Origin of the sequence: Paenibacillus sp. J14 (genome assembly GCF_000518465.1) — a bacterium.
Classification (GTDB): Bacteria; Bacillota; Bacilli; order Paenibacillales; family Paenibacillaceae; genus Fontibacillus; species Fontibacillus barengoltzii.
This window is the reverse complement of the sequence record NZ_JADQ01000007.1, coordinates 1-113,977: the sequence shown is the minus strand read 5'-3', so window position 1 is coordinate 113,977 and position 113,977 is coordinate 1. Positions and strand designations below refer to the sequence as shown.

General features: G+C 52.6%; 117 protein-coding genes, 1 tRNA gene and 2 pseudogenes (1 of these 120 cut by a window edge). 92 read left to right on the top strand and 28 right to left on the bottom strand.

What is annotated here, in order from left to right; translation table 11 throughout:
- Positions 1–583 carry the 3' portion of a hypothetical protein gene (locus M891_RS0103610; protein ID WP_127575528.1) on the top strand. 53 nt of this gene lie to the left of the window's left edge, so 583 of the gene's 636 nt are visible here — the last part of the coding sequence; the start codon falls outside the window, past its left edge; its stop codon occupies positions 581–583.
- A gap of 9 nt (positions 584–592) precedes the next feature.
- On the opposite strand, the gene M891_RS0103605 is transcribed toward M891_RS0103610, so the two are convergent.
- On the bottom strand, positions 593–1,303 hold the full coding sequence (locus M891_RS0103605; RefSeq protein WP_028537862.1) for a M50 family metallopeptidase: 711 nt from the start codon (positions 1,301–1,303) through the stop codon (positions 593–595).
- Between the two features lie 125 nt (positions 1,304–1,428).
- Between M891_RS0103605 and M891_RS0103600 the strand changes: the two genes are divergently transcribed.
- From M891_RS0103600 to M891_RS0103570, 7 genes are all read left to right on the top strand, one after another.
- The gene (locus tag M891_RS0103600; protein WP_028537861.1) at positions 1,429–3,198 is read left to right on the top strand and encodes a TerB N-terminal domain-containing protein; all 1,770 of its coding nucleotides are present in this window, start codon (positions 1,429–1,431) and stop codon (positions 3,196–3,198) included.
- A gap of 59 nt (positions 3,199–3,257) precedes the next feature.
- Entirely contained in the window at positions 3,258–4,604 is a 1,347-nt protein-coding gene (locus M891_RS0103595) for an ATP-binding protein (RefSeq protein ID WP_028537860.1), read from the top strand.
- Positions 4,601–6,829 carry a DEAD/DEAH box helicase gene (locus tag M891_RS0103590; protein WP_028537859.1) on the top strand — a complete coding sequence of 743 codons (2,229 nt, stop codon included), beginning with the start codon at positions 4,601–4,603 and terminating at the stop codon, positions 6,827–6,829. Before M891_RS0103595 ends, M891_RS0103590 begins: the two co-directional genes overlap by 4 nt.
- A 12-nt stretch (positions 6,830–6,841) precedes the next feature.
- Positions 6,842–7,141: a nucleotidyltransferase domain-containing protein gene (locus tag M891_RS0103585; protein WP_028537858.1), complete on the top strand. Its 300-nt coding sequence runs from the start codon at positions 6,842–6,844 to the stop codon at positions 7,139–7,141.
- Positions 7,142–7,143: 2 nt separating this feature from the next.
- Entirely contained in the window at positions 7,144–7,332 is a 189-nt protein-coding gene (locus M891_RS0103580; RefSeq protein ID WP_028537857.1) for a hypothetical protein, read from the top strand.
- A complete protein-coding gene (locus M891_RS0103575) occupies positions 7,319–7,969 on the top strand; it encodes a pentapeptide repeat-containing protein (protein WP_028537856.1) in 651 nt (216 codons plus the stop codon). The genes M891_RS0103580 and M891_RS0103575 overlap by 14 nt, the downstream gene beginning before the upstream one ends.
- An 81-nt stretch (positions 7,970–8,050) precedes the next feature.
- Positions 8,051–8,500, top strand: a complete 450-nt coding sequence (locus M891_RS0103570) for a PH domain-containing protein (RefSeq protein WP_028537855.1) — start codon at positions 8,051–8,053, stop codon at positions 8,498–8,500.
- A 77-nt stretch (positions 8,501–8,577) separates the two neighbouring features.
- On the opposite strand, the gene M891_RS0103565 is transcribed toward M891_RS0103570, so the two are convergent.
- Entirely contained in the window at positions 8,578–9,825 is a 1,248-nt protein-coding gene (locus tag M891_RS0103565; RefSeq protein WP_028537854.1) for an RICIN domain-containing protein, read from the bottom strand.
- Positions 9,826–10,038: 213 nt separating this feature from the next.
- Between M891_RS0103565 and M891_RS0103560 the strand changes: the two genes are divergently transcribed.
- From M891_RS0103560 to M891_RS0103455, 20 genes are all read left to right on the top strand, one after another.
- On the top strand, positions 10,039–10,551 hold the full coding sequence (locus M891_RS0103560) for a GNAT family N-acetyltransferase (RefSeq protein WP_028537853.1): 513 nt from the start codon (positions 10,039–10,041) through the stop codon (positions 10,549–10,551).
- Positions 10,552–10,588: 37 nt separating this feature from the next.
- The gene (locus M891_RS0103555; protein WP_028537852.1) at positions 10,589–11,107 is read left to right on the top strand and encodes an RDD family protein; all 519 of its coding nucleotides are present in this window, start codon (positions 10,589–10,591) and stop codon (positions 11,105–11,107) included.
- A 6-nt stretch (positions 11,108–11,113) separates the two neighbouring features.
- On the top strand, positions 11,114–11,683 hold the full coding sequence (locus M891_RS0103550; RefSeq protein ID WP_028537851.1) for a GNAT family N-acetyltransferase: 570 nt from the start codon (positions 11,114–11,116) through the stop codon (positions 11,681–11,683).
- Between the two features lie 143 nt (positions 11,684–11,826).
- Positions 11,827–12,471: an alpha/beta hydrolase gene (locus M891_RS0103545; RefSeq protein WP_028537850.1), complete on the top strand. Its 645-nt coding sequence runs from the start codon at positions 11,827–11,829 to the stop codon at positions 12,469–12,471.
- A 36-nt stretch (positions 12,472–12,507) separates the two neighbouring features.
- On the top strand, positions 12,508–13,140 hold the full coding sequence (locus tag M891_RS0103540; protein WP_028537849.1) for an NUDIX hydrolase: 633 nt from the start codon (positions 12,508–12,510) through the stop codon (positions 13,138–13,140).
- A 104-nt stretch (positions 13,141–13,244) separates the two neighbouring features.
- The gene (locus tag M891_RS0103535; RefSeq protein WP_028537848.1) at positions 13,245–13,499 is read left to right on the top strand and encodes a hypothetical protein; all 255 of its coding nucleotides are present in this window, start codon (positions 13,245–13,247) and stop codon (positions 13,497–13,499) included.
- A gap of 34 nt (positions 13,500–13,533) precedes the next feature.
- Positions 13,534–13,992, top strand: coding sequence for a putative immunity protein (locus M891_RS0103530; protein ID WP_051416821.1), 459 nt, complete (start codon positions 13,534–13,536; stop codon positions 13,990–13,992).
- Between the two features lie 166 nt (positions 13,993–14,158).
- Positions 14,159–14,623, top strand: coding sequence for a GNAT family N-acetyltransferase (locus tag M891_RS0103520; RefSeq protein WP_028537846.1), 465 nt, complete (start codon positions 14,159–14,161; stop codon positions 14,621–14,623).
- 13 nt (positions 14,624–14,636) lie between these two features.
- Positions 14,637–15,332 (top strand): response regulator transcription factor, encoded by a 696-nt coding sequence (locus tag M891_RS0103515; RefSeq protein ID WP_028537845.1) that lies wholly within the window; start codon positions 14,637–14,639, stop codon positions 15,330–15,332.
- Positions 15,329–16,843 (top strand): sensor histidine kinase, encoded by a 1,515-nt coding sequence (locus M891_RS0103510; protein ID WP_028537844.1) that lies wholly within the window; start codon positions 15,329–15,331, stop codon positions 16,841–16,843. The genes M891_RS0103515 and M891_RS0103510 overlap by 4 nt, the downstream gene beginning before the upstream one ends.
- Before the next feature lie 412 nt (positions 16,844–17,255).
- A complete protein-coding gene (locus M891_RS0103505; protein ID WP_028537843.1) occupies positions 17,256–18,476 on the top strand; it encodes a WD40 repeat domain-containing protein in 1,221 nt (406 codons plus the stop codon).
- A gap of 32 nt (positions 18,477–18,508) precedes the next feature.
- A complete protein-coding gene (locus M891_RS0103500) occupies positions 18,509–19,219 on the top strand; it encodes a hypothetical protein (protein WP_036699291.1) in 711 nt (236 codons plus the stop codon).
- 344 nt (positions 19,220–19,563) lie between these two features.
- On the top strand, positions 19,564–20,457 hold the full coding sequence (locus M891_RS0103495; protein WP_028537841.1) for a pentapeptide repeat-containing protein: 894 nt from the start codon (positions 19,564–19,566) through the stop codon (positions 20,455–20,457).
- Positions 20,454–21,377, top strand: a complete 924-nt coding sequence (locus tag M891_RS0103490; RefSeq protein WP_028537840.1) for an AraC family transcriptional regulator — start codon at positions 20,454–20,456, stop codon at positions 21,375–21,377. Before M891_RS0103495 ends, M891_RS0103490 begins: the two co-directional genes overlap by 4 nt.
- A 76-nt stretch (positions 21,378–21,453) precedes the next feature.
- Positions 21,454–22,179 (top strand): YjjG family noncanonical pyrimidine nucleotidase, encoded by a 726-nt coding sequence (locus M891_RS0103485; RefSeq protein ID WP_028537839.1) that lies wholly within the window; start codon positions 21,454–21,456, stop codon positions 22,177–22,179.
- 239 nt (positions 22,180–22,418) lie between these two features.
- Complete coding sequence (locus tag M891_RS0103475) at positions 22,419–22,922, top strand: GNAT family N-acetyltransferase (RefSeq protein WP_028537838.1); 504 nt, start codon at positions 22,419–22,421, stop codon at positions 22,920–22,922.
- Positions 22,923–23,038: 116 nt separating this feature from the next.
- On the top strand, positions 23,039–23,548 hold the full coding sequence (locus M891_RS23245; RefSeq protein ID WP_051416820.1) for a cupin domain-containing protein: 510 nt from the start codon (positions 23,039–23,041) through the stop codon (positions 23,546–23,548).
- A 17-nt stretch (positions 23,549–23,565) separates the two neighbouring features.
- Positions 23,566–24,072 carry a GNAT family N-acetyltransferase gene (locus M891_RS0103465; RefSeq protein WP_028537837.1) on the top strand — a complete coding sequence of 169 codons (507 nt, stop codon included), beginning with the start codon at positions 23,566–23,568 and terminating at the stop codon, positions 24,070–24,072.
- Between the two features lie 20 nt (positions 24,073–24,092).
- Positions 24,093–24,488, top strand: a complete 396-nt coding sequence (locus M891_RS26065; RefSeq protein WP_307719219.1) for a zinc ribbon domain-containing protein — start codon at positions 24,093–24,095, stop codon at positions 24,486–24,488.
- A gap of 2 nt (positions 24,489–24,490) precedes the next feature.
- Positions 24,491–24,913: an NUDIX hydrolase gene (locus M891_RS0103455; protein WP_028537835.1), complete on the top strand. Its 423-nt coding sequence runs from the start codon at positions 24,491–24,493 to the stop codon at positions 24,911–24,913.
- A gap of 62 nt (positions 24,914–24,975) precedes the next feature.
- Here M891_RS0103455 and M891_RS25235 read toward each other — a convergent pair.
- A pseudogene (locus tag M891_RS25235) lies at positions 24,976–25,286 on the bottom strand (amino acid permease); the annotation flags it as partial.
- Between the two features lie 14 nt (positions 25,287–25,300).
- Here M891_RS25235 and M891_RS0103445 point away from each other — a divergent pair.
- Both M891_RS0103445 and M891_RS0103440 read left to right on the top strand, forming a co-directional pair.
- Entirely contained in the window at positions 25,301–25,555 is a 255-nt protein-coding gene (locus M891_RS0103445; RefSeq protein WP_232228279.1) for a LysR substrate-binding domain-containing protein, read from the top strand.
- Positions 25,556–25,642: 87 nt separating this feature from the next.
- A complete protein-coding gene (locus tag M891_RS0103440; RefSeq protein ID WP_028537832.1) occupies positions 25,643–27,118 on the top strand; it encodes an amino acid permease in 1,476 nt (491 codons plus the stop codon).
- An 82-nt stretch (positions 27,119–27,200) separates the two neighbouring features.
- On the opposite strand, the gene M891_RS0103435 is transcribed toward M891_RS0103440, so the two are convergent.
- On the bottom strand, positions 27,201–27,905 hold the full coding sequence (locus M891_RS0103435) for a hypothetical protein (RefSeq protein ID WP_232228282.1): 705 nt from the start codon (positions 27,903–27,905) through the stop codon (positions 27,201–27,203).
- Positions 27,906–28,302: 397 nt separating this feature from the next.
- Between M891_RS0103435 and M891_RS0103430 the strand changes: the two genes are divergently transcribed.
- From M891_RS0103430 to M891_RS0103400, 7 genes and pseudogenes are all read left to right on the top strand, one after another.
- Positions 28,303–28,809, top strand: a complete 507-nt coding sequence (locus M891_RS0103430) for a GNAT family N-acetyltransferase (RefSeq protein WP_028537830.1) — start codon at positions 28,303–28,305, stop codon at positions 28,807–28,809.
- 20 nt (positions 28,810–28,829) lie between these two features.
- Positions 28,830–29,057 (top strand): hypothetical protein, encoded by a 228-nt coding sequence (locus M891_RS0103425; protein ID WP_028537829.1) that lies wholly within the window; start codon positions 28,830–28,832, stop codon positions 29,055–29,057.
- 27 nt (positions 29,058–29,084) lie between these two features.
- Positions 29,085–29,189 (top strand): annotated as a pseudogene (locus M891_RS26120) (DUF2837 domain-containing protein); the annotation flags it as partial.
- A 17-nt stretch (positions 29,190–29,206) separates the two neighbouring features.
- Complete coding sequence (locus M891_RS26115) at positions 29,207–29,302, top strand: DUF2837 family protein (RefSeq protein WP_127575530.1); 96 nt, start codon at positions 29,207–29,209, stop codon at positions 29,300–29,302.
- 27 nt (positions 29,303–29,329) lie between these two features.
- Positions 29,330–29,956 (top strand): NUDIX hydrolase, encoded by a 627-nt coding sequence (locus M891_RS0103410; protein ID WP_028537828.1) that lies wholly within the window; start codon positions 29,330–29,332, stop codon positions 29,954–29,956.
- Between the two features lie 170 nt (positions 29,957–30,126).
- Entirely contained in the window at positions 30,127–30,306 is a 180-nt protein-coding gene (locus tag M891_RS25705) for a hypothetical protein (protein WP_127575531.1), read from the top strand.
- 124 nt (positions 30,307–30,430) lie between these two features.
- Entirely contained in the window at positions 30,431–33,229 is a 2,799-nt protein-coding gene (locus M891_RS0103400) for a glycoside hydrolase family 3 protein (protein WP_028537826.1), read from the top strand.
- Positions 33,230–33,295: 66 nt separating this feature from the next.
- Here M891_RS0103400 and M891_RS0103395 read toward each other — a convergent pair whose 3' ends face one another.
- Complete coding sequence (locus M891_RS0103395; RefSeq protein ID WP_028537825.1) at positions 33,296–34,279, bottom strand: iron-hydroxamate ABC transporter substrate-binding protein; 984 nt, start codon at positions 34,277–34,279, stop codon at positions 33,296–33,298.
- A 93-nt stretch (positions 34,280–34,372) separates the two neighbouring features.
- Complete coding sequence (locus M891_RS0103390; RefSeq protein ID WP_028537824.1) at positions 34,373–35,218, bottom strand: helix-turn-helix transcriptional regulator; 846 nt, start codon at positions 35,216–35,218, stop codon at positions 34,373–34,375.
- 145 nt (positions 35,219–35,363) lie between these two features.
- Here M891_RS0103390 and fabF (M891_RS0103385) point away from each other — a divergent pair, with 145 nt between their 5' ends.
- The 3 genes from fabF (M891_RS0103385) (at position 35,364) to M891_RS23240 (ending at position 39,305) form a co-directional block, all read left to right on the top strand.
- Positions 35,364–36,602 (top strand): beta-ketoacyl-ACP synthase II, encoded by a 1,239-nt coding sequence (fabF, locus tag M891_RS0103385; protein ID WP_028537823.1) that lies wholly within the window; start codon positions 35,364–35,366, stop codon positions 36,600–36,602.
- A 185-nt stretch (positions 36,603–36,787) separates the two neighbouring features.
- A complete protein-coding gene (locus M891_RS0103380) occupies positions 36,788–37,903 on the top strand; it encodes a DUF4349 domain-containing protein (protein ID WP_036699288.1) in 1,116 nt (371 codons plus the stop codon).
- A gap of 181 nt (positions 37,904–38,084) precedes the next feature.
- On the top strand, positions 38,085–39,305 hold the full coding sequence (locus tag M891_RS23240) for a VanZ family protein (protein WP_051416819.1): 1,221 nt from the start codon (positions 38,085–38,087) through the stop codon (positions 39,303–39,305).
- Between the two features lie 15 nt (positions 39,306–39,320).
- Here M891_RS23240 and M891_RS0103370 read toward each other — a convergent pair whose 3' ends face one another.
- Positions 39,321–40,688 carry a sensor histidine kinase gene (locus tag M891_RS0103370; RefSeq protein ID WP_028537821.1) on the bottom strand — a complete coding sequence of 456 codons (1,368 nt, stop codon included), beginning with the start codon at positions 40,686–40,688 and terminating at the stop codon, positions 39,321–39,323.
- Positions 40,685–41,371 (bottom strand): response regulator transcription factor, encoded by a 687-nt coding sequence (locus M891_RS0103365; protein WP_028537820.1) that lies wholly within the window; start codon positions 41,369–41,371, stop codon positions 40,685–40,687. The genes M891_RS0103370 and M891_RS0103365 overlap by 4 nt, the downstream gene beginning before the upstream one ends.
- A gap of 162 nt (positions 41,372–41,533) precedes the next feature.
- On the opposite strand from M891_RS0103365, the gene M891_RS24540 reads away from it, so the two are divergent.
- The 3 genes from M891_RS24540 to M891_RS0103355 are packed head-to-tail and all read left to right on the top strand — an operon-like array spanning position 41,534 to position 43,261.
- The gene (locus M891_RS24540; RefSeq protein ID WP_051416818.1) at positions 41,534–41,935 is read left to right on the top strand and encodes a hypothetical protein; all 402 of its coding nucleotides are present in this window, start codon (positions 41,534–41,536) and stop codon (positions 41,933–41,935) included.
- A complete protein-coding gene (locus M891_RS23235) occupies positions 41,863–43,014 on the top strand; it encodes a multicopper oxidase family protein (protein WP_232228281.1) in 1,152 nt (383 codons plus the stop codon). Before M891_RS24540 ends, M891_RS23235 begins: the two co-directional genes overlap by 73 nt.
- Positions 43,015–43,054: 40 nt before the next feature.
- A complete protein-coding gene (locus M891_RS0103355) occupies positions 43,055–43,261 on the top strand; it encodes a DUF5957 family protein (protein WP_016312513.1) in 207 nt (68 codons plus the stop codon).
- Here the strand turns inward: M891_RS0103355 and M891_RS0103350 are convergent.
- Positions 43,258–44,154: a LysR family transcriptional regulator gene (locus M891_RS0103350; protein WP_016312512.1), complete on the bottom strand. Its 897-nt coding sequence runs from the start codon at positions 44,152–44,154 to the stop codon at positions 43,258–43,260. The two genes, M891_RS0103355 and M891_RS0103350, sit on opposite strands and share 4 nt — an antisense overlap.
- Before the next feature lie 135 nt (positions 44,155–44,289).
- Between M891_RS0103350 and M891_RS0103345 the strand changes: the two genes are divergently transcribed.
- A complete protein-coding gene (locus tag M891_RS0103345) occupies positions 44,290–45,702 on the top strand; it encodes an MFS transporter (RefSeq protein ID WP_036699285.1) in 1,413 nt (470 codons plus the stop codon).
- A gap of 121 nt (positions 45,703–45,823) precedes the next feature.
- Positions 45,824–48,016: an alpha-galactosidase gene (locus M891_RS0103340; RefSeq protein WP_028537818.1), complete on the top strand. Its 2,193-nt coding sequence runs from the start codon at positions 45,824–45,826 to the stop codon at positions 48,014–48,016.
- Positions 48,017–48,077: 61 nt separating this feature from the next.
- Here M891_RS0103340 and M891_RS0103335 read toward each other — a convergent pair whose 3' ends face one another.
- From M891_RS0103335 to M891_RS0103325, 3 genes are all read right to left on the bottom strand, one after another.
- Positions 48,078–48,524 (bottom strand): carboxymuconolactone decarboxylase family protein, encoded by a 447-nt coding sequence (locus tag M891_RS0103335; protein WP_028537817.1) that lies wholly within the window; start codon positions 48,522–48,524, stop codon positions 48,078–48,080.
- A 59-nt stretch (positions 48,525–48,583) separates the two neighbouring features.
- On the bottom strand, positions 48,584–49,483 hold the full coding sequence (gene sigJ / locus M891_RS0103330; RefSeq protein WP_028537816.1) for an RNA polymerase sigma factor SigJ: 900 nt from the start codon (positions 49,481–49,483) through the stop codon (positions 48,584–48,586).
- A gap of 106 nt (positions 49,484–49,589) precedes the next feature.
- Positions 49,590–50,840 (bottom strand): methyl-accepting chemotaxis protein, encoded by a 1,251-nt coding sequence (locus M891_RS0103325; protein ID WP_028537815.1) that lies wholly within the window; start codon positions 50,838–50,840, stop codon positions 49,590–49,592.
- Positions 50,841–51,089: 249 nt separating this feature from the next.
- Between M891_RS0103325 and M891_RS0103320 the strand changes: the two genes are divergently transcribed.
- Positions 51,090–51,542, top strand: coding sequence for a MarR family winged helix-turn-helix transcriptional regulator (locus tag M891_RS0103320; protein WP_016312506.1), 453 nt, complete (start codon positions 51,090–51,092; stop codon positions 51,540–51,542).
- Complete coding sequence (locus M891_RS0103315) at positions 51,532–53,052, top strand: DHA2 family efflux MFS transporter permease subunit (protein WP_028537814.1); 1,521 nt, start codon at positions 51,532–51,534, stop codon at positions 53,050–53,052. The genes M891_RS0103320 and M891_RS0103315 overlap by 11 nt, the downstream gene beginning before the upstream one ends.
- 88 nt (positions 53,053–53,140) lie before the next feature.
- Here M891_RS0103315 and M891_RS0103310 read toward each other — a convergent pair whose 3' ends face one another.
- The 4 genes from M891_RS0103310 to M891_RS0103295 form a co-directional block, all read right to left on the bottom strand.
- On the bottom strand, positions 53,141–55,582 hold the full coding sequence (locus tag M891_RS0103310) for a GH36-type glycosyl hydrolase domain-containing protein (protein WP_028537813.1): 2,442 nt from the start codon (positions 55,580–55,582) through the stop codon (positions 53,141–53,143).
- Between the two features lie 102 nt (positions 55,583–55,684).
- Entirely contained in the window at positions 55,685–56,737 is a 1,053-nt protein-coding gene (locus M891_RS0103305) for a LacI family DNA-binding transcriptional regulator (protein WP_016312503.1), read from the bottom strand.
- Between the two features lie 100 nt (positions 56,738–56,837).
- Entirely contained in the window at positions 56,838–57,755 is a 918-nt protein-coding gene (locus M891_RS0103300) for a molecular chaperone DnaJ (RefSeq protein ID WP_028537812.1), read from the bottom strand.
- A gap of 172 nt (positions 57,756–57,927) precedes the next feature.
- Entirely contained in the window at positions 57,928–58,791 is an 864-nt protein-coding gene (locus tag M891_RS0103295; protein ID WP_232228278.1) for a C40 family peptidase, read from the bottom strand.
- 129 nt (positions 58,792–58,920) lie between these two features.
- Between M891_RS0103295 and M891_RS0103290 the strand changes: the two genes are divergently transcribed.
- Positions 58,921–60,183, top strand: a complete 1,263-nt coding sequence (locus tag M891_RS0103290) for an MFS transporter (RefSeq protein ID WP_028537810.1) — start codon at positions 58,921–58,923, stop codon at positions 60,181–60,183.
- A gap of 122 nt (positions 60,184–60,305) precedes the next feature.
- Positions 60,306–61,298, top strand: coding sequence for an aldose 1-epimerase (locus M891_RS0103285; RefSeq protein WP_028537809.1), 993 nt, complete (start codon positions 60,306–60,308; stop codon positions 61,296–61,298).
- Positions 61,299–61,392: 94 nt separating this feature from the next.
- Here the strand turns inward: M891_RS0103285 and M891_RS0103280 are convergent, their stop codons facing one another.
- Positions 61,393–61,749, bottom strand: a complete 357-nt coding sequence (locus M891_RS0103280; RefSeq protein ID WP_028537808.1) for a LytTR family transcriptional regulator DNA-binding domain-containing protein — start codon at positions 61,747–61,749, stop codon at positions 61,393–61,395.
- Positions 61,750–61,928: 179 nt separating this feature from the next.
- On the opposite strand from M891_RS0103280, the gene M891_RS0103275 reads away from it, so the two are divergent.
- Together M891_RS0103275 and M891_RS0103270 are read left to right on the top strand one after the other, a co-directional pair.
- A complete protein-coding gene (locus M891_RS0103275) occupies positions 61,929–63,023 on the top strand; it encodes a lactonase family protein (RefSeq protein ID WP_084628805.1) in 1,095 nt (364 codons plus the stop codon).
- Between the two features lie 88 nt (positions 63,024–63,111).
- Positions 63,112–64,188 carry an AI-2E family transporter gene (locus tag M891_RS0103270; RefSeq protein WP_028537806.1) on the top strand — a complete coding sequence of 359 codons (1,077 nt, stop codon included), beginning with the start codon at positions 63,112–63,114 and terminating at the stop codon, positions 64,186–64,188.
- Between the two features lie 82 nt (positions 64,189–64,270).
- On the opposite strand, the gene M891_RS0103265 is transcribed toward M891_RS0103270, so the two are convergent.
- Entirely contained in the window at positions 64,271–64,813 is a 543-nt protein-coding gene (locus M891_RS0103265; protein ID WP_028537805.1) for a hypothetical protein, read from the bottom strand.
- Between the two features lie 141 nt (positions 64,814–64,954).
- Here M891_RS0103265 and M891_RS0103260 point away from each other — a divergent pair, with 141 nt between their 5' ends.
- The 7 genes from M891_RS0103260 (at position 64,955) to M891_RS0103225 (ending at position 74,936) form a co-directional block, all read left to right on the top strand.
- Positions 64,955–65,983 carry an FUSC family protein gene (locus M891_RS0103260; protein ID WP_036699284.1) on the top strand — a complete coding sequence of 343 codons (1,029 nt, stop codon included), beginning with the start codon at positions 64,955–64,957 and terminating at the stop codon, positions 65,981–65,983.
- Positions 65,984–66,177: 194 nt separating this feature from the next.
- On the top strand, positions 66,178–68,547 hold the full coding sequence (gene helD, locus M891_RS0103255; protein WP_036699283.1) for an RNA polymerase recycling motor HelD: 2,370 nt from the start codon (positions 66,178–66,180) through the stop codon (positions 68,545–68,547).
- 81 nt (positions 68,548–68,628) lie between these two features.
- On the top strand, positions 68,629–69,894 hold the full coding sequence (locus M891_RS0103250; protein ID WP_028537802.1) for an MFS transporter: 1,266 nt from the start codon (positions 68,629–68,631) through the stop codon (positions 69,892–69,894).
- Positions 69,895–70,048: 154 nt separating this feature from the next.
- Entirely contained in the window at positions 70,049–70,735 is a 687-nt protein-coding gene (gene rpiA, locus M891_RS0103245) for a ribose-5-phosphate isomerase RpiA (protein WP_016312491.1), read from the top strand.
- The gene (locus M891_RS0103240) at positions 70,720–71,160 is read left to right on the top strand and encodes a GNAT family N-acetyltransferase (RefSeq protein WP_028537801.1); all 441 of its coding nucleotides are present in this window, start codon (positions 70,720–70,722) and stop codon (positions 71,158–71,160) included. Before rpiA ends, M891_RS0103240 begins: the two co-directional genes overlap by 16 nt.
- 168 nt (positions 71,161–71,328) lie before the next feature.
- Positions 71,329–71,778: a MarR family winged helix-turn-helix transcriptional regulator gene (locus M891_RS0103230; protein WP_016312489.1), complete on the top strand. Its 450-nt coding sequence runs from the start codon at positions 71,329–71,331 to the stop codon at positions 71,776–71,778.
- Complete coding sequence (locus tag M891_RS0103225; protein WP_016312488.1) at positions 71,775–74,936, top strand: MMPL family transporter; 3,162 nt, start codon at positions 71,775–71,777, stop codon at positions 74,934–74,936. Before M891_RS0103230 ends, M891_RS0103225 begins: the two co-directional genes overlap by 4 nt.
- 79 nt (positions 74,937–75,015) lie before the next feature.
- Here the strand turns inward: M891_RS0103225 and M891_RS0103220 are convergent, their stop codons facing one another.
- The gene (locus M891_RS0103220) at positions 75,016–75,693 is read right to left on the bottom strand and encodes a tetratricopeptide repeat protein (RefSeq protein ID WP_028537800.1); all 678 of its coding nucleotides are present in this window, start codon (positions 75,691–75,693) and stop codon (positions 75,016–75,018) included.
- A 229-nt stretch (positions 75,694–75,922) separates the two neighbouring features.
- The gene (locus M891_RS25700; RefSeq protein ID WP_232228277.1) at positions 75,923–76,465 is read right to left on the bottom strand and encodes a hypothetical protein; all 543 of its coding nucleotides are present in this window, start codon (positions 76,463–76,465) and stop codon (positions 75,923–75,925) included.
- A gap of 160 nt (positions 76,466–76,625) precedes the next feature.
- Here M891_RS25700 and M891_RS0103210 point away from each other — a divergent pair, with 160 nt between their 5' ends.
- The 4 genes from M891_RS0103210 (at position 76,626) to coaD (ending at position 79,331) form a co-directional block, all read left to right on the top strand.
- Entirely contained in the window at positions 76,626–77,339 is a 714-nt protein-coding gene (locus tag M891_RS0103210) for a glycoside hydrolase family 73 protein (RefSeq protein ID WP_028537799.1), read from the top strand.
- A 131-nt stretch (positions 77,340–77,470) separates the two neighbouring features.
- Positions 77,471–77,914: a hypothetical protein gene (locus M891_RS0103205; RefSeq protein WP_157268755.1), complete on the top strand. Its 444-nt coding sequence runs from the start codon at positions 77,471–77,473 to the stop codon at positions 77,912–77,914.
- Positions 77,915–78,226: 312 nt separating this feature from the next.
- A complete protein-coding gene (gene rsmD / locus M891_RS0103195; RefSeq protein WP_028537797.1) occupies positions 78,227–78,826 on the top strand; it encodes a 16S rRNA (guanine(966)-N(2))-methyltransferase RsmD in 600 nt (199 codons plus the stop codon).
- Complete coding sequence (gene coaD / locus M891_RS0103190; RefSeq protein ID WP_028537796.1) at positions 78,819–79,331, top strand: pantetheine-phosphate adenylyltransferase; 513 nt, start codon at positions 78,819–78,821, stop codon at positions 79,329–79,331. Before rsmD ends, coaD begins: the two co-directional genes overlap by 8 nt.
- Before the next feature lie 21 nt (positions 79,332–79,352).
- Here the strand turns inward: coaD and M891_RS0103185 are convergent, their stop codons facing one another.
- Positions 79,353–80,576 carry a nucleoside recognition domain-containing protein gene (locus tag M891_RS0103185; protein WP_036699282.1) on the bottom strand — a complete coding sequence of 408 codons (1,224 nt, stop codon included), beginning with the start codon at positions 80,574–80,576 and terminating at the stop codon, positions 79,353–79,355.
- A 178-nt stretch (positions 80,577–80,754) separates the two neighbouring features.
- Here M891_RS0103185 and M891_RS0103180 point away from each other — a divergent pair, with 178 nt between their 5' ends.
- Entirely contained in the window at positions 80,755–81,783 is a 1,029-nt protein-coding gene (locus tag M891_RS0103180; RefSeq protein ID WP_028537794.1) for a SepM family pheromone-processing serine protease, read from the top strand.
- Between the two features lie 56 nt (positions 81,784–81,839).
- On the opposite strand, the gene M891_RS0103175 is transcribed toward M891_RS0103180, so the two are convergent.
- Positions 81,840–83,081, bottom strand: coding sequence for a nucleotidyltransferase (locus tag M891_RS0103175; RefSeq protein WP_028537793.1), 1,242 nt, complete (start codon positions 83,079–83,081; stop codon positions 81,840–81,842).
- Positions 83,082–83,274: 193 nt separating this feature from the next.
- Here M891_RS0103175 and M891_RS0103170 point away from each other — a divergent pair, with 193 nt between their 5' ends.
- The 10 genes from M891_RS0103170 (at position 83,275) to rnc (ending at position 91,141) form a co-directional block, all read left to right on the top strand.
- Entirely contained in the window at positions 83,275–83,796 is a 522-nt protein-coding gene (locus M891_RS0103170; RefSeq protein WP_016312480.1) for a YceD family protein, read from the top strand.
- Between the two features lie 59 nt (positions 83,797–83,855).
- On the top strand, positions 83,856–84,029 hold the full coding sequence (rpmF, locus tag M891_RS24815; protein ID WP_009222962.1) for a 50S ribosomal protein L32: 174 nt from the start codon (positions 83,856–83,858) through the stop codon (positions 84,027–84,029).
- 257 nt (positions 84,030–84,286) lie between these two features.
- Positions 84,287–84,883 (top strand): transcription factor FapR, encoded by a 597-nt coding sequence (fapR, locus tag M891_RS0103165; protein WP_028537792.1) that lies wholly within the window; start codon positions 84,287–84,289, stop codon positions 84,881–84,883.
- Positions 84,867–85,853 (top strand): phosphate acyltransferase PlsX, encoded by a 987-nt coding sequence (gene plsX / locus M891_RS0103160; protein ID WP_016312478.1) that lies wholly within the window; start codon positions 84,867–84,869, stop codon positions 85,851–85,853. The genes fapR and plsX overlap by 17 nt, the downstream gene beginning before the upstream one ends.
- A 9-nt stretch (positions 85,854–85,862) precedes the next feature.
- Complete coding sequence (locus tag M891_RS0103155) at positions 85,863–86,852, top strand: beta-ketoacyl-ACP synthase III (protein WP_016312477.1); 990 nt, start codon at positions 85,863–85,865, stop codon at positions 86,850–86,852.
- 74 nt (positions 86,853–86,926) lie between these two features.
- The gene (fabD, locus tag M891_RS0103150; RefSeq protein ID WP_016312476.1) at positions 86,927–87,865 is read left to right on the top strand and encodes an ACP S-malonyltransferase; all 939 of its coding nucleotides are present in this window, start codon (positions 86,927–86,929) and stop codon (positions 87,863–87,865) included.
- Between the two features lie 143 nt (positions 87,866–88,008).
- A complete protein-coding gene (gene fabG / locus M891_RS0103145; protein ID WP_028537791.1) occupies positions 88,009–88,758 on the top strand; it encodes a 3-oxoacyl-ACP reductase FabG in 750 nt (249 codons plus the stop codon).
- 71 nt (positions 88,759–88,829) lie between these two features.
- Positions 88,830–89,063, top strand: coding sequence for an acyl carrier protein (gene acpP, locus M891_RS0103140; RefSeq protein WP_009222968.1), 234 nt, complete (start codon positions 88,830–88,832; stop codon positions 89,061–89,063).
- Between the two features lie 127 nt (positions 89,064–89,190).
- Positions 89,191–90,429, top strand: a complete 1,239-nt coding sequence (gene fabF / locus M891_RS0103135; protein WP_028537790.1) for a beta-ketoacyl-ACP synthase II — start codon at positions 89,191–89,193, stop codon at positions 90,427–90,429.
- A gap of 13 nt (positions 90,430–90,442) precedes the next feature.
- Positions 90,443–91,141, top strand: a complete 699-nt coding sequence (gene rnc / locus M891_RS0103130; protein ID WP_028537789.1) for a ribonuclease III — start codon at positions 90,443–90,445, stop codon at positions 91,139–91,141.
- 118 nt (positions 91,142–91,259) lie between these two features.
- Here the strand turns inward: rnc and M891_RS0103125 are convergent, their stop codons facing one another.
- On the bottom strand, positions 91,260–91,538 hold the full coding sequence (locus tag M891_RS0103125) for a hypothetical protein (RefSeq protein WP_016312473.1): 279 nt from the start codon (positions 91,536–91,538) through the stop codon (positions 91,260–91,262).
- A 179-nt stretch (positions 91,539–91,717) separates the two neighbouring features.
- Between M891_RS0103125 and M891_RS25695 the strand changes: the two genes are divergently transcribed.
- Positions 91,718–91,876 carry a hypothetical protein gene (locus M891_RS25695; RefSeq protein WP_157273275.1) on the top strand — a complete coding sequence of 53 codons (159 nt, stop codon included), beginning with the start codon at positions 91,718–91,720 and terminating at the stop codon, positions 91,874–91,876.
- 2 nt (positions 91,877–91,878) lie between these two features.
- On the opposite strand, the gene M891_RS0103115 is transcribed toward M891_RS25695, so the two are convergent.
- Entirely contained in the window at positions 91,879–92,403 is a 525-nt protein-coding gene (locus tag M891_RS0103115; protein WP_016312472.1) for a hypothetical protein, read from the bottom strand.
- 324 nt (positions 92,404–92,727) lie between these two features.
- Entirely contained in the window at positions 92,728–94,140 is a 1,413-nt protein-coding gene (locus tag M891_RS0103110) for a serine hydrolase (protein WP_028537788.1), read from the bottom strand.
- Between the two features lie 179 nt (positions 94,141–94,319).
- On the opposite strand from M891_RS0103110, the gene smc reads away from it, so the two are divergent.
- The 9 genes from smc to trmD all read left to right on the top strand — a co-directional run bounded on the left by smc (position 94,320) and on the right by trmD (position 103,827).
- Positions 94,320–97,892 carry a chromosome segregation protein SMC gene (smc, locus tag M891_RS0103105; RefSeq protein ID WP_028537787.1) on the top strand — a complete coding sequence of 1,191 codons (3,573 nt, stop codon included), beginning with the start codon at positions 94,320–94,322 and terminating at the stop codon, positions 97,890–97,892.
- Between the two features lie 165 nt (positions 97,893–98,057).
- Positions 98,058–99,065 carry a signal recognition particle-docking protein FtsY gene (ftsY, locus tag M891_RS0103100; RefSeq protein ID WP_028537786.1) on the top strand — a complete coding sequence of 336 codons (1,008 nt, stop codon included), beginning with the start codon at positions 98,058–98,060 and terminating at the stop codon, positions 99,063–99,065.
- A gap of 103 nt (positions 99,066–99,168) precedes the next feature.
- Positions 99,169–99,816, top strand: coding sequence for a PAQR family membrane homeostasis protein TrhA (gene trhA, locus M891_RS0103095; protein WP_028537785.1), 648 nt, complete (start codon positions 99,169–99,171; stop codon positions 99,814–99,816).
- A gap of 182 nt (positions 99,817–99,998) precedes the next feature.
- Positions 99,999–100,352 (top strand): putative DNA-binding protein, encoded by a 354-nt coding sequence (locus M891_RS0103090; protein ID WP_028537784.1) that lies wholly within the window; start codon positions 99,999–100,001, stop codon positions 100,350–100,352.
- Positions 100,353–100,402: 50 nt separating this feature from the next.
- Positions 100,403–101,779 carry a signal recognition particle protein gene (gene ffh, locus M891_RS0103085; protein ID WP_028537783.1) on the top strand — a complete coding sequence of 459 codons (1,377 nt, stop codon included), beginning with the start codon at positions 100,403–100,405 and terminating at the stop codon, positions 101,777–101,779.
- A gap of 39 nt (positions 101,780–101,818) precedes the next feature.
- Complete coding sequence (gene rpsP, locus M891_RS0103080; protein WP_009222977.1) at positions 101,819–102,091, top strand: 30S ribosomal protein S16; 273 nt, start codon at positions 101,819–101,821, stop codon at positions 102,089–102,091.
- A 22-nt stretch (positions 102,092–102,113) separates the two neighbouring features.
- Positions 102,114–102,344, top strand: a complete 231-nt coding sequence (locus tag M891_RS0103075; protein ID WP_009222978.1) for a KH domain-containing protein — start codon at positions 102,114–102,116, stop codon at positions 102,342–102,344.
- 138 nt (positions 102,345–102,482) lie between these two features.
- On the top strand, positions 102,483–103,001 hold the full coding sequence (gene rimM / locus M891_RS0103070) for a ribosome maturation factor RimM (RefSeq protein ID WP_016312467.1): 519 nt from the start codon (positions 102,483–102,485) through the stop codon (positions 102,999–103,001).
- Between the two features lies 1 nt (position 103,002).
- The gene (trmD, locus tag M891_RS0103065) at positions 103,003–103,827 is read left to right on the top strand and encodes a tRNA (guanosine(37)-N1)-methyltransferase TrmD (RefSeq protein WP_016312466.1); all 825 of its coding nucleotides are present in this window, start codon (positions 103,003–103,005) and stop codon (positions 103,825–103,827) included.
- On the opposite strand, the gene M891_RS0103060 is transcribed toward trmD, so the two are convergent.
- Both M891_RS0103060 and M891_RS0103055 read right to left on the bottom strand, forming a co-directional pair.
- Positions 103,802–104,593 (bottom strand): polysaccharide deacetylase family protein, encoded by a 792-nt coding sequence (locus tag M891_RS0103060; RefSeq protein WP_232228276.1) that lies wholly within the window; start codon positions 104,591–104,593, stop codon positions 103,802–103,804. The two genes, trmD and M891_RS0103060, sit on opposite strands and share 26 nt — an antisense overlap.
- Positions 104,594–104,870: 277 nt before the next feature.
- Complete coding sequence (locus M891_RS0103055; protein ID WP_028537781.1) at positions 104,871–105,386, bottom strand: stalk domain-containing protein; 516 nt, start codon at positions 105,384–105,386, stop codon at positions 104,871–104,873.
- A gap of 251 nt (positions 105,387–105,637) precedes the next feature.
- Here M891_RS0103055 and M891_RS0103050 point away from each other — a divergent pair.
- The 9 genes from M891_RS0103050 to M891_RS0103010 all read left to right on the top strand — a co-directional run bounded on the left by M891_RS0103050 (position 105,638) and on the right by M891_RS0103010 (position 112,104).
- A tRNA-Pro gene (locus tag M891_RS0103050) sits at positions 105,638–105,711 on the top strand.
- Positions 105,712–105,878: 167 nt separating this feature from the next.
- Complete coding sequence (locus tag M891_RS0103045) at positions 105,879–106,139, top strand: hypothetical protein (protein WP_028537780.1); 261 nt, start codon at positions 105,879–105,881, stop codon at positions 106,137–106,139.
- A 242-nt stretch (positions 106,140–106,381) separates the two neighbouring features.
- Complete coding sequence (gene rplS / locus M891_RS0103040; RefSeq protein ID WP_009222984.1) at positions 106,382–106,726, top strand: 50S ribosomal protein L19; 345 nt, start codon at positions 106,382–106,384, stop codon at positions 106,724–106,726.
- Positions 106,727–106,845: 119 nt separating this feature from the next.
- Positions 106,846–107,514 carry a signal peptidase I gene (gene lepB, locus M891_RS0103035; RefSeq protein ID WP_009222985.1) on the top strand — a complete coding sequence of 223 codons (669 nt, stop codon included), beginning with the start codon at positions 106,846–106,848 and terminating at the stop codon, positions 107,512–107,514.
- Positions 107,515–107,582: 68 nt separating this feature from the next.
- Positions 107,583–108,446: a ribosome biogenesis GTPase YlqF gene (gene ylqF / locus M891_RS0103030; RefSeq protein ID WP_028537778.1), complete on the top strand. Its 864-nt coding sequence runs from the start codon at positions 107,583–107,585 to the stop codon at positions 108,444–108,446.
- A gap of 251 nt (positions 108,447–108,697) precedes the next feature.
- On the top strand, positions 108,698–109,318 hold the full coding sequence (locus M891_RS23220) for a ribonuclease HII (RefSeq protein ID WP_036699276.1): 621 nt from the start codon (positions 108,698–108,700) through the stop codon (positions 109,316–109,318).
- A 71-nt stretch (positions 109,319–109,389) separates the two neighbouring features.
- Positions 109,390–111,417 carry a flagellar hook-length control protein FliK gene (locus M891_RS0103020; protein WP_028537777.1) on the top strand — a complete coding sequence of 676 codons (2,028 nt, stop codon included), beginning with the start codon at positions 109,390–109,392 and terminating at the stop codon, positions 111,415–111,417.
- Entirely contained in the window at positions 111,414–111,719 is a 306-nt protein-coding gene (locus M891_RS0103015; protein ID WP_028537776.1) for an EscU/YscU/HrcU family type III secretion system export apparatus switch protein, read from the top strand. The genes M891_RS0103020 and M891_RS0103015 overlap by 4 nt, the downstream gene beginning before the upstream one ends.
- Positions 111,712–112,104: a YraN family protein gene (locus M891_RS0103010; RefSeq protein ID WP_028537775.1), complete on the top strand. Its 393-nt coding sequence runs from the start codon at positions 111,712–111,714 to the stop codon at positions 112,102–112,104. Before M891_RS0103015 ends, M891_RS0103010 begins: the two co-directional genes overlap by 8 nt.
- Before the next feature lie 12 nt (positions 112,105–112,116).
- Here the strand turns inward: M891_RS0103010 and M891_RS0103005 are convergent, their stop codons facing one another.
- Complete coding sequence (locus tag M891_RS0103005) at positions 112,117–113,736, bottom strand: YifB family Mg chelatase-like AAA ATPase (RefSeq protein ID WP_028537774.1); 1,620 nt, start codon at positions 113,734–113,736, stop codon at positions 112,117–112,119.
- Positions 113,737–113,977: the final 241 nt, after the last annotated feature.

Genomic DNA, 113,977 nt, shown 5'->3' with positions numbered 1-113,977 from the left:
CCTCACGGGTTGTGAAGGGAGTCGTTCAGAGGTGCTTGACCTAGAGAACCACCTGCCAGATCAGGAAATCAAGGGCATCACGATTGAAAACTTGCCGATGGACAACGAAGAATATGCCATTCTGAAAGCAGCAGGATCAGATCGTGCCTTGGTCTTTGATGTGAACTTAGGCAAGGTTCAAGCCGATCGGGTTCATATTTGGATCGATGATTATGAAAATGGGGAAAAAGTGGGCTCCTTGTTTGGGATGGAATCTTCTATAGATCAGGTTCATGACAATTCCTTCAGATTATATTTAACGACGCTTGCAATGGGGAATGGGGACGAGGTCTGGACGCTTGCTTTCCGGCAAAATGGCAACGTGGTTAGCTCGAAAACGGAACTCGCCAAGCAAGATTATGATAGTGCGATGACCCATCCCATGACGTCCATTACTGCGAACCCAAATGAAACGGCCGTTTTGGGCGTAATTGCAAGAAACAAAGGGAAAGACCATATGGAGTCCAGCGATGATGTCGATGCATTAATTCGTGACAATCAGGCGGTTTATGTCATGAGATGTACGGTGATTAAGGATCAATAAGGGTATGTTTTACGGGCTCACTGAGCTACCTCGACTCATTCTACGCTTCTCCCGGTTTCGTTTGCGGTCATTCCAATACAGCTGCAGCGCGGACAAGGCGCATAACAATGAAATCATTACAAAGATGAGCGACCACACGAGAGGAGCAACCCCTGTCAGCTGGGCCAGATTGGTCGCATCTCCCGCCTGGCTGGGCGATACAATGGAATTTAGCAGCAGCGTGACCGGCCCCAGCACCGACTCTTCCAAGCATAGGAACGACAGCAGCAGGTAATAGAAGTTGCGAATGCGTCCTCCCCACAGGAAAAATGCAGCGTTCACCAGCACAAACAAAATCAACCATCCCCGGCCGTAGCCTGAGCGTACAAACAGCAGCAGCGAGATCAAGGCCAGCATACTGATCAAGACAAGGCCGGCGGCTTGTTGTTGACGGGAATAGCCGAAGAACATGGCAACCGCAAACAGGGAAGCCGAGGTATATCCAGCCAAAGCTACGGCGAATTGGCTCCATCCCGAAGCGAGTACCGAATAGGTGACGCCGCTGTGATCCGGGTGCAGTTCGATGCGAAGCACTTGCCCGGACGCAAGTAAAGTAACAAGGGCATGGCCCAGCTCATGCACCATCGTGTCCAGCATGCGGAACCAATCCGAGAACGGAATCAGTCGGGTTAAAACGGCCGCTCCAATTAGAAAAACACAAGCTTTCAGCCATTTATTCATTAAACCTTCGCCCTCCCCGGCAACTTGCAGTTGCTTTTCATTATAAGGGAGGGCAAAATAGTATTCAAAAGGCGAACAAATTTTCGGTCGGATGGTATAATGGTCGTGACGGAGGTTTAGGAACGATGAATGAAGGTACGGATGAGAAACACAGCTTTTTCAACCGACATTTACATCATAATCGGGAACAACAGACGAGCTCGGAACACCGGTTAATTTTCGCCGAATTGGAAGTGGTGGACGGAAGCAAGCCGGAGGAAGGCCGGAAGGAGCCGGTGAGCCGGGTTGTCGAGCCGGATCTATGGGAGCGTAATACGGATTGGCAGCAGGATTTTCGTTATATCTCCCGGGAGCAACGGTTTGTCCAGAAGGCGAAGGAATTGGCGGAAGCCGTAGAGGGGGCAGCGGAGTTTGTTCCTTTTCAAACGTATTGGCCGACCTATGATGAGATGCAGCCAAGGCAGCTGAAATGGTATTTGTTCTGGCGAGGGGAGGTCCGTTCCGGACGTTATCCGGATACTGATCTGTCCTACATCTTCGTTTATTTGTACGAGCTGATCCATGGAATCGGCTGGTCGGAGCCGGCCGAAGGATATACCTTAATGGAACAAGTCTGGCAGGGTTACCGGCAGCGTTATCCTAAACTGGATCTTTACGTACGGGAGTGGTTATTTGATTTGACCTTGGTGTTCCAACTGGAGGAACGTCCCACGGAACCGATGACAAAGCTGCCCCGCAATTTGTCCATGGAGCTGAAGGAGCTGGAATGGCGCAGAAGATTCACCGCTGAACCGCTGGACTTGAGCTGGGAGCTGTTGCTTAAGCTGATTGATTATGATGTGGAGAAGAGCCGTTTTTACCAGGAGCAAGGGCGTAAGGATATGCAGAATTACGTGCCGAAAGTCATCTCGCTGGTCGACGGCTATCTCTCTAGAAGCAAAGGCATTCGTATTCTGGAGCTGTATAAGCCGACGGAAACTCAAATCGCCCGCTATCTATTCCGCAGCGCGGTATATGATCATGAAATGTATGGGCGCACGAAGACGGTTATTGTCTTGCCCTACAGCGGGCATCCGCCGTTACGCGCATTTCTGACCCAGCTCGTTCGCTTGACGGAGAACTTATTGCGGGAGTTTACCGGGGTTAAGGGGAAGCTGAGGGGGATCGATGTAGGGCCGGAGATCGAGCAGCTGGTCCGCCGTTATTTGCACAAGGAATTTGAACGACGGAAGGCAGAAGAAGCGAAAGCCCGGGCACCCAAGGTGAAAATTAACACCGCCAAATTGCGCAAGCTTCAGCAGGAATCCGATGAAGTGCGGGACATGTTGCTCAGCGAGGAGCAGACGCTGGCCTTTACGCCGGAAGCACCGGGAATGCCGCTGGAGCGAGCTGTAACTTCTTTGGGACGCAAGCTCGTTGAAGTTGAACCGTTGCAGCCTGCTCTTGATTTTGAACGGGGATATGAGCAGGTATCGGAAGATTCCACGGCGGCGCGATCCGATCGCGAAGACTTGATCGGGGGGCGTAAAGAGGAGACGGTTATTGCTTCGCAGTCCCCGCAACCGGATAAACAAGCTTCTCAGTCCGTGACTGAGGAACGAAGTGATGCTGAGCAGGTCCAAAGCGAGGCGAATGCGAACCTGCCGGAGGAATGGCAGGAACTGTTCGCCGGCTTGACCCCTCCGCAGGCGCTGATGCTGGCCGCCCTGCTCCAGGGCTATAATGCTGCGGAGCGCCAAGCGATTGCCGAGCAAGCTGGCTCCATGCCTGAGTTGCTGATCGATGAGATCAATGAGCTGGCGATGGAGAGAATTGGTGATCTTTTGATCGATGGGGACGAAGTCGTCGAAGACTACCGTGCGGAGCTTAACGAATGGCTTGCAAGTCAACGCTGAGCGATAAGCGATACATTGATTGGATATAGGATAAGTTTGGAACGATGAGGTGAACGAGAATGAAACAGGTACAAATCCCCAAGCGGCTGACCACCGCGCTCGTCAATTCCTTGACGGCCGGGGTCGTGCCGCGTGTCGGGCTGGAGCATATCGCGGTCGGACGTAAACCGGAGGTAGCGTCGATCCTGCAGGATATGGACAATATCGCAGAGGGCGGGGCGGCTTTCCGCTTGATCACAGGGCGTTACGGAAGCGGGAAGAGCTTCCTGCTCCAAATGATTCGCAACTATGCGATGGATCGCGATTTTGTGGTGGCTGACGCCGATTTGTCGCCGGAGCGCCGGCTGGTTGGCACGAAAGGTCAAGGGCTGGCAACCTACCGGGAGTTGATGATGCATCTCTCCACTCGGACACGGCCCGACGGCGGCGCGCTGGAGACGATGCTGCAGAAGTGGATCGCCGCTCTCCAACAGGAGCAAATGCAAGCCACCGGCCTGCGTCCCGGTGATCCGCAACTGCATGATGCGGTGGAGCTTCGCATTTATGCGGTGACCAATGAGATGCAAAGTCTTGTGCACGGGTTTGACTTCGCCAAGGTGCTGGCCGCCTACTGGTCAGGCTACAAGCTTGGTGACGATGATCGGAAAGCCGCAGCCTTACGCTGGCTGCGCGGTGAGGTTCCGACCAAAACGGAAGCGCGCCAAGAGCTGGGCGTTGGTGTAATTATCGACGATGATAACTGGTACGATTACATGAAGCTGTGGGCGGAATTTGCCGTGCGCATCGGGTATCGGGGGCTGCTTCTGTTTATCGATGAGGGCGTGAATCTGTATAAAATCACAAACAGCATTTCCCGCCAAAGCAATTACGAGAAGATCCTGACGATGTTCAACGACACGATGCAGGGCAAGGCCCAGTATCTCGGCATCTTCATGGGCGGTACGCCGCAGTTCGTGGAAGACGAGCGGCGGGGGCTGTTCAGCTACGATGCTCTGCGCTCGCGATTGATCGACGGGCGTTACAGCAGCGGGACGCGCCGTTCATATACGTCGCCAATCCTGAAGTTGGACATGCTGTCGCATGAGGAAATTTTGCTCCTGTTGCAGAAGCTGCGCGAGATTCACGCGATCCATTTCGGTTACACGATGCAACTGACCGATGAACAGCTGATCGTATTTATGCAGGCAGCGGTAAATCGACTGGGGGCTGAGGAGTTGCTCACAACCCGGGAGGTCGTGCGCGATTTTATGGATGTGCTGCACCTGATGCACCAGCAACCGGAGCTTTCGTTCGAGGAACTTATGGGTGAACGGGAACAGGAATATGCGGCGTCGATGAGCCAAGGGGCCAAGGATAAAGGCGGCTCTGACGAGCTGGACGACTTTTTGGCGGAGTTTGAGTTATGAGCGGGCCTAGTCCTTTCTCTCGGTTAGCGCCGTTTATTCAGGAATACATCTATCGCAAAAAATGGGACTCGCTGCGCGACGCCCAGGTGGAAGCCTGTCGTGTGCTGTTCGACACGCCGCACCATCTGTTGATCGCATCCGGCACGGCGTCGGGGAAGACGGAAGCCGCCTTTTTCCCTGCGCTGACAGAGCTTTATCATCGGCCATCGGAATCCGTTGGCATTCTATACATTGGGCCGTTAAAGGCATTGATTAACGACCAGTTTGAGCGGATCAAGGAGTTGCTACGGGATGGGGAAGTGCCGGTCTGGCATTGGCACGGGGATGTCGCCCAAGCGGAGAAAACCAAGCTGATGCAGCGCCCCAGCGGTGTCCTGCAAATTACCCCCGAGTCGCTGGAAGGGCTGCTGATGAACCGCCCGAATGCAATCCCCGCGTTGTTCCATGACCTGCGGTATATCATGATCGACGAGGTGCACGCCTTTATGGGGGCCGACCGGGGGATTCAGGTCATCAGCCAACTTACCCGATTGGAGCGGATGGCTTCTTGTAAGCCGAGACGAATCGGTTTGTCGGCTACACTTGGTGATTACGAGATTGCAGCCCGTTGGCTGGGGGCGGGGACGCCGCAGCCGGTGGAGGTGGTCTCGCCGCCGGGCGGACGTAAACTGAAGTTGTCGGTGGAGCATTTCTCCTTCCCAGATGCCCGCGATGAACGGGAAGCGGAGCATCTTGAGCTGGCCAAGCAGAAGTATTACAACTTCATTTACGACAACACCCATCGCAAAAAAGCGCTCGTCTTCACCAACAGCCGTACTGACGCCGAGTTGACTACGCTGGAGCTTCGCCGGATCGCAGCGAAGCGGGAGGAGCGCGATGTGTTCCATGTTCATCACGGCAGCATTTCGGCGATGCTGCGCGAGGAGACCGAGGCCGCGCTGCGCTCCGGCCCGGGACCGGCGGTAGCCGCAGCGACGGTGACGCTGGAACTCGGCATCGACCTGGGCGAGCTGGAGCGGGTCATCCAGCTTGGCGCACCCTACAGCTGCTCCAGCTTTGTGCAGCGGTTGGGACGCTCCGGCCGGCGTGGTGATCAGGCATCGGAGATGATGTTCCTCTGCGCGGAGGAAGAAGATGAGGACGCCCAATTGCCGGCACGAATGCCGTGGACGTTGCTGCGGGCGATCGCGGTCATCGAGCTGTATGTGCGTGAGCGCTGGGTGGAACCGGTCGAGCTGCGCAAGAAGCCGGTTGGCGTGCTGTACCATCAGACGATGAGCACGCTCAAGAGCATTGGCGAAGCGGAACCGGCGGATTTGGCCCGGGCTGTGCTGACATTGCCGGCGTTTCGCGGCGTTGAGCCGGAGGAGTACAAGGCAATGCTGCAGTACCTGCTGCAAACCGACCATATTCAGCAGACCGAGGAAGGCACCCTGATCATCGGACTCGGCGGAGAGAAGATCGTAAATAACTTTCGCTTCTACGCGGTCTTTAAGGATGACGAGGAGCATGTCGTCTATAACGGCTCGGAGGAAATCGGCAGTATCACTACTGTGCCGCCGCCTGGCTATTGCTTCTCGCTCGCCGGGAAGCTGTGGAAGGTCGAGGAAGTGGACAGCAAGCATAAAGCGGTGTACGTCAAATCCTCGCGCGGCAAAGTGGATACGCTTTGGCTTGGTGCTGGGGGAGATGTACATACACGGGTCATGCAGAAGATGCGCCAGGTGTTGGAGGAACACACCTTGTACCCGTATCTTGCTCCGGGCGCGGCTAATCGTTTGGAACGGGCGCGCCGGTTAGCCCGGGAGAGCGGGCTGCTGAGAAGTCCTGTCATTCCGGCTGGCGGCGATTCGCTGTTTATTTTACCGTGGGCGGGAAGCAAGCAGTTCCGAACCTTGGAACGTCTGCTGAAGCATAATTTGACGGACCCGATGGGCTTGCGCCAAGTCGTTCCGATGGAACCTTATTATATGGTGGTGTCAGGAAGAGCAGGTGCCGAGGAGCTGCTAGCCGCGATTCGGGCGGAACTGAATTCCATCCCTCATCCTGAGGCATTGCTGGCTGCATCCGAATCCCCTTATCTGGGGAAATACGATGAGTTCGTACCGCCTGAGCTGGTGCGTCGGGCTTACGCTGTGGATGGGCTGGATGTAAAGGGGTTGGCCGAAGCTTTAGAAGCGGCGAGGAAGCCAAGTGAATATCGCTCGGGCAGTTCTAAGGAGTAGTGGAGGGCTACCATGGAAATAGAGCTCATATTGGAACGTATCGTGAATCAACTGCAGGGAACAGAAGGTCTTCAAGCCATCGTTCTGGGAGGGTCGCGGGCGACGAATACTTATCGTCCCGATTCAGATATTGATATCGGTCTGTACTATGATGGCGAGAACGGCTTAGATATTGCTAGACTGAATCAAATCGCCAAGGAACTTGATGATCAGCACCGCAACAACCTGATGACAGGGATCGGCGAATGGGGGCCCGGGGTGAATGGCGGCGGTTGGCTGATCATCGGCGGATACCATGTGGATTTTCTGTAGCGGTGCGCAACATTCAATCGTTTGCAATCCGACCGGAACGTTACAAGGAACGATTGGATGGGGTTTACGCCAAGCTGGGCCCGGACCCGAAGGGAATCCGCGAAAGCATCCAAGAACTCCGAAGATTGATCGATGAAGTAAATGAGCTCGCGAAGACGTCAACCGGGAGGAAGCCTGATGAGTACGAGTAAAAAAACGAAATTTAGCCCTCCGCAGCTTACGGCTGAATTAACGGAAGCGGGTTGGGCGGATGTGCTGGACGATGAGGACCATGAGCTGGTTGGAGCATCGGTGGCGGGTGCATCCTATGAGTACGGGAATATCGAAAAATGCATTTTATCCAAAGTGAGGCTTCGGGGTTGTTCCTTTGTTAGTACCGCTTTTGAGCGAATGGACATGACCGACGTCGTGTTGGAAAATTGCGATTTATCCAACGCGGTGCTGGAGAAAGCCATCATCCACCGGGTGCATTTCAAGGATTGCAAGTTGACGGGGTTGAATTTGTCCAAAATAAATGCGGGCTCCGTGCTGTTTGAACGTTGCGTGATGAATTTATGCGATTTTGTGGAAGCTTCCTTAAAGCAAGTGAGATTTCAGGACTGTTCTCTGCAGAATGCGAATTTCTACGGCGCTAAATTCAAAGAGATTGAGCTGCTGAACTCGGATCTGAATGAGGCGGATTTTAACGATACCTCGCTAAAGGGGATAGATATTAGCACCTGTACGTTCGAACGCATTGACATCCCCGCCTATGCTTTGGCAGGTTGTACTGTTTCCCCGGAGCAAGCGATCGGCTTTGCCAAACTGCTTGGCCTGATCGTAAAATAATACAAAAACGCACATAACACCCGGATACATCCGGCAATATCTCGACGATACTCGTAAACGTGAATTGCAGGAGGGCTGACTATGCGATTCAAAACGAAACGGGATCCGTTATTTGTATGCCTTTGGCTATTCTTTCTCTTCGTTGCTAATCTCGTACTGCTCTGGCCGTTGCTGCTTGACCCAAAAGCGTTAACACGAACGGAGCTTGTAGGGATCATCGTGCCCGATGCGCTCGTCACCCTATTACTGGCTTGGTTAGCACTGGATATCTCCTATGTGATTAGAGAAGATCTGCTGCTAGTTAAAGGCGGGATGTTTCGTTCGAAAATCCGTTATAACGATATCACTCGAATCACGCGTCAACCGAATATCTGGCTGGGATATCGGCTTTTATTCTCGCGGGATGCAATCGAAATCCATTACCGGAACGGTGTCCTGGGCAGCGTCGTCATTTCGCCGGTGGATCAGGAGCGATTCATTCAAGAGCTGATTCGCCGGAACCCCTCGATCGAATTTAGCGACCAACCTTGAACAGGGGGCATAACAACCTGCTAGCACACTAAAAGGGGCGAAAGTGAAATTCCGCCCCTTTGCTCTGAAGTTTTAGCTTAGTTTACCTTCGTAAACATCCACTTCTGCGCATCTGTGCCGTTATCGGTCCACTGCTGTACCGCCGCTCCGTCCGCTGTTGAAGCGCCAGATACATCCATGACCAAACCGCTGGCTTTGGAGATCAGCTTGAAGTATCCGCCGCCGGCATCCACGATCCGCCACCGCTGCGCGTCCGTACCGTTATCCGTCCATTGCTGTAGCTGTACGCCAGCGGCTGTGCTTGCACTAGGCACGTCCAACACCTTGCCGCTATGAATGGCGGTCAGCTTATAATAGCCGTCGCCGGTAGATTCCAGACGGAAACGTTGGTTGCTGGCGGAATAGTTGGTCCATTGCTGAATTTTAGCGCCGTCCGCAGTGGAGACATCCGTGACATCCAGTACCTTGCCGCTGACTTTGGAGGCGATGGTGTATACCGCACCGTTCTCAAGCACGGGAGAGGATCCCCCTTGATCCTGATAGACGCGAACATAATCCACAAGCATTTGTGCCGGGAACGGTGTCGAGCCGTTCGGGCTGCCCGGCCAGTTACCGCCAACGGCGAGGTTCAGCAGAATGAAGAACGGCTTCTGGAATTCTTCTGTATTTCCGGTTCCGTTGGCGATATAGATCTCGTTGTACTGAACGCCGTCAACGAACCAGCGGATATAGCTCGGATCCCATTCGATCGAGTACGTGTGGAATTGCGAGAAATCCAAATTGCCCGAAGCCCGGCCGTAAGAGGCATATCCATTGGCGTCCCAATGGACGGTTCCGTGGACAACCGATTCATTGTTGACATGTTCCATAATATCGATTTCTCCACAGTAAGGCCAACCGACATCTCTGAAGCTTTCGCCCAGCATCCAGAATGCCGGCCATATGCCTTGTCCAGTAGGAATCTTTATGCGGGCTTCGATCTTGCCGTACTTGAAGCTCTTTAAGCCTTGGGTTTTGATTCGTGCGGAGGTATAGTTTCTTCCTTCATAATTTTCTCGCTGAGCGGTGATGACCAGATTGCCGCCTGTAACCTGTACGTTTTGCGGCCTGTCGGTATAATACTGAAGTTCGTTGTTCCCCCATCCGTTATAGCCGGTGCCAATTTCGGGGGTCCATACGCCTCGATTTAACGAGGAACCGTTAAATTCATCGCTCCAGACCAACTGCCAGTTGGGAGCCGCGCTTGTTGTGTTGGGGACGGGAATAAAGACGACCAGGAGGGTAAGCACCAGGAAGAGGAGAATCGGTTTACCGCGTTTTAGCATCATGAACAATCGCTCCTTTCAAAATTGAATGGATTGGGCTGACAGTCCAAATGCGAAATTCATACTAAACCGGTTTCGATCTTGTTATGATAGCGCTATCATTACATAGATTACCATTTAAAGGTTTGTTTTACAACAACTTTTTTACAGGTTTTTCAAATTGATGGGGTTCTGGTATTCTGGTATCAATTCAAGATGGAACGGGGGATAGCTATGAATCTGCGAATATTAAAAGAGGGCGATGCGCAAGTTTATCAAAGCCTGCGATTGCAAGGATTGCAGGAATATCCGGATGCCTTCGGTTCGACCTTTGAGCGGGAAGTGGCCTTTACGATCGAGATGGTGGCGGAGCGTATCAAAGCAAACGAAGACCGCTTTGTACTGGGCGCTTTCGACGAGCATGAGAACTTGGTTGGTATCGTTACGTTGATTCGAGAATGTTCTCCCAAAACCTGGCACAAAGCAAACGTATTTGGTTTGTATGTTACCCCGGAGATGCGCGGCAAGGGGATCGGCTTGGCGTTGATGGAAGAACTCATCGCACGTGCCAAGCGGATGGAGGGGCTGGAACAGCTGAATTTAACGGTGGTCTCAACCAATGATTCGGCTCGAAGGCTTTACGCCTCTCTTGGGTTTCAGCTGTATGGAACCGAGCGAAGAGCTTTAAAATGGGATGGAGCTTATTTTGATGAAGATTATATGGCGTTAAGGCTGGAGCGAATATGATCATCCTTGTATATCCCAAAGAATCGGCGGGTGAGATATGAGACTCGCTCTGAAGAGGTTGTTGGCCTATTGGATCGATTTCACGATGCTGGCAGTTGTTTTGGTCGCAGTACAATGGCTGGTGAATTTCGCCGCTTCCGGCTTCCCCTTTAGCGAATTTGACAAGGGGATTGAAATTGAACTATGGGTGCTGGCTACGATGTCGTTGCCGGTATGGAGTTATTTTATTGTGATGGAGTTGCGTCATGGACAGACGTTCGGGAAAAAGTGGCTTAACCTGTGCGTCACCAATCGCCAAGGTGATCCGATCCAAATCGGGCAAGCATTGGCTAGAACGGCGGTACGCTTGTTGCCGTGGGAGATGGCCCATACCATCATCTTGGTGCCCGAACCCTGGTGGAGCGTGGATACGCCGGCGCATCCAGGCTGGATTTACCTGCCGAACGGTTTAATGATCGTTTATCTTGTGATATTATTTTCCACTAAGGGAAGCCGGACTTGCCACGATCTGGTGGCTGGCACGAAGGTGAATCCAAGCGCACGAGAGAGAGGGTGATAACCGATGAAGTATTTTAAGAAGCTGGTGGGGTCCAGACTGTACTTGTCCCCGGTAAATCCAGAGGATGCGGAGACGTATGCTGATTGGATCAACGATCTTACCGTTTCCGTCCGGCTAGGGACATCCCGTGACGTGATCGGGTTGCAACGGGAGCAGAGATTTCTGGAAGACTTGGCCAAGGAAGGTCAAAATTATGCCATTGTTCGACTGGATGGAGATCAGTTGCTAGGCAATTGTTCGTTATTTGCTATCGATCATGTCCGCAGGGTGGCTGAGGCGGGGATCTTCTTGGGAGATGAGGGGCAGCGGGGGCAAGGATACGGCACCGAGGCGCTGCAACTCCTATGCGAATATGGATTTAAGATCTTGAATCTCAACAACATCATGCTGCGCGTTTTTGAGTTCAACCAACCGGCCATCCGATGCTACGAAAAAGCGGGGTTCCGCGAGTTTGGCCGCAGATCGCAAAGCTACTATGTGAACAATACTTACTTCGACGAAATCTACATGGAACTGCTGCGGGACAATTGCCAGACGAATTTTCTGGATGCGAAGCTGCCCCGCCGCGAATAGAACATATGCTGCATGACCCGGCTAAATGTATACGAGAGCCGGGTTGTATTTTATGCGAAAGGGAGACGACTCAAATCATTCAGGAGCGGTTTCAGCTATAGGTAATCTGGAGTTACTCTAATATCGAGAGGAGAGGATCAAAGATGAAAGCGTCCACTCTGAAGTTTCCTTCCTATTGGAAGACCGAGATTAGCGTGAAATATATCCAAGTCACGGACTCCAATCGAAAGCTGGTGGTTTTGTTTCCCGGCAAAAACTACTCTTGCGATCGCCCCACCCTGCATTATGCCGCGCTTGCAGCCCGGGAGTGCGGATATGATATTCTGGCGCTCGAGTACGGTTACCAAGCCGCTCGTAAGGAGCTTGAGTATCGGGAAATTCCGCAGGTGATTCAGGATTGTGAACAGGCGATACGGCAGGTCATTGGCAGTTATGAGGAAATCGTGTTCATCAGCAAAAGCCTGGGGACGGTGGTGGCCGGTGAAGTCCATCGCAGATTGGGAGTTAGAGCCGAGGAAATCCGGCATATTTATTTGACGCCAATTTCCGATACGCTTCCGTATATCCATGAAACTCAAGCGGTTGTCGTTTACGGGACGAAGGATGATGTGTTTCCTCCCGGATTGGCAAGTCGACTGAAGGCATCAGACCGACTGAAAATTGTGCCCATCCCCGGGGCTAACCATGGATTGGAAACGGGACGGGTGGAAGAGAGCTTGGACATTTTGCGAGAGCTCACCGTTATATATAAGGAAGTATTGCTTGGTGGAGTGAAGCATCAGGCGTAAAACAATGGGCTGATATGAACCCACTTGGAGGACAACATGAGCGAAACCGAATTGTTTGACATCTACACGAAGGATATGAAAAAGCTGGGTACAGCTCCAAGACAAGAGGTTCATGCCAAAGGGCTGTGGCACCAAACCTTTCATTGCTGGATTATGAAACGGGATGCCCAGGGTGAAATTTATTTGTTATTTCAACGTCGGCATCCCAACAAAGATGTGTTCCCGTTGTTATTGGATACGTCTTGTGCAGGGCATCTCCAAGCCGGAGAAGACGTTAAGGACGGAATCCGTGAACTGAAGGAGGAGCTTGGGTTAGCGATCCCGGTTGAGGACCTGACGTATCTCGGCAAGGTAGCTCAAGAGCATTTCCCTTCACCCGATGTGATTGACCGTGAGGTCAACCATGTCTTCATCTACGAAAATGAACAGTCCTTGCTCGATTATCATATCCAGACCGAAGAGTTGACAGGGCTGTATTGGGTGAGCTTGCAGGCTCTACAGGAGCTGCGCTGCGGGACTCGTGATGAACTGTCGTCAGAGGGAGTTTACGTAGATGAAGACAATGGAGGACTGCGAGAAGAACAGGCCACGTGGCGGCTCGCGGATTTTACGCCCAATTCGGACGAGTATTATCAAATGTTATTTGACCGGATCACCTCCTTATTCTGAACGCGGCGGGTTTTCTGCTGGGCGCCAGCATATATAAAAGGTATAGACGTGTGCGGTATGAACGAGAAGCTAGGAGGTGACTTCAGCTGAACAAGGAAAAGAGCTTGTTATATGCTTTTTTGGTCGGCGTCGGTTTTAGCTTGGTTCCATTCCCGACGTCGGGCTTCTTTCTCATCCAAGTCATTTTCATTATTATTCGCAGCCTGGGCATGATTGTCACGATCTTTGCCGGGATCTTACTCTTAACGGAAATCTATACTCACCTCAAAGGCTTCTACGGAAGTTTGATCCAAAACCTGGCCATAGCAGCCGCTGTGATTCTGGCGCTCGTTCTTATTTTCTACTGGGGATTGTTCTAACTAGCTTCTTATCGGGGAAAGGGGAAAATCCACATTGGAATCCAGGAAGTTTGTTGATGTGAACATCAAACGAGCCATCGCAGACCAAGCGGAGCGGACGGACCAGCGAACGCTGGCGTTATGGGCGTCGGAATGCGCGGAACGCGTACTGCCTTGCTTCGAGGCGGCACGGCCGGAGGACCTGCGGCCGCGGCAAGCGATCGAAGCGGCACGCGCTTGGGTGCGCGGCGAAGTCAGCATGGCCGCGGCCCGCGCAGCAGCAGTTGCCGCGCATAACGCGGCGCATGATGCCGGCCATGCCTCCGCCAGCGCTGCGGCGCGAGCGGCGGGCCACGCGGCGGCTACTGCGCATGTGGCGGGGCACGCGGCGCATAGCGCCACCTACGCCGCCAAGGCGCTCGCCTATGCTGTGGACAATGCGGAAGCGGTCAAAGCAAAGACCGAGCAGGAGCGGCAGTGGCAGCTCCGCCGGTTATTGGAATTGAGCACGTAAGCGGTGATGGAGGCGTTGAGTTGAAGTATTTTACTGATGGTACCGAACCCCGTAGGTTTGAGTTCCGGTTGCTGCTCGAGGCTCCGATGGAATTGCACGAGCTATCGTTGGTTGCCGGCGGTGTGAACATCGAGTAGTTGATTATTTGACATAAGGAGCTAAACCGATGAAATCTTCATCATTAATCGTCCGTGAAGCACAGTCGGGTGACCTGGAGCCCTTGGCACGGCTGTTTGACGAGTATCGCCAATTTTATGAACAAGCTTCAGATCTCGAAGGAGCCCGGCGTTTTCTGGCGGAAAGGGGAAGCCGGCATGAATCCGTCGTCTTTCTGGCCATCGATTCGGTCAGTGGGACCGCCGTTGGGTTTACGCAGCTGTATCCGTCCTTTTCCTCCATCTCGATGAAACGAGTATGGATTTTAAACGATTTATACGTGCGGGAGGAATATCGGAACCAGGGCGCGGCGAAGCTGCTCTTGGAAGCAGCCAAATCCCACGCTCAGCGGACGAACGCGAAAGGCTTGGAGCTGTCGACGGCGATGACGAACGTCCGGGCCCAAAGATTGTATGAAACGAGCGGGTATGAACGGGATACGGAGTTTTATCATTATTTTTTGAGCTTGATGTAAAGGGAGTTATAGCATGACCAAGGTGCTTGTAGTAGATGATGAAGCGAGTATTTCTGGAGCTGTGTCGTACGCGCTTCGGAGGGAAGGGTATACGGTGGAGACGGCAGCGGACGGGCAAGAAGCTTTGGACCAGGTTGAGATGTTCAAACCGGATGTGATGGTGCTTGACGTGATGATGCCAAAGCTAAGCGGATACGAGGTTTGCCGCAAGCTGGAGGGGCGGCCGTCGCGGCCAGCGATCCTGCTGCTAACCGTCAAAAACGACATCGTGGATAAAGTGCTGGGATTAGAGCTCGGAGCAGACGATTACATGACTAAGCCGTTTGATATGCGTGAGCTTGTCGCTCGGGTGAAGGCGCTGACCCGTCGCGGCCCGCGGGCGATCCAGGCCAATTCCGGCGAGGCGCAGGAACGTATACGGCTGGGGGGACTCACGATCCATCTACTCAATCGGACGGTTCATGCCGGAGACACCCTGATCGATTTAACGCCAAAGGAATTCGATATCCTGGCACTCCTCGCCGGGCATCCGGGACGGGTGTATTCGCGGGAAGCGCTCTTGGAGCAGGTGTGGGACATGGATTTCGCGGGCGGTACGCGAACGGTGGACATGCATGTGCAACGGCTGCGTAAGAAGCTGGGCCCGTGGAACGATTGCATTCAAACCGTCTACGGTATCGGTTATAAAAGCGTGGAGCCTTCATCATGAAACAGCGGAGTTTACGGTTTGGCCTGAAATGGAGAGCCGCGCTGCTGCTGGCTTTCCTGCTAACTGCGGTGATTGCTGTACTTAGCCTGCTGGTATTGGCCGGGATCCGCGAGGATCAGCGCCAGCGCTTGGAGCAAATGCTGGCTGCAGAGGCGGAAACCGCGAACCTTCGGGTCCGCCAAGAAGCGTTGACGAGCGGCTTGCCGGATCCAGACGCGTTTATGGAGCTCAGCGGGCAAGACCTTGCCGTCAATTTAGGTGCCGAAAGCGGACTTCCGGTCACACTATATAAGCTGGACGGCTCGCTTGCCGGCACCTCGTTGCCGTTCCAGCCCAAGGCGGACGTTCAGGACGCGCTGGCTTATACAGCCAAAGGACAGTCCGCGTATATCACGCAAGGCGATCAGCTGTTGTATCTGGCACCGCTTTATACGATGGATCAGCAGCCGGCGGGGACGGTCCAGTTTCATGTGTCCCTTGCAGAACAGCACGCTTTTTACGAAAGAATTCAGCGTCTGTTCTGGCTGGTTGGCGCGGCCGTACTGGTTGGGGGATTTCTGCTCGGCTACCTCTATGTCTGGCGACAGGCCAATGTGATTACGCGGCTCAACCGCGCCGCCATGCGCATCGGGGAAGGGGAGTACCTTCGTGAGCCCACGGTTCGACGGAAGGATGAGCTGGGTGAATTGGCGTTGGGAATCTATGAAATGAGCGGAAAAATCGCCACAACCCATGCCCAACTAACCGATGAGAAAAGCAAACTGATCGAGGCCGTAACCCGGTTGCAGGAGCTGGAGCAGCAACAGAAGCTGTTTATCGGGAACATCAGCCATGAGCTGAAGACACCGCTGACCTCGATCCTTGCCTATACGGACCTGTTGAATATGTATCGGGATGATCCGGTGTTGCTTGACGAGGCGTGCCGCCAGATCGGCATGGAGGCGGGGCGATTGTATGCGCTGGTTGAGAAAGCGTTGAAGCTCTCCTCCATGGACGTCTATGACTTCGAGACGAACACGGCTTTGGTGGACCTGAAGTCCTTGCTGGAGGACGCGGCCTCACGCCTGCAGGCGAAAGCAGAGCAGCAAGGCATCCAGATCGTCACTGACCTGCAGGACGGCAAGGTATGGGCCGATGCGGATAACGTGATGCACATGGTAATGAATCTGCTAGATAACGCCGTGAAATACAATAAGCCCGGAGGAAAAGTGTTTTTGTCCAATGATGCCGTCTCGGTAGTGGATGGCAGCGACCGGATGCAAATTAAGGTGAGAGATACCGGGATCGGCATTCCACCGGAGGCGCAGGCTCGCATCTTTGACCCGTTCTACACCGTCAGCAGCGACCGGTCCAGAGCCCATGGCGGGACAGGCTTAGGGCTATCGCTGGTGCGCAGCTTGGCGGAGAAGCAGCATGGCTCGGTGAAGCTGGCGGCTTCCGGTCCTGAAGGGTCCACGTTTGTGATCGAGCTGCCGCTTGAACGCCCGCAACCTGCCGGAAGCGGCGGCTAAGCCAGCCCATTTCAGCCCAGACTTGAAGAAGTCGGGGCTTTTTTTGCATTCAAATGCAAAAGTACATTTGATTCCCTGGATAACCGCTGGTTTCGGGCCAATGAAATGTAAAAGTACATCTGACATAGAGCAATTTTGCCGTAAAGAGGCGGTTGGGCCTTGATGAACTGCACTTTTACACCTAAATGGCCATTTTTCAGCACTCAGCGGGAAATGAACTGTACTTTTGCAGTTTCGGCCTCCGTTACACTTCCACTCGATGTTACAAGAACGTTACAAGTCGGATATTTTTATGTGAAAAGTCTTCCCTATACTGAAGTCAACAGGGAGAACCGAATGGGCCGCCCCGAAACAAGGGGGTTGAGCGGTAAGGTCGGCGACACCTGTGGCAAAAACGCAGGAGGTACCTGGAATGAAGCACCCTATGGGCACCTTTGCCCTTCAACTTTTGGCAGCAACGCTCTTGTTGGGCACCGTAACGGCTTGCCAACCAAATGAGAAACGTCTTACGGTCGTTGACCCTAAGACGCATCAAAACGGGCAGCAACAACCCGCCCAAACTGGGGGTAAGCCAGCGGAAGCCAAGCGGCAACTGACGGTTGTAGACGCACAGCCACAATCGCCTGGCCGGGAAGTCCGCGTCGTCAGGATGCATGCCATTGAAGATTCGAGCATCCAGTCCTGGATTTCGGAGGACGAGGTGAAGGTGGAAAAGACCCGACTGGTCAAATCCGGGACGGCGACGGAGGAACCGCAATACGCCTATGAGGTCTCGATCGTGAACCTGGTGACCGGCCAGACACGTGAGCCTGCGGGAGAGGAGGGACAGCAGATGGACGGCTACATGCTTGTGAAGGAGTTCCCGTCTCCAGATGGACGGTACCGTTTCATTCAGAAATGGAAGAATAAGTACACGGCCGACAACTTTGTAGAGAATCGTCAAACGGGGGAAATCCTGCACATCCCGGGAGAGAACTACCTGGAACTGGGCGGGTGGCTAAACGAGGAAACGTACATTTTAGCCGCCGGCTCGATGGAAGGCCGAGGAGAAATCCGGCAAATTTCCGCAGCAGACGGGAAGGTGACGCTGCTTATGTTAGACGATCCCGACATCGATGTGTTTATCCATTTTGGCGTCAGTCACGGCAGGATCTACTATACCGATAATTATAACGTTTTGAAGGTATTTGATCCGGGTCAATCGAAGCCGGTCAGCTTAATCCGCGATGTCTGGGAGTTTCAAATTTCCCCGGACAGCCGCTATATCGCGGTATCTACGGTGACCCAATCGGGTGTTTTTCAGGGAAGTGAGCTGTTGATCTACGACTCCGCGGGCAGCCTTCAAGGGACACTAATTGGCAAAGGCGACGTCATCTCTTACGTAACGTGGTCTCCAGATTCCACTAAGCTGGCCTTTGATGTGTATTCCGAGAATAAGCCGGGGATGAATGGCGTGTATATTTTTGACACCGGCTCCGGACAGGTGTCTCCGCTCGCTCCTTATTACGCATCGGTCGATCCGCCTCCTCACGCGATCTATCCGTTAAGCTGGAGCCCATCGGGCCAACGGCTGGGCATTACGGTGGACGATCCGAAATCGCTGCTCGTCACTCAAGTGATCGATTTTAAGTAAAACAAATTCATTTAGGGAGAGGAACTAACGACATGAACAACAACATGAAAAAATCCATTTTAGCTTTCGCTGTAGTAGGCATGACCTTATCCGGAGCTGCCGGAGTTTATGCCGGGTCAAAATTGCAGAAAATCAACGCCTACCTGAACAATCAAATCGGCATCCAGGTCGATGGCAAAACCTATGCTCCAGTTGACGGGCAAGGCCGTCCTTTAGCGCCGATTACCCATAATGGCACGACGTATTTGCCAGTACGGGCTTTGGGAGACGTGCTTAAGGTCTCGGTGAACTATGATGCGAGCCAGCACCTGGTGCAGATTGGCAGCCCATCTTCGGGAACTCCGGATTCGGACACCAGCTTAACTCCTGTGAACTATACGAATGCTCAAATGGAAAAAATCAAAAAAGCGTTTGCCCAATTCGAATCCTTTGAGACGCCTTACGCGCCTCAGCAAATGGTCCAAGGGGATACCTTCAAAATGGTTGGCGAATCCGGTGATGGCGTAAATCTGATCTTTGATCATATGACGGTTACGATTTCCCCGCGGGACTACGCCTATGACTATGAAGGGAAAACAGTCACCTTGTCCAACGGTACGAAAGCGAAATGGTACACGCCATCCGAAACGCCGATGCTGTCCTTCCAGCTGGACGACCGGTTCGTTACACTGAGTTCGCCGGACGGGAAGTTAAGTTCGACACAACTGGAGCAGGTCGCCGTTACTGTTGCGAAGTTGAAATAAAGAGAGAGCAGTGAGAGAGTAGCAAAATGAATGAATACGATATGAAAAAGGTTAACTCATAACAATCGCTAAAAGTCTGTCGGAGCAGGTATCTGTATTGCTTCGGCAGGCTTTTTTGGATTAGTCAAAAGTTAGGAAATAGGCATTTACTTCCACCCCTGTTCTAGACTAAGATGGGATTGTTGGGGATGACTCTTGAGGAATTGTATGAAGATTATATTCGGCATGCACGTCATCATTTAGCGCAAATCAGCGATCCGAATCGTTAAGAAACTCTATGCATTTCCCGGTTCCTTGTTTATATTAGAGACACGACGATAGGCAAAAAGTGAGGGAATTTGACGATGTCTGACAATAGAACAACCAAGGAGCCGGCAGATGGCCGACGTCGTTTCGAGTTGCAGGCCGACTGCGAGCATTGCTTTGGCTTGTGTTGTACAGCCCTGCCTTTTGCGGCTTCGGTGGACTTCGCTGTGAACAAAGCAGCTGGACAGCCCTGCGGTCATTTGCAGGATGACTTCCGCTGCGGCATTCACGGCAATCTTCGGGAACAGGGGTACCGAGGGTGCACCGTTTACGATTGCTTTGGCGCAGGACAAAGGGTGTCACAGGTCACTTTCGCGGGAGTGAGTTGGCGCCAGGCGCCTGGATCATCCAAGCTGATGTTTGATGTGTTTCCGATCATGTGGCAGCTGCATGAATTGCTCTGGTACTTGGATGAAGCGTTAAGTCTGCCTCAGGTCAGCCATTTACATGAACGTTTGCGGATGAGTTATGACGAGACGGAACGGTTGACATCCGCCAAACTGGACGACTTAATCCGCTTTGATGTGGCAGCACATCGCGCGAAGGTCAACGAGTTGTTGCTCGAGGTGAGTGAGCGCGTTCGCGCTGAAGCGCTGCGGAAGGCTGGTACATCTTCTGGACGGCACAGAAGCTTTGGGCGTGGGGCTGATCTGGTTGGTGCCAAGCTGCGGGGCGAGGATTTGCGAGGCGCATTTTTAAGAGGCGCTTACCTGATCGCTGCGGATCTGCGGGGAGCGGACCTGCGCGGTGCCGATATGATTGGGGCGGATCTGCGAGATGCCGATGTAAGGGGAGCCGATCTTTCGGAGAGCTTGTTCTTGACGCAAGCCCAGATCAATGCTGCCAAAGGAGACCGTGCCACCAAGCTGCCTCCTCTCCTCGAACGGCCCTTCTATTGGGAAGGGACTTCGGGGAGGCAAGAAGCGAGATGAACGATTACCGGGAAAGGGTGGGTCAGGTCTGTAAGTATATCGATGCGCATTTGCATCAGAAGCTAAACTTGGATCAATTGGCCGAATTGTCCCACTTCTCGAAGTATCATTTCTCGCGGATATTTACCTCGGTGACGGGGGAGACGCCGTTTGCGTACATCATGAAGCAGCGTCTAACCCGGGCCGCAGCTTACTTGCGGGAGACCAACCAACCTGTGCTGGAAATTGCGCTGAGTTGCGGGTTTGAGTCTGCTTCCAGCTTTAATGCAGCGTTCAAGAAGCACTTTGGTCGTACACCAACCGCGATGCGAGAGCAAGCTCGGCAAGCTCGGCAAGATCGCAATATTTCGCAATCGGACCGCAATCGGCAGGAAGCCGATGCCGCGCCAAACCTTTATGATCAAACTGTAAAAAACAGTTTGTTAAGGAGGGTTTGGCAAATGCAAGCCAACATTGTAGAGCTTCCCATGATGGAAGTAGCGTATGTAAGACATGTCGGAAGTTATCTGGAAACCTATCAGGCCTGGGCAAAGTTAGGTAAGTGGGCGGCGCAGCATCAGCTATTTCCGCCGGAGCAATCTTTTATCGGGATTTCCTTGGACGATCCAGCCGTGACCGAGGAGGAGGAATGCCGGTACGATGCCTGCGTCACCGTGCCGAATACGCTTAGCCGTGCGGATGCCCCGCCGGAGATCGGCTTCCAAACGCTGCCGGGCGGGCTTTATGCGAAGTTTTATTTTTATGATACATCGGAAAAGCTTGCGCTGCTGTACCAGAGCATATTCGGAAATTGGCTGCCGGACAGCGGATACGACCCGGATGATCGGTACTGTCTGGAGTTCAGTATGAACGATCCGGCGCAGGACACGCAGGGCAAGGCGAAGGTCGAATTATACATTCCGATTAAAGCAAGGGCATAAGTGGAAGTGAATAATGATCCTGAGCGGATGCCAGTAAATATTTTTTGAGGATAGAGAATGCAACAGGAGGAGCCCCATGACTTATACGCATCTTTTATTCGACGCGGACGACACATTATTTGATTACCCGAAGGCGGAAAACCACGCCTTAAGCCGAACGCTTACGGAGGCGGGCATTCCTTGTACCGACGACGTGATGCGGGCATATCAGACCATTAACCAGCAGCTGTGGCGCGATTTGGAGCAGGGACTGGTGACGCAGGTCACTTTGCGGACGGAACGGTTCGCCAGACTGGTGAAGGAGCTCGGCGTAACTCCCCGCTCTCAGGTAGAGGAGATTAGTGAGCGCTATTTGGAGCTGCTTGGGGAGGGGACCTTCCTGCTGGAAGGCGCAACTGAGCTCTGCCGCGAATTGCAGGAAGCTGGGTTTCACCTGGCGATCATCACCAACGGCATCAAAAAGGTGCAGGTGAGCCGAATTGCCGGATCGGCATTGGCGCAAATGTTCGAGGCTGTCATCGTTTCTGAAGACACGGGGTATTCGAAGCCGCATCCGGGGATTTTTGACTATGCGTTTGAAGCATTGGGGCTTCGGCCAGCGGACAAAAGCCGGGTGTTAATTGTTGGGGATTCGTTGACTTCTGACATAAAGGGTGGTCTAAACTACGGGATCGATACCTGTTGGTATAACCCGAATGACCGCCCGAATACACTGAACCAACAGCCGACTTATGAGATTCGCCACTTGGCGGAGGTCAAGACGCTGGTCGGAGTCGGGGGTAGTCCTTCGGTAGACCTCTGAGAACACGAGCTGTTCAAAATGGATTAAGGTGAGGAGTTGATAGGTATGACCGGTGTAGGAGTGATTGGGGTGCTACCCGCTCTCCTTTTCTTGTTTTATCTTGTTCTCGCTGGCTTAATTTTATATGCCTTGATCTTGTTTATTAGGCTGGCCCACCGGGGCATCGAAGCGTTAGATATCTATCTCCGGGACAAAAGAGGAAGGTAATTCGAAATCGCGAAACCAAGGAGGGCTAGTGCATGGAAGTTCGAATCGCACCTATTTTACCTTCTCAAAGCTCGCTGTTTTTTAATTTGTTTCAGCTGTACTTGCATGATTTATCGGCGTTTACTGGCGAGGAACCGGGGGAAGACGGGCGATTTGATCTGGCGAACACTTCCCTTTACTTGGAGCGGGAAGAACTGCATCCTTATTTCATCTATTGTTCGGGGAAAGTAGCCGGCTTCATCCTGGTTTGCGCCCCACCGTTTGTGCCCGAGGAGATTGACTTTACGGTGCAGGAGATGTTCGTGCTTCATAAATATCGCGGAGGTAAAACGGCGGAGACGGCCGTCTTCGAAATTATGCGGCGCTTGAAGGGCCAAATCCGGGTGGAGCAGCTGCAGAATAACGCTGTTGCCGTAGCTTTCTGGAAGAAAATTTACCGGAAGCAAGGCATCTCTTTCGTTGAGACGATCGAACGCGTGGAAATCGAAGGGTTGCCCGGCCTTCACGAGGTTCTAGCTCAAACTTTCTCGTTGTAGACGAAAGCGAATACTCGAATCGGTCTGAAATTATGTATAATGAGAAGACCAACGTATGACCCGGCCCCAGGAAGCAATGATCGGCGGCCGGGTATTTGTTTATTAGGGGGAGAGACATGGCACATTTATATCATGCAGACCGTGTGAAGTATCATCAGAAGCAATCGCCCGTGCCAGAGTTCGCTTGGCATACAAGCGAGCGCTTGGCAGAGCTGGCCGGCTCCAAGCATTTAACGTTTGATATCCGTTCGCTGGATCCAGGGAAGTACTCTTTTCCTTATCATTTTCATCGTAATGCAGAAGAACTCTTCGTCATTCTGGAAGGCAGTGCGATGCTTCGGACGCCGGAAGGGCATCAGGAAGTACATACCGGGGATATCGTGTTCTTCGAAATGGGGCCCTCGGGGGCGCATCAGCTATTTAACCATACGGAGAAGCCGTGCAAGTACCTGGATATTCGTACGAACATGGGGCTGGACGTTTGTGAATATCCTGATTCAGGGAAGATCAATATTTTACCCTACCAAGAAGTTTACGAGAGCGCCGGCCAAGTTGATTATTTCAAAGGTGAGGATCAGGTAGCCGCCAAGTGGGCAGCGAAGGAGAACGGGAACGAGCATGAGTAACCAATGGAGAGATCGAAATGATTGAAATTCGAGAAATTCGAGTGGATGACGCTGAGCGCTTTTTGAAACTATGCCTGCAACTGGACCAAGAAACGAAATTTATGCTCTATGAACCGGGAGAACGTAACACGACGGCTGAAGAACAGCGGGAGCGGATTCAATCGATTCTGTCCGAAGCCGGCTCCACAATTCTGGTAGCGGAGGATCAAGGGAAGTTGGTTGGTTATTTGGCCGTGTTTGGCGGTCAAGCCAACCGAACGAAGCATGTCGGTTACATCGTGGTCGGCATCACTCAAGCCTACTCGGGCAAAGGGATCGGAACCCGCTTATTCCAGGCTGCTGAGGCATGGCGTGCGGAGACGGAGATCACCAAGTTCGAGTTAACGGTGATGATCCCTAATGAACGGGCCGTTGCTCTGTACAAGAAAGTTGGCTTTGAAGTCGAGGGCGTCAAACGAAATTCGATTCGAGTGGATGGAAATTACGTCGATGAGTATTATATGGGCAAAATATTTGAGGCCTAATCCTAAAGGAGGCGTGAAGCGTGATTCAGTGTCCTTGGTGCGGAGAACAGGTCATATTGGTTGCTGACGTTTGTCCTGAATGCAAACATGAGGTGCTGCCTGAGCATCTGGAGGGATTCCCCGGGCCGGGATCGGGGGACCTTGTTGATCCTCCTCGGGTTGGGGATTACTTCGATCTCGAAGAGGTGCTGGAGCGTCGTTTCAAATGCAGCAAGTGCGGAAAACGGCAAGCTGCGGTGAAAGAAGTGGCCATGACCGGCACCGGGTTGAGCAAACTGATGGACATCCAGCACAACCATTATTTATTCGTCTCCTGCCTGAACTGTGGTCATGTGGAAATCTACGATCCAGATGTGCTTCGGGGACAGCCATCGGGTAAATTTTCGACGATATTGGACTTATTATTTGGAGGCTAACGATGAAACGAACAGATGTGGTATATTTGCTAATCCCCGATGAGACGAGAACCAAAGTGCTCATGGTGCAAAATGAAAACGAAGCCTGGACGCTGCCTGGAGGCGCGGTGGAGCCTGGCGAGACGCTGCAGATCGCGGCGATCCGCGAAGGGAAAGAGGAGACAGGACTGGATGTGAAGGTTCACGGGATCGTGGCTGTGAATGAATTTGTACATATAAAAAACGAGGAGCATGTCATCCTGCTGACGTTCCGCGCGGAAATTACGGGGGGCAAGCCGGAGATTACCCGTCCAGAGGAGATATTGGATATCGCATGGGTTGACGTGGAGCGCGCAGACGAACTGATGCCCTATTATCCGGAAGGGATTAGCTCCATTGTGGCCAGAGGGGTGGAAGTCACCTATTTTGATGAAGGACGGATTTAAGCAAGGCTGCGATGGACAGACCAGATGCTGTTTCGCCGCAGCCTCGTGACGACCGTATTAAATTAGATATCCAGAGAAGTGGCTTTCCGCCGGCTGAAGCGCAGCTGGATCCCGAGGCATAACAGCGCGATCAGCAGCGGGTAGAGCATGGCCCAGCCGGTGAACGGAATACGACGGCTGTAGCCGCAAACGAAATCCAGCTGAGGACAACGCCGATACGGCTGCCTTTGAGGAGCCGAATTCCGGCAGCGCAGCCGCCCATGTACGTGAGAATAAAGGTTGCGTTCGGAAATTGGATCAGCGTGCTGAGTGACATTGTCCCGGTTCCGTAAAGCAGCATGACGGCTATAAAGCAAAACATCAGAAACAAAAGCGAGCGACTCGAACTTGGAGTTTTGGAGCATCGAAGCGATCAAGCAGTGTGTGATCTCCGGGCTGGGAGTCTCCTTCTTGCCGCGGGTCACCGTGCGCAGCGAGCTTGAAGAAGGCAAGCTGGTGAAGCTGAACTGGAATGACGAATCGCAGCGGGTGGCGACACAGTTGGCATTACACCGGAAGAAGTGGCGATCCCCTGCATTGGAGCAATTCGTCTTGATGGTTCGGGAACAAGCGGAACGATGGCGAAAAGAAGCTGCTATGTAGTCCATATCTAAACTTATTCAACATAATTTCGTTAATTTACGCCAATACTCCCTATAGTTTACGAAGAGCTTGAGGGAGGCTTGGCTTATGGGCAATGGCAAGACTGGCGAAAAAGGAATCTCGACGTTTCATTTAACGATGCTGGGGCTGGGGACGATCGTCGGGGGTTCGTTTTTTCTCGGTTCCGGCGTGGCGATTCAAGCAGCGGGTCCCAGCATTTTGCTATCGTTTATCCTTGGCGGATTGCTGGTTTACATCATTCTCTATGCCCTCTCGGAAATGACGGTGGCTGACCCTGTGCCAGGCTCGTTTCGTACGTATGCGGAGCGGAGTTTGGGACGCAGCGTTGGCTTTATTACCGGTTGGGTGTATTGGGTGGGCTTGATTCTGGCGATGTCCAGTGAATCGATCGCGGCGTCCACCTTTCTTAGGGAATGGTTCCCGAGCTTTTCGGAGGTTGCGATGGGCATGCTCATTATCGTCGGAATCACGCTGCTTAATTTGCTTGGTGCCGATTATCTGAGCAAGCTGGAGAGCGGTCTGGCAGCGGTGAAGCTGCTGGCCATCGTCGGGTTCATCGTCATCGGGCTGGCCTTGATAGCGGGCTGGATTCCGGGGACTCCAGCAGCGGGGGGAGGCGAACTGCGAAATGAAGCGTGGTTTCCCGGGGGGATTGCAGGGATAGCGGGCAGTATGCTTATCGTGATGTTCAGCTATTCGGGATTTGAGGTCATTGGCCTAGCCGCTTCAGAGGTGGAGAACCCGAAAAAGACGATTCCTCGGGCCATTAATATGACTCTGATCAGTTTGCTCGCCTTGTATATCGCTGCGATCGCAGTGATTCTGATGTTGTATCCAACACAGGGGATGATCGCGGACCAAAGTCCGTTAGTTTTAGCTCTAACCCGCTGGGGCATGGGATGGGCTGGGACGCTGATTAATATTGTGATGATTACGGCGATTCTGTCTACGATGCTGGCTTCGACATTTGGCCTTGCCCGGATGCTGCGTTCGTTGGCAGCGGAAGGCCATGCCCCGGCATGGCTGAAAGACCGGCATGATATCCCGTATAGGGGTATCCTGTTCTCGGGAGCCGCTATGCTGCTCGGTTTGGCGATGGGGTACCTGCTGCCTCAGCAGGTGTACCTCTTTCTGGTCAGCTGCGGAGGATATTCGCTCTTGTTCTCCTACTTTATCATTTTGGCCTCCCATTATCGCTGGCGGCGGGTAACGCCCTGCTCTCCGGAAGCTACATGTCAGCTTCCAGGTTACCCCTATACGTCCTGGGTTGGTCTGATCGGGATGATCGCCATTATCGTGAGCATGCCCTTTATTTCCGGACAAGGGACCGGGTTGGTGGTGGGGTTAGGATTAACTGCACTGCTTGCCGGGATCTATTGGGTGAAAGAAAGAAGGGGAAGGGTATCGGCTCCGTCCAGCCAACGACCGATCCCTGCTCCGCTAACGGAAGCTGCTGAGGAGATAACGGGCATACGCGATGATCGGGAGACAGCGGATGAAGTACCGGACTCGACTACCGTGCCGAAGAACAAAAAAGAATAGGTTCGGCCGCCCTTGCAGCAATGGAATTGTTGTTACAGCCTTCCAGTCCAAGCGGTTACCACGGACAGGAAGGCTTTTTAGCTTAGTGGATCGCTTCTTGGACTGACGATCCCGATTGCTTCAACTCATGTAGCCGCTTCAGCAAATCCCTCATCCGGATGGGGATTTCCCGCTTCAGCTCTTCCCAGGTAACGAGCATGTCGAGGGACCACTCAAAAGGATGGTAGGTGCCGGCAATATTAAACTGGAAGCCGCGAAGATGCTCGGTTGCGAGTGCGTCCGCCTCGGGCAGCGTCTTATACATGCCGTGCAGCATGTCGGGCTCCAGAACGCCGTCTTTTCCTGCATGTGCTCCGGTTGCCAGGTGCAGGTCGGGAAGTAGCTCGAACAGATCGCGGATTGGAGAGAAGGCGTGTTTTCCCGGCTGGCAATATAAGCTGATACGTCCATCTGGCCCTACGTTCGTTTTGCCGGGAGCGATACCTTTGAGGTATCTACCATGAAAACTGGCTTCACAATCGACAACGGCACCTTGTGGAGACAGGAAGATCCACATATGCTCCAGATCGTAAAGATGTGTAATATCGTAGTCCCAGTAGACGGCATATTCAATAACCGATCCAACACGCTCCCCGTCCACTAACAACATTCGTTTGAATGAAGGAGACGGACCGGTTTCCGTCAGCACCGTAACGCCAACCCGAATGGGACGGAACGGCTCGTGTTCATCAATGAGCATACGCGGGATATGATGAAAGGCTAATTCCCGCCAATTCACATTGTTCACCAGCAAGTTAATCGCCTCCAGTTATTTTTCAATGGGATTCGTGACCAGATAAGCGTAGCACGTGTTCTTCAATTCTGTATTAAGTTGGGAATACCAGCTTTTTGATCATGTTCCTTTGTTCTTATGTATATGGTTTGTGAAACTGACAACATTCGTCGATATCCTGAAGATGAAATTTAGCTTGGAAACGCATCAGACAAGGCGTTGCCGACTACATTGGTATTAAAGAAAGCGATTTCATGAATAGGGGTAGCTTTCTCGGTTGAGGTCAGTGTATCATAGTTTTTGTAAGAAGTAATTTGTATAGTGAAACGTTATTGATATACGACCCGGCTGGAGATAGGTCCATATCCGAAGCTGGGTCCCGTTATTTACGAAACAGAAAGGATTGAAGCTGATGGATTCACTGCTGATCCGTCCGGCAACACTGAACGACATCGACGGCATTCGAGAGGTAGCTGTGGAAACCTGGAACAGCACTTATGAAATGATTTATCCGGAGCATTTTATCGCCACGTATTTGACCCACGCCTATGCCAAGAGCAGCTTGGAGCAAAGCATCACACTGGACGAAGCCCAAGCCGCGCGGAAGTTCCTGGTCGCGGAATGGGAAGGAGAGATCGTTGGGTTTGGCCAACTGTCGGAAGCGGATGATGAAGGGGTTAGTGAGCTGACTCGACTTTATATCTTAAAAGAGCATCAGCGCAAGGGCATTGGCAAGAAGTTGCTGAATGAATTAATTCGTCTGAACCCATTAATCACTGAAATTTACGCCTGGTGTGAACGTGAGAACGACATCGGCACGCTCTTTTATAAATCCAATGGATTTGTATATACCGAAGAAAAAGAAGAAGTTCTGTTCGATTATCGCACCATGATGGCCAAATATGTGAAAATAATCTAACTCATTCATGGAGGCTTATTTTGGGGAACGTTGATAAACGCAATCGTTTGGATGAAGAGATTTTCACTTATGAAATCACGAAAAATCGAAAGGTGTTCATTTCTTGGAAAGGGCGCATGGTCACTACCCTCTCTGGGAAAGAAGCGGAGAAATTTATCACGCGGATTCAAAGCGCGGCGACACCCAAAGAAGCCCAGCTGATCATGGCAAAAGCCACGGGACATTTTAAACATGGCAACGAAAAATAGCGGAAGTTTATTGGAGAGGGAAGTAAAGTGACCACCTATCTGGTAATCGTATGCATCTTAACGTTGATTATTCATGCGGCGGAGACGCTGTCGTATTCCATACGCTATGCCGGTGTGAAGCTGAATAAAATGCTGGGGAGGATCTATATATGTTGATGGGCGCGAGGTTTCTCGGAACATTAGCGGCGCAACTGATCATCTTCCCTGCTGCATATATGATTTCTATGGTGGTACAGTGGATTTAGACTTCTATCCGAAAGGTTGCGATTCAGATGTCGGACTCGATTCCGCAGCTGCAATGGCTGGAGTGGGCTAAGCAAATTCAGGCCATTAGTCAGGCTGGGCTGGCCTATTCCAAAGACATGTACGATCTTGAACGCTTTCAGATGTTGCGTGAGCTTAGCGTGGAAATTGTCAGCCGTTATACCGAAGTGGAGACGGAGAAGATTAAAGCGCTGTTCGCCAATGAAACCGGCTATGCTACCCCTAAGGTGGATGTGCGCGGCGTAGTGTTTCAGGATGACCGAATTTTGCTCGTACGAGAACGAGTTGATGGGGCGTGGTCATTGCCGGGAGGTTGGGCCGACATCGGTCTATCGCCTAAAGAGGTTGCGGTTAAAGAAGTGAAGGAGGAAGCCGGTCTTACCGTCTTTCCGGTGCGGTTAATGGCGGTGTTGGACAAGAAATTCCACGATCATCCCCCGGAGGCGTACCATATCTACAAAATCTTTATTTTGTGCGAGATCGGCGGAGGTCACGCAGAAGCTGGAATGGAAACTTTGGAGGTCGGATTTTTCGGTCGTGACGAGCTTCCGCCTTTATCGCTTGAACGAAATACGCCCAAACAGATTCAACGCCTGTTTGAGATGCGGCACAGCACCGAAGTATGGTTCGACTAACGTGAGGCGATTCCTGAACGGAAGGCGGGACTCCCATGTCTCCTAAACGAAAAACCTTCATTTTTCTAATTGTGTCGCAGCTCATTTATGCGTTTTTTTCCGTGGCATGGTTGATTGTGCTTGGCATTTCCGCCTACCTCTTCCATGATTCAGGAGGGGTCCACCCAGGCATGCGAGCGTTATTCGCGTATCTTCAGGCGTATCCTGGTGGTCTGCTGCTCGCTTTGATCCTGGGCTGGACTTATTTCGCCAAAGGCAAGTACAAACCGGCGGTTTGGTGGAATCTGCTGCCGCTATTATGGGTGATTCCTTATCTGGGCATCTTTATTTATGCTAATTTTTTCGCTTAAATTTCAAAATCCCAATGTACGTTATTCTATTCAACCTCACGTTGGTTTTGGTATAGTAAAAACTAGGACTATTATTGATGTATCCCAAGCTGGGATCTACTAACGGATAGGAGAGAAGAGAGAGATGAGCAAATCGATGTTAGGCGTTCCTTTGGAAGGTTTCGCCGAGTACAGCAGAATTGCGGCAGCGGAAGGCGGCGTCCTGCTGAAAAATGAAAACGCTATGCTTCCGATTCGAGCGCATGAAATTGTATCCGTTTTCGGCAGATGCCAAATTGATTACTATCGCAGCGGGACAGGCTCTGGCGGTGCGGTGAACGTCCCTTATGTCGTCAACATTTTGGACGGACTACGGGCGAATCCTCGCATCCAAGTGAATGAACAACTGGCGAAGCAATATGAGCAGTGGATTGCCGAGAATCCGTTTGATAACGGCGGAGGCGGTTGGGCTGCGGAGCCTTGGTGTCAGAAGGAAATGCCTTTAACCGACGAAATCGTAGCGCAAGCGAAGCAAGCATCATCCAAGGCAATCGTTATCATCGGCCGGACGGCCGGTGAGGATAAGGATAACGCCGATACCGAGGGAAGTTACCGGTTGACGGAACAAGAGCGCCTGAATCTGGAAACGGTTACCCGGCATTTCGATCAAGTGGCTGTGTTGATGAACGTAGCCAATGTCATCGATATGAGCTGGATCAACGATCCCGTCCATCAAGGTCGGATTCGGGCAGTGATGTTCGTATGGCAGGGCGGGATGATTGGCGGTCACGCCGTAGCTGACCTGCTCTCGGGGGATGTCACGCCGAGCGGTAAGCTGCCGGATACCATTGCCCATCACATTGAAGATTATCCATCCACAGCCAACTTTGGCAGCGAAGAGCGGAATCTCTATGAAGAAGATATTTATGTAGGTTATCGCTACTTCGAAACATTTTGTCCGGACAAGGTGCTGTTCCCGTTTGGATATGGGCTCTCCTATACCTCCTTTGCCTGGAAAGTACAAGGGGTGAAGCTCGAAGGAGCAGGTACAGATGCCCAACTGGAGGTCCAAGTGGAGGTAACGAATACCGGCTCGGAGTTTAGCGGGAAAGAAGTTATTCAGCTATACTATGAAGCCCCGCAGGGCGTATTGGGCAAACCGGCCCGGGCGCTTGGGGCGTTCGCGAAAACGAAGCTGCTTCAGCCCGGGGAGTCCGATGTGCTGACCTTGCAACTGCCGGTACGGCGGATGGCGTCCTATGATGATGGCGGCTATACCGGGCATAAATCCTGTTATGTGTTGGAAGCTGGCGACTATGAGTTTCATGTAGGTAACAGCATCCGAAATACGGAGCGGGTAACAGTGGACGGGAAAGCAGCCTACCAGTTGGCAGAACTGATGGTTGTGGAGCAACTGGAGGAAGCTGCAGCGCCTACGCAACGTTTCTCGCGGTTGAAACCAGGTAGCCGGAAGCCGGATGGGACGTATGAGATCGTCCGGGAGGAAGTGCCTCAACGTACTATTTCGCTGAAGGAACGCATCGAAAGAAGACTGCCGGAAGCCTATCCGCAAACGGGGAACCGCGGAATTAAATTAAAGGACGTGCAAGCCGGTAAAGCAAGCCTGGAGGAGTTCGTTGCCCAACTGAGCGATGAGGACCTGGCTACGATCGTACGCGGCGAGGGCATGAGCAGTCCGAAGGTGACACCTGGAACAGCTTCCGCTTTTGGCGGAGTGGGAGAGAACCTGTTGGAGTACGGAATCCCGGTGGCCTGTACCGCCGATGGCCCTTCCGGCATCCGTATGGACAGCGGCTTGAAAGCAACTCAGCTGCCAATCGGAACGTTATTGGCATCCAGCTGGGATGTTGACCTCGTAGAATCGTTGTATGTGCTGGAGGGCAAAGAGCTCCTGCAAAATGAAATCGACACCCTGCTTGGTCCGGGGATTAACATCCATCGCCATCCGTTAAATGGACGGAACTTCGAGTATTTTTCCGAGGACCCTTATTTGACAGGTTGCTTTGCGTCAGCGGTGACACGGGGCATTAAGAAGGGCGGTTCGTCCGCAACGGTGAAGCATTTTGCCGGCAATAACCAAGAGAAGGCGCGTTCGAAAGTGGATGCGGTCGTCTCTGAACGCGCGTTACGCGAGATTTATTTGAAGGGCTTCGAAATGGCGGTCAAAGAAGGGGAAGCCACATCGATCATGACTTCCTATAACCCGGTGAACGGGCATTGGGCGGCCTCCAACTATGATCTGAATACGACGATTCTCCGCAATGAATGGGGATATCAGGGCATTGTCATGACGGACTGGTGGGCGGTCATGAACGACTGCGTAGAAGGCGGACCGGCTGATTTGAAGAACACGTCCTTTATGGTACGCGCGCAGAACGATCTGTATATGGTCGTGAACAACGATGGGGCGGAAATCAACTCGCTGGGGGATAATACGCTGGAAGCGTTAGCCAACGGAACCTTGACGGTGGGAGAATTGCAACGGTGCGCCATGAATATTTGCCGATTCTTACTGAACGCTCCAGCATTAGCGCGGGAACCGAAACCGGTTCACGAAGTCCGCCTAATCCAGGCCGCTCAAGGCGATCTTCCGATTGCCAGCGCAGGAGTGAACGTATATACGCTGTCTCGTTCACAAAGCGCCAAGGTTTTGGCGAATGCTGAAACTGCGGTGGTGAAGGTTCAAGAGGCTGGGGTGTACACGGTCACTGCGCATATCCGATACGAAGCGATGAACTTGTCGCAGTCGGCTTGCAATCTGCTGCTGAACGGTGAGCTCTTGACTACCGTACAGACGAACGGTACGCTCGGCAGATGGGTGACGCAGAAGCAGCTTCGGATTGAGCTGACGGAGGGCGATTACGAGCTGAAGTTTGATTATATCAAGCCAGGGCTGGAGATTGAGTGGATCGAGTTTATTTAACCAAATAACAAAGGGATGTGCCCCATAGCGGGGTACATCCCTTTTTCATTTTGATCAACTTCAGCGTTAAGGCAATGAGAGGAATCCTTCTTTGAAGATTCCCAGCAAATACTCCAGCGTGATCGGATCGCTGTAGGTTGAAGCGGCGGTATCGATCTCAATCACATGGCCGTTTTTGACGGCCGGGATATTCTTCCACGTATTCGATTGCAAGAACTCGTTTTGAGCCTCTTTGTTCTGACTTAATACGATGTAATCTCCGGCGTACTCAGGAATGATTTCGTTGGATAAGGTGTAGTAGCCCGGGCCCAACGCATCTTGTTTGGCTTTCTCCGGCATGTTCAGCTCCATCATCTGATACAACAGTTCCGTTCCGCGAGCCCAGTTGTCCCCAAATACATAGAAGTTCTTCGTATCATATTCAAGTACAGACACGGTGGCGTCTTTGCCGATCTTGGCCTTAATCTCTTCACCTGCAGCTTTGGCCCGCTTCGTGAAATCCTCAACCCAAGCTTTGGCTTCAGCTTCCTTGTTAAGCACTTTTCCGATTTCGACTTGCTGGGCTAAATAGTCCAGTTTGCCCCAGGTATAAACGATCGTTGGCGCGATATCGCTAAGTTTATCGAGATTTTTCATATGCGATCCGGCGATGATCAAATCCGGTTCCAAAGCGAAGATTTGCTCTGGATTGTCTTCGGACACGATGGCGACGTCCTTTAATTTCTCGGTAAACAGAGGGTTATTCATCGTCCAGGTGTCAACGCCCACCAATGTTCCACCCAGAGCCACAACGTTGGGAGCGTAGGATAGAGCCACGATGCGCTTCGGCTGGGCAGGAATTTCGATCGGACCGTTCTCCGATTGATATGTAACCGTGCCGGAAGCCGTCTCCGTTCCTGCGGAGTCGTTTCCGCCCGTCTGATTTGCCGTCCCTTCCGATGAGGTATTGGCCGCTGCATTAGCCGCTGAATTTTGCTGTGTTGTTTCATTACCGCAAGCACCTGCCAAAACCGTGAAGGCTAAAATGAGGGGAATAAACAGCTTCTTCATATAGTGATTCTCCTTGTTCAGATATTTATGATAATGATTCTCACTATCATCACTATGAATCACAATACGAATTTCTTCCTGGTTTGTCAATACTCAATTGCCAAAGGTATCTTCCAGCAATTTTTTTAGCTTCGATTCGGTTGCGGTTCCTTCGATTGGGGTATACACACTGCAGCGTAAATCGGCATCTCCTTGAACCTGAAGTGAGGTTAAATTGTATAGCATTTTACCGGCTTTGGCATGGCGGAATTCGATCATGACCTCTGGAGCCGCGCTGACTTCACTTTGATTCCAAAGCTCTTGGAAGTCCGGGAATTGTTGTGACATCCGATCGATAAATTGCGAATACCAAGGGTCGGCGACATATTGTCCATAATAGGCGCGAAAGATAGCCAGGAACCCCCGGACGAAATCGGGCCAGTTCACGGCGAGGCTGCGCAGCTCTTTCTTGGCAAACAGAAGATAAATTAGGTTGCGATCCTGCTCTGGAATATGTTCGAAGTCGACAAACACTTGGGCAGCAGCAGGATTCCAACCTACGATATGGCAGTGGCGGTCGGAGATGATCGTCGGGCAATATTTCAGCTCTCGCAAAATTTTATGGAGCGATGGGGTAATCACCGGCTCCTTCTCAACCCAATCGGGATGAAAGCCGCTGTCGGACGCCAAGTCGAACAAGTACTTGCGTTCATCGGCGTTGAGTCTAAGCGCTCCGGCGATTGCGTCCAGAACGGAGGGAGATACCTTAATATCCCGGCCTTGTTCCAGCCAGGTATACCATGTCGTGCTCACCCCGGCGAGCTGGGCGACCTCCTCGCGGCGCAGGCCGGGCGTTCGCCGGCGGGAGCCTGCTGGAAGGCCTACGGTATGGGGATGCAGCTTGGCGCGCTGCGTTTTTAAAAATTTGGATAAAGCCTCTAATCTCGGTTCTGTGCTCATCGGCAGAGTTCCTCCTGGAAAAACGCGCTTATGATGTTATCAATTATACTAGGATAACTAAAAACTTGTAATAGGATACTTTGCAGCTACAATAGATAACAAGTTTGTACTTCCTATGTATGAAATGTCTGAAGGAGGGTGTTTTATGGAACGAGTGGTTATTACCGGAATGGGGATTGTGTCCCCGCTGGGCAATGATGTAGATACATTTTGGCAAGGGTTAAAGGAAGGACGCTCTGGGATCTCGCCGATCGAACGTTTTGACGTGACAGATTTCAGCACCAAGATCGCTGGGCAGGTTCGAGGGTTTGACGGCGAGGGGATCTTCGGGCGGAAAGAAGCTCGCAAAATGGACCTTTTCTGTCAATACGCGTTGTTTGCCGCTGAACAAGCAATTCAGGATGCGGATCTCAATCCGGAGCTGATCGACCGCGAGCGCTTTGGTGTATATGTCGGCTCGGGCATCGGCGGGATTGAAACGTTGGCGGATAACGTGAAAGTGCTCGAGAATCGCGGACCTCATCGGGTGAGCCCAAGTCTGGTGCCAATGATGATCTCCAATATGGCGGCAGCTCAGATCAGCATCCGGTTCGGCGCGTTAGGTGAGACGTTGTCTCCCGTTACAGCTTGCTCGATCGGCAATTCGTCGATCGGCGAAGCGTTCCGGCTGATCCGAAGCGGTGAAGCCGATGTGATGATCGCCGGTGGAACCGAAGCGGCAGTGCATCCGTTGGCGCTGGCCAGCTTCGGGAATGCGACTGCGCTCTCCAAGCGGAACGACGCACCGGAGCAAGCCAGTCGGCCGTTTGACGCGGAACGCGATGGCTTCGTGATGGGCGAAGGCGCCGGCATCGTAGTGCTTGAGTCGCTGTCGCACGCACTACGCCGGGGAGCGCGCATCCATGGCGAGCTGATCGGCTACGGCGCCAGCTCCGATGCCTACCACGTGGTTGCTTCGCATCCCGAAGGTGCAGGGGCCTACCTTGCGATGAAGCGGGCGCTTGCTTCGGCGGGGATCACGCCGGAACAGGTTGATGTGATCAGCGCCCATGCCACAAGCACCCCCGTCGGTGATCTTGGAGAGACGAAGGGGATTAAAAAGGCGTTTGGCGAATACGCTTATCGTATTCCGATTACGGCGAATAAATCGATGACAGGTCATATGTTTGGTGCCGCTGGCGGTGCAGAAGCGATTGCCCTGGTCCAAACGTTGAAGGAAGGCCTCATCCCGCCAACGATCAATCTGCAGAACCCTGATCCGCAATGCGATCTCGATTACGTGCCAAATGAAGCGCGCCGAGCTGAGCTGAAGATCGGGTTATCCAACTCCTTTGGATTCGGCGGACATAACGCTGTCATCGTCGTTCGCAAATATGAAGAATAGGTTTACCCCAATCAACCGTTCCGCCTTTGCGGGACGGTTTTTTATTTCACAGGACAGGCAACTTTTGGTAGCCCTTTCACGTTAGGATAGGTAAGAGACGCCGCAGGGTGACATACAGATGAATCCGACAAAGCCGGTATCGTGCGGAAGTCTTGAAACCTTAATCCACACAGGGGGTCATAACGATGGGGAAAAGGGGAATAAAGCTAACGGTTTGGGGCGTTATTACGATGCTTCTGCTTTTGCTGCTTAGCGGCTGCGGAAGTGCGAGCAATAACGCTGCTTCAGATTCGGCGTCTTCGAAAGAAGCGATGAATCAAAGCAACTGGGCGGAAAGCGAAATGGATGGAGCAGGCGCAGCTGAGACAGCAGCCAATACAGCCGTCGTGCCTGCCTCTGGTTCGGCTGCACCGGATTCAGCGGCTGCCGGGAGTACAGGGAGCGACAGTGCGGCGGTGAACTCCGCGCCGGGATTTCAGCAAGCCAATACTGATCATGGGCTCAACCGCAAGCTGATCTACCGGGCACATGTCGTGATGGAAGTGAAAGACTACGCCAAGGCGCAATCTGAGATCCGCAATCTGGTGACGCTGGCGGGCGGCTACATTGTTGAGTTTTCCGAGAATCAATCGCAGCATGAGCTGGGCGGCAACTTTGTGATTAAAGTTCCGGCGTCGGGCTTCTCTTCGTTCCTCGATCGGCTGGAGGCACTAAAGCCGGAGTCATTGCAGCGAAACATCCAGGGACAGGACGTCTCCGAGGAGTACGTTGATCTGGAATCTCGGTTAAAGGTTAAGCAGGCGATGGAAGCGCGGTACTTGAAATTCGTCGAGGAAGCGACCCAGACCAAGCAACTGGTTGAATACGTGAATGAGCTGGAGCGCATTCAAACGGAGATCGAGCAAATTAAAGGGAGAATGCGGTATCTCGACAGCAATGTGTCCTATTCAACGATTGATATTCGCCTCTACCAGCCGGATCCAACCAAGCTGATCGCGGCATCGGGTAATGATACACCTTTGCTGGAGCGGATGAAAAACGCCTTGACAGGCAGCATCGACATTTTGTCGATCTTCTTCCAGTGGCTTGTTGTATTCGTTGCAGGGGCTCTGCCGCCGCTTGCCATCGCTGCCCTTATCGTCATCCCAATCTGGATCAAGCGCCGGAAGAACCGGGAGGAGCGCGAACGCCGCCGAGCGGAACTGAAGGCTTCCCAAGCGCCCGCGCCACAAAGGGAAGAGAATCCAACCTCCAGTACAGAGGAGCAGCAAGAGAATGTGGATCATCCGGAAGAGCGGTAAAATGATCATATGAATAAAAAAGTAGGCCCAAGGAAATCCAATTTCCTTAGGGCTTACTTTTTTTGCGGATCACGTACGTGGAACAAATTTACTTCATCTTAAACTAAACTTAAACGAAATGAATTTTGTTCTATGTTAAGATAACGGAACAAAACCCCGGAATTGAAAGGTTTGAAGCGTGATGTTTAAAAGCTATTTATATCCTGTTACGTTTGCTTTTGGCGTATTTCCAATTGCGGCACTGCTGTTCACTTTGCCGTTCCTCGTAGTGCAATATCGGCGGCATGGTTATGTCAACAAGGTACGGGCATTGGTACTCTATTTGTTCCTGCTCTATTTGATGAATGCGATCTTCCTTGTAATGCTGCCGCTTCCGACCAGTCGGCACAATCTACCGCTCAGCGGCGGGGCGTTGCAATTAATTCCTTTTCATTTTATCCATGACATTATGAAGGAGACCTCGATAGTTCCCGGAGAGCCGTCGACCTATTGGCGGTTGCTTCAGGAGCGGGCAGTTTGGCAGGTTCTCCTGAACGTGGCTTTGACGGTGCCGTTTGGGATGATGCTTCGGTATTATTTTCGTTCCGGTCCAATTGCGAGCCTGATCCTGTCATTCCTGCTGTCTTTGTTCATTGAAGTGACGCAGTTGACTGGTATCTACGGGATCTACGATCACCCTTACCGCGTCTTCGATGTCGACGATCTGATGACCAACACGCTTGGGGGCATGCTTGGATTTCTGTTAGCCGAATGGCTGTCCCGGTATCTGCCGCGAATTGAGCATCTGGACCGCGGAGTGGACCTGACAACGAAGCGCGTATCCTATACCCGGCGCGGGTTGGCCTTAATGTTTGACTATATTGTATTGGGCATGTTGATGACAGTCATTCATGAGATCGGCATCAAGCAAGCGTACTTCGTGTCCACGGGGATTTATTTCATGCTCATCCCATACCTGACCGGCGGACGCACCCCCGGCAAATGGTTGGTCCGAATTCAACTCATTGGTCTTCCAGCAGATCAAGGAGAGCGGAAACCAAGCGGTCGAGTAGCCGCCGCCGTATACAACTTCTTGTCCGCCAGCCGCGAGCGGCAACCCGCAGGACTGCTGCCCTTAGTGGTCCGTTATGGGCTGCTTTATTGGGGCGTGTTTGGCCTGAACCGACTGCTGGTTTTTCCAGACAACTACGCTCCAAGCTTATTCCGGATTCTGTTAGCCATAATCATTCTAGTGGCGAATGTCGCCTTCGCCATTCATGTTGCCAAGCATTTCTTCCGGAGAGAGCCGCTGCTGTTCTACGAACAAATCAGCCGAACCGGGCACGCCATCATACTCAAAGAGAAAGCTCGCGAAGCAACTGTCTCTAATCGCCGCAAAAAATCAAGCATTAAGGAAAAATAACAGCGCCGAATTGTTCTACTGCGCAATTGGCAATGTGACGATAAAAGCCGTCCCTTCCCCGGGGCGGCTTTCCGCTTCCAGGGTGCCTTGGTGGTTGGTGACGAACTCCTTGGCAATGGCTAACCCCAGCCCCATCCCTCCGGCATGACGGGACCGCGCCTCATCCGTGCGGTAGAAGCGGTTAAACAAATAAGGCAGATGCTCAGGCGCAATGCCTGGGCCGTTGTCCTGAACCCGGATTTGGAGCATCCGGACTGGAGCGTGTGAATCTTTCGGAGTGTTTTCCACTTCCCGCAGCGATAGTTGGACTTGTCCGCCTTCCGGGGTATACCGGATCGCATTATGCACCAGGTTCAGGAATACCTGCATCATCCGCTCTCTGTCAGCGTAGGCCGCCGCACAAGGCACTAACTCCTCGATGGAAACAGAGATGTTCTTGGCTTCGGCTTCCCAGCTGACTCGCTCCACAACGTCCCGCAGCAGGTTGCCCATATCCGTTGGTCGAAGATCCAATGGCAGCTTGCCAGCTTCTGCTAGCGACAGCTGATGCAGATCGCCGACGAGCCGGGTGAGACGGATCAACTCGTCCTGAATCGGCAGCAAGTTCTCCGGGCGAATCTCACCGCCGCCTTGCTGCAGGAGATCGAGCTTGCCGCGCACGATTGTGAGCGGTGTACGCAGCTCATGGGCGACGTCGGCAACGAGATTGCGGCGCACCTCCTCTGCCCTTGCCAGCTGCACGGACATGTCGTTGATCGCTTGGGCCACCTTGCCATATTCGTCCTTGGAGCTGACCGGGGCTTGAATCCCAAATTCTCCGCGGCCCAGCCGGTCGATAATGGGCACCAGCCGCCGCAGGGGAGAAGTGAGCCAGCGGGAGACGAAATAAGCCATGCCCAGTGAAAGCAGGATAAATATCAACGCCCCGGCTCCAACCAAAAACAGGACCGAGATCGGTGTCCCGATTCGGAGCTTGGACAAATTGGCTACATCCAAGTCATAGTAATAAACCCAACCAATGACTTGGTCATGGCGGGTGAGTTTACGATGAATGCCTAAACGCGTTAAGAGTCGCTCGTCGATAGGGCTGCTGATCGCCAGCATTTGACCGTCGACATCCATCAGGCCGATGCTTGGCTCTAACCTGCCCTCAGGGGCGAGGCGTGCCAAATCCCCAGGAGTTAGTGCCGCCCAAGAGCTTCCATGGTGCTCATAATAGGCTTCGAGTTCCTCCTCCAGTTGATTCAGCTCCCCTGTCCTCGAGGTTTGCAGCATCACTTCTAACGAGTCCCGAATCGTGAAATAGGTGAAGAACATAAACATCAGGCTAACCCCAAAAATAAATGCGACAATGACGAGAAACAGCTTGCGGGAAACCGTCATGACTGCAGTGCTTCAAACCGGTAACCAAACCCGTAAACCGTCTTGATGTATACGGGATGGGCCGGATCATCCTCAATTTTATTGCGGATGCGGCTGATGTGAGCATCGGCGGTTCGCTCGTCGTTGGCGAAGTCATCTTCCAGGGCAGCCAGCAGCTGAAGTCGGCTGTAGACGATCCCCGGTTTGGCGGCGAGCGTCAGCAGCAGCTTGAATTCCGTGGGGGTCAAAGCAATTTCCTCATTCCGCTTCCATACGCGGCACTGCGCTTCCGAAATCGTTAGTTCTCCTCGCTGCAGCAACGTCTCGGCGCTCGAATTCCCCTCAATTCGACGCAGTACCGAACGGATGCGGGCCGCCAGTTCCCGCAATGAAAACGGCTTGGTCATGTAGTCGTCAGCACCTACCTCCAGCCCGATTAATTTATCAGTTTCCTCGACGCGTGCGGTCACCATTATGATTCCAACCGATCCTGACTTTCGCAGCTCCCGGCATACTTCGATTCCACTCATCTCCGGCAGCATCCAATCGAGAACGACCAGAGAGGGTTTATGGATTGCGGCTTTGTGCAAGGCTTCCTGTCCCGTTGCAGCCGTAACAGTAAGAAACCCTTCCTGTTGCAAAAAGGGCTCCATAAATTCAATCACTTGACGCTCATCATCAACGAGCAGTAAGGTGTGCGGCATAGATGATTGTCCTCCCAGACCTGTTTTGTTCTCATTATATCCGTAATCTTCATGCTTTCCATCCCCGACCCGAGATTTCACGGAACTCGTAAAGGATCGTCATAAGTTCACAACATTTGTTGGATATGATGGGATCGAGCCAAGAAGAAGGGGGAAGTGAAGTTGACTGGAATCGGCTTGATATGGAAAAAAACAACACTCTGGATCGCAGGCTTTGTTGTTTTGCTGCTCTTAGCTTCCTGCGGCTACAACGATTTACGCTTTCCAGAGGAAGTGGATATGAGTCAAATGCATCATGGGGCCGCAAATGGCAGCCATGAAAGTCAGGAACACGAAGGTCACGCAACATCTGGCCCCGGAGCATCGGCAGCAGCGGTATCCTGCACCGAGTTGAAGGAGGCCCAACCTGCCGCAGGAGAGCAGGTGAGAAGCTTTGCGTTAACAGCAGCGAAGACGAACATGACCTTGGACAATGGAAAACAGACAGAGGCCTGGACGTTAACGGAACGACGCCGGGGCAGGAGCTACGGGTTCAGGAAGGGGAACGTGTCAGAGTCACTTTGACCAACCAGGATATCGACAAAGGGGTGACAATTCATTGGCACGGGGTGATTCTGCCTTGCTCCCAAGACGGGGTTGCGGGAGTCACGCAGGACGCGGTATGGCCCGGCGAGCAATTTACTTATGAATTTATCGCGCGTTATCCTGGGACCTACTGGTATCATTCCCATCAGCAAAGCTCGGAGCAGGCAGGCAAAGGGCTGATCGGCCGACTGATCGTTGAGCCCAAACAGCAGGCGTTTAAATACGATCGTGATTATGCGGTCACCTTGCAGCTGCTGAACGAGAAGTGGAAGCTGACCAATGGACATAACGAGGGGGTGCAGCTTGATGCAGCACCAGGAGAAACGGTTCGATTGCGGCTGATTAACGCATATAGTGAAGTCCAATGGATCGGGGTAGCCGGGGCCGAGTTTCAGGTCATCTCGATGGATGGGCAAGACCTGAATGGCCCAGGGATGCTCCGGGAGCAATGGATTCCGATCGGTGGGGGCCAGCGGTATGATGTGCTGTTTACGATGCCGGCAAGCGGGCAGGTCAAGGTATACAGCAAAGAACACAAAGCTTGGAACATTCGGCTGGGGAGCGGGCCGACGCCGGAAGCACTGAGCAAAGATGCGCCGGATTTTGACTTTACGAATTATGGTACTCCGCTGGATGACGGGATTAGTTCGGAGATGAAGTTCGACCGGGTCTATGATCTGAAGCTCGGGATTCTTGATATTAACGGCAAAAAATTTCACGAGATCCCCCCGATCCTGGTGAAGGAAGGGGAGTGGATCAAAATCCGGTTTAAGCATACATTTGGCGGTCCGCACCCGATGCATTTGCACGGCCACGTCTTTAAGATTTTGACCAAGAACGGCAAACCGCTGACCGGAAGTCCCATTTATGCGGACAGCGTTCTCCTGTTCAGCGGGGAGGAATACGAAGTCGCTTTCCAAGCAGATAATCCAGGCTTGTGGATGGAACATTGTCACAATCTGGGCCATGCAGCTAACGGGATGACAATGATGGTGAATTATGAAGGCTTGACGACGCCGTATCGCGTGGGAACGAAATCCGGGAATCTTCCGGACTAATGAAATCAAATCTTCGACAGAATTTAGGAGGAACTTTACGATGAAAAAAACACTTTGGTTTGTTGTTGCCTTGATCGGTGGTTTAATAGGCGGGTTGGTACTCAGTGAAATCATTGCGATCAGTGCGGTTACCTTGCTTCGCGGGGATCTCTCCTGGCTCAGAGGCATCAAGTACTTACCGCTGGTGACTGCGGCGTTGGCCGGCTTCTATGTACTGAAGCGGCCGCCGCGCGGCAGTCATCGCTAAGTCGCAAGAGGCAAAGCCTCGCTGAAATATTCGTTGAGGAACTGACGGAAGCGCCGTGCTGCTTCAGATAAGTAACGCCGTTCCAGCCAAGCAACGGAGTAAATGCGCCGGCAATCCGGGCTTTCGATGCGCAGCATCGGGTAGCCAGGGCGTTCATCCTTCCAACAGGCTGGCATGAACGCAACGCCTAATCCCGCTTTAACGAGGCTGCCCAGCGCGCTGGGTTCATCGACCTCGCACACGATGCGCGGACGGAAGCCTGCAGCATGGCAGAACGATTCGTTGATTTTACGAAACGGATGCCCCGTCTTATATTCAATAAAAGATTCATCCGCCACATCTTCGAGGCGGATGCTTTCGTGTTCCGCCAGCCGGTGACCGGGGGGGAGCGCTAAGAACACTTCGGCATTTAGCACCGGTTGCTCGCACACCCCCGGATAATCCAGGGAGGAAGCGGTGAAGCAGAGATCGACCTCCCCGCTTTCAAGCAGTTGGATCATCTCTTCATCGGATGCGGGAGACGTCTGGAGAATCCGGAAATTAACCTCCGGATAAACCTCGCGAAAGGCTCCCAGCGCCCCTGTAATACGCCCTAGCGCATTGGTCGCCAAATGGATGCTGCCGCGCTCCATCCCCGCCAGATCTGCCACCTCTCGGCGCCCTTCCTCCAGAACATCCAGCGCGGTCTCCACTTTTTTCAGAAAAGCTTTACCAAAAGCGTTGAGCCGAATTTGACGGTTCTGTCGATCAAACAGCGGCACCCCCAGATCCTCCTCAAGCCTGGAGATCGTCTTACTGAGCGCCGGCTGGGCGATATGCAGCTCTTGGGCGGCTCGGGTCATATGCTCCAAACGAGCAACAGTACGAAAATATTCCAATTGCAACAGCTCCATCTCGACATCAACTCCTTCTGGTTTACTTTAATCGATAACCTCAAGTGTATGAATATATAATTTAATATATATTTTTCATTATTATTATTCAATCATACAATAAGTGGTGAGGAGATCGATAGGAGGGAGATTGCGATGAAAAATGCTGTTTCTACCGGCATATCTGCTGCGAGTGAAAAACTGATCCGCATCTTGGCGTTTACAATGACTTTATCATCCATGGGCGCCACGCTTTTTAATATCGTACTTCCGGATATAAAAGAGGAATTTGGCTTGTCCGTGGCTCAGGTCAGCTGGGTAACCACAATTTATGGACTGATTTATGCCATCGGCTCGGTGATCTATGGGAAATTGGCCGATGCTTTTCCATTGAAAAAACTGCTGACCTTTGGATTTATCCTGTTCTGCCTTGGCTCATTAATCGGACTATCGGCGCAGGCATATTGGATGGTCTTGCTAGGCCGCACGCTGCAATCCGCTGGAGCCTCTGTCGTACCAGCTGCAGCGATGATTATACCGGTGCGGTATTTCCCTGCGGAACGCCGCGGATACGCGCTCGGAATTACCGCTACAGGACTTGCCATCGGCGGCGTGCTTGGGCCTGTTGTATCTGCACTGCTAGTGAGTGTAGTTGATTGGCGATGGTTGTTCTGCGTGCCGATGCTGATGCTGGTGACGTTGCCGTTTTACCGGAAATACCTCAGCGATGAACCGCTTCAATCCGTCCAAGTCGACTGGCTTGGGGGAGGCTTGCTTGCCGGTACGGTTACATTGTTATTGCTTGCGGTGACCTATGTAGGATGGGAGCTGTATGTCGGCAGCTTCATCGGGTTTCTGCTGTTTGTATGGCGCATTGTGCGTGCCCGGCAACCGTTTGTGAACCCGCGGCTCTTTCGGAATGTAAGCTACTCGTTTGGTCTCATGTTGTCAGCGATGGTTATGGGGATTGGGTATGCGCTGCCGTTCCTTACGCCACAGCTGTTGGCTGAAGTCAACCGGCTTCCTGCCGTTTGGATCGGATTTGCGATGGTGCCGGGGGCTGCCGCTTCGGCCATCCTTGGACGGAAGGGAGGCAAACTGGCGGACGCCAAGGGCAATGCCTTTGTGTTTTATCTGGCGTCGTCGTTGCTCATTAGTTGCTTCTTGCTTTACTCCGGGGGGTCCGGGGCACCGGCGGGTTGGGTTGCCGCGATTCTCATTCTTGGGAATGTGGGGCAGATGTTCATGCAGTTAGCGTTGTCCAACACGATATCCCGCACCTTGCCCAAAGAGCTGACGGGGGTTGGCATGGGGATGTTGTCGATGCTGAGCTTCTTGTCCGGCACGGTGGCCATCAGTCTTTACGGCAAAGCTGTAGATTTCGGAGCGACGTCACATTGGAATCCGCTAAATCCATTTGAGGGTTCCGCCGTGTATTCCAATGTCGCCTTGGTATTGGCTTTGCTGCATATCGGCATCCTGCTGTCCTACCGTTATTATGCTCGGCAATTTGGAAGTGCGACGAAGCCTTTGCTGAGCGACAGAACGAGTTTGGCGAAGCCAGAATAAATCACAAATATCCATATAGAAGATCACTTTATTCTCGTTACTCCTCCTGGGGTTGATAGTAGAATGGAAGAAGATGAACGCCATTCCAATTCAGATAAGAAACCTACCAGGAGGATCGAGAATGCCTATCTTTTTCGATGAAGCGCAAGGTCTCTTCCATTTGCAATCCCGCAATACAAGTTACATCATTCAATTGGTTCACGGGTATCCTGCCCACGCTTATTTTGGGGCGAAGCTGCGCCATGGCAGCAACCTCGATCAGCTGCTGACCTTCCAGGAACGCGCCTCATTTAGTCCGAACCCGATCCCTGAGGATAAGTCCATTTCACTGGATTCTCTTCCGCAGGAATATCCGCAGTACGGCACAAGCGATTTCCGGAGTCCGGCTTATCAGGTGCGGCTGGCGAACGGTACGCGGGCCACGGAGTTGACGTATCGCTCCCACCGGATTGTTCCGGGAAAACCGGCGCTGGAGGGGCTGCCTGCCGTGTATGTCGAGCAAGACCATGAGGCGGAAACGCTCGAGTTGGAGTTGGAAGACCGTGTTTCTGGACTCGTCGTTGTGCTGAGCTACACCGTGTTTGCCGAGTTTGACGCCATCGCCCGTTCCGCTCGGCTGACGAACGGAAGCAGCGAGCCGCTTCAACTGGAGCGGGCGCTCAGCGCCTCGGTAGATTTCCCGGATGCAGCTTACGACGCATTATATTTATCCGGCGCTTGGGCGCGCGAACGCCATGTCCAACGCAGACGGCTCGCTCCTGGTGTGACCGGAATCAGCAGCCGCCGCGGTTCGAGCTCCCACCAGCAGAACCCGTTCCTGGCGCTGTTGCGGCCGGATGCGACAGAGCAGCAGGGTGAGGTCTATGGCTTCAGCTTGGTTTACAGCGGCAGCTTTACCGCTGAGGCCGAGGTGGAGCAGTTTGGGACAACCCGGGTTCAGATTGGGATCAATCCTTTCGACTTCACGTGGAAGCTGGAGCCGGGCGAAAGCTTCCAAACCCCGGAGGCCGTGCTGGTATATTCTGCCGAAGGGCTGGGAGGCATGTCCCGCACCTATCACCGGTTGTACCGGACTCGACTCTGCCGCGGGCAGTTCCGTGACCAAGAACGGCCAATTCTCGTTAACAACTGGGAAGCAACGTATTTCGATTTCAACGCGGACAAAATTGAGGCGATTGCCAAGGCGGGCAGCGAACTGGGCATCGAGCTGTTTGTGCTTGACGACGGCTGGTTTGGTCGGCGCGACCGGGATAATAGCTCGTTAGGCGACTGGTTCGAGGACCGCCGCAAGCTGCCTGATGGACTAGCGGATCTGGCTCGCCGCGTGAAGGACACCGGGCTGCAGTTTGGCCTCTGGTTCGAGCCGGAGATGGTCTCCTCGGACAGCGACCTGTACCGGGCGCATCCTGACTGGTGTCTGCATGTTCCGGATCGGCGGCGTACGGAAGCTCGCGACCAGCTGATTCTGGATATGTCGCGCAGCGATGTGCGCCAGTATCTGTATGAGCGCTTAAGCACCATTTTTTCGACGGTACCGATTACGTATGTGAAGTGGGATATGAACCGGAACATGACGGAGATTGGTTCAGCAGTCAGCCCGGCGGAGCGGCAAGGGGAGGTTGCCCACCGTTATATGCTGGGGCTGTACGAGCTCCTCGAGCGTCTGACTAGCGAGTTCCCGCATATATTGTTCGAAAGCTGCTCCGGCGGCGGCGGCCGATTTGATCCAGGCATGCTGTACTACATGCCGCAGACTTGGACGAGTGATGACACCGATGCGGCGGAGCGCTTGAAAATTCAATATGGCACCAGCATCGTATATCCGGTGTCGACGATGGGCGCACACGTCTCGGCGGTGCCAAACCATCAAGTTGAGCGGACAACGCCGCTGACGTTCCGAGGGGATGTAGCCATGTCCGGTAATTTTGGTTATGAGCTAGATCTTACTCGGTTTACGGAAGAAGAGAAGGAGACGGCGAAACGTCAGATCGCCATTTACAAAGAAATCCGCGGATTGGTGCAGCAAGGGGATCTGTATCGTCTGCAAAGCCCGTTCGAAGGCAATGAGACGGCGTGGATGTTCGTTCGCCCGGATCAGAACGAAGCGTTGCTGTTCTATTTCCGCGTCCTGGCGGAACCTAACGGCCCGCTGCGCAGTGTCAAGCTGCAAGGACTTGACCCGGCCAAGGATTACGAAGTGGTCGGAAGCGGCGAGGTGTATGGCGGCGACCGTTTGATGAACGCCGGCTTGTCCATGGCTTCGGTGCGAGGGGATTTCAGCAGCAAGATGATTCACCTGAAAGCAAAGCTATAAATATTGTAAAGACCTGAGGGAGGTTATCTCCTTCAGGTCTTTTTTTGCCGATTGTTCTCACCTAGTCACGGCAACCGGGGAACATCCCCGTGGAAATAGCGATGCGGTTCCAGCAGTTGATGACGTTAATCGCCAAGATCAAATCCATCGTTTCTTTCTCGCTAAAAAAGCTGCGAACCCGGTCGTATACCTCCTGCGGTACACCGGCATCGGCGATCCGGGTAACGGCTTCGGTTAACTCCAGCACCGCACGCTCTTGGTCGGTATAGCATGGGGATTCCCGCCATACGCTGACCAAGGCAGTGCGTTGCTCGCTTTCGCCAAGCTCGCGTATTTTCTTGGTGTGCATATCAAGGCAGTACGCGCAACCGTTGATTTGAGACGCGCGGATTTTGATCAGCTCATATAAGACCCGATCGAGGCCGCTCTCTGTGACTTGCCGTTCCATTTGGCTCATCGCCTGGTACACACTGGGGTTGGCTTGATAATGATCCATTCTGACTTTCATCCCTGATCCCTCCATTGGAAAATGATTTATGCTTACACAAGTAAGACAAGGGAAGGGAGTTATTTGTGACCAGGTGGAGGAGCGCCAATTAATTTATCAGGATTGCTGACCAAGTAGAACCGCCGGATTCGTCCTTGCGCATCCCCTTCAAACATGATGATGTGCACGACCTTTCCATCACGGTAATGAACCAAGCCTGTTTCCCCGTTGATCCGTGTCGGTACCCAGTCGCCTTGCAGAGTGCCTTTGGCTTGAATACCTTGCCAAAAGGCAATAACCCGTGCTCGGGAGAGAATCGGATTGATCGCTGCCCGAACTTTGCCGCCTCCATCAGAAATCAGCACCGCATCCTCACGGATCAATTCCAGCAGCGGGCCGAAGTCCCCGGTTTTTGCCGCTTTCAAAAACTCGCGGGACCAAGTCTCCGCCATCTGATCGTTAGCGGGGGCTGCGGCCATCGCGGGCTCCGATTTGACCTTTTGCCGAGACCGACTCAGTAGTTTGCGGCAGGCGACGACGCTTTTTCCCAAGAGGTCAGCGATTTCCTCGTATTCCATGGCGAACGATTCTCTTAGCACGAAGACGGTCCTCTCCTCGGGAGTCAGGCGCTCCAGCAACACCATAAACGCATAAGAGACCTGTTCTTCCCGCAGCACACGGTCAAGTTGCGTCTCCAGCCCCGGATCGAAGACCGGCTCGGGTAACCAGGGCCCGGTATACGTCTCCCGAGACAGCCGTGGCGATTTCAGCGCATTGAGACTGCGATTCACGACCGCGCGCATTAGATAAGATTTGGGTTGGCGAATGTCGTCCAGCTGCTCGTTCTGCTGCAGCTCGGCGAACACGTCTTGCACCAGATCCTCCGCTTCCGACCAGGAGCCGATCAGCCGGTAGGAGAGGGCGGTCATCGCATGTCGGTACTCCTGATAAAGCTGGGTCAAGTTGGTGGTTGTGGGCATGTGAAACCAGCCCTCCTTTCTCATTTCACTCTCCTTATCTTATCGAAAAAGTGAAAAATAACCCAGCCCCTTAGCAAACAAGGGACTGGGCGATAGGGTAGATCGATTAAAACTTGAAGATATGTATCGTCTTCTGCAACTGGAACACGGCATTCTTCATCGCTTCGGCCTCTTCGGCCATCGCGCGAATCGAAGTAATTTGCTCGTTCATCGATGCCGAGACCTGTTCCGTGCCCGCCGCCGATTCCTCGGTGATGGCGGAAATGTTCTGAATCGCCGATGAGATGTTCTGCGCACTCTCCAGCATCTCCTCGCTCTCTCTGGCGAAGGAGGCGATTTCTTCGCTAATATATTGCACGCTCTGTACAATTTCTTGGAAGATTTGCTCTGCTTCCTGGATCATTTCGCTTTGTTGCCGAACCACTTCTTCATTAATTTTAATGTTCTGTCCGGCTTGTTTTACGTCTTGTTCGATGCTGCGAACCAGGTTAAATACCTCTTTGGTTGAGGCGGTGGATTCTTCCGCCAGCTTGCGAACCTCGTGGGCTACGACGGCAAACCCGGCTCCGTGCTCGCCCGCCCGCGCTGCTTCAATTGAAGCGTTCAGCGACAGCAGGTTCGTTTGTTCGGCAATCTCAGAGATCGTTGCTGTAATTTTGGTAATGCCCTGCGCGTTCTTCGCCAAAGCCTCAATGGACTCAGCTACTTTCTCGGTCGCTTCGATGTTCTTCCGCATCCCGCTTGCTTGACGCGAGACGGACTCACGTCCACGCTCCACCAGATGAATCATTTCTTCGGAACGCTGATTCATCTCACGGGAGGCTTCGGTGTAATTGCTCACCTTCTGCTCAATCTCGCCAATCGCGTCCTTCATGCCGCTGACATCTTCGGAGATGGCGTTGGCACCAAGAGCCAGCTCGTTGGAGGAGTGGGTGACTTGGGTCATGACTTCAATCAGCTCCTGATTGCGGTCGGAAATCTTCCGGCTGGAATCCATTACCTTGCGGGTGATATCCGACGTTTCCTGGAGGATCTTGCGCAGCTTGTCCACCATGCTGTTGAAGGAGCGGCTGAGATCATCCATGCCTCCGGATTCCGAAATTCGACTGGTAAAATCCCCTTTGGCGATTTTGGCCGAAGCGCTGGTAATATCGTCGAATGAATCCGTAAGCGCTTTCTGGAGGTAACGCGAAAGCGGGAAGGTAAGCGCTGCCAACACGACGATCAGCAAGATACCGATGACGATATGTCCCAGCAGGATGAAGGCGAGCAGCGATGGTACGGCAAAGAGCGCGGCCACAAGATAACAGGCAGCGGAGATCTTTCCGGATAAGGGAAGTCGGTTGAACCATGTCATGGGATTCATGTCCTCCTTAAGTAATAGGTGAATTCTACCATGATTATATCATTCAACACGTCAGGGGTATAGAATGAAATCTTCCGCGAAATGCTATCCGAAGGTTGAAAATCATCCAATTTTGTCTATTGATAATATTTGTGATACCCATATTGACAATAAACTTGATGCTCTGTTAAATATAGTAATGGATTGTTTCGCATACGAAATATTAAGGAGTATAACTAATAGTTAAAGGATGAGCACCGTTTGGATCAGAAGCAACGCATGCATGAGATCGTGGAGTCCTTTCGCGAAGTGAAGAAAGCCTTTTACCAATTGCTATCCAAACAAGCTGAGCCTTTCGGCATCACCGGTATCCAGTTCATGGCTTTGAAACGAATTCATCAACATCCGCATATCGGGGTGACGGAGCTTGCTGAACAGATGCGATTGGGAAACAGCACGGTCAGCGGCGTGATTGATCGTCTGGTCAAAGCGGGGCTTGTAGAGCGCGGACGGGTGGACCATGACCGGAGAAACGTATTTTTGCAAATCACGGATAAGGGAATGGAGGTTTATCGGAAGACGGACCTCGAATATACCCGCGCGTTTTCGACGGTTCTGGAGGCAGCGGGGGAAGACATCGACCAGATGCTGCAGACCCACCGGAAAATTATCGCATCCTTAGAGAAAGTGAGAGAGGAAACCTATGAACAGTAATACTGCTGCTGTACCGGCTGTAAATTTCAAAAGATGGCCGATTGTCATGGCGTTATTAATCGGGGCATTTGTGTCCCTCTTGAACCAAACCTTGATGAACGTTGCTTTGCCGAAAATGATGGACGACTTAGGGGTCGGCCCGACGACCATCCAATGGTTAACGACAGGATTTATGCTGGTGAACGGCGTATTGATTCCGATCAGCGCCTTTTTGATGGAACGATTTACGACACGGATGCTGTTTATTTCCGCGATGGTCTTGTTCTCCGCAGGGACGTTCATTTGCGCAATCGGTTCTAGCTTTGAAATGGTTCTAATCGGGAGATTGGTGCAGGCAGCCGGCGCGGGTGTGCTGATGCCGCTGATGACTGTCGTATTCTTAACGATCTTCCCGATTGAGAAGCGCGGTCAAGCGATGGGGATGATGGGGATCGCCATGATCTTCGCTCCTGCGGTTGGGCCAACGCTCTCTGGTTGGATCATTGAGCATCATCCATGGAACGTATTATTCTGGATTATTTTCCCGTTTGCGATTTTATCGATTCTTCTTGGTGTGTTCTTTATGAAAAACGTAACCCAGGTGGGTCGTCCGAATCTGGACGTACTGTCGATTGTCTTATCAACGCTCGGCTTTGGCGGCATCCTGTATGGGTTTAGCGAAGCAGGCAGCACCAGCTGGGGCGAGACGGATGTCGTCGTCAGTCTAATTGTCGGCGTGATCGCCTTGGGCTTATTCCTGTGGCGTCAATTGAAATCCGATAAGCCGTTGCTGGAGTTCCGCGTCTTCCGCTACGATATGTTTACGCTGACGACGATCATCAATGTGGTGATCACCATGGCGCTGTATGCAGCGATGATCTTGGTGCCGATTTACCTGCAGAACATTCGCGGCTTCTCCCCTGTGGAATCCGGACTGCTGTTAATGCCGGGAGCGATCTTGATGGGGATTATGTCGCCGATTACCGGGATGATCTTTGACCGGATAGGCGCCCGCTGGCTGGCGGTCATCGGCTTGGCGATCACCACCGTAACAACCTGGGAATTCAGCAACTTGACCGTCGATACGACGTACACTCATCTCATCTTGATGTACACCGCCCGGATGTTTGGGATGTCCATGCTGATGATGCCGATTCAGACGGCGGGTCTCAACCAACTCCCAGCGCGGCTGAATGCCCATGGCACCGCGATGTCTAATACGCTGCGGACCATCTCCGGCGCGCTCGGAACCGCACTGCTCGTAACGATTATGTCCTCGCGTACCAAGGATAAGGTGGCTGAGATGATTCTCGCAGCTGGAATTAATCCGAAAGACCCGGCTAATGCGCAACAAGTCGCAATGATCACCCGGGATGCGACTATCAACGGGATTGATTTTGCCTTTGTCGTGGCGACAGGAATTACGCTGGTGGCTCTCATCTTATCGTTCTTTATCCGCAAAGTGCAGGTCAATAAAGAAGGTCAGGGAACTGGGAAAGAGGAAACCGGCATGAAGCCTGCGAAGGCTTAGTGAGTTCTCCCATAATTAGAAAAGGTACAACCACTCGATTGGAGCAGTTGTACCTTTTTCATTTTCGCACCTTATTGAGAACAGGGGCTTACCCAAGCTCAACCTCGACTTGGTGTACGCCGCCGTCGCCAGCCGGCGGAATGATGTTGCCTTGAATTGGCTGGCCATCCACCGTAATGCTGGCCACTCCTTTTTCCACATGATTCGGATTGCTTACGCGGATGACGTACGTGTCTCCACGGAAAACGCGGGTGATTTCGAATCCGTCCCATGCCGATGGAATGCAAGGATCCACTTTCAGTCCCTTGAAGTCCGCTTGCACGCCAAGAATGGCTTGCGTGATCGCTACGTAGTTCCAGGCTGCCGTCCCGGTGAGCCAGGAGTTCTTCGCTTCGCCGTGACGTACTGCGTCTTTACCGGCAATCATCTGTGAGTATACATACGGCTCCATCCGGTGGATTTCGCTGATGTCCTCAAGGTAGGCCGGGGCGATTTTTTTGTAGACTTCAAACGCCCGATCACCGTGGCCCAATACGGTTTCCGCAATCATAATCCACGGGTTATTATGGCAGAAGATCCCGGCGTTCTCTTTGTATCCTGGCGGGTAACTGGAGATTTCGCCCAGGTTCAGATAATACTTCGAGTACGGTGGCTGCTGCAGCACGATCCCGTATTTCGTATCAAGGCGCTCCTCAACAGAAGCAAGCGCTTTGGCGGCCAGGCCTTCTTCAACGCCAATACCTGCCATGACGCACATGCCTTGCGGCTCAATGAAGATTTGGCCTTCAGCGTTTTCTTTGCTGCCGACCTTCTCGCCGTAATGATCGTAAGCGCGCAGGAACCAGTCGCCGTCAAAGCCGTGTTCCAACGTCGTTTTACGCATTTTCTCCGTCCAATCCAGCGCTTCCTTCGCTTCGGATTCCAGCCCGCGGATCCGGCAGATTTCAGCGAAGTCTGGGCCTACGAAGACGAACAAGCCGGCGATAAATACGGACTCTGCTACGCGGCCTTCGATGTTCGCGGTCGTTTGGAACGACTCACCTGGCTCCTTGGAGAAGCAGTTCAGGTTGAGGCAATCGTTCCAGTCTGCGCGGCCGATGAGCGGCAAGCCATGCGGTCCCAGGTTGTGTACGACATGGTAGAAGGAACGTTTCAAATGCTCGAACAGCGTTGCGGTATTGTCTGGATTGTTATCGAACGGTACCTGTTCATCCAGGATACTGATGTCGCCAGTCTCCTTGATGTAAGCCGCCGTCCCCAGCACGAGCCACAATGGGTCATCGTTGAAGCCGCTGCCGATTTCGTTATTTCCTTTCTTGGTCAGCGGTTGATATTGGTGGTACGCGCTGCCGTCCTCAAATTGCGTAGCAGCGATGTCGAGAATCCGTTCGCGAGCCCGTTCCGGGATTTGATGCACAAAGCCAAGCAAGTCCTGGTTGGAATCGCGGAAGCCCATCCCGCGGCCGATCCCGGATTCGAAATAGGAAGCCGAACGGGACATATTAAACGTCACCATACATTGATACGGATTCCAAATGTTGACCATGCGGTTCAGTTTATCGTCGCTGCTTTGGATTTGATACTTGGACAACAAGCCGTCCCAGTACGCAGCAAGATCAGCCAAAGCGCGGTCAACGTCGGCGTCTGTTGCGAATTTCTCGATCATCTCGAGCGCTGGTTTTTTGTTGATGACGCCAGCGGATTCCCATTTCTCTTCTTCCGGCACTTCGACGTAACCGAGAATAAAGATCAGGCTTTGCGTTTCGCCTGGAGCAAGCTTCAGCGTCACTTCATGCGAGCCGATCGGGGACCAGCCGCTGGCGATGGAGTTGGAAGCTCTGCCGGCAACAACAACCTGCGGTTCGTGCAAGCCATTATACAGTCCTACAAACGATTCGCGGTCCGTATCAAAGCCGTCGATGTCGCGGTTCACAGAATAGAAGGCATAGTGATTCCGGCGCTCACGGTATTCCGTTTTATGGTAGATGACGGAATCCAGCACTTCGACTTCGCCGGTGCTCAGGTTGCGTTGGAAGTTAGTCATGTCGTCCTGAGCGTTCCACAGGCAGAACTCGGCAAAAGAGAAGAGAGAGACCTTCTTCGTCTCGGTACTCGTATTTTTCACCGTTAAACGATGTACTTCACCGTTGTAACCCAGCGGAATAAACGCCAATTGCGTGACCGAAATGCCGCCGCGTTCTCCGGTGATCGACGTATAGCCCAAACCGTGTCGGCATTCGTAGAAATCCAGCTCGCGTTTGACCGGCATCCAGCCCGGTGTCCAGAAATCGCCGTTGTCATGGTCGCGGAGATAGTAGTAACGTCCACCGGTATCCAGCGGAATGTTGTTGTAGCGATAGCGGGTCAAACGACGCAGGCGCGCATCGCGATAGAACGTGTAACCGCCGGCCGTATTGGAGATTAGACCGAAAAATTGCTCATTTCCAAGGTAGTTAATCCACGGGTAAGGGGTTTGCGGCGTATGAATCACATACTCTTTACGCTGATCGTCAAATGCTCCAAATTTCATGAACAGGAACTCTCCCTTCGTTTGTGAACGCGCGTTTATTATCATGAGAAAAGGTTCCTCCGGCGATCATTTGAAGATCGGGGAGGAGGGTAGGGTGTTTGGTTATTTCGCCGGGGGTTGACAGGAATCCCGGATCACCAGACGAGTTGGAAAGCTGACGGTGCTGAAGGTGGGCTGCTCTGCTTCGCATAGCTCGATCACTTTCAAAACGGCAGCCTTGGCCATCTCATCGATGGGCAGCCGAATGGTCGTCAGCTTCGGCGTTACCCGGGAAGCGATTTCGACATCGTCAAAGCCGATGATCGACACATGCTCCGGAACGCTGATCCCTTTTTCCGCAAACGCTTCCATTGCTGCGATGGCCATATCGTCGTTAGCGCAGAATATGGCGGTTGGCCAATTTCCTTGCTCGATCAGCCGATGAGTCTCGCGGTAGGCGCTATCCTTCAGAAATTCGCCTTCAAGGATATACGCTTCATTTAGCGGCAATCCGTGCTTCTTAAGCGTGTGCTCATAAGCTAAGTATCGCTCACGGCCCGAGTAAGTATTCATGCTGCCTTTCAAAATGCCGATGTCACGATGCCCGAGCTCGATCAAATATTCAATCGCTTGGACCGTACCTTCGTAATCATTGGAGTTGATGACTGCCAGATGATTTTTGTTCAGGCGTTCGGTCATAATTTCTGCAATGTCATAATCGACGAGCACTAACGGCGCTTCCTGATCCACCATTTCCCGAACCAGCTCGATGTCCTTCTGCGTACCGACTAGAATTCCGCCATCAATCCGCTTCTGCAGGAACGCTTGCTTCACCTTTTGGAAGTCGCCCGGCGAATAAACGGTATGAATCAGTACATAAAATCCGCGGGCATTGGCCGTGTCGACGACCATGTCGACGATTGGGGCAAAATAGCTGTTCTGATAGATGCGGCTAGTATCTTCTTTCTCTGTCATGCTGATGGCGAACAGGCCGATCGTATCCGTCCGTTTGCCGGCGAGCGCCCGGGCAAAGCTGTTCGGTTCGTAATGGTGCTGCTCAATGACGCGGAGCACCTTAGCCCTCGTTGCTTCCGGAACGTTCGGATAGTTGTTGATCACCCGTGAGACGGTGCTGCGGGACACCCCGGCCAGTTTGGCGATGTCTTCACTGCGCATAAAGGTTTGTCCCCACTTTCGTAAACGCGCGTTTATAGGGTTATTGTATAGCATCCCCTGCAATTAATCAATTATGAAAAATGCACGAAAAAAAAGGCGGCTATTCCGCCGCCTTCGGGACATTTTCCAAGTAAGTCTTGATCATTGTGATCGCTTTGTCTTTGTTCTTCGCGTCAACGCGGAGCGAAATAATTAAGTCTGTATAACCTAACGGCAGATCCTTGACGAGACGGCTGTTGGTAACTTTAATGCCGTACACATGCTCCGTATTGTCTTCATCGGACACATCCTTGACAAGGGAGTCCTCCGTCAGAAAATCCTTTAGTTCTCCATTAACCAAATCGTCAAGGCTGAGAAAGGCGCCGCCATTTGATAACCACTCAAAGGTAGGTGCATCGGTAATATAAATATCCGGACTTGTGGAAGCGATCACGGCCATCGCCTTTTGCTGATATGCGATATCTGCAGTCGTCAGGGCTTCTCCTTGCATGGGTAAGTACAGCATTTCAATTTCCACCCTTTGGAATCCGGGGATTTGTGCTGTCATCGCTTGCTCTAGAGCGTCGACGCCGCCGTTCTGGTCATCGGTCATATAATTGCCCGCCATGATGATCGACAGATCGATCGGAGGCAGGGCGGCCAGCCGTCTTTGTTCCTCGAGATGATTAAGATAAGCGTTTGTCCCCCAAATGATTGCTGCGATAGCGATGATTCCAATAATCACATAATTGCGATAAAGCCGGAAAAAATCGTCAACCTTCTCAGCGGTCCCTGCAAACTTGCCCCATTTCTCATAACGCCTGCGGGTTAACTCCGCGAGCTTGCGCTGTTCCTCCGTCTCCACGATCTGCTTGTAAGCCTGGATCTTACGCTCAATTTCCTCGGCTTCGCCGGGATCGAGGTTACGCGAACGGGATCTGCGCAACAAAATGTCGAATTCTCTCTCCAGTTCTTCGCGGGAAGCGTTTTCGGGCAGTCCAAGCACCTCATAAGCCTGTTTCAGATTGTCGTTGTCCATCGTCTTTCTCCTCTAAATCCATCAGGTTTTAATGTATAAATTATTATATGGAAAGTGATGCCTACTTTCATTATACTTTGTATTTGTATCGAAGGGAAATCGCTGATTGGCAGGAAAAAAGCCGGGTGAACCTTACGGTTTCCCGGCCTTTGCTTTAGGCTCTGGGGCGGAATTAACGAACCCGGCGCATGGAAAGAATCACCGTGCTCCAGTACCCGCTGTCCAGCGGGCTGATTTGAACTCCGGGTTCCCCCCAGGTATGAATAAACTTGCCGTCGCCGACATAGATGCCGACATGGCCTGGAATTTTGTCGGATTGAAATCGACCGGGGACTGTGAAGAAGATCAAATCTCCCACTTGCAGTTGATCCCGCGTCACCGGCACGCCTTCTTTGGCTTGATCCCGAGCCAGCCGCGGCAAATCTTGACCAAACTTCTTAAAGACATGACGAGTGAAGGACGAACAATCGAACGCTTTGGACTGTTCGTAAGGTGCGGCGCCAAATTCATAAGGTACGCCCAAAAATTGCTTGGCATAAGCGACCATTTCATCCTGTTGATCGGCAACGCTTAGAACTCCGTATCGGCTCGTTCCTGTCTGCGGCGGCATGTTGCTGCCCGCCGGGGTGATGCGGTCAAAGCTAAGCTTCCCTGTGCGGGTATCTATCTTTGCTTTCGTTTGAAGCAAGGCAGATACGGCATCTATCGTCATATAGAGCTGGCCGTTCTCACGCACCGGCGCCTGGGGCAGTGCGATCGGCTGACCGAAGGAGATCGCATGCCTTTGGCTGGGCTGAACGGTAAACATCACATCGCTATAACCGAGATTCGCGCTGTCTCGGTTCTCCTGCAGTCGCAAGCCAAGGCTCTGAGCCACCAGCTTTAACGGTACCCAAGTTGTACCGTTGGATTCGGTGATCGCTTCTGTTTTCACGGGGGGATTGCCGGACGGAGGGACGGAATTTGATCGGACTCGATCCTGCTGGCCGCAGGAAGTGATCATGGTCAGCGGCAGAGTCAGACTAACAAGAAGCATCCCAAACCTCAAGGGTATCCGCATACGTTCATTAGCACTCCATTCCTTCAGATTAACGAATCACTTGAAGTATGTAAAAAAAGAGACAGAACTATTCGGAGAGAGAAACCAAAGGAGTATCCAACAAACATGAAGAGCAATAACATGCAAAAATCGTTGGTATCGCGAAAGCCGTCCCGCCAGCGCCGCAACTTGGCGATCGCGACCTGGGAGGGTGTTCCCTCCACGATCTTCCAAACGTTGCTTGGCGGTCAATTTCTGACGGGATTCCTGCTGTACCTTGGGGCGAATTCAGCCCAAATTGGCTTTGTTTTAGCGATCACGACGTTCGTGAATATTGCTCAGATCGCTGTCGCTTATCTCATCCAGCGTTTAACCAGCCGCAAATGGGCTCTGGTGCTGTTCGTTGGTCTGCATCGTATTCTGTGGGGGGCAACGGGCCTTGTTCCGTTTGTTTTACCGCATCAGTATTGGGTAACCGGATTCATTGCTCTATATATCGCGGCGTTTATTTTTAATACGGTTGGAGCGATGTTGTGGAACTCGCTAATAAGCGATATCGTGCCAGCGCGCGTACGGGGAAGATATTTTGGCATCCGTAATACGTTTCTGAATGCGCTGAACACGTTGGTGATGTTTTTGGGCGGGATGGTGCTGGACCATTATCCGGAGGCGCAAGGGTTCTTCTACTTGTATATCGTGATTTGGATTTGTGCGATCGCCAACATTATTGTGTTTATGTTCTATCCCGATGCTGCTTTCGAGCGTTCCGCGGAAAGCAAGTTCATGCCGATGCTGCGCAAACCGCTCCAGGACGGAGCCTTTATGAAGGCTACGTTGTTTCTGGCCGGCTTCCTGCTGCTGCAAAACCTGGTCGTGCCGCTGTACTCGTATGTGATGCTGGAGCTGCTGAACATTAATTATCAGACCATTTCACTCTTAAATGTGACGCAGACGATCTTTATGATGGCAAGCTTTTACGTGTGGGGAAATCTGAATGCGCGATACAGCAATCGTCGCCTGCTGTTCTGGACGCTGCCGATTATTGCACTGGCAATTTTGTGCTGGGGCGGACTGTCTATACTGCCTGTGTTGCCCGTGCTCTTCCTGGCTCATATGATCTTTGGGGTTGGTGTCGGCGGTTTTAACCAACTGGCCTTTAACTTTATGATTGGCGACACACCCAAATCGGAGCGTCCGATGTATATGGCGATGTATTCGGCGATCACGGGGGTAGCTTCATTCTTTGGTCCACTGATTGGCGGGCAGGTGTTGGAATGGATTGAATCGTGGCCGCTGTGGACGCAAATTTTTGGCATGCAACTGATCGTTGGAGCGTCCATGATCGTTTTGGCTGCAAGCTTCGGGCGCAAAATTTTGCGCGATGCATGATGTATGGCAGATGGAGGCAGAATGATCTGCAGCCCATGGTGTGATGGACAGGGGTGACTTTTGAAGGCGCTTTAAGGTATATTACAAGATGAGCGCTAAGCAATGAAGGGAGATTATCATCCATGGCACAAAGAACGGCTTATGAAGGAACTTATCAAGGAGAAAAGGCAGTATGGCTCAAATCCGGGCGTTATGAGGCAGTATTGCTGCCGGAAATCGGCGGCAATTTGATCGCTTTCCGCGATGTCGAAAGCGGTTACCGTTTCTTGCGGGAGCCGGGTGAACAGGAGATGGAGGCATTCAAAAGTAACCCCGGCGTCCACGGGATCCCGGTGCTGTTCCCGCCCAACCGGTATGAAGACGGACAATTCCCTTGGAAAGGTGAAGTTCTTCAATTCCCGGTGAACGAGGCTGCAACCCACAACCATTTGCACGGATTTCTACATACGACGGCTTGGGAGGTTGAGGACTTCGGACAGACCCCGGTGGAGAGCTATGTTTCCGTTAAAGTCTCGGTTGACGAGAACCACGAGGTGTATCGGTACCTTCCTTTTAAATTTACAATTCGACTCAGATATTCGTTGAGCGATGATGGCTTGGCTCAGCAAGTGTTCATTCGCAATGAAGGTGACAAAGAGATGCCATGCTTACTGGCCTTCCATACTGCCGTGAATGCACCGTTTGCACCTGAAAGTACGGCGAAGGATTACAAGGTTAAACTGACGATCGGGCAGCGTTGGCAAATGAGTGAGCGGATGCTCCCGACCGGATCCTTCCAACCGCTGACGGCTGAAGAGGAGCAGATGAAAGGGGAGGGCGTCTATCCGTTCTTCGCTTCGATGGATAACCATTATACGGCGGTGCCGCAAAACGGCAGAAATCGGATGGAACTGACCGATACGAAGCTGGGCAAGACGCTTGTATATGATGTGGGGACCTCCTACAAGCAATGGATGATTTGGAATAACGGGGCGACGGAAGGCTTCTTCTGTCCAGAGCCGCAGATCAATCTGGTGAATGCACCGAAGTCGAATTTACCGGCTGAGGAGATCGGTCTGTTTAGCTTGCTTCCCGGTGAGATTTGGGAAGAACGCGCCCGTCTCTACGTGAAATAATCAGGAATAACGGAAAAAGCAGCCGACCCGGCCGTCTTCCGACGGTGCGAGTCAGGCTGCTTTTTTGCCGTTGGCTGGGCAGGTCAGCGGAGGGTTAGTTCACTCCAGCAGTGACTTTGCCACGTTGAGACGGGATAAGCCGTTTCAATTGCTCCAGATTACGTCTGGGGACCGAGATCGTCTTAATCCCATGCCGTTCATCCCGGAACCAAACAACGTTATCGCGAATTTCCGAGACTTGGGTCAGGTTCACATAGCAGTTCGTGCTGATGCGGAAAAAGCGAGGGTCTGAGATCAACTTCGAGGTCTGTTCGGCGGATAATCTCTGTTTAATACTGTAATTCCGTCCATGGAAGCAAACCAGTCCGTGAGCTCCGATCTTGAAGAAATACGTCTCGTAAGGATTAAAATCCTCATAAACGCCTCTTTCTTCGAGTCCGACGTTCATCATTCCAAATCCCCCTTTAGAAGATGCTTTCGGAAGCGCTTACAGTATATCATATTTTAACTGTTTTGGGTAGCTGGCCTCATTTGGAGTTTCAATATTTCATTTTATCCCGGGTGAGACACTGGACTTTTTAGATGAATTACGGAAAAATATAGGAGACATCATTTAAACATGCTTCATCGATGAAGGAGGAATTTCACTTGTCAGACTCACAACAACGTTTGCTGATTTTTGTGGGATCGTATGCTGAAGCGAGCGATCCCGGAGTTTACACATATGAAATGAATTTGGATACAGGGGAGCTCCGTTTGCTGGATCAAGCGTCGGGATTGAAGAACCCTACATTTCTAGGCATCCGGCAAGATTCCCGGAAGGTGTACGCCATTTCCGAAACGACGCTGGAAGGGGAGCGGATCGGGGAGATTGTTGCATTTGATGTGGATTCAGGCGGCAAGCTATCTGAATTAAACCGGGGAGTAACGATTCGCCCTTCTTCCTCGCACATTCAACTGGACCGCAGTGGCAAATTTGCCGCCGTATCGGGGTATCACGGCGCGAACGTAGGCCTTGTGGCGCTTCAGGCAGACGGAACAGCAGGCAAGTTGGTTGACGAGCGTCAGCATGAAGGTCACGGGGCTGATCCGGTGCGCCAAGATCGTCCGCATCCCCATTCCGTTACGTTCAGCCCGGATAACCGTTACGCGCTGGTCGCCGACTTGGGGTTGGATCGTATTTTCGTATACTCGTTTGAACCGGAGTCCGGAAAGTTGGTATATCAGAGTGAAGCGTCTACGCCGCCAGGAGCAGGTCCGCGACATCTTGCTTTCCATCCGAACGGGCAGTGGCTCTATTCCATCAATGAGGTGAACTCCTCGCTCTCTCTGTTCACTTATCACGCAGCAACGGGTGAATTGGCCTTGCAGGACACCGTCCCAACGCTTCCGCCTGATTACACGGGAGAGAACACCACCGCAGAGGTCGCCATTTCGGCAGATGGCCGTTACCTATACGGATCTAATCGCGGTCATGACAGCATCGTACAATATGCGATCGATCCTGAGAGTGGACGGCTCACTTTAGTTGAACATGTCTCCAGTGAAGGTGGTCATCCACGTCATTTTGCACTGACTCCTGACGGTAAATATCTGATAGCGGCGAACCGGGATAACAACTTGTTGGCAGTCTTTACAGTGGATTCCGATAGCGGTCGCCTAACGTTTACGGGCCAGACCGCATCCGTATCCAAACCGGTTTGCGTTAAGCCGGTATGGTTCTAACTATTTTATTTGCAAAGTCTTAATGGCTCGCTTAAGATTAACGCAGGGGAATATCCTCCAGTAACTGTGAAGGGGCCGTTTGTGACTCATGACGTTTTTTAAGGAACTGTTTCAAATGGCGGGATTCCGCAGGGTGCTTGCCCTGCTGTTTGTCGTCCTCGTTTTGTATTTCGCCCGCAGTATGCTGAATATGCTGCTCATTACGTTTATATTGACGTATTTAATCAATCGGCTGCACAACTTCATCAGCCGGAACGTAGCTAAGGTGATTCGCATCAATCGAACCATCACCGTGCTGTTTATTTACGTCTTGCTCATTTCCTTGCTTGGTTCGGCCGTCTACTATTATATGCCGGTGCTGCTTACCGAGCTGACCGACTTGGTCAACCAGGTGATCTCGTTCTACTCGAATCCACCGATGTTACCGGATAACCCGATCTTGAATTACATCGTGGAATATTTGAAAGATATCGATCTATCGGCATATATTAACAACGGGTTTACCTTCTTGCTCAGCACGTTAACCGATATCGGCGAATGGAGCTTAAATCTGTTCATCGCGATCGTGCTCAGCTTGTTCTTCCTGCTGGAGAAAGAGAAGGTGACGAACTTTACCGTCCAGTTTCGAGAAAGCAAAATCGGGGGATTGTTCAAGGAACTGGAGTACTTCGGACGTAAATTCGTTCAGTCCTTCGGTAAAGTGATTGAAGTTCAATTTCTGATTGCAACGGTAAATGCAGTGTTATCGACGATTTTCCTATGGATTCTAGGGTTTCCGAATTTGATCGCTCTGGCGATAATGATCTTCTTGCTCGGGCTCGTTCCGGTCATGGGGGTTATCATTTCGCTGATTCCATTGTGTGCGATTGCTTTTAAAATTGGCGGATTGATCAAAATCGTTTATGTCCTGATCATGATTGCACTGGTTCATGCCGTTGAAACCTACTTCCTAAACCCGAAATTTATGTCCAATAAAACGCATTTGCCGATCTTTTTCACCTTCCTCATTCTGCTGGTTTCCGAGCATTTCCTGGGGGTCTGGGGACTGATCGTCGGTGTACCGATCTTCATCTTCCTGCTGGACATCGTTGAGGTTCCCGTAGGGGGGGGTCCGCATCAAACAACGGAAGCTGCAGTGGATACAGGATCGTCGGAAGAGAAATAATTCATTCGATAAATGCAAAACCGCTGAACGAGCCTTTTTGGCCGCCCAGCGGTTTTTTCACGGTTGTCCGTGGTGTTCGCCATCAGTGATACATATGGGTCCAGTTGACCTTGTTATTTTGGTAATCCGCTGCTGGCTGTCCCGGGATCCGGTCCTTCCAGTTGCGGTTGATGATTTTCTTCAGCTTGTCCGGAAGTTTGGACTTCATTTTGTCCGCTTTTTCCTGATCGATTTTGCCTTCAGCCAGCGCTTTGTCGATATTTTTGTTCGCGGAGTCGGTCAGCTTCTTCAGATACTCCTCTTCGCTCCAGCCTTTTTCAGCCTGCACGACCTGAAGCAATGTTTTGCCTTGCTTCAGTTGGTCGACCAGAGCTTTGGGCTCCATACCCAGCATTTCGGCGGTATCTTTGACGATGTGCCCGCCGCGGAAATGGCCGTGGGGATGATGCTTATGCGGCTTGCTTTCCGTCTGCGACGGACTTGGGCTCACCTGCGGTGTTTGATCCGCCGGAGCTCCGGTCTCCGCATACGCGGTTCCTGCCGCAGCAGCCGAACCGGCAGCCAGCAGGAGTGCAAGGGTCAATTTGCCAGCTATCGGTTTCAAGTTCTCCATAAACATGGACATTTTTCACCTCTTCGTATAGAATTATTTGGTCCTTGCCTTTATCAGTTTTGACCAAAAACAGGCAGGATATCTGAGTTGAACCTTAATATTAGTTAAAATTTTGCTTAAAATAATTGGAATGTGCTGGGGGACGTAGGGGGAATGGAAGTGACATTTGGCGCGAGAATGCTAAAGACGGGGGTTGCGGTAACACTGGCTTTATATGCCGGTACCTTACTGGGCTTATCTTCGCCGGTAATTGCAGCGATCGCTGCGATTTTTGCCATGCAACCAACCATTTATCGTTCCTGGCGTTACTTGATCGATCAGCTGCAGACGAATACGCTGGGGGCTGTGTTAGCGATGCTGGGCGGCATGGTCTTCTCGAATGAACCCATCGCCGTAGGTTTGGTTTGCATTATAGTGATCATGATTTGTCTGCAGCTGAAAATGGGGGATACGATCGGTATTACACTGGTTACGGTCGTGTCCGTAATGGAAGCGTCGGGCCAATGGGAATTTGCGTTAAACCGTTTTTTGCTTAGCTTAATTGGTATTTTTTCAGCGTTTATCATTAACATCGTCTTGTTCCCGCCTAAGCCGAAGGTACAGTTCGAGCAACAGATTCGGCAGACGTTTGATCAGCTGTCGTTGCTGCTAAGAACGGCGATCTCCGATGAGATTAAAGAAGCAGTATTCCGGTCTGATAAGCGTAAACTTGAGGATACGATCACTCAATTAGCGGATAAGTATAAGCTGATGGAAGAAGATCAGAAGAAAATCAAAGCACCGAAATTTAGCGATCATCGTCAGCTGGTCGTGTATAAGCAAATGCTGCGCACGCTTCGTCAAGGAGTTGAGGTGCTGAATGCGGTGGAGCAGCATTATTTCCAGGCCGCCCGTACGCCGGAATTAAATCAGGAATTCGACGAGCATTTGGAGAAGCTTACGAAGTTCCACGAACATGTTATGCTGAAGTTTGATGACAAGCTGAAGCCAAGCTATAGCGAATCGATGCAATTTGAAACGGAAAACGACGAATTTCTGCGGCGGATGCTGGATCAATATGCGACTGAGCGAACCGGTGTGTTGCGTTTATCTATCGTATCAGCTGAAATGTACGAATACGGTCACCAATTGGAGCGGCTTAACCGGTTGGCAGATCACTCCACTGCAGCGACCGACGAGTAGCGGAGAAATCAAAAAGTCCTGCCCTCAAGGCAGGACTTTCATGTCATTCATCATGTAAACATAGATTGATAAGTAAAGTTTAACTTGGTACAATAAAAGATAGTCCATCAATCTATTTGTGATCAGATTTCACCCAAATCAATCTTATCATAATTTTTATCGTTTGTCAAGATATTAGGTGCGGATAAAGTAAGATGTTATTCAAGGGAGCGATTTCATTGGACCATACAGATCAAGCATGGCAGGAAGAACAACGCCGCGTGGAGTACGTGGCAGATCAAATCGACGCCAGAATCCGCAAGCTGGAGCGGGAGGTTGGCAGTGTACGCGGCGACGTCGTTGAGATGCGGAAGGACTTCTGGGACGAAGTAACGGTGAACTTTAGCGAAGCGGATGATGTCGGTGAAACGTCGACCAGCTTACGGCAGCAATCTCAGGTGCTTGCAGAGCGGGAGAAAAGCCATCAGCATGCGTCTATGGCGCTTGGAAAGCTGAAACGTTTGAAGCAATCGCCTTATTTCGGGCGCATTGATTTCGCGGAAGAAGGCGAGCCGGTGGAAGCCATCTATCTTGGGATTGCTTCCTTGCTCGAAGAGGGGGATGAAACGTTCCTCGTCTATGATTGGCGGGCGCCGATTTCCAATCTTTATTATGACAGTGTTCCCGGGCCGGCTTCCTATGAGACGCCGTCCGGCACGATCAAAGGAACGATGACGCTTAAGCGTCAGTTTGTAATTAACGGACGCCGTATCAAGGTGATGTTCGACACCGGTGTCACGATTGGCGACGAGCTGCTGCAGCAGGTGCTTAGCCGTACCTCCGATGCGCAAATGAAGAGCATTGTGGCTACGATTCAGCGCGAGCAAAATAAAATCATCCGTAACGATCGCAGTCGGATGCTCATCGTGCAAGGGGCTGCTGGCAGCGGCAAAACATCGGCGGCCTTACAGCGGGTCGCTTACTTGCTCTACAAGCACCGTGAGGTGCTGCAGGCAGATCAGATGATTTTGTTCTCCCCCAACCCGATGTTTAACAGTTATGTTTCAACGGTATTACCCGAGCTGGGCGAAGAAAATATGCTGCAAACAACGTTCCAGGAGTATCTGGAGCATCGGCTCGGGAGAGAATTCCAGCTTGAGGATCCGTTTGTACAAATTGAATATGTCCTTTCTGCTCCTGAGGATGAGGCTTATCAAGCTCGGGTCAGCGGAATCCGGTTTAAATCGTCAGTTCAATTTCTGCATGCAATCACACGGTATAAGGAATTGCTGGAGCAGAAAGGGATGATTTTTAAACCGCTTCGCTTTCAGGGCAAGGAGATTGTTGGCGTGGAGGAAATTGCCCGGCAATTTTATTCTTATGATCCGGCGATCCGGCTGGCCAACCGTTGTGAGCTGTTAAAAGATTGGCTGCTCAAGGCCATCGCCGCTTTTGCCAAGTCCGAATTGGATCAGCCTTGGGTAGAGGAACAAATTCAACTGCTTGATGCGGAAGACTACCAGCGGGCTTACCAGCGCATGCGGCGCAAGCAACATGGCAAAACTCCTTCATTTACCGATTATGAGGATGAGAAGACGATTTTGGCCAAAATGGTAGTCAGCGATCGGCTTAAACCGCTTCGCAAATGGGTGAAATCGCTGCGTTTCGTTGATGTGACGCGGCTATACACCCAGCTGTTCAACGACTTGGCGATCTTCCGAGAAGTTCATCAAGAAGAGCTTCCGGATCAGTGGGAAGAGATCTGCGAGCAGACGCTGCAGAAAATTGCGGGAGGCGAGCTGTTCTATGAAGATATTACGCCTTTCCTCTATTTAAAAGAGCTGCTGCTGGGCTTCCGGTCCAACACCTCGATCCGTCACGTCATTATTGACGAAGCGCAGGACTATTCGCCGTTCCAGCTGTTCTTCTTGAAGCGTCTGTTCCCGCGGGCCAAAATGACAGCGCTGGGTGACTTGAACCAGGCGATATATGCGCATGCCTCGGTGCTTCAGCAGTCCTCTGTATTCAGCGATTTGTACGGTGCGGAGGAGAGCGAGTTGATTACACTGGAGCAAAGCTATCGTTCCACCCGCCAAATTGTGGAGTTCACCCGTGAGATGATCCCTGGCGGGGAGGCGATCGTTCCATTCAACCGGGAAGGTGAAATGCCAGAGGTTCACCTGGTTGACGATATAGAGGAGCTTCATGCTTCGCTGGAGGCGATGATCGGTCAGCTGCGCGCGGACGGATATGAATCGATTGCCGTCATCTGTAAAACGGCGGAGGAAAGCAAGCAAGCCTACGATCGGCTTAGCGCTAAGCTGCCGGCCAAGCTGATCAAGAAGACGACGTTATCCTTTGAGAAAGGGGTTCATGTCATTCCGGCGTATTTGGCCAAAGGTGTGGAGTTCGATGCGGTACTGATTTACGACGGTTCCGACCGGAAGTACACGAGAGAAGCCGAACGGAAGCTGTTTTATACGGCCTGCACAAGAGCGATGCACTTGCTGCGCATTTACTCCGTAGGCGAACCTAGCCGGTTTATCCGGGAAGCTTCGAAATCAACCTATATTCTGGTTCCTTGACAGCGGTATAATTTCGGCTAAATGTATCACACTAACCGGGTCTGTTTAAACTTCATTCGTGAAGGGTGGCCTGATGGTTAGATGCTCGGCAAAAAAGGCGATTTGATTGCATTGGCCTCCATACCGCTTATTATGACGCTGGGAAATTCCATGCTGATTCCGATATTGCCACAGATTGCCCGTGAGCTTCATGTCAACTCCTTTCAGGTCAGTATGCTGATCACCGTGTATGCGGTGGTTGCGATCTTGCTGATTCCGATTGCCGGCTATCTTTCCGATAAATTCGGCCGTAAAGCGATCATTGTGCCCAGCTTGATTATCGCGGGAATCGGCGGCTTTATTTCTGGCGTGGCGGATTGGTTTGTGAACGGGCTGGCCGTATACTGGCTGATCCTAGGCGGTCGCTTCCTGCAAGGGATCGGAGCGGCTGGCGCCTTCCCGATCGTGTTGCCGCTGGTCGGCGATCTGTATGAAAGTGAGGAGGAAGTCAGCCACAATTTAGGCTTGATCGAAACCTCCAATACGTTTGGCAAAGTGCTCAGCCCGATCTTAGGTGCACTGCTTGGCGCTTGGATCTGGTATGTGCCGCTTCTGTCGATTCCGGTATTATGTTTGATCTCGCTATTGCTGGTGCTGTTTTTGGTGCGGGAACCGAAAGATCGGGAGAAGGCCAAGCCGCTGGGTGAATTTATCTCTGCCGTCAAAAAGGTACTGAAGCAAAAAGGCCGCTGGCTCTACGCCATCTTTGCAATCGGCTGCATTTCGATGTTCCTGTTGTTTGGTGTGCTGTTTTATCTGTCGGAGCAATTGGAAGTCAAACACGGCCTGGACGGCGTGATGAAGGGATTGGTGCTGGCGATTCCATTAGCCGCTTTATGTCTGGCTTCTTACGTGACCGGGAAGAAAATCGGCGATGATAAAAAGCTGATGAAATGGTCTGGTGTCGCAGGCTTAATCCTATCCACGGGAGCCTTATTTGGCATCGGCTTTCTGAACAACATCTATTTCGTAATCGCTTGTCTGATCATCTGCGGCGCCAGCATCGGTATCGTCCTGCCCAGCTCTGATGCCTTGATCACCGAAGGTGTCGATAAGGTAATGCGCGGAACGATCACTTCGATCTACAGCAGCATGCGGTTTATCGGCGTATCGGCAGGGCCGCCGGTGATGTCGCTGTTGATGAAGGCTGGCCATATGACGATGTTTTTTGTTATTTCCGCTGTGTCCCTGGTGGCGGTCATCTTGCTGCTGATAATGGTTAAGCCGGAATCCGGTCCCGGTGGTGCGATCAAACCGAAGGAGCCTGAAAAACGTACGAAAACGGTACGAGCATTACACCACAGCTAGCTTGAGAGATGGTTTCTTAGAAGCAGCGGACCGAATCGGTTACGCTGCTGTTCTATTGTCCGGGCTTTTTTGGTATGATAGGAGCGATAGTGCCGCTGGAACAGCCTGTTCGAGCGGATAAAGGTACGAACACCAAGACTTTGGAGGGGTAGACATGAATGCCAAACAAGCAGCGGGTTACCGCGCTGCAGAATGGGTTAAGGACGGAATGACCATTGGTCTCGGAACGGGATCAACCGCTTATTATGCGATCGAGAAAATCGGCGAGATGGTGGGGAACGGGTTGCAAATTCGTGCCATTGCAACATCGAAGGCTTCGGAAGAACTGGCTGCGAAATACCGCATCCCGCTCATTGAGGCGAAGGATGTGGACCGATTGGATCTAGCCATTGACGGGGCCGATGAGGTCGATCCGCAAATGGCGTTGATCAAAGGCGGCGGGGGCGCGTTGCTTCGGGAGAAGCTCGTTGCGATCAACAGCGATCGATTTATCGTTATCGCCGATAACGGGAAGATGGTCTCTACATTAGGGCGTTTCAAACTGCCAATTGAGCTGGTTCCGTTTTGTTACGAATGGACGCTGCGGGAGTTGAAGAGCCGTTATGGTGTGCCGTTCGAGATGCGGATGCAAGGGGATCAGTTGTACGTGACGGATAACGGCAACTACATTGTCGATGCGGCCTTCGGACAGATAACCGACCCAGCCCGGTTAAGCGACGAGTTGAAGGCGATGACGGGCGTTGTTGAGCATGGATTGTTCGTGGGTATTGCACACACGGTTGTGATTGGTTACGAGGATGGGCGTACGGAAATCAAGGAGGCTTCATGTTCAAATCAATAAAAGCAAGAGTGGACGAGCCTGCCATTCGGGAGCTGCTGGAATATGCCGTGATGTTTGACCCGGATGCACTGGAGGATGCGGCTCGTTTGTACCGGGAAGAGGATACATATCAGCTGTTTGGATATGAGGAAGAGGAAGCAGGGATTACCGGAATTATCGGCTATCGGGTTAATGCTTCGCAGACGCTTGAAATTATCCACCTGGCTGTCCATCCGGAGCAGCGAATGAAAGGGTATGGACGTGCCTTGGTGCTGCTCGCCCTCACGGAAGCATCTCCTGAGCGGATGGAGGCTATTACGGATGAGGCAGGAGCAGATTTCTTCCGGAACATTGGGTTTCAAATTACCGGGTTTTGGGATGAAGCCATCGGGGAAGAACGGTTTCGTTGCATCTATGAAGTGGAAGAGAACGAAGAGGACGAGTAAGGTCTGGATGAAAGGCTGCGGGAAATCCGCGGCTTTTTTTGCTATTCATCGCAAGGATAAATTTGACTTTCAGGCGGCAATCGCCTATAGTTTCATTTGTAGTTTGATTATCGAACTATTCGACTATAGAACTAATTGGACAGGTTTGAGCTGGAGGGATGTAAGGCAGTGAATATTGAAACGATGCAGTTAATTGAACGTTATTTGGCCGCTTATTTCGAGGTCACGAAACGGTTGAACGGGCAAATCCGCGACATGATTCAAGAGGATGTCACCATGGAGCAATTTCAGATCTTGAAGTATATTGCCTCTCGCGGCCGGTGTACCTCTACGGAACTGGCAGACACGTTTGGCGTCGGCAAAAGCTCCATTACTGCGATGACCACGCGAATGGTTGATAAAGGGGTGTTACAGCGAACTCGGGATGAAGAGGACCGTCGGGTCGTATATTTAACGATGACGGAGCAGGGAGAGCGCAATTACGCAATCGTTCAAGAACAAATCATGAGCACGGTCTCCAAGTATTTGGTGCATTTTAGTGCGGAAGAGGTTGAAGGGGTTATCAGCGCTTTCGAAAAATTAGCCAGATTGATCAGCGAAGGGAGTTCAGAGAAATGAGATTCATACTGAAGGCAAGATGGTGGATATTGCTGCTGTGGATCGCTTTAGCAGCGGCATTGATGCTAACAGCGCCTTCCATGGCAGATTTAGTGCGGGAGAACGGGGAGATCACCGTTCCAGACGGGTATTCCTCCTCTGAAGCTTCTGCCATTCTGGCGGAGGCGGCTAAGCTGAAGGGAGGAGCGGCAGAGACACAAATCGCCCTCGTCTTTCATGATGAGCAAGGCATCGATGAGGCCGATCAGAAGGAGATTGAACAAGGCATCTCCGCGCTGCACGACAAGATGGAGGAGATCGGCATCGCTTCGATTACCGATCCGTACAGCACGCCGGAAGCGAAAGATAAATTAATCTCCAAGGACGGCAAAACGATATTAACCTCTTTGTCGGTACTTGATGAGCAGCGTCCGCTTAAGGATATCGAGCAAGATATCCATCAAACCCTTGATTCGCTGAAGGTTGAGCACTATTTGACCGGGCAAAAGCAAATTAACGAGGATATGATCGTCAGCTCGGAGCAGGGGCTGAAGAAATCGGAATATTTTACTGTCATCTTTATTCTGTTGATCCTGTTTGTAGTTTTCCGCTCGGTGGTGGCGCCGTTTATTCCTTTGCTGACGGTTGGGCTCAGCTATCTGGTGTCCCAATCCATCGTTGCGTTTCTGGTGGATACGGTGAACTTCCCGATTTCAACGTATACACAGATTTTTATGGTGGCGGTGATGTTTGGGATCGGGACAGACTATTGCATTCTGCTGATCAGCCGCTATAAGGAAGAACTGCAGCATACAGACGACCAATGGGAGGCGATTGTCCAGACGTACCGTAAAGCAGGGAAGACGGTGCTCTTCTCCGGACTGGCCGTCCTGGTCGGCTTCACGACAATTGGCTTATCGCAGTTTATGTTGTACCGTTCGGCGGTGGCGGTAGCGGTCGGCATCGCGGTGATGCTGATCGCCTTGGTAACGGTTGTACCGTTCTTTATGGCTGTGCTGGGCACAAAGTTGTTCTGGCCTGTCCGCGGTTCACTGGAACATAAGGAGAACCGCTTCTGGGGCGCCATCGGCCGCTTCTCCTTGAAGCGTCCCTGGGCAGCGCTGCTGATCGTTGCTGCGGTAACGGTACCTTTCGTAATTTCGTATACCGGCAATGTGTCCTTCAACAGCATGGAGGAAATCGGTGACGAATATGAATCGGTCAAAGCGTATAACATCATCTCCGAAAGCTTTGAACCCGGCGAGTCGTTGCCGTCCACCATCGTAATTAAAAATGACGAGCCCATGGATAATGCGGAATATATGGCGCTCGCTGAGAAGATCAGCCGTGAGGTTGAGAAGACGGACGGAGTAGCCAGCATTCGAGGGATGAGCCGCCCAACAGGGGAAGTGCTCAAGGATTTTGCATTAAGTAATCAGGTGAAGACCGTTGGTGAAGGATTAGGCGAAGGCGGCGAAGGGCTGGGCAAGATTCAAAACGGATTGGCGGAAGCCAGCCAGGCCCTGTCGGAAAACGCCCCTAAACTCAAGGAAGCAGCCGACAGCACCGGGCAGCTGGTGGACGGCACCGCGAAGCTGAAGGACGGGATCTCTCAGCTGTCTGGAGGTCTTGCCGCGATTGAGAAAGGGATTCGGGAAGGTTCGGTTGGGGCTGGCCAGTTGAAGCAAGGATTACAACAAGCGCAAAAAAGTGCTGAGGATTTGGCGAACGCCCATAATCAATTGCTTGCCTCGTATCAGCAGTTGGCTCAAGGGGCTTCCGGCTTGGGCAACGGCCTGACGCAAATCCGCGAACCTTTAGGCGCTGCATCGCAAGGGCTAGCCGCTTTGACGGGGCGATTTACTAGCCTGGAGGACAAATATCCGGATTTGGCGTCAGATCCAGATTATTTGACGATTCGCACGACGGTTATGGAAACCAGCAAAGGTCTGGAGCAACTGACGGCCGGACTTCAGCAGATCGAGGCTCAGCTGGAGCAAGTCGCGTCAGGATTGAACCAGGCGAACCAAGGCTACGCACAGGCGGCAGCCGGTGGGAAGCAGCTGGCCGATGGTTTGAACCAGATCATCGCAGGCCTGGCGAAATTACAATCGGGGTTGGATCAAGCTGCAAATGGCCAAGGAAAGATCGTGGGTCAGCTGCCCGAAGTCGAATCCGGCCTGGCCCAAATTCAATCCGGGCAACAGCAAATTCAAACCGGATTCAGCGAGTTTTCGGGTCAAATCACGCAGTTAACTGATGGGCTGAATCAAAGTGTTGACGGCCTGGAACAAGTGTCCGGCGGATTAACAACTGCCAAGGATTACTTGACTGAGGTTGGAAGCACGGACAACGGTCTGGATGGCTGGTACGTTCCGAAGGAAGCGTTGGAGAACGAGCAAATCCAGCAGGTGTTCGATACGTATCTATCCGCAGACCGCAAAGTGATGAAGCTTGAGGTTGTCTTCTCCAGCAATCCTTATGGACGGGAAGCGATTGACCAGATCGGTGCCGTGGAATCTGCGGTGCAAACGGCAGTGAAAGGGACGTCGCTGGAAAACGCCGACATCGCGATCGGCGGCGTATCGAGTACGTTTAACGACCTGAAGACGATTTCGGGGAACGACTATACGCGCACGGTGTTCTTAATGCTGGCTGGGATCTTCATTATCCTGGTGGTGCTGCTCCGTTCGTTGGTCATGCCGGTTTACATCATTTTGTCCCTGGTGTTGACGTTCTACGCTTCGATTGGGTTTACGGAATGGGTCTTCGTCGATATCTTTGGCTACTCCGGTGTCAGCTGGGCGACGCCATTCTTCGGCTTCGTTCTGTTGGTAGCGCTGGGCGTTGACTACAGCATCTTCCTGATGGACCGCTTTAACGAGAACAAAGAGTGGAACGTCAGCGACGCGATCTTGCATTCGATGCGCAATATGGGGACGGTGATTTTGTCCGCAGCGATCATTCTTGGCGGGACGATGGCCTCGATGTATCCGTCCGGCGTGCTGTCCATGCTGCAAATCGCCACGCTGGTGTTAACCGGCCTGGTGCTGTACTCCGTAGTCGTTTTGCCGTTCCTCATCCCGGTGATGGTGAAGCTTTTTGGGCAAGCGAACTGGTGGCCGTTTCACCGCCGCTTCGGCGAAGGGACGCAGCAAGAGAACAGTGTAAATTTGTAAACCGCAGGTGTACAAAAGCAACGCCGGCTTCTTCTCCAATTTGGAGGGAAGCCGGCGTTTTGTTGTGGATACCTTGACCTTAACCAAGCGTGCTGCGTTTGAGGAAGCTGCGCAGCGCCCATCCGCGCTCTTGACGCTTCTTATATTTCGGTAGAGAACGGTACACCTCAATCGACTCCTTGTAAGCGCGTTTTGCCTCTTCCTTGCTGCCCAGCGACTGATACAAGCAGCCAAGCAAATAATACGCTTCACTGGAGGAGGATTGGATTTCGCCAAACCGAGCGGCGTATTGCAGCGCTTTCTGCGGATCTCGCTCACGGAAGGCGGAGGCGAGGCGCAGGTAAGGTTGACCGTATTTCACCCGTTCGTTCAGGCTTAGGGCGTGCAAAATATGCGCTTCCCCTTCCTCGATCCGTCCCAGTCCTAAGCAGGCTGCCCCAAGGTCATCCCAAAACTCGGCAGATGACTCAGAGAAGTCCTTCGCCTCTTCGAGCAAGCGATGAGCTTCGGCATATTTCTTGCGTTCCAGCAGTAAGCGGGCAAGCTCGCGTTTGGCAGAGACGTCGAAGGGGCTTGCGGCCAACTGCTGCCGGAGACGACCTATATTGCGGCTGCGTTTGATCGGTTTGCTCAGGCTCGGAAACAACCCAACATATCGCCGATCAATGAAGTAAAGGATGAGGAGCAAGACGATGATGGCGAGAAACGGATTGCCTAGCAGCCAAGACAAGAGAAAAAACAGGAATATCTTACTCATGAAAAGTCCTCCGCAATCACATGATAATTTCCAATTATATCACAGGGGAAGGAGGACGAGGGAAAGTCTAGGCGTGTTTCCGCGATTCCTGCAAAAATACAGTTATTTTGAGGAGGAATCGCTGTTTTGCTGTGGACGATGCCAAGTGAAAAGGTCAGACATCTAGACCAACGGAGAATAACAAACGGCCAAGGATAGAAGATCCCTGGCCGTTTATTTATAACTGTTATTATTGGAAGTTGCGCATCGAGCCTGTGGTTCCGATCGAGCCCGCGCCGGAGATGGAACCCGAGGAATGCGATCCGGTGGAGTTCATGGAGCCTGCGGAACCCGTGGACCCGATAGAACTCATGGAGCTGGAGCCGATAGAGCTTATAGAACTGGTATGCAGAGAGCTTGGTTGGTGAGTGTTCATAGGAGAATTGAAGTTGCTTTGACCGATTCCTTGCGTGCTGTAGGAGGTTTGACCGATGCCAGGCTGGGTATAACTCGTGCTGAATCCAGACATCGAGTGTACGCTGCTTTCCAGTTGATTCGCAAGTTGGGCTACGCGTTGATATTGTTGCATCGCTGTTTGATGTCCTTGGAGCGCGGATTGAATCACTTGCACGGCTCTACGCTCACGTTGAGCCAACTCTTCCAGTTGCATCGCGTTTTGTTGTTCCTGCTGCAGCATTTGCTGGTACATCATCGTAGCTTGGCGGGTTTGCTGTTCAAGCTGGCGCATCGATTGTTCGATCTCACGAAGTTGTTGACTGACATTGTTGTACATCTGCTTAAGTATCCTCCTCTAGTTAAGTTAGGTTGTGAAACCAACGTTAGGTTACCCCTCGAACTCTCCGCTATACATCGAACTAAGCGGACTTCCGAGCTCGTCAAGGTAAGGGTCCAAACCCTCGTCCAACCAAATTCATAAACTATACTGGAGGTGAATGCGATTGGACAAAAACGGGTTTATTCAGAAAATCGCCCCCCTTGCCGCTGCCAACTCGAAGGAAAGCGGGATACCGGCTTCATTGACGATCGCCCAAGCGATTTTGGAATCGAACTGGGGGACAAGTCGCTTAGCTGTTCAAGGCAATAATCTGTTTGGGCTAAAAGGCACCGGTCCAGCAGGCAGCTTAATTCTGCCCACAACCGAGTATCGGAGCGGCAAAGCGGTGGTGGTGAACGCGGCTTTCCGTAAATACCGTTCGTGGGCCGAGTCGATTACAGATCACGCCCGTTTATTATCGGCGCCGCGCTATGCCGGGGCGATTGGAAAAACGGGACCGGAAGCGGCGCGGGCGGTTGCTGCGGCCGGTTACGCAACGGATCCACAATATGCCAACAAGCTGATTCAGTTAATGAATACCTACAGCTTGACGCAATACGACACAACGAAAGGAGATGAGCCGATGACTGCAGAGGAGAAGAAGCAATTTGCTGCGCTTCAAAATCTAGTCCAAGCACAGGCGAAGAAAATCGCCGAGTTGGAGAAATGGACCAAGCCGGGCATTCCCGCCTGGGCCAAGGAAGCGGTGGAGGCGGCGGTGAAATACAGCAAAGACGATCCGCTGTTGAATAATCCGGAGCAGGGCAGCGTAGATTTCTACCGAATCATTACCGTGATGCACCGTCGGGGCTTGTTTGACAAGGGGAAATAAGCCAGGGCTTTGACGGTTGTCAGCCGACTCCCCCAGTGGTACGATGAGTTGGAAGATTCAGGCATGATCGCGGGGAGGGAGCAACGATTCGCAATCGATTATGGATATTTGCGGCTGCCGGATTGGTTCTGTTGGCTGCGTTATATACATGGTGGTATATCCAAAATGTATCTCCGGTGAAAGTGACGACAACGCTTAACGGAGTTGCCTGGATGGAGGAGGACCTAACGTTTTCTCCGCCGATTCAACTCGCGTTAGATGGGTACTATGACAAACGAAATGCCCAATTGAAGGGTACCATCGAAATTAACGGGAAGAGGTATACCAATTGCTTTCTCGTGAACGGGACCGGACTTCGTTATGAAGGCGCTAACTTGATTCGGCTTGGGGTAAGCTATTTCGATGCAGAAATGGTCCGTATCGCGTGGTCGATCCCTCAGGCAGAGCTCCCTCCTGATCTGACTCACCGTAAGTTCCCTGATGCTGAGATTTGGTTAGTTAGCCCAGCGTCTTCTGGGGAAGAGGCGAGAAGCGTACGACAGGAGATGGAAGATCGTTATTTTTCGCGAAAATGAAGATGAAATAAAAAAAGGACAAAAGCCCTCGTAGAACTTCTTACTACAAGGGCTTTTGTCCGGGCATCCCTCGCGGGATGCCCATCATGGGAGAGGAGAAACCGGACGAAGAGCTTATGGGGAAACGTAAGTCTTCTCCGCGGTTGTCTACGACATTTGGTGATGTCGATACTCTAATTGTGTCCGGGCAGAGGGCTTTTATACCTCGATTCGCAAAAAAGTTCGATGATTTTTTCATTTTTCAATCCTAGGCGGATTATGGTACGATATCGACAGGAATTTTCCAGGCATAAAAGGTGTGTGAACTAATCGATGAGAGTGATATCGGGCCGAGCCCGGGGCAGGTCGCTCAAAGCCGTACCCGGCATGGGGACCAGGCCGACTACAGACAAAGTCAAAGAAGCGATATTCAGCATGATCGGTCCGTATTTCGACGGCGGCTCCGCGCTGGACTTGTTTGCCGGAACCGGCGGTCTCGGCATTGAGGCGTTAAGCCGCGGCATGGACAAGGCGGTATTTATCGATAAAGATGTGAAGAGCCTTGAGACGATCCGTCAGAACTTGAAGGCGACCGGATTCGAGGCCATGGCTGAAGTCTACAAAAACGACGCAGAACGTGCGCTGAAAGCTCTGGCGAAACGGGAGGCGTCCTTTGATCTGGTGTTCTTGGATCCCCCGTACCGCTTGAAACACGGGGATGCGCTGATGACCCAGATGGACGAGCTGCAGCTGCTCAAGCCGGAGGCAACGATTGTACTTGAACATGAAGCCTCGTTTGTTTATCCTGAGCGGTTTGGGCCTTTTGTACAGTTCCGAAAAGCGGAATACGGGGAGACCTCCGTATCCATTTATACTTACGATACCGAGTTGAACACGGTTCAAACCGACGATCAGGAGGAACAACATGAGTGAACAGCGGCAACCGCGTGTGGCGGTATATCCAGGCAGTTTTGATCCTGTAACGAAAGGGCATATGGACATCATCCAGCGGGCCTCGCGCCAGTTTGACAAGCTGATCGTGGCCGTACTGAACAATTTAAGCAAGAAGCCGTTATTTACGGTGGATGAGCGCAAGGCCTTGCTCAGAGAGGTGACCGGGCACCTCCCTAATGTCGAGATCGACAGTTTCCGGGATTTGCTGGTGAATTACATGGACTACAAGCAAGCCCATGTGATCGTCCGGGGCATTCGCTCCGTCACCGATTTTGAATACGAGCTGCAGCTGGCTTCTACAAATCATAAGCTGAACAGCGAGGTGGAAACGATCTTTATGATGACGCACCCCAAATATTCGTATTTGAGCTCCAGCGTCGTCAAGGAGATTGCCAGCTTCCACGGCGATGTCAGCGATCTCGTGCCGCCGGAGGTTGAGTTGGCGCTGCGCGAGAAGTTCAAAGATAAGCTGGGGCCGAGCTAAGCACGGCTTAGGGCTTAAAGTTTAAGGGTTCTCTTGTCGCCGCCACAGGAGCGCGATGGACAAGAAGCCAACCGTCAACAAAGTCAGCATCCACAGCTGCCATTCCATCACCCCGAACGCTAGCTGCCAACTGGGCAGCTTGACGGACGGGGTGTCGCTTCCTATTGGCGAGGCTGCGCTGCCGCCAAATGCGGGTAGAACGCTTGGCAGCCAGTGGGTAAACGGTTTCCACAGCAGCAAGGTGAGGATATAAGCATAAGCCGCATGGAGCAGACGGCTGAGCAGGAACGACCGTTCACCGATGCCTGCGGGCCCGAGGATAGCTCGCACTTGCAGGTAAGCGCATAGGCCGCTCCACCCTAGTACCGCCCCCAATATCGAGGCGCTGAGGGCCGGAGGAAGAGAAGGAGCCAGTCCGGACAGGGCATAGGAGCCTAAATGGACCTCCAGAGCGCTTTTCACTGCAACAGCCATCGTATGATGAGGGAACGCAAGCAGAATAACGTGAATTACAACTGCGAAAATAAGCATATATCCGCCGATAATCATCAGCGTTTGTACGCCCGAAGTGACCGCGTCGCCCAGCAGCTTGCCAAAGCTGCGGCCGTCTTCGCGGCGGGCCTCCTCCATGCGGCGAACGGCCAGGCGCAGGATCGATTCACGCCGCTCGGCTGCAGGCTTTACCGCTGGTGGAGACACCGCTGATTTCGAGCGGTCCGGGAACACCAACTGCAGCGTCACGCCGGCGGCGATGCCGGCCATCCAATGCACGGCGAGCAAGAGCAAGCCGACCTCAGGTCGGCTTAAGAAGCCTGCACCAATTACAACGACGAGCAGCATCGGGCTGCAGAAGTGAGCTGTCGCGGCGAGACGTTCAGCTTCACGCGCGGTGATCTTGCCCTGCTTATGCAGGGTTACCGCAGCTTCGGCTGCAGCAGGGAAGCCGGCCGTCATCCCCAGCGGCAGCACCCAGCCGAAGGAGCCGGGAAGACCCAGGGCGCGGCGGGTGAAAGGCTCGAGCAACGCGCCCAGACCATGGGCGAATCCTGAGGCGATCAGCATTTGCGACAGAACGATAAATGGCAGCAAGGCTGGGAATACGATGCGCCACCATATGGTCAAGCCTTCCCCCGAAGCTTTGAACGCTTCGCCGGGGGCGTAAACGACGCAGATCACGAGCAAAACGGCCAAAAATCCGGTTAACCATGTGGAGAGCGGGCTGGCAGCCAAACGTCGGAAATTCATATGTATAGATCCACCTTCTTTGTCATTAGATAAAGATCGATAGCGAATATACGCATAGTACATGCTATGCATCAGCGGCGAAGGACAGACTACCGGTTTCGCATGGCAGGTGCAGGCAGAGGAGCGGCGGCTGAGAAGATGCGAAAGCGCCGCCACACAGGAAGGGAGGAGAAACGGGATGCGACCATCCAGAACCAAAGCGTTAAAATCGGGACTGTATGTGCTGATCCTTGCGGTGATCGTCTATGTTGTCGTCTATATGTCTACCCCGTATATGATCAATCAGCCGGGGACGGCAGAGGAAATCAAACCGATGGTTTCCATCCCGTCGGGAGATCCTGAGGAGAAGGGCACTTTTATGCTCACAACGGTTTCCGTCAGTTACGCCAACGTATGGATGCTGGCGACGGCTCGCTTCAACAAGCATGCCGAGATCGTGAAGAAGGAACCTGATCGCAATGACGAGGAATACGAAACGCAACAGCGATACTATATGAACAGCTCCCAATCCAATGCGATTATGGCGGCCTATAATAAAGCCGGCGTCAAGTACGGTATCGTCCCGGAGTACGTATTTATCATCGGCTTGTCTAAGGATAGCCCGCCCAAGGGAGATTTTCACTCCGGGGATATAATTCGAGCGGTGAAGGGACAGCCGGTCAATCGGTTTGAAGACCTTGGCGCCTTGCTGCAGGACAATCAACCGGGGGATGTGGTTGATGTCCGTCTGGAACGGGGAGGCAAATCGGTCGACCAGCAGGTGGAGCTGGTAGAGATTAAGGCGGCTGACGGCGCGCGCAAGGCCGGATTAGGTGTATCGGTAGGCGAACTGCGGAAGATACAGGCCGCGGATCAGGCTAAGGAAGTGAAGTTTGCCGACACGCGGATTGGCGGTCCGTCGGCCGGCTTAATGTTTACGCTTGAGATTTATAATCAGTTGACGCCGGGGGACTTAAGCAAAGGCTACCGGGTGGCTGGCACCGGCACGATCGCCGAGGACGGCACCGTAGGAGCGATCGGCGGCGTCCAGTTTAAGATTGTGGCGTCGGATCGGGAGAAGGCGGAAATATTTTTTGTTCCAGAGGCAAATTATAAGGTTGCGAAGGCCAAAGCGGAGGAAATCGGTTCGAAGATGAAGCTCGTTCCGGTGAAGACGCTGGACGATGCCTTGGATTATTTGGCTTCGTTGGAGCCGAAGGCGCCATAATCCAGGGCAAGCGATTCCAGGTTTGGCGGCGTGAGGCTTGGAGCGTAACGGCGTGATTAATCCGTCAAGCGAATAGGGGCTTGACGGTACTCGCGCAGCAGCTCCTCTGCGCTTCGCTTTGGCATCGCATTTGCATATACGGCAGCGGCCCGAATGTCGAGATTCAGCTGCGGGTGCTCCATTTCAGCAGCCCGGGTGAGGATCGGCAGACGGGCCGTTTGTTTCATCCGCTTGAGCAGCTGCTGCCCGGCCGCGCTAAAGCCAAGCACGCGCAGATACCCTGGGCCTTGCGCGAGCGCCTCGGGCGCCAGCAGCGCTCGGGGATGCTGCAAGAGAATATGCAGCAGCGTGCGCTGCAGCTTCGTATGCGTGTAGCGTTTGGTCTTGAGCTGCGTCAGCAGCTCGGCGACGGTGGGCTCGGACAAGCGGGGCAGCGTTTTTTTGATCCGGTATTCCAGCCCTTCGTTGACCTCATGAAGGGCGGCCAGATGCTCCGGCGACGCCAGGAGCAGCTGATGGAAGAGCGGCGCGGCCAAGCTCTCCCACGTCACGGGCCCGCGTCCCGCCGCGAACTCGCGGGCGAGGATGTCCACCGTGGACGGCGGGAGATACGGCGCGGCCGCGGTAAGGCCGCCGCCGGCGATCAGCCGCCGCACGGCGGTGGCGCTGGCGATGCTCGCGTCCGTCGGCGCGACATCGCCGTATCCCGCGGCCCGGCGCCGGACGGTGACCGGCGCGATGCCGCTGCGAAGCCGCCGCAGCGCGATCAGGTAATGCAGCCCCAAACTGTTGTTGGGCTGCTCCAAGAGCGCTCGCGCTGCGGCGGCATCAAGGGCGCTGCCGCCGAGCGTACGCGCGGCTGCGGCCGCATAGGCCGCGGGGTAGCTCGCCCCGGTGGCGAGCTCCTCCGCGAGGGCCGCCCGCAGCGCTTGCGGTTCGGCGGCCAGCCGCTCGGCCAGCGGCAGCAGCGCCGTCAGCGCGCCGGCTTCGCTGCCGAAGCACAGATGCGTCGTGATCCCCGTCGCATCCAGCAACGCCACGGCTCCGTAGGCGAACCACTCCGCCGGCTGGGCCGCGTAGGCGACCGGCAGCTCCAGTACGACGTCGACGCCGAGGCGGAGGGCCATCTCGGCCCGAGCCCATTTGTCGACAAGCGCCGGCTCGCCGCGCTGCAGGAAATCGCCGCTCATCACGGCGATGACCGCGTCCGCCTGCGTCAACCGCTTCGCCTCGGCGAAATGGTAAGCGTGACCGTTATGCAACGGATTATATTCAACGATAATCCCTACGATCTTCAAAGGACTCGACTCCTTATTCTCCGGGGTGATAGTTTCAAATTTTCATTTATGAATATACCACAATATACCATGAAATCGGCGCGGTACGGCAAGGGGAAGTGAACGACAGCTTTTCCGCAGGATTATCGCTTTATTGTTGACAAAACTTACTTAAAATCGGTATAATAACTTTTGTTTGTTTGGAGTGATGCTGATGATTATTCATTTACGTCAGGTGAACTCGTCCGGAGCTCCGGTGAAGATTCATCAAGCCTTGGACGTAAGCCATGTCGTTAAAGGTCGCAGGGACATTACCGCGATCAGTCCGCTTCAGGTCGATTTGCAGGCGGAAGCTGCCGGCGGAGACGTAGTCGATGTCAAGGGTCAGCTGACCGCAGAGCTCGATATGACCTGTTCCCGGTGTCTGAAGCCCTTGAAGCAGGTCGTGCAAGCGGAGTTTTCAGAGAGCTTCAAACAAGGCGACGATCCCGAGACAGACGTACAGGCGCAGGAAGAAGACGATGACTTGCATTATGTCGCCGACGACAAAGTCGATCTCGTGCCGTACGTGGAAGAGACGCTGTTGCTTCATCTTCCGTATGCCGCTCTGTGCGAGGAATCCTGCAAAGGGCTATGCCCGGTTTGCGGAACGGATCGGAACGAGCGGGATTGCGGCTGCAATACGGATAAGATCGATCCGCGACTCGCAGCGCTCGGCGATTTTTTCAAAAAATAAGCAAGAAAACAAGAAATAAAGCCCCGGTTAGGGTTGACTTGAATAAGGAGGTGGGAACCATGGCAGTACCTCAACGGAGAACGTCCAAAACGCGCCGCGACAAACGCCGCACGCATTTCAAATTGGCTGTGCCGGGCATGGTAAAATGTGAACAATGCGGAGAATTGAAGCTTGCTCACCACGTTTGCAAAGTTTGCGGAACTTACAAATCTAGAGAAATTATTGGCCAATAAGCTTAAAGCAACAACTCAAAGTAGTACTTCATTTCGATGAGGTGCTATTTTTTTTGTCTTTGTTGTTGCCGCCTCCCGTGCCGCCTTCCGTCAGGTTTATGGCAATTTCGCTTTTCTTTTGGGACGGGATGCTTTATACTACATTTTAGTACCAGGTTCTAAAGAATAGCTTCGCCAACTATTACATATAAGGGAACGTTGATATTATAGATAGACCATCATTGCTTGCTGAAGAGGGGGGGATACCCATCGAACGTTTGCCGAAGCGGGCGAGGCAGCAACAGCTCGTCCAAATGATAGAAGCTAACCCGTTTATTACGGACCAAGAGCTGACCCGTCAGCTGAAAGTCAGCATTCAGACAATCCGTCTTGACCGCATGGAGCTGGGCATCCCGGAGCTCCGGGAGCGGATGAAGCTGATGGCGGAACGGTCGTATGACCAGGTTCGTTCCTTGCCGCTGCATGAGGTCATCGGGGAGATCGTCGATCTGCAGCTGGACAAGAGCGGGATCTCCATCTTTGAAATCCGTGAGGAGCATGTGTTCTCCCGGACGGGGATCGCCCGTGGACATCATGTGTTTGCCCAGGCGAACTCCTTGGCGGTGGCTGTGATCAACGACGAAATCGCTTTGACATTCTCTGCAGACATCCGGTTTATCCGTTCGGTGCATCTCGGTGAGAAATGCATTGCGAAAGCTTATGTCAGACCCAATTCCGGCCAAAAAGGCAAAGCGAAGGTTGAGGTCTTTACTTACGTAGGCGAAGAAATGGTATTCCAAGGGAATTTCGTCATCTACCGGTCCACCGGAGAGGACACTTCAGAAGGAGGAAGTCAGCATGAGAATCGCCATTGATGCGATGGGCGGAGATCACGCGCCGCAGAGCACGGTCGAAGGTGCACTGGCCGCAGCCAAGGAATGGAGCGATACCGAAATCATTCTGGTTGGTAATGAGCAAGTGCTGAAGCCGATGCTGCAAGGAGCGCCGGCAAATTTACGAATTTATCACGCGTCCGAAGTGATCGAAGCGGAGGACGAGCCGGTTAAGGCGGTTCGCCGCAAAAAGGACTCTTCGATGGTTGTCGCCGGACGGCTTGTCCGCGAAGGGGAAGCGGAGGCGATGATCTCCGCCGGCAACACCGGTGCATTGATGACTACGGGACTGCTGGTGGTCGGGCGGATGGAAGGGATTGAACGGCCCGCGCTTGCGCCGATGATCCCGACGGTGGATGAGCGCGGCGTGTTAGCGCTTGATCTTGGTGCCAATATGGATGCCAAGCCGGAGCATCTGGCCCAGTACGCCCTGATGGGAAGCATCTATCGCGAGAAGGTGCACGGCATTAGCAAGCCGCGGGTGGGTCTGCTGAATGTCGGCACCGAAGCGAAGAAGGGCAATGAGCTTACCAAATCGGCTTTCCCGCTGTTAGAGACGATGCCGATTAACTTTGTTGGGAACGTGGAAGCTAGGGATATTTTGACCGGTGCTTGCGATGTACTGGTGTGTGACGGCTTTGCGGGAAATATTTTGCTGAAATCGCTGGAAGGTACGGCGGGCACGATGTTCTCGATTCTGAAGAAGGAATTTTCAAAATCGTTAAAGAACAAGCTGGCTGCAGCCGTATTAATGCCGTCCCTGCGCGGATTGAAGAAGACGATGGACTACAAGGAGCATGGCGGAGCGCCGCTTCTTGGTTTAAGTGGTTTGGTCGTGAAGGGGCATGGATCCTCTGACGGAGGTGCCATTAAGAATGCTGTACGCCAAGCGCGTACGGCGTTGCAAAGCAAATTGACGGAAAGTATAGCACGTGAAATCAGCGGGGAGTGAATGAGGATCGTGACAAAATTACGTTCGGTTGGAATTATCGGGACCGGGAAGTACGTTCCGGAAAAGGTGCTGACGAATGCCGATTTGGAGAAAATCGTAGATACGAATGACGAATGGATCGTTTCGCGTACAGGAATTAAAGAACGGCATATCGCCGCACCGGACCAAGCGTCCTCCGACTTGGCTTATGAAGCGGCCGTTCGGGCGTTGGATTCCGCGGGTTTGAAAGCGGAAGAGCTGGATTTGATCATTGTGGCAACGATCACCCCGGACATGGCGTTTCCTTCGACCGCTTGCATTTTGCAGGACAAGCTCGGTGCGAAGAAAGCGGCTGCCTTTGATTTATCCGCCGCTTGTTCAGGGTTTGTTTACGGAATGGCCACGGCGAACGGATTTATTCAGACTGGAATGTACCGGAATGCACTGGTGATCGGTGTGGATACCTTGTCCCGCATCACGGACTATACGGACCGGAACACTTGTGTTCTGTTTGGGGATGGGGCCGGGGCTGTCGTGCTCGGCGAGGTGCCGGAAGGCCGCGGATTCTTGTCCTTTGATCTCGGCGCGGAAGGGGCCGGCGGCGAGTTGCTGAAGCTCGAAGCGGGCGGTTCTCGTCTTCCTGCTTCGGAGGCGACCGTGGCGGATCGCAAGCATTACATTTATATGAATGGCCGCGAGGTGTTCAAGTTTGCCGTACGCGTGATGGGAACGGCAACCGAAGAAGTGCTTCGCAAAGCAGGGAAGACCAAAGAGGACATCGATCTCTTCGTCCCTCACCAGGCGAATATCCGAATCATCCAATCGGCGAGAGAGCGTCTGAATTTGCCGGAAGAGAAGTGCGTGATCAATGTGGATAAATACGCCAACACTTCGGCGGCTTCGATTCCGCTGGCGCTGGTTGAAGCAGCAGAGGATGGACGCATGAAGGAAGGCGACACCATCCTGCTCGTTGGCTTCGGAGGCGGACTAACCTGGGGAGCATCCGTGCTCGTGTGGTAATCTAGGCGATCGCCATTCGGATACGCGAGAATGGATGGACATTCACCGGACTTTTACGATAGGGAGTGCACAGGATGGGCAAAATCGCTTTTGTTTTTCCGGGACAGGGTTCCCAAAGCGTTGGAATGGGCAAGGATATATATGACGCGCTGCCGGAAGCACGGGCGCGGTTCGAAACTGCAGATGAGCAGCTGGGCTTCAAGCTCACCGATCTGATCTTCGGCGGACCGGACACGGAGCTGAAGCAGACGGCCAATACACAGCCGGCGCTCTTGACGACTAGCGTGGCGCTATATGAGGCATTTGCCGCCAAAGGCGTTCAACCGGATTATGTTGCCGGTCACAGTCTGGGCGAATACAGCGCGCTGACCGCAGCCGGTGTTCTTCACTTTGAAGATGCCGTGAAGCTTGTTCGGGCGCGCGGCGAATTTATGGAGCAAGCGGTGCCGGGCGGGCAAGGCGCGATGGCAGCCGTCCTTGGCGGCGAGCGTGACGCACTTGCTAAGCTGTGCGCCGACATTACTGCTGGCGGTGCGCTGGTTGAGCTGGCGAATGTGAACTGCCCTGGGCAGATTGTGGTCTCGGGAAGCCGAGAAGGGGTCGACCTTGTTATTGAACGGGTGAAGGAAATCGGAGCCAAACGGGCGATCCCGCTGGAAGTCAGCGGTCCGTTCCACTCTTCTTTGATGAAGACGGCTGCGGAACGGCTCGGCGAACGACTGGCTGCGGCTTCGTTTCAAGATGCCAAGGTGCCGGTGGTCGCGAACGTGACAGCTCGCCCCGTTCAAAACGGCGTAGAGATTGCCGAATTGCTGGTTCGTCAAGTGTATTCCCCAGTGCTTTGGGAGGACAGCGTGAGCTGGCTCCTGTCCCAAGGTGTGGATACCTTCGTAGAGATCGGACCTGGCAGTGTCTTAACCGGTTTAATCAAGAAAATCGATAAATCGGCGCGTCTGTTTAACGTCAGCGGATTGGACAGCCTGGAACAGACGGCTGCAGCTTTCGCTGAATAGGTAATAGCTCGATTTAACCTTCGGTTTTACCTCGCCGCAAAGGTGCCGTTTGGCGCAAAGAATGGCGATAGGATCATAGAGGCAAACTAGAGCTTTGATTTTTTAAATGCTTCGCATAGGTTAGGCGAAAGGAGATGAACCGTATGAGCAAACCGCTGCAAGGGAAAACCGCTTTGGTCACGGGAGCTTCTCGTGGAATTGGCCGCAGCATTGCACTTGCTTTGGCTGAGGCGGGAGCTGACGTTGTTGTCAACTATGCGGGAAATGAAGAAGCCGCCGCCCGCGTCGTTTCTGAAATTGAGGCGCTTGGTGTGAAATCCTACGCGGTAAAAGCCCATGTAGGCAACAGCGAGCAGTTTGAGGAAATGGTGAAATCCATGCTGGATGCGTGGGGCCGGATCGATATTCTCGTGAATAACGCAGGGATTACAAGAGATAATTTAATTATGCGTATGAAGGAAGAAGAGTTTGATCAAGTCATCGAGACGAATCTCAAAGGCGTATTTAACGGCATCAAAGCCGTAACCCGCCCGATGATGAAGCAGCGCTCGGGACGAATTATCAATATCTCTTCGGTGGTTGGCGTGCTCGGCAATGCGGGCCAAGCGAACTATGTCGCTGCCAAAGCCGGGGTGATTGGCTTGACCAAATCTTCGGCACGCGAGTTGGCTTCGCGCGGGATCACCGTGAATTGCGTCGCTCCCGGATTTATCGATACCGATATGACGGGCGAGCTTCCGGAGGAGTATCGCCAGAAGCTGCTGGCGGATATCCCACTGGCCCGCTTGGGACAACCTGAGGAGATCGCCAGCGTGGTTCTGTTCCTCGCCTCGGACAGCGCGGCATATATGACCGGTCAGACGCTGCACGTAGACGGCGGAATGTACATGTAAAAATCACGCCTTTCGCTTCTATGGCATTTTAACTTCAAATCTCTTATAATACCAAAGAGGAGGTGAACCGGATGTCCGATATCTTGGATCGCGTAAAACGCATTGTAGTGGATCGCCTCGGCGCTGATGAAGCCGAAGTGACCCTGGAAGCGTCTTTCAAAGACGACTTGGGTGCGGATTCGCTTGACGTAGTTGAGTTGGTCATGGAATTGGAAGATGAATTCGATCTGGAAATTTCCGACGAAGATGCAGAGAAGATTACGACTGTAGGTGAAGTTGTAAACTACATACAATCTCATACCTAATGTCATCCAAAAGTCCCGTACCTCCTACATAGCAGGCGGGACTTCTCCTCATCTTCAGCTCTTCAAGCATTCGTGCTTAAGACTTAGAATGATTAGTACACATGAAGTCCATACGAGGTGAATGTGTTTGAAGCATAGAGTAGTAGTTACAGGAATGGGGGTCGTGACCGCGCTTGGACAAGACCTTGATACGCTGTGGAATAACCTTGTTCAGGGGAAGTCTGGCGTTTCAAGAATCGAAGCGTTTGATGTCAGCGAATACCCGACGCAAATTGCCGCCTCCGTGAAAGATTTCAATCCAGAGGATTATGTGGACCGGAAGGAAGCGCGGAAGATGGACCGCTTCGTGCAATTTGCCGCCGCTGCGGCGGTCAGCGCCATGAAAGACAGCGGCCTCACCATCGGTGAGACGGCCGATCCGGAACGGGTTGGCGTGATGATTGGTTCAGGGATCGGCGGTCTTGGAACTTGGGAAGACCAGCACAATATTTTGCTGGAGAAAGGTCCAAAACGCGTCAGCCCATTTTTTATTCCGATGATGATTGCGAATATGGCATCGGGCCATGTATCGATCATGTTTGGAGCGAAGGGTCCGAACACGACGGCGGTGACTGCGTGCGCGACCGGAACTCATTCCATCGGCGATTCGTACAAGCTGATCCAGCGGGGAGATGCCGATGTGATGATTTGCGGAGGCGCGGAAGCAACGATCCGTCCGACCGGTATGGCAGGGTTCTGCTCGATGCGGGCGATGTCGACCCGCAACGACGAACCGGAGAAGGCCAGCCGGCCGTTCGATCTGGAACGAGACGGTTTTGTCATGGGCGAAGGCGCCGGGATTCTGATTTTGGAATCGCTGGAGCATGCACAGAAGCGCGGTGCTAAAATCTACGGTGAAGTGATTGGCTACGGCTTGAGCGGAGACGCTCACCATATGACCGAGCCGGATCCGAACGGGCCGGAGCGTTGCATGAAGATGGCGATCCGTGATGCCGGGATTGCGCCGGAAGAAGTGGATTATATCAACGCCCACGGGACATCGACTCCGGTTGGCGACCGCTCGGAGACGATTGCGATCAAGCGGGCGTTTGGCGACCATGCTTATCAGTTGGCGGTCAGCTCGACGAAATCGATGACCGGCCACTTGCTTGGGGCTGCCGGCGGGGTGGAAGGTGTCATCTGCGGGCTCACCTTGAAGCATGGCATCATTCCGCCAACGATCAACTTGGAGCATCCGGATCCAGAATGTGATCTGGACTACGTTCCGAACGAAGCCAGACGTGCGGATGTCCGCGTCGCGATGTCCAACTCGTTTGGATTCGGTGGACACAATGCCACGATCATCATGAAGAAATACGAAGCATAAGGGGTTAAGTCCGGTGAATGGAGATCTGAAGCAGTTACAGCAAAAACTTGAACTGGTATTCCAAAATCGGCAGCTTCTGAAACAAGCCTTCACTCATGCGTCATACGTGAATGAGCATCGCTTCAGTCAATATGAGGATAACGAACGGCTGGAGTTCTTGGGCGATGCCGTTCTCGAATTGACCGTTTCGGAGCATTTATATCGGTTATTCCCGGATCGTCCTGAAGGCGAGCTGACCAAATTGCGCGCCGCGATCGTCTGTGAACCGTCGCTCGTGAAATTCGCCGAAAACCTGGAGTTTGGCAGATACGTCCTGCTAGGCAAAGGCGAGGAGTTGACGGGTGGGCGAACTCGTCCTGCTCTGCTCGCGGATGTGTTCGAATCCTTTATTGGCGCTTTGTACTTGGACCAGGGCCTGGAAGCAGTTACTGCGTTCCTTCATCGCCATGTATTCCCTAATTTGACCCTTGATGGCAAGCTGTCAACCGGCGACTTCAAAACGGAGCTGCAGGAGCTGACGCAGCATCATGGCATGGGCACATTGGAATACCGGATCATTGAAGAACGGGGACCGGCCCATGAGCGCGAATTCGTTGCGGAGGTCCGCATGGATGGGCGTCCGCTTGGCCAGGGTACTGGCAGATCCAAGAAGGAAGCCGAGCAGCAGGCCGCCGCCGTGGCGCTGGAGTTGCTTAAGAGCTCTGAGCTTTGAACATTGCATGAGAAGTGAATATGGAAGAGAAGAAGGCATCCCAAGATTGATCAGGGAGGCCTTCTTCTCTTAGATCAGACCGATCGTGCTGTTAGTTACTTTAAACCACTGGAGATATTCAATCCTTATCGGTTTTATTTTGTTCTGAGTGATTTATTTTTGAGGTACAACATTGAGTATCTACTGTGGGGATCCCACTTAATGGGTCAAATTGATACAGGGAAATATAAAGTCTCCGTAATTCTTGTAACTGCACGGCTAGCTCCAATCCGAACTTAAAAAAAATTTCCTTTTCCTTTTCAGAAATATCTTCACAGACACAGTTGGCATAAGAAATTACGGCGCCGTGAACCGCCTGAATGCTTTTTAATAGTTTATGTCTACATAAACTTGACATAGAAATGTTCTCCTTTAAGATGATTTTGAAATAGAATATAATGTTACGTAATAAAAAAATAAAACGGATAAGACATCATACTACTATTTTGAAGTTCATTCATTACAAGAGGAACCTGAACAACAGCTTTTCTTAGGAAAGCGTATTGCTCAGGTTCTGTTCAAAAGAGGTGAAAGAGAGTGAATAAGTTTGTTTATGATAACGATTTGGACTTTATAAATGCTAAATATACTCTGTTTTGTTTTTTGTCATTTATTACAATGCGAAAGATTTTACGTTTAGAAGAAAAAAAGCGCCAACTGAAGCAAAGAATAGAAGAAGCTAAAAATATAAATTAGTATTATGTGGGTATCCCGCCGTCAATAGGAAAGCAATCTGTTTCACACGTTTTAATATTATTGGTGCACATATTGATACACAAGCTAGGTTTTATTTTAGCTGCAGCGCATGCAATAAGACAAAATTCATTTAGCTCAGGTACATATTTACAGTTGTATTCCCTCCATTCTTGGCCAGGAGGACAAGATGAGGCTGTATTTGCAGCAGGAGTGAAGTTGTTTTGCTTATTATCATCTACCGCTAATTTTTTTTCTTTGCCTGTGAAGTGATTTTCTATTACATTCCCCGATTGATTCAGAAGTGTACTTTTCGTTGTTACTTCCACTAGTTCATCATTTTCGTTATAAGACAGGACAAAAAGTTCAGGTTTACTTTTAGCAGATAAGATTAAATACTTAGTATTTTTATATTTGTAAAGTTGAGGACTATTTAGTTCGAGTGAAACCCCCTTGTCTTGTAAAAAGTTAGTTGCGCTTTTTATTCTTGGTTCTTCAACTTGCAGTTTAATTAACTTATTGTTTTCCATCCTAAATCCCACCTATTGATTATTGCAGGTGAGCTTTCCCTAGGATATAAATCCAAGATAACAGTATCCCGCAGTTTCCAGATTTAAGAGAAATTCATCTGCAAGATTAATATATTGATATACTTAACATCGTGTTACAAACGAAAATGAAAATGAACACTATGTCTAGTTGATCTTACTACTAAGTATGAAGAAGGGGATTATAAGTATTGAGAAAAATTCAATGTTCTGTTTGACTTTGATCTAAAAGATTAAATTGTAACATTCTAAAATAGAAGAAATTCCTAAGCTTAGTTATGTTTCGTTCAGAGGCTCTGTTAAGATTTACGGCAACTGCATCCTGAGCTCGGTCATCAGCGTCAACGTATCCATGCCGGCGTGGTTGCCGAGCAGGATGATCGTATACCCGCCGCCGAGCTCCCGGGACATGCCGGTGGCGTAGCCGGTACCGCTGCCATTGTGGAAGACGCGTGTTGTCCCGTTTTCCTGCTGAATCATCCAGCCGTAGCCGTAATTTTTCTCAGAATATGGGGTGAACATTTGGTCGATTGACGCTTGGCTAAGTACGCGTTCCGTTTCAAATGAGGCGATCCACGTCAACATGTCGTTGGCAGTGGAGTATAACGTGCCGGTCCCGGATTGTGAGATATAAGGGCCGGCCGGCGCCCAGAGTTGGTCCCCGGCACTAACGTAGCCCTGAAGGACCGGAATCGAGGGCTTCGCTTCGCCGGTGTCTTTTAAACCCAGCGGCTCCCAAATGCTCTGCTTCAGATATTCCCCATAACTCATCCCCGAGGCTTTCTCGATGATCCCTGCCAGCACGACATAACCGCTGTTGCTGTACATAAATTTGCTGCCCGGTTCACTCAGCAGCGGTTTGGAGCGGATCGCTTCGATGGTATCTTGCAAGGACAGGCCCGCAACACGTGGAAAGTTGGGGTTGATGCCGGACAGGTGGGATAGCAGCAGGTGAATAGTAATCCGATCCCCACTAGGAAAACCGGGGAAATACGACTCTAATGTATCGTCTAGGTGAAGCTTTCCCTCCTCCGCGAGCTTCATGACGGCCGCCGCCGTAAACGATTTGGTCAGCGATCCAATGCGCGACTTTTGATCGGCCCGGACGAGCTGGTTATCGCCGTCATATCCGTACCCTTTGCGCAGCAGGATCTGGTCACCTTTAGCAATCATTGCGATGCCGGAGTACTTCTGGGCTTGCAAATAGCGGTCAGCTACCTCGGTTTCCGAAGAACGGATTGTCGCTGCGTCCGGGGTCAAGGCAACGTGCATCGTTCCTGACATTGCCACGGCATCCACCTCAGCCTTCAGCACTTCGGCTAAAGCCCGCAAAGGCACCAAGGTGACGCCGCCTTGATCTAACGAATTTACGCCGATCCGGAGCGGGTTGCCGTTGACGCTGAACAGATCCGTCCCCGCGCGGTGCAGGATCGTGTCCCCGTGTACCCGAAGCTCGGCAGCACGTTTCGTAGTATTCCATCGTACTTCTGCACCCAGGTATTCCGCCGCTTCACGCAAAGGGGCATAGGTCACGCCGCGATAAATGAGGGGCTTGGTTGTCCAGGCAACGGATTGCCCCCCTACGGTCACAGTTACGGATTTCCCCGCCTGCGTCTGCGAAGCGGAAGCCACTGGCAGTCCCGGCGATCCGAGGGAAGCCGTCCCAAGGCATACAGATATCATGATGCCGGCCAGGCGGGAAAGTTTTTTTGTGCTCATCAATGTTGCTCCTTTTACCGATATAAGAGGTTGGATTTTTTTCTATCACACTAGCAAAAAGTGCCTTAAATTTCAAGCGAATGAGAGAAGCGTCATGCCGCGCAATCTTCCGCGACGGATAGCCTGTCCTCCAGGGCTTGGGGTATGTTACAATAGTCGGTAGAGGTGATCGTGAACGTATGTTTTTGAAACGGATAGAGTTAGCGGGCTTCAAATCGTTCGCCGATAAGACGGAGATGGAATTCGTCCGCGGAATTACCGCCGTGGTTGGACCTAACGGCAGCGGTAAGAGTAACATCTCCGACGGGATCCGCTGGGTGCTCGGGGAGCAAAGCGCCAAGTCGCTGCGCGGCGGGAAGATGGAAGATATCATTTTTGCCGGCAGTGACGCGCGCAAGGCCGTGAATTACAGTGAGGTATCGCTGACGTTGGACAACACCGATCAAGCGTTGCCGCTTGACTTCAGCGAAGTGACGGTGACCCGGCGAGTCCATCGCAGCGGCGACAGTGAATACTTCATCAACAAGCAGCCCTGCAGGCTGAAGGATATCACCGAGCTGTTTATGGACACGGGGATCGGGAAGGAAGCGTACTCTATCATCGGGCAGGGCCGGATTGAGGAAATTTTGAGCACACGCTCGGAGGACCGCCGCGGCATTTTTGAAGAGGCTTCGGGGATTGTGAAATACAAGAGCCGCAAACGCGACGCCCGCCGCAAGCTGGATGAAACCGAGCAGAACCTGCTTCGCATCAACGACTTGGTGTCCGAGCTGGAGGATCAGATCGAGCCGCTGAAGGAGCAGTCGGAGAAAGCCCTGAAGTACAAGGAATTGCGTGAGCAATTAAAAAATAAAGAAATTTCGCTATATGTGCATCAGATCGAGCAAATCCATGAATCGTGGAGCGAGGCCAACGCCAAGCTGGCCAAGCTGCAGGAGGAGCAGCTGGCGCTGTCGACCGTTGTTTCCGCGCATGATGCCAAATTGGAGAGCGACCGGCTGGCCCTTCGTCAGGTTGAGGATCAAATCGAACTGCTGCAAAGTCAGCTGCTCGAATACAGCGAAAGCTACGAGAAAAGCGAAGGCTACGGCGAAGTGCTGAAGGAACGCGCTAAAAATCTGACTCAAAATCGCGAGCAGCTGCTTCAATCGCTGGAGATTAGTGAAGAGCGGTTCGCCCAGCGGCAGCAGGAAAAGGAGCAGCTGGCAGCCAAATTCGCCGCAGCGGAGCAGCAGCTTCATGAACTGCGTAATGAGCTGGCGGCCGAAGAGGCGAAGCTGATCGGGGTGACCGGCGGCATCAGCCAAGCGCAGGAGGACGGCCTGAAAGGCCAACTGCTGGACATCATGAACCAGATGGCGCAAGCGCGCAACGAGATCCATTATGCTGAACAGCAGAAGGAAAGCGTGAAACGCCGGATGGAACGCGCGGAAGAGGAAGGCGTCAAATGGACGGAGGAGCTGGAACGGCTCAAAGCGCGCAAGGCTGAACTGGAGAAGGTGCTAGACAAGCTGGGCAAAGAGATTGCCGATTTGCGCGGACAGTACATCCAGGAAAGCGAACGGGTGAATTCGCTGCAGAAGCTTGTGGAAGAAAGCCAAAGCAACATCCGCAAGTGGGAACAGAAGCGCGAAGCGTTGGTTTCCCGCCGCGACACGATGAAGGAGATGGAGGACGACTACGACGGGTTTGTCTTGGGCGTTAAGGAAGTGCTCAAGGCGGCCAAACGGTCGACGTTGTCCGGTGTCCACGGTGCTGTCGCGGAGCTGATTCGGGTGCCGGAGAAGCTTGAAGTCGCCGTAGAGACGGCGCTAGGCGCTGCGATGCAGCATATCGTCATGGAAAACGAAGCGGTGTCGCGGCAGGCGATCGCCTTTCTGAAGCAGCGGCAGCTGGGCCGAGCGACCTTCCTTCCGCTCGACGTAATTCGTCCGCGCCAGATTTCCGCAGCGGACAAACGTCTACTGGAGGAAGCGGACGGATTCATCGGCATTGGAGCCGATCTGGTGGGCTACGAGCCGAGGTATGAGAACATTGTCGGCAGCTTGCTCGGTAATGTCGTCTTTGCCAGCGATCTGGAGCGGGCGAACAAAATGGCCGCACGGCTGCAATACCGCTTCCGGATCGTGACGCTGGAAGGCGATGTCGTGAATGCCGGCGGTTCGATGACCGGGGGCAGCCAGCATCGCAAGAACAGCAACCTGCTGGGGCGTAAACGCCAGCTCGACCAGCTTGCCGGCGATATTCGCGAAAGCGAGGAAATGCTGGACAAGCTGCGCAAAGGGTTGGCAGACGTACGCAGTCAGCTGGCCAAGGCCGAAAGCGAGTTAACGCGACTGCGGGAAGCCGGCGATGCCAAACGGGTAGAGGAGCAAGAATGCGCCGGTGATTTGAAACAGATCGACCACGAATGGCGCCGTGTCTCCGAGCAGTTTGAGCTCTATGGCCAGGAGAAAGGCCACTACCTGAAAGAGCTCGAGGAGCTTGAAGCGACGAAGACCGCAGCGGAAGCGCGACTCGTTGAGCTGGAGAAAGAAGAGCAAACGGTGCAGCAGTCGATCCGGGCAGCCGAGTTCGCGCGTAAAGCTAGCGAATCGGCCAAGGAGGAGCTGCAGGATTTGCTGACCGGGCTCAAGGTCCGGGAAGGCAAGCTGGATCAAGAATGCCAGTCGTTGCGTGAGCAGCTGCGCCGCGCTGAGGAAGAGTTCAAGGTACAGGAACGTGAGCTGGGGCAGACCCGTACGATTCTGCAGTCGATTGAAGCCGACCTGAACCAAAACGAGGAACAGACCGTGAAGCAACGGGAAGAGCTCAATGACTTCAAGCTGAAGAAGGAACGGGCCAGCGAACAGCTGGAGCTGGAACGTGCTTCACGCGCCGTGCTCGTGAAGAAGCTGGAGGAAGGCGAAAGCGAAACGAAGGAGCAGCGGCTTGGGCTGAAGGCCGTAGAGGAGCAGCTGCGTCAGACGGAGATCCAGGCGAACCGCCTCGATGTAGAGCTGGATAACATTCTGCGCAAGCTGTCTGAGGATTACGAGCTGAGCTACGAGCTGGCCAAGCAGCGCTACGCTGTGCCGGAAGATGTGCCGCAGACTCAGGCTGACGTGAAGGAGCTGAAGCGGCAGATCACGTTGCTTGGCGAGGTGAACCTCGGCGCGATTGAAGAATACAATCGCGTATCGGAACGTTATCAGTTCCTCAGCGACCAGAAGGACGATCTCGTCGAAGCGAAAACGACGTTGTATCAGGTCATCCGTGAAATGGACGAGGAGATGTCCAAACGCTTTAAAACGACGTTTGACGCGATTCGCCGCGAATTTGTGATTGTGTTCTCGAAGTTGTTTGGCGGCGGACGAGCGGATTTGATTCTCGTCGATCCGGATAACCTGCTGGACACAGGGATCGATGTGGTGGCTCAGCCGCCAGGAAAGAAGCTGCAAAACCTGCAGCTGCTCTCCGGCGGGGAGCGGGCATTGACCGCGATGGCGTTGCTGTTTGCGATTTTGCAGGTGAAGCCGGTGCCATTCTGCGTGCTCGACGAGGTCGAAGCGGCGCTGGACGAGGCCAACGTTGTTCGTTTTGCCCAATACCTGCGTGAATTTTCGGAGCAAACCCAGTTTATTGTGGTGACACACCGCAAAGGTACGATGGAAGAAGCCGACGTGCTGTACGGGGTGACCATGGAGGAAGGCGGCGTATCCAAGCTCGTGTCGGTGAAGCTGGAGGACGAAGAGACGGTCGAAATCGCTTAAGCCAACAAAACATGTTTAATACAACTTACGGTGGCTTGGGGGTCAAGATGACAGCTTGGCTCTCCTGCCACGTTTTTGTGTCTACGTGGTCCGGGTAAGAAAATTGCTTGGGCCTCTGCCGTATGAGATAATTGAGTTCGAAGTGATGAAGGAGGATATATTCCTATGAGTTTCTTTAAGAAACTGAAAGAGAGCATTGCATCTAAAACGGAATCCGTAACGAAACAGTTCCGGGACGGGCTGGAGAAAAGCCGGAAAGGCTTTGTTGAAAAAGTGACCGAGCTCGTAACCCGGCGCAAAAAAATCGATGAGGAATTTTTTGAAGAGTTGGAGGAAATTTTGATTGGTGCCGACGTTGGCGTGAACACGGTTATGAAGCTGATCGATGATCTTCGCGCCGAAGTAAAGCAGCGCCGGATCGAAGACGCTTCGGAGCTGCAGCCGCTGCTCTCCGAGAAGCTAGTTGAGCTGCTCCGCGGAGACGAGGACAGCGAAATGCATTTGAACCCGGACGGGATCAGCGTTATTTTGTTCGTAGGCGTTAACGGCGTCGGCAAAACGACGACGATTGGCAAGCTGGCCCATTACTATAAGCAGCAGGGCAAAAAGGTGATTCTCGCCGCAGGCGATACCTTCCGTGCAGGGGCGATTGAGCAGCTCGAAGTTTGGGGGAAACGCGTTGGAGTTGATGTCATCAAGCAACAAGCCGGTTCGGATCCGGCAGCGGTGATGTTCGACGCGGTTCAAGCCGCTAAGCAGCGCGGAGCCGATATTCTACTGTGCGATACCGCGGGACGGCTGCAGAACAAGTCGAACCTGATGGAAGAGCTGAACAAGATTTACCGCGTGATTCAGCGCGAAATTCCCGGAGCTCCCCATGAGGTGCTGATGGTGCTCGATGCCACCACAGGGCAAAACGCGCTTAGCCAAGCGAAGCTGTTTGGTGAGAAGAGCGGCGTGACCGGTCTCGTGCTCACGAAGCTGGACGGTACGGCCAAAGGCGGTATTGTTATCGCCATTCGTCAAGAGCTCAGCCTTCCGGTGAAATTCGTTGGACTAGGTGAGAAGATGGAAGACCTCCAAAAATTCGATTCTGAGCAATTCGTGCATGGGTTGTTTGCCGGCTTGATTGCTGAGGAGGAAGAAGCTGAAGGAGAACCCAATGAGGCTTAATTGGGCCAGTTCCAGTAACACATTTCGGTTTTTTTTCGTATGATGCTCATAGGCAATCGCCCGGCAAGACAAACTAATCAAGAGAATTTTAGGAGGTGACAGGATGGCGAATACACATACGTATGACCGCCGTGAGGAAATCGCTAACGCAATCACTCACGGTATCGGCGCTTTGCTCAGTGTAGCAGGATTAGTGCTGTTGATCGTTTTCTCCAGCACGAAGGGCACAGCTTGGCACGTGGTCAGCTTTACAATATATGGTGCGAGCATGTTGCTGTTATACCTGTGCTCGACCCTCGTGCACAGTTTCAAGGAAGGGAAAATGAAGGATTTGTTCGAATTTTTCGATCATTCCTCGATTTACATTTATATTGCGGGGTCGTATACCCCGTTTCTGTTGGTAGCGGTGCGAGGACCGCTCGGCTGGAGCCTGTTCGGTACTGTTTGGGGGATCGCGCTCCTAGGCGTTGTGTTTAAAGCCTTTTTCGTCAAAAGATTCCTGTTCATGTCGACGTTTTTCTACTTGATTATGGGCTGGTTAATCGTGATCGCCTGGGGTCCGCTGACTGCAGCGATGCCGCATCAAGGGATTGTCCTGTTAGTTGCAGGCGGGCTGTCGTATACGCTGGGAACGATCTTTTATGTCTGGCGGGGATTTCCTTATCACCATGCGATCTGGCATCTGTTCGTCCTCGGCGGCAGCGTAACGCATTTCTTTGCGATCTTGCTGTATCTCTTGCCAAATCATTAAGAAGCTGAAGCGTCAAGCCGCTTTCCGAAGCATCGGGAGCGGCTTTTTTGCATCAAAATGCGTCTCTGGCTATGTTCAAAACTGATGTTAAGGAAAAGTGCTTGACATCCATCTCGGCATTCGGTATCATAGGAAAAGTTGATGCCTGTAAAGTGTTTTTCCTTGACGGAGGGGGTGCCCAGATGAGTCAGGAGAATAGGCTGGAGAAGACAAACCGGATCAACCTTTTGTTTGACTTCTATGAAGCGCTGCTGACGGAGAAGCAGCAGACGTTCTTGAAATATTATTTTCTCGATGATTTCTCGCTGGGCGAAATTGCCGCTGAGTTCGAGATCAGCCGTCAGGCGGTATATGAACATATTAAACGGGCGGAAGGCATGCTGGAGACGTACGAGGAGAAGCTGGGACTGCTGAAGAAGCACGAAGCGCGGAGCCACGTGTTGTCCCAATTAGGGCAGCTGGTCGAAGCCAGCGACATGTCCCCGTTACATAAAGAAACGGCAAGAAATTTGCTTCGCGAGGCGGAGCAATTGTAAGATGACTATAGGAATACGGAACGATCTTATAGAGATGGAGGTGACGAGGTATGGCATTTGAAGGTTTGACAAGCCGTTTGCAGAGCGTATTCAGTAAGCTTCGCGGTAAAGGGAAAGTGTCCGAGGACGATGTAAACGAAGCGATGCGTGAGGTTCGACTCGCTTTGCTGGAAGCGGACGTCAACTTTAAAGTCGTCAAGGAATTCATCGCGAAGGTGAAGGAGAAGGCGATCGGCAAAGAGGTCATGGACAGCTTTACGCCGGGCATGGTCATCATCGATATCGTCAACAAAGAGCTGACCGAGCTGATGGGCGGAAGCCAAGCTAAGCTAGCTCGCAGCAATCGGCCGCCAACAGTCGTGATGATGGCGGGTCTGCAAGGGGCTGGGAAGACGACAACCTCGGCGAAGCTGGCCAAGCTGCTGCTGAAGGAAAATCACCGGCCGCTGTTGGTCGCAGGGGACATTTACCGTCCGGCGGCAATCAAGCAGCTGCAGGTGCTCGGCGAGCAGATTAAAGTGCCGGTGTTTACGTTGCCAGAGGGCAACAGCCCGGTTGAAATTACCCGTCAGGCGTTGCAGCATGCGAAGGATAACGGCAACGACTATGTCTTGATCGATACCGCAGGCCGGCTGCATGTGGACGAAGAACTGATGGAGGAGCTGCGGCAAATCCATGAGGTGACGAACCCGGACGAGGTCTTGCTCGTGGTGGATGCCATGACAGGTCAGGACGCGGTTAACGTTGCGGAGAGCTTCAATCAGCAGCTGACGCTCACCGGGGTCGTGTTGACTAAGCTTGACGGCGATACCCGCGGCGGTGCAGCGTTGTCGGTTAAGGCGGTCACCGGCTGCCCGATCAAGTTCGCTGCGTTGGGCGAGAAGATCGATGCGCTGGAGCCGTTCCATCCGGAACGGATGGCGTCGCGGATTCTGGGCATGGGCGACATGCTGTCGTTGATTGAGAAAGCTCAGGCCAACATTGACGCGGAAAAAGCGAAGGAAATGGAACGGAAAATGCGCAATGCAGAGTTTACGTTCGAGGATTTCCTGGAGCAAATGGAGCAAGTGAAGAAGCTGGGCCCGCTGGATCAGCTTATGGACATGATTCCTGGCATGGGCAAGATGAAGCAGATGCAGAACGTCAAGGTGGACGAGAAGCAAATGAGCCGGGTTGAGGCCATCGTGCATTCGATGACCAAAGAGGAGAAGCAAAATCCCGATATGATCAATCACAGCCGGCGCAAGCGGATTGCCGCAGGCAGCGGAACCACACTCGCCGACGTCAATCGCTTGATCAAGCAATTTGACGAGATGCGCCGTGTGATGAAGCAGTTCTCCGACATGATGGGGCCGAAAGGCAAAGGCAACAAAATGTTGAAGCAATTAAGCAAGGCCGGTAAAGGGATGAGATTCCCTTTCCGTTAATCTAAATGCAAGGTTCATTCTTAAAAGGAGGTGAATTTCGTGGCAGTTCGTATTCGTTTGAAACGTATTGGTGCTCATAAAGCTCCTTTCTACCGTATCGTGGTTTCGAATTCCCGTTCCCCGCGTGACGGTCGTTTTATCGAGGAGATTGGTTACTACAATCCGGTTGCAGAGCCGGCTGTAGTTAACATCGATGAAGAGAAAGCGTTGAAATGGCTCCAAGACGGTGCACAAGCATCCGATACCGTTCGCAATCTGCTGAGCAAAGCAGGCGTTATGAAGAAATTCCATGAGCTTAGACAGCAGAAATAATTGCTGATTCGGAGGGTCGTAAATGGAACAATTAGTCGGCGTTATTGCGAAGGCTCTTGTTGATCATCCGGACGACGTGCGCGTAGATGTCGTGGAGAAGGACCATCTGATTGTGTATGAGCTTTCCGTACATCCCGACGATGTAGGGAAGGTCATTGGCAAGCAGGGGAGAATCGCCAAGGCGCTGCGCACCGTCGTAGCATCGGCAGCGGTCAAGATGGATAAGCGGGTCACCGTGGATATCATGTCTTGAACGTTAACTTCATAATGATAGACGAAACCGGGTTAGGATGTTTGTCCTAGCCCTTTTTCGTACATGCTGAAGCAGAAGGATCCTGGCAGTTGGGACAAGCTGCGAGTATGATGAGGAGATAGCACTTGGGAGGTTAATATGTCGGATTCATTGTTATCGGTAGGCAAAATCGTAAATACGCACGGGATACGTGGGGAGCTTCGCGTGCTGCTGCAGACGGACTTTCCGGAGGTGCGCTTCGCACCGAAGAGCCGGCTTCTGATTGTTCATCCCGAAACGGGGGAACGGCTGGAGGTCACCGTGCAATCGGCGCGGCCGTACAAACAGATGTATATTGTTAAATTTGCCGAATTCTCCAATATCAACGATGTGGAACGGTTTAAAGGCCGCGACTTGAAGGTGAGCAAGGCGGAATCGGTTGAGCTTCCGGAGAACGAATATTATTTCCATGAAATCATCGGCTGCAGCGTGGTTTCCGATGAGGGGGAAGAGTTGGGTGAAATCGTGGAGATTCTGCGGCCCGGCGCGAATGATGTATGGGTTGCCAAGCTGCCAAATGGCAAGCAGCTGCTGCTTCCGGTCATTGATGACGTGGTGTTGGACGTCAATGTGAAGGAGAAAATCGTTACTGTGCATTTGATGGAAGGACTGTTGTAGGATGCGCGTCGATGTGTTGACCTTGTTTCCTGAAATGTTCGCCGGCGTATTTGGCAGCAGCATCCTCGGCAAAGCTCAGGACAAGGGGATTGTGTCCTTCAACGCCATTAACTTCCGGGACTATGCAGGCAATAAACATGGAACCGTTGATGATACGCCTTATGGCGGCGGCGGGGGCATGGTGCTGAAACCGGAGCCGATTTTTCGTGCGGTTGAAGATTTGCTTGGACGGCAGGTTGATGGGGATACCGGAGATTCGGCGGAACATCCGGCAGTTGCCGCAGAACCTGACCTGGCGGCTAACCCTTCCGTTCGCCCGCCCCGCATTATCTTGATGTGTCCGCAAGGCGAGACGTTTACGCAGAAGAAGGCGGAAGAATTAGCCCAGGAAGATCACTTGATTTTTATTTGCGGGCATTATGAAGGTTACGATGAACGGATTCGCCAACACTTGGTCACCGACGAGTTATCGATTGGCGATTATGTACTGACCGGGGGCGAGCTGCCAGCGATGGTGGTCATCGACAGCGTGACGCGCCTGTTGCCTGGGGTGTTAGGCAATGAAACCAGCGCGATCACCGATTCGTTTAGCACCGGGTTGCTGGAATATCCGCATTACACACGCCCGGTTGAGTTTCGCGGATGGAGAGTGCCAGATATTCTGCTCAGTGGACATCATGCCAATGTCGATGAATGGCGGCGCAAGGAAGCGTTACGGCGGACGTGGGAACGACGGCCCGATCTGCTCGAAAAGGTGGAGTTATCTCCCAAGGACTTGCGTTGGCTCGAAGAAATCAAAGCTAGTCATCCGAAAGAGAAGGAGTAAGTAACTTCTCCATGTCTGTGTCCGATGTGACCGTCAAGCGGTTCAAAGCCATTAGCCGGTCACCGGGCTTGACAAAGCCTTGGCGAACGGTGAAAGCCATGCGGTAGCCGTTCTCCTGCAGCTCATAGATCATCTGCCGGGATTTCTCGCCATACGGGTATGCAAAGTACGGAGAGTCAACCCCGGTTTCTTTCATCTTGTCGATATCGGCCTGAATTAACTTAGAGTCTAGCCCTGCGGATGACGGAACTCCGCATTTTTGGAAGCCTTTGTAATGCAAATTATACGTGTGGCTGTGGAACTCGAATACATCGCGCGCCGCGTGGATTTCTTCTTTTGAAAGATATGTTTTCTTCGTGGGATCAAAGTTTTGGGTTTCTTCTTCGATTTTACTGCCGATGACAAAGATAGCTGCTTTGAATCCATAGTTTTTGAGAATGGGATAAGCATAAATATAGTTATTTTGATAGCCGTCATCGAAGGTAATGACCACGCTTTTGGCCGGCAGGGAGATCTGCCCTCTGACGTATTGTTCAAGTTCGCTTAAAGAGGCTGTATAATACCCTTGCTCATGCAGATAGGCCATCTCAGCTTCAAAAGCCTCAAGATTGATAATCGACTTGTTGCCAGGCTCTTGATTGTATTGCTTTGGAGTGATGTAATGATACATCAGTACGGGCACTTGTTCGGCGGTGCCTGGGGCAACCGCAAAGTCCATCGGCAGGGTTGGATATTCCTCATGCTTCGTATGGCTTGAAGTAAACACCTTCGTTTTCACCATATCCCATGAGGTGCAAGCCTTACGGGCCAAAACCGTATTCGGGTGGGTCACTGCGGCCGAATACACTAGAATCGAAATTGCTGCGAAAAATAGTACATACCTCGCTAATCTTCTGCTCATTTCTCCACAAACTCCTATTTTCTCTAATAGATCTATTTTATTTGTTCTCTCTATAAAAGTGGTTACGATTTCTTATCCATAGGTACAAACGAAAAACCCCCGGTAGAGTTACCGAGGGGGATGTCTAAATAGATGTTTCGTTTTATTCAACGATGTATCCAGCGGCGATGACGTCTTTTTTGCTTAATACAATCGATCCCAGCTCTTTCTTGATCGTGATCAAGTGAGAACCGTTTGTAATGATGGAAGTTGTTTCTCCATCCTTAAGGTTTGCGGCATTTAAGCTAAATGCGGTAGTGCCCGAAGCTCGAACGACGTATACATCAGGGTTCTCTTCTGATTTTGAAGCAGAGAGGCGTGGATTTGCAGCGATTAAATCGGATAAGGTGATCCATTCCTTCTTTGAACTGAATGAAATGGTTTTGGTCGCACCGTTATAGGTTGTGTCGTAATTAAACAAGCTTGCGGCCTCACGAATCGGGACATAGGTCGTTCCATTAAAGACCAGCGCATCCGCCGTCAGCTTGGTTTGCCCATTCACCACAAAATTGAAGTATTTGATGGTCGCTTTGACCGTTTTTACTGCAGGGGCTGCCCCTGCCACGGATGCCGTACCGATTAAGGCACTAGCTGCAACCGTGAGTACGATTTTTTTCATGAGAAGTTTCCTCCTATCGTTTATCGTCCTTTAAAAATATTACATAGAAGCTCATCTAATGATATAGGTTTTGTGGGTTATTTTACGGGGAGGTGATCAGACAAAGGGACTAGCCCTAATAGAGCGAGAATAGGTCTTAGGCTTGCGTCTAAACTCTTGCGAGCGTGCGCGGCTATCGCTTATAATGGTAATATGCGATTGACATCCGGTTAACGTTGAACGGCAAATCGTTAACCTTTATATGTGATTATCGGGGTATGGCGCAGTCAGGTAGCGCGCACCCTTGGGGTGGGTGAGGCCGTGGGTTCGAATCCCGCTACTCCGATCTTTAGCCAACCGAAGGAACAGGCAAATTTCAATTGAATTTTGCCTGTTCCTTTTTTATCCCGCGCAAGCTATCAAGACAGTTGCCTCAAACCGTTAGTCGCCCATACCGTTCGTCCACTGTTCTCATACTATGCATTAGCTTGCATAAGGAAGGGGAACAAGGGAATGGAAGAGATATATTATAATTGCTTACGATGCATGGGGAAGCGTGTTCGGATTTTAACCCGTGATGGGGCTGTACACGAAGGCACGATTGTGAAGGTTGACCGGTACAACGTATATTTAAAAAAATCGGGAAAAGGCCGGGCTCAAATCTCGGCATTTTATCCGCCCTACTATGGTGGCTACGGGTATGGTCCTTATGGAGCGGCCGACGAAATTTTGACGCTGAGCCTGTTTACGCTCTTGGCGATTGCTTTAATTTAAGGTTAAAACGTTCGCCTCCAAGGGATTGGAGGCATTTTTTTGTTCAAAATCGGATAGGATAAATTTAAGGATATCCCCTGATAACCCTTGCCTTGTTAACCTTATATTTTTCTTGCGAAGCCTATGAGATTATGGTACAATTCAATTTGTTGTGAATTCGGTGGTCCGCTGCGGATGATGAAGAAGAACAAGAGGTTCTTTGGAAGAGGCATGAACACCTGAGTGGAAGGAGGGAGTCCTAGATGAATATCGTACAAGCGATTACGCAAGAACAGCTTCGCAAGGATATTCCGAGCTTTCGTCCTGGTGACACTTTGAAAGTGTACGTTAAGGTTATCGAGGGATCTCGTGAACGTGTCCAATTGTTCGAAGGTGTTGTGATTAAGCGTCGTGGCGGCGGAATTAGCGAAACTTTTACGGTTCGTAAAATTTCGAACGGTGTAGGCGTGGAAAGAACTTTCCCGCTTCATTCCCCGAAAATCGATAAAATCGAAGTGGCTCGCCGTGGTAAAGTGCGTCGTGCGAAGTTGTATTATCTTCGTGAACTTCGCGGTAAAGCAGCGAGAATTAAAGAAGTACGTCGTTAATTTTCCGTTAACGAAGAGGGGGCTTGTATCCAATCAAGCCCCTTTGCTTTTTCTTCGGGAAGTTTCGAGATTCACTACCTCCAGTACATATTTTATGAGATAAGGAGAGGTCACGATCCATGGAGAAGCATGAACGTCAGGGTTATCCGGAGGTTTCGCCGTCTTCCGGACGGGTGGAGCAGTCGCCAGACGGGCCAGGAGCGGTGCAAACGCCGCCTGCGGGCAAGAAGGAAAAAAGCGAGGCGTTGGAGTGGCTGAAAGCTATCGCCATCGCCATTGTGTTGGTTCTCCTGATTCGTTGGCTTTTCTTTGCTCCGTTTATTGTCGACGGCCCGTCGATGCAACCAAACTTTCATACGGGGGAACGGATCATCGTTAACAAGATCATTTACGATATCCGCGCTCCAAAACACGGTGAAGTCATTGTTTTCCACGTTCCGTCGGAAGGCCGGGATTTCATCAAACGGGTCATCGGCGTCCCTGGAGATACCGTCCAAGTGGAAGGGGATACGGTGACGGTCAACGGGAAGGTTGTAGATGAAACATACATTAAAGATGTTGTGGTAGAGAAGCATAATAATAACGAGCTGTACAATACGGAGGCGAATTTTCCGAACGAGCTGGTACCGGATGGAACGGTGCCGGAAGGATACGTATTTGTACTGGGGGATAACCGCTCGAATAGTACGGATAGTAGGCGGATCGGTTACGTACCATATAAAGACATCGTAGGTCGGGCAGATTTGGTGTTCTGGCCGCTGTCGGACCTGAAGTTGATCCGGCACTAGATGCTGGGAAAGTAGAATGGGAGAAACGTGAGAGAAGGCGCGTTCTTGGGACAGTGAGGTGAAGGTATATGACAATTCAATGGTTTCCCGGCCACATGACCAAGGCACGCCGGCAAATCCAAGAGAAGCTGAAGCTGATCGATGTGGTCATCGAGCTCCTTGACGCGAGGTTGCCTCTGTCGAGCCGAAATCCGATGATCGATGAGATTTTGCAAGGCAAGCCGCGCTTGATTGTTTTGAATAAATCCGATTTGGCCGATCCTGCGGTGACGCGGCAGTGGATCGCTTATTTTAAGGAAGAAGGGCATCTGGCCGTTGAAGCCGACGCGGCAAGCGGGCAAGGCCTAAGGGAAATTCCCCGCTTGGCCAAGGAGCTGCTGAAGGAGCGGATCGAGAAGCAAATCGCCAAAGGTATCAAGCCTCGGGCGGTTCGCGCTTTAATTGTCGGAATCCCAAATGTCGGGAAATCCACGCTGATTAATGGCTTAGCGGGTCGTAAAATTGCGGCGACCGGCGACAGACCCGGCGTCACTAAAGGTCAGCAATGGATTAAGGTAGGGACGGAGATGGAGTTGCTCGACACGCCGGGCATTTTGTGGCCGAAGTTTGAAGATCAGAACGTCGGCTACCGGCTGGCCGTGACCGGTGCGATCCGCGAAGAGATTTTGAACGTGGAAGACATCGCTTTTTTTGCCGTAAAATATTTGGTCCGGTATTACTGGGAGCCGTTCAAAGCGCGGTTTGAGCTGGATCAACCGCCGCGAGACTTCGACGATCCGGACGAAATCGTTGCGATCATGGAAGCGGTGGGGCGTAAACGCGGTTGCCTCATCAGCGGTGGACGAGTGGATTTGGAGAAAGCATCGGGGATTCTGCTTCGCGAATTGAGAGCCGGGAAGCTGGGCAGATATTCGTTGGAAGCCCCCTATTAATAAATGAAAGCCGCTGGCGGTTTGGAGATCCTTCTTCAGATCGCCGGCGGCTTGTTTTTTTAGCGAAAGGCTGTAGAATCGAAAGAGGATTGCCGATAAAATAAGGGAAGCATCGTAATTTATAGAGATGAAACCGATAGAGTGATGGATGCGCTCCAGGCGTGGAACCCTCATTTCCGAGTCCGGAGATAGGAACCAACAACATAGAACAGCTAGCAACGGGGGAAGTTTCGCGAGAACAAGGAGGCATTATGGACGATTTATTAAAATATGAGCGCGAGTACTGGCAAGCGGGATATCCGCATATTGCGGGGATCGACGAAGTGGGCAGAGGCTGCTTGTTTGGAGATGTGGTTGCCGCTGCGGTCATTTTGCCGCAAGGACTCGTGCTGGAAGATGTGAACGATTCGAAGAAATTAAGCGCCAAGAAGCGGGAGAAGCTATATGATCTCATCATGGAACAGGCGATTGCCGTGGGGATCGGATCCGTGGATGCGGCGACCATTGACCAAATCAATATTAAGCAGGCGACAAGGCGGGCGATGAAGCAGGCGGTAGAACAACTGTCGATTCAGCCGGAATATCTGCTCATCGATGCAGAGAAGGTGGATGTGCCCATTCCCCAACTTTCAGTAATCAAAGGGGATGCCACCAGTCAGTCGATCGCAGCCGCTTCGATCGTTGCCAAGGTGACACGTGACCGTTTGTGCCAAGGCGAATGGGATGCACGATATCCGGAATACGGAATCGCCGTACATAAAGGTTATGCAACCAAGCTGCACCGCGAACAGCTACTTGCATTGGGGCCAACGCCGATGCATCGCAAGAGCTTTATGCGCAATTTGTTCGTGGAAGAACAAACGTTGTTTTAACTGGCATTCCTTACCCGCTCTCGATCGAGGCGGGTTTTCCATATCCTAAACGAAATCAAAGGGGGGAGCTTATGAATATCGGACCGCTGCTGCGCAGTTTGATGGGGGACGTTCGTTCCGGGGAGCCGAAATCGCTGGAACTCAAGACGGGGCAGGTGGTCCGCGGCACGGTCTTGTCCGTCTCTGACGATGGGCAAGTGGCCGTCATTCAGGTCCAGGGCGTGAAGCTTCACGCTGCCTTAGAGACGCCGATGCGCCCGGGGGAAACAACGCTTCTGCAGGTGCAGCCGGAATCGAAGGACGGTTTAGCGGTCTTGAAGCCAATTTCCTCGGACCCGGGGACCGTCCTGTCTCCCGCTTCTCTTGCTAAGGCGCTCGAATCGCTGGGACTTGAGAATACGCCGGCGAACCGGGAATTCCTGCAGATGATGCAGAAAAGCGGAATTCCGTTAACGCGGGAAAATTTGTCGCTCCTGCAGCAGGTCTCCGGGCTAAAGCCGGCTGGAGTGCCGCTGTCGGAGTGGATTCAGGCGGCCGGCATTGCTTTTGGACGGGGGCTTCCGATCACCGGTGAAACGGTAGCGGGGTTGCACCAAGCTGTTTTTGGACCTCCGCTGCACGTCCTGCTGTCCTCGCTGGAGGAGCAGATCGCCAGCTTTTTGCGCCAAGCGGGGCCGGACATGACCGGAAACGGAGGACATACCGGCTCAGGCTCGGCGGCTGGCTCATCGGCTCAGACGGGGCAAACGGCATCCCCCTTGCTTGCGGGGGGCACCGCTTCTCCAGCGCCCGGGTCGAATGCCGGGACGGCCGCCTGGGGAGCAGCACAAGCAGGGACGCTGCCGAGCGGCGGAGGAGCCCAGCCAAATCAGGCAGCTGGGTTGGTGCAGTTAGCCCGGCAGGGCGCTTTTGCGGTTGCCTCGGGCGGGCCGCAATCCCCGCAGCCGGGGCTGCAGGGACAGCAAGCCGCAAGTGCACCGGGCGGAGCGCTAGTCGCGAAGCTGCAAGCGGTGCTGGCGGAGCTGCAGTCGTCCGTGCTCCCGGAGGGCACGGACTTGCCGGGCCGCGCGTCGGCCGGCCCGGCAAGGGGCGCCGCCGCCGAGGGCCAGAGCCCGGCGGCGGACGCGCCGCAAGGCGAAGGGCCCGCAGGGCCTTCGCCGGCGGGCACGCGCCCCACACTCGCGGAGGAGCCGTGGGTGGGGCGCGTGCTGAAGCTGCTCGGTGCGGAGCACGAGCAGCAGGCGCTGCGCGCGACCGCGCCGGCGGCGAGCTCGCCGGCCGCGGAAGCGCAGGAAGCGCCGCCTGCGGCCGGCGCTTCGGCGCGGGCTGCCGCCGGGGGCGCGGAGGCGCCCGGCGGGCAGGTGCCCGGCAGCGGGCCTGCGGCCGCGCCGGAGGCGGCGCCAACGCCGCTGCGCCATGCGGCAGCGGCGGGCGGGGTGGCCCCGGGCGAGGCGGAGCTCCCGCCCGGGAAAGCGCAGCCGCTTGGCGCCGAAGCAGCCGCCGCAGCCGCTCGCAGCGGCAGCGGCGGGACGGCGGCGAGCACGGCTGCGCACGAGACGCTGAAAGGCCTTCTCCTGCAGGTGATGGCCTCAGACGAGCTGCCTGCGCCGCTGCAAGAGGCGGCGCGCCAGCTCGTTCAGCAGCTGACCGGGCAGCAGCTGCTGCTCAATACCGATCGGACCGCGCCGTTTGCGCACGTGACGATGTTCCTGCCCTTGATCGGTCCGGACGGTCGGCAAACCGCTGCCGTGCACATTGAGTCGCGGCGCGGTCGGAAGGGTGAACTGGATCCGGCCAACTGTCGGTTATGGTTCGATTTGCAGATGAAGACGCTGGGTCAACTTATGGTCGACGTGCAGGTCGCCGACAAGAAGGTGCTGCTCAAAATCTATAGTGAGAAAGAAGCGACTGGAGCCTTCCTGGAATCCCGCCAGGACGAAGTGAGCGAGGCGCTGGAGAAGGCGGGATATCGCCTTTTATCGCTGAAGGCGGAGCCTCTGATCCCGCCGGTTGAAGCGGAAGGCGGCAATGCAGCGGATTTCAGCCAGCCGATGTCTTACGCGCCTAGCGTATACAAAGGAGTGGATTACCGCGTATGAAGGAGAAATCGCAAGCGCCCAGCTTGGCTTTCAAAAAAGCGGTCGCCTTGAAATACGATCCCGGTCAGGGGGAGGCTCCGGTCGTTGTGGCCAAAGGCAAAGGCCTCATCGCTGACCGGATCCTGGACGCAGCGCTGGAACACGGAATTCCGATCCAAGAGGACGCTGCGTTGGTTGAGGTATTATCCAAGCTGGATTTGGATCAACAGATACCTGCCGAACTGTATGATTTGGTTGCCGAAATTCTAACCTTTATTTATCGATCGGATAAAATGGTAGAAAGAGGGTTGTTCTTTGAGTAACCTTGGCATCAATGGGCAAAGAGGGGATCGCCGCAAAGAACGCGGACGAAAAGCGGAACAGGCCGCTTGTGAGCATCTGATTTCACAAGGATATACGATTCTTGAGCGAAATTGGCGTTGCCGCAGCGGAGAACTTGACATCATAGCCAGGAAACGAGACCTTCTCGTGATCGTAGAAGTTCGAAGCCGCAGTCAACAGGCTGCGGCTTTCGGCACACCAGCTGAGTCGGTGAATGTCCGCAAAATCAAGCAGGTTCGTGACACAGCCGCAGTGTATTTGCATCGCAGCGGCCAATCAGACGCCAACCTTCGCTTTGATGTCATCGCGGTCACGTTTGGCCGCGGCGATACGATTGCACTGGAGCATATTCTAGCCGCTTTCTGACGGCGAGGGGCTTCATCCCACAACTTCATGCCGCCGGTCCAGCTGCCGGTATTGGATCGCTTCGGCGACATGCTCGGCACGAATATCGGCTTCTCCTTCCAGATCGGCAATCGTTCGGGACAGTTTAATGATCCGGTCATACGCTCGCATGCTCAGTCCTAACGTCGCAAAACAATCCTGCAGCAGCTTAGTGGCATCACGGTCAAGCGGTGCAAACTTACGCAACAGGCTACCGGACAGCTCGCTGTTCCGGGAGATTCGGCAGCCTCGATAGCGTTCCAGTTGTATCCGTTCAGCCGCCATCACTTGTTCCCGCATCACCGCGGAATCCAGCGGCTGCGGATCGTCCTGCCAACGCTGCGGGCGTGGCACCTCCACCTGCATATCAATCCGGTCCAATAAAGGGCCAGATATTTTTTCGCGGTATTGGGCGATTCGCCAAGGCGAGCAGGTGCAGGCGGGCAGCGGAGGTTCGGCCCCGAGGTAGCCGCACGGACACGGATTTAACGACCCGGCTAGCAGGAAGTGCGCTGGGAATGTGAACGAAGCCCGGGAGCGACTGATGGTGACGACGCGATCTTCCAGCGGCTGACGCAGCACCTCCAGCACATTCCTCGAAAACTCCGGCAGCTCGTCAAGAAACAATACGCCATGGTGAGCGAGGCTCACTTCCCCCGGCTTCGGGATGCCGCCTCCTCCAATCAGACCGCCGGCAGATATCGTATGGTGCGGCGAGCGGAAGGGACGGCGCTGGATCAGCCCTTGCCCGGAGTCGTTGAACTTACCGGCAGAACTGTAGATTTTCGTGACCTCTAACGATTCCTCCAGCGTTAAGGGCGGCAGGATGGATGGCAATCGCTGTACCAGCATCGTCTTGCCGGTGCCGGGCGGCCCGATCAGCACGATATTATGGAACCCGGCGGCAGCGATGACCAGCGCCCGCTTAATTTGCCGCTGACCAATTACATCGCTGTAGTCGAGCAGGGGAGGAAGCGGTGCCGTTGCCCCCTGGCCTTCGGTCTTTTTCTCAAGATGGTTTAAGGTTTGAAGGATAAGCGGAGCCTGCCCATCTTGCTCATGGGTGGAGTGCAAAGGCAACGCATGGGCGGCCTCTGGGCCCTTGGCTTCGGGAGAAGGAGGAGCAAGCTCGCGCAGATGACTGAGCGCATAGACTCGAATGCCGCCAAGCAGCAGTGCTTCTTCGGCATTCTTCTGCGGGAGCAGCACGGCTGTGAAGCCGTCGCGCCGTGCCCGATCCACCATGGACAGAACGCCGGGCACCGGCCGCAGCGTCCCGTCCAGCGACAGCTCTCCGATGATCAACAAGCGCTCCTCCGGCGGCAATCTCACCTGGTCACTAGCCGCTAATATCGCCAGTGCAATGGCCAGATCGAAGGCCGAGCCTTCCTTGCGCAGGTCCGCCGGCGCTAGATTAATCGTTACACGCTGAAGCGGAAAGCGATAGCCGCAGTTTTTGATCGCTGCCCGGACCCGGTCAATCGCTTCGCGAACGGCCGAATCTGGCAATCCGACGATGTTCGTTTGCGGAATGCCGCTGGATAAATCAACCTCGACCTCGATGATTACACCGTCAATCCCGTACAAACACGCGCTGTGCAATTTACCGTACATAACAAAAAACACCTCATTCCTATCGATTTGAGCCCTGCTTCGGCAAGGTTCGAATTGGAAAAAGGTGCTTCCTTATTTTCCCTATTCATTTAGCTACACGTATTCTAGGACGAACGTTAACGATTGTCAAGTTGGCAAACCTACGCGTCAGTGTCAAGCTAGCGTGGGCAGTCATTTAAGATGCCTGGAACGCGAACCCCGAAGGAACCTCTTCCTTGTAAGCGCTTTGCTTCGTTCTTTC

Excerpts from the sequence above, each read along its gene's own strand:
- M891_RS0103510 (WP_028537844.1), top strand. The coding sequence starts at position 15,329 with ATGAAACAGCGGAGTTTACGGTTTGGCCTGAAATGGAGAGCCGCGCTG.
- M891_RS0103475 (WP_028537838.1), top strand. The coding sequence starts at position 22,419 with ATGGAAGTTCGAATCGCACCTATTTTACCTTCTCAAAGCTCGCTGTTT.
- trmD (WP_016312466.1), top strand. The coding sequence starts at position 103,003 with ATGCGCGTCGATGTGTTGACCTTGTTTCCTGAAATGTTCGCCGGCGTA.
- M891_RS0103220 (WP_028537800.1), bottom strand. The coding sequence starts at position 75,693 with ATGAGTAAGATATTCCTGTTTTTTCTCTTGTCTTGGCTGCTAGGCAAT.
- rpmF (WP_009222962.1), top strand. The coding sequence starts at position 83,856 with ATGGCAGTACCTCAACGGAGAACGTCCAAAACGCGCCGCGACAAACGC.
- M891_RS0103250 (WP_028537802.1), top strand. The coding sequence starts at position 68,629 with ATGCTCGGCAAAAAAGGCGATTTGATTGCATTGGCCTCCATACCGCTT.
- M891_RS0103605 (WP_028537862.1), bottom strand. The coding sequence starts at position 1,303 with ATGAATAAATGGCTGAAAGCTTGTGTTTTTCTAATTGGAGCGGCCGTT.
- M891_RS0103300 (WP_028537812.1), bottom strand. The coding sequence starts at position 57,755 with ATGGACAACGACAATCTGAAACAGGCTTATGAGGTGCTTGGACTGCCC.
- M891_RS0103285 (WP_028537809.1), top strand. The coding sequence starts at position 60,306 with ATGGCACAAAGAACGGCTTATGAAGGAACTTATCAAGGAGAAAAGGCA.
- M891_RS0103545 (WP_028537850.1), top strand. The coding sequence starts at position 11,827 with ATGAAAGCGTCCACTCTGAAGTTTCCTTCCTATTGGAAGACCGAGATT.
- lepB (WP_009222985.1), top strand. The coding sequence starts at position 106,846 with ATGGAGAAGCATGAACGTCAGGGTTATCCGGAGGTTTCGCCGTCTTCC.
- M891_RS25705 (WP_127575531.1), top strand. The coding sequence starts at position 30,127 with ATGCGAGCGTTATTCGCGTATCTTCAGGCGTATCCTGGTGGTCTGCTG.
- M891_RS0103170 (WP_016312480.1), top strand. The coding sequence starts at position 83,275 with ATGATTATTCATTTACGTCAGGTGAACTCGTCCGGAGCTCCGGTGAAG.
- M891_RS0103355 (WP_016312513.1), top strand. The coding sequence starts at position 43,055 with ATGAAAAAAACACTTTGGTTTGTTGTTGCCTTGATCGGTGGTTTAATA.
- M891_RS0103555 (WP_028537852.1), top strand. The coding sequence starts at position 10,589 with ATGAGACTCGCTCTGAAGAGGTTGTTGGCCTATTGGATCGATTTCACG.
- rimM (WP_016312467.1), top strand. The coding sequence starts at position 102,483 with ATGTCGGATTCATTGTTATCGGTAGGCAAAATCGTAAATACGCACGGG.
- M891_RS23220 (WP_036699276.1), top strand. The coding sequence starts at position 108,698 with ATGGACGATTTATTAAAATATGAGCGCGAGTACTGGCAAGCGGGATAT.
- M891_RS0103115 (WP_016312472.1), bottom strand. The coding sequence starts at position 92,403 with ATGGAAAACAATAAGTTAATTAAACTGCAAGTTGAAGAACCAAGAATA.
- M891_RS0103310 (WP_028537813.1), bottom strand. The coding sequence starts at position 55,582 with ATGAAATTTGGAGCATTTGACGATCAGCGTAAAGAGTATGTGATTCAT.
- M891_RS0103505 (WP_028537843.1), top strand. The coding sequence starts at position 17,256 with ATGAAGCACCCTATGGGCACCTTTGCCCTTCAACTTTTGGCAGCAACG.
- M891_RS0103290 (WP_028537810.1), top strand. The coding sequence starts at position 58,921 with ATGAAGAGCAATAACATGCAAAAATCGTTGGTATCGCGAAAGCCGTCC.
- M891_RS0103110 (WP_028537788.1), bottom strand. The coding sequence starts at position 94,140 with ATGAGCACAAAAAAACTTTCCCGCCTGGCCGGCATCATGATATCTGTA.
- M891_RS0103585 (WP_028537858.1), top strand. The coding sequence starts at position 6,842 with ATGGAAATAGAGCTCATATTGGAACGTATCGTGAATCAACTGCAGGGA.
- M891_RS23245 (WP_051416820.1), top strand. The coding sequence starts at position 23,039 with ATGGCACATTTATATCATGCAGACCGTGTGAAGTATCATCAGAAGCAA.
- M891_RS0103575 (WP_028537856.1), top strand. The coding sequence starts at position 7,319 with ATGAGTACGAGTAAAAAAACGAAATTTAGCCCTCCGCAGCTTACGGCT.
- M891_RS0103570 (WP_028537855.1), top strand. The coding sequence starts at position 8,051 with ATGCGATTCAAAACGAAACGGGATCCGTTATTTGTATGCCTTTGGCTA.
- fabD (WP_016312476.1), top strand. The coding sequence starts at position 86,927 with ATGGGCAAAATCGCTTTTGTTTTTCCGGGACAGGGTTCCCAAAGCGTT.
- M891_RS0103270 (WP_028537806.1), top strand. The coding sequence starts at position 63,112 with ATGACGTTTTTTAAGGAACTGTTTCAAATGGCGGGATTCCGCAGGGTG.
- M891_RS0103055 (WP_028537781.1), bottom strand. The coding sequence starts at position 105,386 with ATGAAAAAAATCGTACTCACGGTTGCAGCTAGTGCCTTAATCGGTACG.
- M891_RS0103280 (WP_028537808.1), bottom strand. The coding sequence starts at position 61,749 with ATGATGAACGTCGGACTCGAAGAAAGAGGCGTTTATGAGGATTTTAAT.
- M891_RS0103090 (WP_028537784.1), top strand. The coding sequence starts at position 99,999 with ATGAGTCAGGAGAATAGGCTGGAGAAGACAAACCGGATCAACCTTTTG.
- M891_RS0103020 (WP_028537777.1), top strand. The coding sequence starts at position 109,390 with ATGAATATCGGACCGCTGCTGCGCAGTTTGATGGGGGACGTTCGTTCC.
- M891_RS0103440 (WP_028537832.1), top strand. The coding sequence starts at position 25,643 with ATGGGCAATGGCAAGACTGGCGAAAAAGGAATCTCGACGTTTCATTTA.
- M891_RS0103430 (WP_028537830.1), top strand. The coding sequence starts at position 28,303 with ATGGATTCACTGCTGATCCGTCCGGCAACACTGAACGACATCGACGGC.
- M891_RS26115 (WP_127575530.1), top strand. The coding sequence starts at position 29,207 with ATGTTGATGGGCGCGAGGTTTCTCGGAACATTAGCGGCGCAACTGATC.
- M891_RS0103600 (WP_028537861.1), top strand. The coding sequence starts at position 1,429 with ATGAATGAAGGTACGGATGAGAAACACAGCTTTTTCAACCGACATTTA.
- M891_RS0103365 (WP_028537820.1), bottom strand. The coding sequence starts at position 41,371 with ATGCCGCACACCTTACTGCTCGTTGATGATGAGCGTCAAGTGATTGAA.
- M891_RS0103340 (WP_028537818.1), top strand. The coding sequence starts at position 45,824 with ATGCCTATCTTTTTCGATGAAGCGCAAGGTCTCTTCCATTTGCAATCC.
- M891_RS0103400 (WP_028537826.1), top strand. The coding sequence starts at position 30,431 with ATGAGCAAATCGATGTTAGGCGTTCCTTTGGAAGGTTTCGCCGAGTAC.
- M891_RS0103595 (WP_028537860.1), top strand. The coding sequence starts at position 3,258 with ATGAAACAGGTACAAATCCCCAAGCGGCTGACCACCGCGCTCGTCAAT.
- rpiA (WP_016312491.1), top strand. The coding sequence starts at position 70,049 with ATGAATGCCAAACAAGCAGCGGGTTACCGCGCTGCAGAATGGGTTAAG.
- M891_RS0103335 (WP_028537817.1), bottom strand. The coding sequence starts at position 48,524 with ATGAAAGTCAGAATGGATCATTATCAAGCCAACCCCAGTGTGTACCAG.
- M891_RS0103540 (WP_028537849.1), top strand. The coding sequence starts at position 12,508 with ATGAGCGAAACCGAATTGTTTGACATCTACACGAAGGATATGAAAAAG.
- M891_RS0103185 (WP_036699282.1), bottom strand. The coding sequence starts at position 80,576 with ATGAATTTCCGACGTTTGGCTGCCAGCCCGCTCTCCACATGGTTAACC.
- M891_RS0103315 (WP_028537814.1), top strand. The coding sequence starts at position 51,532 with ATGAACAGTAATACTGCTGCTGTACCGGCTGTAAATTTCAAAAGATGG.
- M891_RS0103275 (WP_084628805.1), top strand. The coding sequence starts at position 61,929 with ATGAAGGAGGAATTTCACTTGTCAGACTCACAACAACGTTTGCTGATT.
- ylqF (WP_028537778.1), top strand. The coding sequence starts at position 107,583 with ATGACAATTCAATGGTTTCCCGGCCACATGACCAAGGCACGCCGGCAA.
- M891_RS0103455 (WP_028537835.1), top strand. The coding sequence starts at position 24,491 with ATGAAACGAACAGATGTGGTATATTTGCTAATCCCCGATGAGACGAGA.
- M891_RS0103075 (WP_009222978.1), top strand. The coding sequence starts at position 102,114 with ATGGAACAATTAGTCGGCGTTATTGCGAAGGCTCTTGTTGATCATCCG.
- M891_RS0103260 (WP_036699284.1), top strand. The coding sequence starts at position 64,955 with ATGGAAGTGACATTTGGCGCGAGAATGCTAAAGACGGGGGTTGCGGTA.
- ffh (WP_028537783.1), top strand. The coding sequence starts at position 100,403 with ATGGCATTTGAAGGTTTGACAAGCCGTTTGCAGAGCGTATTCAGTAAG.
- M891_RS0103490 (WP_028537840.1), top strand. The coding sequence starts at position 20,454 with ATGAACGATTACCGGGAAAGGGTGGGTCAGGTCTGTAAGTATATCGAT.
- rplS (WP_009222984.1), top strand. The coding sequence starts at position 106,382 with ATGAATATCGTACAAGCGATTACGCAAGAACAGCTTCGCAAGGATATT.
- M891_RS0103465 (WP_028537837.1), top strand. The coding sequence starts at position 23,566 with ATGATTGAAATTCGAGAAATTCGAGTGGATGACGCTGAGCGCTTTTTG.
- trhA (WP_028537785.1), top strand. The coding sequence starts at position 99,169 with ATGGCGAATACACATACGTATGACCGCCGTGAGGAAATCGCTAACGCA.
- M891_RS0103560 (WP_028537853.1), top strand. The coding sequence starts at position 10,039 with ATGAATCTGCGAATATTAAAAGAGGGCGATGCGCAAGTTTATCAAAGC.
- M891_RS0103350 (WP_016312512.1), bottom strand. The coding sequence starts at position 44,154 with ATGGAGCTGTTGCAATTGGAATATTTTCGTACTGTTGCTCGTTTGGAG.
- ftsY (WP_028537786.1), top strand. The coding sequence starts at position 98,058 with ATGAGTTTCTTTAAGAAACTGAAAGAGAGCATTGCATCTAAAACGGAA.
- M891_RS0103410 (WP_028537828.1), top strand. The coding sequence starts at position 29,330 with ATGTCGGACTCGATTCCGCAGCTGCAATGGCTGGAGTGGGCTAAGCAA.
- M891_RS0103395 (WP_028537825.1), bottom strand. The coding sequence starts at position 34,279 with ATGAAGAAGCTGTTTATTCCCCTCATTTTAGCCTTCACGGTTTTGGCA.
- helD (WP_036699283.1), top strand. The coding sequence starts at position 66,178 with ATGTTATTCAAGGGAGCGATTTCATTGGACCATACAGATCAAGCATGG.
- M891_RS0103125 (WP_016312473.1), bottom strand. The coding sequence starts at position 91,538 with ATGTCAAGTTTATGTAGACATAAACTATTAAAAAGCATTCAGGCGGTT.
- M891_RS0103295 (WP_232228278.1), bottom strand. The coding sequence starts at position 58,791 with ATGCTTCTTGTTAGTCTGACTCTGCCGCTGACCATGATCACTTCCTGC.
- coaD (WP_028537796.1), top strand. The coding sequence starts at position 78,819 with ATGAGTGAACAGCGGCAACCGCGTGTGGCGGTATATCCAGGCAGTTTT.
- M891_RS0103240 (WP_028537801.1), top strand. The coding sequence starts at position 70,720 with ATGTTCAAATCAATAAAAGCAAGAGTGGACGAGCCTGCCATTCGGGAG.
- plsX (WP_016312478.1), top strand. The coding sequence starts at position 84,867 with ATGAGAATCGCCATTGATGCGATGGGCGGAGATCACGCGCCGCAGAGC.
- M891_RS0103180 (WP_028537794.1), top strand. The coding sequence starts at position 80,755 with ATGCGACCATCCAGAACCAAAGCGTTAAAATCGGGACTGTATGTGCTG.
- M891_RS0103345 (WP_036699285.1), top strand. The coding sequence starts at position 44,290 with ATGAAAAATGCTGTTTCTACCGGCATATCTGCTGCGAGTGAAAAACTG.
- M891_RS0103515 (WP_028537845.1), top strand. The coding sequence starts at position 14,637 with ATGACCAAGGTGCTTGTAGTAGATGATGAAGCGAGTATTTCTGGAGCT.
- M891_RS0103015 (WP_028537776.1), top strand. The coding sequence starts at position 111,414 with ATGAAGGAGAAATCGCAAGCGCCCAGCTTGGCTTTCAAAAAAGCGGTC.
- M891_RS0103485 (WP_028537839.1), top strand. The coding sequence starts at position 21,454 with ATGACTTATACGCATCTTTTATTCGACGCGGACGACACATTATTTGAT.
- M891_RS0103225 (WP_016312488.1), top strand. The coding sequence starts at position 71,775 with ATGAGATTCATACTGAAGGCAAGATGGTGGATATTGCTGCTGTGGATC.
- M891_RS0103495 (WP_028537841.1), top strand. The coding sequence starts at position 19,564 with ATGTCTGACAATAGAACAACCAAGGAGCCGGCAGATGGCCGACGTCGT.
- rsmD (WP_028537797.1), top strand. The coding sequence starts at position 78,227 with ATGAGAGTGATATCGGGCCGAGCCCGGGGCAGGTCGCTCAAAGCCGTA.
- M891_RS0103210 (WP_028537799.1), top strand. The coding sequence starts at position 76,626 with ATGCGATTGGACAAAAACGGGTTTATTCAGAAAATCGCCCCCCTTGCC.
- smc (WP_028537787.1), top strand. The coding sequence starts at position 94,320 with ATGTTTTTGAAACGGATAGAGTTAGCGGGCTTCAAATCGTTCGCCGAT.
- M891_RS25700 (WP_232228277.1), bottom strand. The coding sequence starts at position 76,465 with ATGTACAACAATGTCAGTCAACAACTTCGTGAGATCGAACAATCGATG.
- M891_RS0103265 (WP_028537805.1), bottom strand. The coding sequence starts at position 64,813 with ATGTCCATGTTTATGGAGAACTTGAAACCGATAGCTGGCAAATTGACC.
- M891_RS0103500 (WP_036699291.1), top strand. The coding sequence starts at position 18,509 with ATGAACAACAACATGAAAAAATCCATTTTAGCTTTCGCTGTAGTAGGC.
- M891_RS0103380 (WP_036699288.1), top strand. The coding sequence starts at position 36,788 with ATGGGGAAAAGGGGAATAAAGCTAACGGTTTGGGGCGTTATTACGATG.
- M891_RS23240 (WP_051416819.1), top strand. The coding sequence starts at position 38,085 with ATGTTTAAAAGCTATTTATATCCTGTTACGTTTGCTTTTGGCGTATTT.
- M891_RS0103005 (WP_028537774.1), bottom strand. The coding sequence starts at position 113,736 with ATGTACGGTAAATTGCACAGCGCGTGTTTGTACGGGATTGACGGTGTA.
- sigJ (WP_028537816.1), bottom strand. The coding sequence starts at position 49,483 with ATGCCCACAACCACCAACTTGACCCAGCTTTATCAGGAGTACCGACAT.
- M891_RS0103045 (WP_028537780.1), top strand. The coding sequence starts at position 105,879 with ATGGAAGAGATATATTATAATTGCTTACGATGCATGGGGAAGCGTGTT.
- M891_RS0103305 (WP_016312503.1), bottom strand. The coding sequence starts at position 56,737 with ATGCGCAGTGAAGACATCGCCAAACTGGCCGGGGTGTCCCGCAGCACC.
- M891_RS0103590 (WP_028537859.1), top strand. The coding sequence starts at position 4,601 with ATGAGCGGGCCTAGTCCTTTCTCTCGGTTAGCGCCGTTTATTCAGGAA.
- M891_RS0103390 (WP_028537824.1), bottom strand. The coding sequence starts at position 35,218 with ATGAGCACAGAACCGAGATTAGAGGCTTTATCCAAATTTTTAAAAACG.
- M891_RS0103565 (WP_028537854.1), bottom strand. The coding sequence starts at position 9,825 with ATGCTAAAACGCGGTAAACCGATTCTCCTCTTCCTGGTGCTTACCCTC.
- M891_RS0103325 (WP_028537815.1), bottom strand. The coding sequence starts at position 50,840 with ATGACATGGTTCAACCGACTTCCCTTATCCGGAAAGATCTCCGCTGCC.
- M891_RS0103550 (WP_028537851.1), top strand. The coding sequence starts at position 11,114 with ATGAAGTATTTTAAGAAGCTGGTGGGGTCCAGACTGTACTTGTCCCCG.
- M891_RS0103520 (WP_028537846.1), top strand. The coding sequence starts at position 14,159 with ATGAAATCTTCATCATTAATCGTCCGTGAAGCACAGTCGGGTGACCTG.
- acpP (WP_009222968.1), top strand. The coding sequence starts at position 88,830 with ATGTCCGATATCTTGGATCGCGTAAAACGCATTGTAGTGGATCGCCTC.
- M891_RS0103370 (WP_028537821.1), bottom strand. The coding sequence starts at position 40,688 with ATGACGGTTTCCCGCAAGCTGTTTCTCGTCATTGTCGCATTTATTTTT.
- fabG (WP_028537791.1), top strand. The coding sequence starts at position 88,009 with ATGAGCAAACCGCTGCAAGGGAAAACCGCTTTGGTCACGGGAGCTTCT.
- fabF (WP_028537823.1), top strand. The coding sequence starts at position 35,364 with ATGGAACGAGTGGTTATTACCGGAATGGGGATTGTGTCCCCGCTGGGC.